The following is a 115,343-nucleotide window of genomic DNA, read 5'->3' on the forward strand; positions in this document are numbered from 1 at the left end:
CAACTATCAATACACTTTTCATCTACTCACCCTCCGGCGTAGCCGTTTCACTTAACTTCAATGTCTTTGGATATAGCTATAAGGTACTTAACTTCGCCTCCGCATATGTAGATCGGCATAACCATGATCTCTTCGCAGCTGGCTTCAGGGAAGGACACATAGAAATTGGGCGGCTCAAGCTCAATGCGTGTATCATTTCTGCTTTGCTCGGTAGCATACAGACCGTTTATACAGTTAATAAGCTCGCATATCGCATCAAGTGCGTCCTCTTTTGTCTCAATAAATTCTTCTTTTGTATATGCAATGGCCATTCTCTGCACATCTTCATACTTACCTGAAATTGCAACTACGGCTTTCTGATCTCCGTGGAATTTCTGAACGCCCAGAACCTCATCTTTTATTGTAGATACTTTATAAGCCTTTCCGACAAAGATATGGTTGTCCACAAGCCTGTACATATTTTTGATTCCCATTGAGAACATCGCTCTGTATACAGGATCTTCCGTTGCAAGGAAAATGGGCACAATCCTCTCTACGTCGCCGGATTTTAATGCGGACATATCGGATTCGGTAAATCCGTGGAGTACCTGATAATCCTCTTCAACTTCTCTGAGTTTCTCCATGGAAAGATATCCAAGATCCACTATTGCCTGTATGAATGCCAAATATGAATTACCTTGAAGTTCCAAAAGTCTGCTGACTTGTGTTTCAGACAGATAGCCCCGCTCGACGGCAATGTCGCCAAAACGTTTATCCATAGATGCCTGCATAGCATTAACCTGCTCTGCCTGAGCTATAGACATAAGCTTCTCAGAGACAGCGATTACTCCAAGCTTAGCCCTATTGGATTCCTGCAAGCGATACGCTTCCGCAATCTGATTCTTATCAAGTAAGCCTTGTTCTAACAAATATACGCCAATTAAACGATCAAACATGTTGTCGCTCCTATCAGAATCTTATATTCTGTCTAATGCAATAAAAAAACGGACAATAGCCTACATTAATATTGTAGACTATAATCCGTTTATAAACAAGCTATCAATAATTAACTTTATTCCATAAGCCAACCATAATTCTGAACTTCAATTGAATCCATCTTTCCGTCGTCTCTTACATGAATCTCAATTTTGTTTCTTCTGTTCTGATCAAGCGGGATCTTATAGCGTCCATAGCTCTTATCATACTCATAATTTGAAATTCCCTTTGATGAAAGCCATGCCTCTACATCACTCTGAGTTGATGATCCCTTGATTCCACCGGGCAATTCAACTTCAAGCTTATTGATACTTGAAGTATAATATGTGATCTGAGTTACGATCGTGTACTTAATATAGCATGCGCTTGTTGTAACATTATATGCGCTTACATACAGACGGTCGTCTCCCTTGGCAAGAGTAAGTGCATATCCTGAATTGGCACCTACCGTATGAGTCTCATCGCCGCCAAAGCTCCATCCGTCTTCCAAAAGTACTTTAAGCGGAACAGGTACATTGTATACTTTTCCGTTTATCGAAATATTACCGGATAAAGGATCGTCTCCAAGAGAAGAAGGTGCCTTGTACTGGCTAAGGTACTCGGGCTCATCTCCGCTAACCTGTTCTTCTCCGATGTCAGAAGGCTTTTCCTGATTCTTTAATGAGACATACGAAAGTTTATTGGTCTCTTTATCAAAATTATACTTTATTTCAACCGTCGTCATGTAGTCGGTATCATTAGCTTCTTCATAAGAAATGTTATAAAATGAACTTCCGTCATATTCATTTGAAGGTTCACCATAAACAGCTATAATGCTCTCTTTGGTGGCATCGTTAAACTTTACGTCTCCGCCATGGAATGAAAGATCCATTCCACCCTTCTCTACATCAAAATCGTTAAATTGAATACTTGTAACATAACCCTCGCCAAGCTCCTTCGCATCAATCGAGAAATTAGTTACGTATACATCAAGTTTTCTTGATTCTGTTCCGGGTGTAAGCACATAGATAATCTCACGGTCGCCCGAACCAAGTAATATCTTGGCATCACTGTCCTTGTTATACTGCCATCCGTCGTCTATAAGCTCCTGAATTCTTACAGGAAGCTGATAAGTTTTTCCGTTAAGAGTAAAAGAAGTCAATCCGTTGGGATCAGCCTCCGCATGAGGTACTGAAGCCTGCTCTTCTTTTTCTTCCTTTTCTTCAGCTACTTCTGTTGCCTGTGTTGAAGCCTCATCTGCTGATTCTTCTTCCTCTTGCGTAGAAACAGGTGTTGCAACAGTTGCTTCTTCCGATGCTTCCGCTACCGCAACATCTTTGTCACTCTTGTTTCTGCCCATGAACATGGCAGCATTTACCAATGTAAAGACAATCAAAACAGCCGCAACTATGCCGCCGATAATAAACAACTTTTTCTTGTCATTTCCCTGAGGTGGAATATTGTTTCCGCCAAAGGGCTGAGCTCCACCAAACTGATTCTGCTGATAATTTCCGGACTGTCCGAAATTCCCTTGCTGAAAGTTCCCCTGTCTGAAATTTCCTTGCTGCTGAAAATTACCCTGCTGCCGGAAATTAGCCTGCTGGAAAGGTCCCTGCTGTTGGAAAGCACCCTGTTGTCCGGGATTTGCAGCGGGCTGACCAATATTTCCAAACTGTTGCTGGAAATTATTTGGAGCCGGTGTAGGGTTTGGATTCTGAACCTGTCCCTGTTGAGGCTGGGTTTCCTGATTCACATTCCCCACTGACTGATTCACAGGCTGATTTGCCCGGTTTACATCCCCTGTCCCCTGATCGATCGGTTGTCCGGTCATGGGATCAAACTTTTTTTCACTCATTTCATACTTCTCCTCTCAAACAAAATAATCACAACACTTAAATAAATATTTCTATTTATTTACACAAGTATATTATGTTTTTTGAGAAATGAAAAGAGTTTTTTACACTTTTGGTTACATTTTTAATATTTGCGTCAAATGGCTTCCATTCTCTCCTTGGGAATAACAATTCCCTGGCCATCGGGATTGATCCTGATACCGTCTTTATCCTTGGCAAATTTGATCACATCGGCATACTTAAATACAGCCGCATTCCATCCGCTTCCGCTTAGCTTCTTGGAAAACTCGAGCCCGTCGGTAAATATCGGAAGGTATTCTTTTCCCTCTTTTGTCTTTATCACCGGGAATTTGAATTTGGTGTCCTTGCAGGGTTTCATTCTTCCGTCTTCAAGAACTTCCACATCTCCCTCATGCTGCATGGGGACAATGAAACTTCCCTTCTTGATGCAATCGACCATCCTCGCCTCTTTTGCCTTAATAACTTCAGGCTTCTGCTCATAGTTAACAGGCCATGAAAGCTCCGATATAAAATCCAGCATTGTAAAATTAAGCGCAGGATTGACGATCTCATTTCCGGAATTGCCCTTCCAATCTCCTACAGCCATAACAATCTCATTTCTCTTAAACCTAGCCTTATATGCTCCGTTATCGATTATCAGATTCTCAATTCCGATGTAATAGAGATAGTCAAAAAAGCCTTTTCCCGATGATGCATCGCTTATATTCTTCACTTCATTTACGACAATCTTTCTGTACTGCTTCATATAGAGCGCAGCGGCCTTACTCGCAAGCTCTTTTTCAAAATAGACATTGACAAAGCCGGCGTCTATAAAAGGATATCTTGTTCCGGCATCATAGAGAACAAACAGCGTTTCGGCATTTCTTATCCTATCAAGTACTTCGTTATATACTTTTCTGTGATTTTTCTCATATTCGGGAAGCGGTGACTCTTTATGATACGCTTCAAGAGTTGTCAAAAGAAATAACAGTTCCTGCGAAGTCAGCTCTTTGATCACATTGGTATCTATATCTTCTTCATAGATCAGCATGCCGACTTCATTCTTGCGTTCAAAGGACACCGTATCTTCCAAAAGCTCGCATTCTGCATCCTTGATGTTTACTTTGTTTATTCTGGAAACCACGGGCCACCTCAGATTCTCGTGAGCCTTCTTTACTTCTTCAATTGCTTTTTCTTTTTCTGCGACCTTCTCTCTTTCGAGAGCCTCCTCACCGTCTTTTCTTTTATCTTTGGAAAAAAGATCTAATATTCCCATTTGCAAAACCTCTTTCATATTATTTATTCTGATAAAAATCAAGCCTTATACTCATAAAATGCCTTGGATGCCTTGACCAAATATTCGGGATCCAAGCTTCCGGCAGATTCATACGGCGAATGCATGGCAAGCTGTGCAAGTCCAATATCCACTGTATCTACAGATACCTGTGCGGTTGAGATATTTCCAAGCGTTGAACCGCCCGCGATATCGGAGCGATTGGTGAATGTCTGGAACGGCACCTTCGCCTTTTCGCAAATAAGCTTAAAGAACGCCGCGGAAACAGCATCTGTCGTATACTTCTGGTTTGCATTATACTTGATGACTATGCCTTTGTTCATCACCGGTCTGTTCACGGGATCTGCCTTGTCTGCATGATTGGGATGAACCGCATGTGCATTATCCGCTGATATCATAAAGCTGTTTGCGACCGCGGTGTAATACTGCTGATTGTTTCTTCCGAGAGCTTCATTTATGCGGATAAGCGTATCCTTAAGGAATGTGGAATCTGCGCCCTGCTTGGTTCCGCTTCCGACTTCTTCATTATCAAACACGCAATGCATGGCAACATTATCGGAATCGCCGGCATTAAGAAATCCCTCAAATGTGGTATACACGCACTCTTGATCGTCAAGCCTTGAACTTGAAAGATATTCCTCGTTGGCGCCCCAGAATGTGGGTTTCACCCTGTTATATAAAAAGAGGTCGTGGCCCAATATTTCCTCTTTTTCCACTCCGGCTGCTTTTGCGATCACATCAAAAAACTTATCCTTGGCTTCGGCATCACCAAATACAGGGATCATATCAACCTGCGGATTGTATTTGTATCCGTCATTGGCCTCTCTGTTCATATGGATCGCAAGTGAAGGTATCATGAGAAGATCCCTGTCCACATTTACAAGCTTTGTCTTATAGCCCTTCTTCTTGGCTTTAACTATGAGCCTTCCGGCCACGGATAGAGGTCTGTCAAACCACTGCGCACATAGCATTCCGCCGTACTTCTCCGTATTGAGCTTGACGTATGCTCCGCTGCCCTCCATTTCAGGATTCTCTTTTATCTTAAAAGAAGGAGAGTCGCTGTGACTTGCGATCATATAAAATCCTTTGAAGTCTTTTTGGGGAATCTTAAAAGAAATAACGGAAGAATCATTACGGGTAACAAAGTACTTTCCCGCCTTGAGTTTCCACTCTTCGTTCTCCTTAAGCTCCGTAAAGCCCTCTTTTACAAGCTTCTCCTTTAGATTTTCAACCACATGAAAGCAAGTGGGGCTCTTATCTATGAAATTCATCATATCTTTTGCAATCTTTTTACTCATATAGCACCTCCGGTGATTACTTAAATTATAGCACGCCTTTTTTACGTGGCACTATTTGTTTGACAAATGCATTTTTCTTACGTAGTATTGCTTTATATCGAATTTTATAATTCATGTTTTTATGAGGAGATCCTGAATTGAAAACAATAGCAATCATTCTATTTATACTGATGTATATTCTTATGATCACTTTGCCGAAGAGACGTGCGATAGTTGCTCTTTCAACCGCCGTAGTCTTCGTAATATTGGGGATCCTTCCAATAAATAAAGTATTCGGTGCTATAGACTGGAACATTCTAATGATGATCTTTGGTACGATGGTCATCGTCGATTACTTCATAGAATCCAAGATGCCTAACTTAATAGCGGATAAGCTGTTAAATCTCGCTCCCAACGTTATGTGGGTTACGATTTTCATGTCGCTGTTTTCGGGAATCATCTCGGCATTTATAGACAACGTTGCAACGCTTCTAATGGTTGCTCCCGTAGGACTTGCGATCTGCAAAAAGCTTAAGATATCGCCCGTACCAATGATAATCTGTATTGCGGTTTCATCCAATCTTCAGGGCGCGGCGACTCTTGTAGGTGATACAACATCCATCATGCTGGCTGGTGCCGCACATATGGACTTCAACGACTTCTTCTGGATGAACGGTCACCCCGGAATCTTCTTTGCCGTTGAACTCGGTGCTCTCGCAACCGTTCCTATTATGATGTATCTCTTCAGAAAAGATAAAGAACCTGTACATTCAAACGAAAACACAGTAGTAACAGATTATGTTCCCACGATAACGATGCTCGGTCACGTAGTATTTCTCGTTATTGCTTCTTTCTTCCAGAACAAGCCCGAGATTACAAACGGTGTGATCTGTATGGTATGCGGTATCATCAATATCATCTGGGAGATACAGATTTCAAAAGGAACCGACAGCATGTGGCATTCGCTCAAAGCAATCGACTATGACACAATGCTCCTTCTTGCAGGACTCTTCTGTGTAATAGCCGGAATCAGAAACGTAGGTATCATCGATGATCTTGCGAACATGATCGCAACAGCCGGAAAAGGAAATGTCTTCCTTCTCTACACGGTAATCGTATTCGGATCAGTCGCCGTATCTGCATTTATTGATAACATACCGTATGTAGCAACGATGCTTCCGGTTCTTTACAGTCTTTCAAGGGTTATGAACACAGATCCGATTGTTTTATATTTCGGTCTTTTGATCGGAGCAACACTCGGCGGTAACTTAACTCCCATCGGAGCATCTGCCAATATCGCAGGTGTCGGAATGTTGAGAAAAGATGGTTACGAAGTAAGCTTCGGTGACTTCATGAGAATCGGAGTTCCGTTTACATTAACCGCAGTTGTAGTCGGATATCTCTTTATCTGGTTTGTATATGCATAAAATAAAGGCTTTCGCTTTGATCTTAAATCATAAAGCGAAAGCCTTTTTTCATCATCCGATACCAATACATTCATAGCACAGCCTGATAGCTTTGTTTTTTACATCGTTAAAGCCATTGTTATTTAATCCAATAATTATAATAACGACTGCCAGTGCAAATACTACAATCTGCAAAATTCTTTTTTTACGATCGAGCTTCCTTACTCCAAAGTGTATAGCATCTTCAGGGCAATGTTTTATACATTCACCGCACTGTATACATTCTCTGTCACAGACTCTTTTTACATCCATTTTGCAACTGCGAACGCAGGCGTTGCAGTGAGTGCATTTCTTCTCATCAACCTGTATTCCGAAGAAAGAGATCGGCTGAAAAAAAGAATATATCGCGCCAAGCGGACATATAAATCTGCAGAAGCCTCTATAAGCAAAAATACATAGCACCACTATCGAAACAAGCATGAAAATTTTCCAGCTAAATATAAAGCCAAGCATCGGTCTTAGTTTTTCCTGCATAATTGTAAGCGGAATTCCCGCTTCCAAAGTTCCGGCAGGGCAAATGTATTTACAAAATCCGGGTGCGGAATAAAACACTGGAATAAGTATCGCAAATATCAAAAGCAATGCGTATTTGATCCATGAAAGACCTCTTGTGACATTACTCTTTTTTATCTTTGGTGTAGGAATCTTATCAAGAAGTTCCTGTATCAAACCAAAAGGACACAAAAAGCCGCATGTAAATCTTCCGAGAAATAATCCCATTAGTAAAATCGTACCAAGTAAATAATATGGAAATTTATACTTAGATGATATAAGCGCAGACTGCAAGCTTCCAAGTGGACATGAAGCAATCGCACCGGGACATGAATAACAGTTCAACCCCGGCACGCACATTCCTTTACTGTTTCCTTTCCAGATCTTGCCCTCTGCAAAGCCTTTAACATTGCAGTTATACAAAACCGCCGCCATAAGCTGTACATAGCGTCTTGAAAACTGCTTGAAATGCTCCTTACCTTTCATCGGCACCTCGTTTTATCTTTACTTCATGCACTCTTCAACTGCGCTCTTGTACTCTGCATACTGTGCATCCGCACCATCTGCTCCGAGATAAATCTTCTCAATAACTCCGTTTTTGATAACAAGAGTATAAGGAATACCCTCCGTAGGATAGAGCTGTCCTATTTTGCCTTCTACATCGTAAGCGATAGGGAATGTATATCCCTCGTCCTTAACAAGCTGATCAACGGTTGCCTTATCTTCCATGCAGTTTACGCATAGAATTGACAAGCCTTCGATATTATCTTTCTTAAGCTTCTCAAATGCAGGCATCTCTCCCATGCAAGGAGGGCACCATGAAGCAAAGAAATTAAGAAGGACTACTTCATTCTCATGTTCTGAAAGCTTAAATTCCGTACCGTCAACAAGCTCCGCGGTAAAGTCAGGAGCCTTATCTCCCTCAGAAAGCTCTTTTATACTGCCTTCTGTTTCAGCTTCAACACTTGTTTCCGTGTTTACATCGACACTTTCTTCAACGGTTGATTCTGCGCTTGTATCAGCACTTTCCTCAGTTATTGCTTCGCTCTTCTGAGCTTCCCCACTCTCAGCAGCCGCACCGCAGGCAGTAAGACCCACGATGGATAAGCTCATAACGGTTACAACAAATAATTCTTTAACTCTTCTCATCTTTATCTTTCCTTTCTTTATCTTGACATAAACATAAATAACTATCCTTTATTCAAAAAATCTGATCTTGAGATTAAATGAATCCTCAGATACTTCCGTGCAAAGTCTTTTAAGCGCGTCATAATATTTTCCGAGCTTCTTTTTTGCAAACTTTGTGTTGTAAAAGATAATATTCCATCCGTTACCCATCTCGGTCAGAACGTCGTTTAGTGCATCGAGGTTCTTTCCGTAATAATCCGGGAGCGGAAGTTCTTTTACAAGAAGCTCCTGAAACTCTTCGTTGGTTGTCACTTCTGACATATCAATATAAAAAACTTTCCCCATTCTTTTCCCTCTTTTATATTAACTCAGGTCATTTACGGCTCATATAACAGTTCAAACTTGGAGTAGTGATCATCCGTGAAATAAATATGAAAATCATCGGAATACACTATTCGTCTGGATCCGCGCTTTGAAGCATTTAACGTATCAATATCGCATTCATGATATCCGATACCCTCGGGTAACTTTCCCTCGGCGTTCCTAAACACATCTCCTCCGATACATTTGCCGGGTGCAAAAGCATCGAGGCCTCCGCCGCCCCAGCCAAGCTGCTGCGCCTGTGCCTTGGTAATATAGTTGGGCGGAAGTTTGTGATATAAGTGCAGATACAATGCCACATCTTCCTTGGATGAATAAGTTCCGCCTTCAACAACTTTAGGTTCTTCATCTTTGGGAGTTTCATCATTATCGGATTCACTCCCCTGATCTTCCTTATATGAATTCTTATTATTCTTTTTTGAAGAACGATTCTTTGATCCGGAGCCAATAGTTGTTGATGAGCCGTTCTTACCTTGCGCGCCTGTAAGTTTAGAGTCGGTTCCGGAAGTTGATGAATAATTGCCGCCGGTACCCGAAGGGCTGCCGGAGCTATCCGCAGTTTCTTTTCCAACGGTTCCCGAAATAGGTGCACCGGCACCGGAACCATCTCCACCGGCGCCGTTTTTATCATCGCCATCCAATCCTTCCGAGCCTTGTCCTCCAAGTCCCGAAAGGGCCGCGCTGCCTCCGGATCCTCCCGATCCTAAGCTCGGCGTACCTCCGGTCTGCATGCTTCCAAGGTCCGCTCCTCCGGTGTCGCCGGTATCGACGGGAGCTCCGCTTTCTCCAATGGCTTCTATGCCACCTAACTCTCCGCCTCCTGACATATCACCCGAAAGATTTCCTTCCATTCCGTCAGGCGTTCCTTCAATCGCTCCATCTCCTTCGACAAACGAACTTCCACCGCCGTTCTGTCCTTCAAGATTAACATCTGTTTTCCCAAAGGAGCCCATGAAGAAGATAAACAGTGCAACAATTATTATCGCACCTATAAAATATTTAATTACTCCATTTTTCTTGTTCATACGCGTGTTCCTGTTTCCTTTTATAAAGCGTTATCAGTTACATATAATATCTCCCCTTATAATGATAGCGATAGTATCATTGAATCATCAGATAAACATATTCTCTGCAAGCTCTTCCCTTGAAAGGAAAGGAGCAAGATCTTCAAGCGGAGGACTCGTAAGAGTTCCGTCCGGAAGTCTCCTTGCGGAGCTCTTAGGCGCCCATACCTGATCGGTATCCGTAAACACTTCACAGAGCACCGGTGCTTCAGTATCAAGTGCCTCATCCAATTTATCGGAAAGCTCGGCTCCCGTGTGGATTCCTATATAGCTGTACCCAAAAGCGGATGCGATTTTTTCAAATGAAGGGAATGCCAAGTCACCGCTTTCAGGCCCGATCCCGCACTTGGAATAATCAGAGAAAAGATTATTCTGCGTAAGCCTGATTGAATGATAACCCGCATTGTTTATAAGAAAAATCTTTATAGGAAGCTTATTGGTAACTATGGTCTGAAGCTCCTGAAGATTCATCATGATACTGCCATCGCCCTCAAGACATATTGTATCCTTTTTGCCCGCAGATAAGCACAAACCTATCGCAGCAGGAAGTCCGTATCCCATGCTGGCTACGGCATTATTTATTATAAATCTCGTATTGTCTTTTATTGTCCAGCTCTGATGTCCCGCAACGCAGCACGCTCCGTTACTTACCGCCGTAAGGCTTCCCTTTGGAAGCTTGTCTGAAAGTGCTTTGATAAAGCCGTAAACATTAACAAGTTTATCTCCCGTATGAAGCTGCTCATCGGATACAACAGGATACTTCTCTCTCCACTTGATGCACTGTGCTCGCCATGCATCATCGGAAAAAAGATATCCCTCTTTACTGTCACTTGCAGAATCAAGCTTATCATTAAGTTTCTCCAGATATTCTTTTACATCTGAATGAATCTTAAGGTCGATATGAAGTGTGTGCTTGTCCATCTCTGAAGAATCAATATCAACCATGATGACCTTGGCTGCTCTCGCCCATGTTCCCCATGTATAGCCTACCTGCCTGATGGAAAGTCTGCTTCCGAGAACAAGAACAAGATCGGAATTCTGGATGGCAAAGTTTCCGGCTCTGTCTCCCATGTTTCCGCCGCGGCCGCAGTAAAGCGGGTTGTCTGATTCTATCACATCAATGGAGTTCCAATATGTACAAACCGGTATTCCAAGCTTATCAACAGCTTTTCTGAATGCTTCAAAGCCACCCGAAATACGGATTCCTCCGCCGGCATAGATGACGGGTCTCTTGGCTTCTTTTAGCATCTCGATAGTCTTATCTATACTCTCATCAAGCTGCGCTGTGCTTATTTTCTTTTCACAGATATCTTCAGCTTCGTCATATCCCCGAAGTTCATCGGGATTGATATCGGCAGCCTGGTAATTAACGGGCACATCAATCCATACAGGTCCGGGTCTTCCGGTATTCATAAGATGCCATGCTTTTTCGAGATGATATCTGATATCCGCAGGATCTTCGAGCATAACGGCATACTTACAGATATGCGAAGTCATCGCTGTAATATCATACTCCTGATCTCCGATGGCTCTTGGTTCATAATCGCCATCACTATCCTTGCAGCCTGCCTGTGCAGCGCACTCTTTTCCATAATTCTTTTTCCAATAACGAACTGTAGTGTCATAGCGGACCTGTCCGCTAACAACAAACATAGGAAGTGAATCAAGCCAGCCTCCGATAACTCCCGTGATCGCGTTTGTTCCGCCTGGACCTGAAGTCACACAGAGCGCCGCAACTTTATTCTCAAATCTTGAATAACCTTCCGCAGCGATAGCCGCACCCTGCTCATGATGAAAGTGGGTGCACTTCATTCCTTCCGTATGTCCGAAAGAATTATTTAAATACATAGCGCCACCGCCTACTACCGTAAAGCAGTCGGTGACGCCCTTTTTTATCAAAAATTCAACTATATAATCTGAAACTCTCATAATATTACCATTTTATCCAAGGCGCTTTACCTGCCTCGATAAGCTCCGACAATTCGTCCCTTTCTCTCGCTGTATCCATACATTTCCAAAAGCCGTCATACTTATATGCGGCCATCTCTCCGTCTTTTACGAGATTGTGCATGGGCTCTTTTTCAAAGAAAGTAGCATCGCCTTCAATGTAATCAAACACGCCCGGCTCAAGTACCATATATCCACCGTTTATTCTGGCTCCATCCATGCTTGCTTTTTCTCTGAAATCTCTTACAACGGATGTGTCATCTTTATCAATATCGAATACACCGAAACGCTGACCTGCAAGGATAGCGGTTACAGTGGCGATCTTTCCGTGGCTCTTATGGAACTTAAGAAGAGCGTTCATATCAATATCGCAAACACCGTCACCGTATGTCATGAAAAATGTCTCATTTCCGACATGCTCTTTTATCCTCTTTATACGTCCACCGGTCATGGTGCTGTAACCTGTATCTACAACCGTTACTTTCCAAGGCTCTGCCTTCTGTGAATGGAAGGTTGTCTGTCCGCTGTTTGCAAAATCAAAAGTTACATCGCAGTTATGAAGATAGTAGTTTGCAAAGTACTCTTTGATCACTTCCTGCTTGTAACCTGCGCATATGATAAACTCATTAAAACCGTGATAGGAATACTCCTTCATGATATGCCACAAAATAGGTTTACCGCCTATCTCGATCATCGGTTTTGGACGAAGATGACTCTCCTCACTTATTCTTGTGCCGAAACCTCCGGCAAGTATTACAACTTTCATTTCTTAATATAAAACCTTTCTGAATCAAAAATAATACTATTATCTTAACGAACATGGAGCAAAATTACAAATTTTCTCTCATACTCATGAGCCTTGTCAAAAGAAGATCAGAAGCATCATCTTTACTCATGCACTCAAGGGCCTCTTCGTCGTCTTTTGTTATAAAAGTAAGGACATTGGTATCAACACCAAATCCTGCTCCCTTAACCTTAAGATTATTGGCGCATATCATATCAAGGTTTTTCTTCTCAAGCTTTTTTCTTGAGTTTTTCAAAAGATCTTTTGTCTCCATTGAAAAGCCGCAGAGAATTTGTCCTTTTTTCTTCTTTTCTCCAAGCTCCTTCAAAATATCTTTTGTCCTCTTAAGCGGAATGCTCATTTCCTTATCGGAATCTGATTCTTTTTTCTTGATCTTGTCAGTTGCTGTTTTTATAGGTGTATAATCCGCAACTGCGGCCGCTTTTATTATTATGTCCTGTTTTGATGCTCTCTTAGTCACTTCATTGAACATATCCTCGGCAGATGTGATCTCTACAACATTCACATACTTTGGTCTCTCAAGATTGGTCTTTCCCGTTACAAGGGTAACGTCAGCGCCTCTTCTTGCAGCTGCCTTGGCAATGGCATAGCCCATCTTGCCGGTAGAATGATTGGTGATATATCTGACGGGATCGATTGCTTCCATAGTCGGGCCGGCCGTTACAAGTACCTTCACTCCCGACATATCTTTTTCACAAGCTATCTCCTGAACAATCGCATCTGTTATAACGGAAGGTTCTTCCATTCTTCCTTTTCCGACTGTTCCGCAGGCAAGGAATCCCTCACCCGGCTCTACGATAATATATCCGAGATCACGCAGAGTCTGAATATTTCTCTGAGCCACAGGATTTTCATACATTTTTGTATTCATCGCAGGTGCGATCATCTTGATGCAATCACAGGCAAGAGCTGTAGTTGTAAGCATATCATCGGCAATTCCGCATGCAAGCTTGGCTATACAATTGGCTGTTGCAGGCGCTATAACCAGAATATCCGCTTTATCTGCAAGCGCTATATGCTCAACCTCATAGTAGCTTCCCCTGTCAAATGTATCCGTCACACATCTGGTATGAGTTATTGATTCAAAGGTGAGGGGAGTCACAAACTTAGTCGCATTCTCTGTCATTATGACATCTACATTTGCATGCTGTTTGATCAGCTTTGATGCAAGATCTGCTGCCTTATATGCGGCAATCCCACCTGTTACTCCAAGAAGTACATTTTTTCCCTGTAGCATCAAAATCTCCTTTTAATTAACGCTTCCCGCTTTGTTTTTTATAGATTTCTCCTGACATTTTACCACATCTATGATATATTTATTACGCACTGTATTCAAATAGATTTGAAACGGTAGCTTTTTTTAAGGAGAACTAAATATGCAAAACACATCATCACTGAGCCGCGAGACTAAGACGTCAGAAGGACTCAGTACAAAAACACTCTATTTGGTGGAAACTGCCCTTATGATCGCGGTAACGCTCATCATGGGTAACACCTTCTTAGGAACGATCCCCACACCTTTTCTTAAAGTTTCAATCGTAACAGTACCCGTTGCACTTGCAGCAATGTTAATCGGCCCCACAGCCGGTGTTGTATGCGGACTTGTTTTCGGACTCAACAGCTTTTTTACTGCTCTCACCGGGGAAAGCGGACTTCTTTCAACACTTTTTAACGTAAATCCCGTCGGAGTATTTTTGACTGCTGTATTGGCAAGATTTCTTGACGCATTCATCGTGAGCAATCTTTTCCCTATTTTTAAAAAGCATCTGGGCAAGGTTTCTTATTTCATAACAGGACTACTTATGCCTCTTTTCAATACAGTTTTCTTCATGGGACTTCTTTGCATTTTCTTTTATCATTCAGACTTTATTCAGGAGCTTGCAGCAACAAAAAATGCAACCGGTCCTTTGTCATTTGTGATCGCACTTGTCGGCGTTCAGGCAACGGTTGAAGCAGCCATAGGTTGTCTTCTCGCAGGAACACTCGGACTTGTGCTTTCCAAAGTGCTCCACAGAGCATGATTTAATAATGATATGGAAAAAATACTGACTGTAGATATTGGTAATACGAATATTGCGATTTTTTTATGGGAAGGCGACAAAGCTACGCCTCTTGATAGCTTTGCGACAGACAATAACTATAATCTTGAGGAGTTAAGAAAAGCTTTCTCTTCTGTTCTTGTGTCGTTTTCAGGTAATAATAAAACGGAGCTCATCACGGGCTCCGTTATTTCCTGTGTCGTTCCAAGTATCTCTTACGTGGCAAAAGAGGCTCTTAAAGCTGTGACGGGAACCACCCCCGTAATCGTAAGCTGTGAACTCGATATTGGAATTAACTTTAATCAATATGATAAAAAAAGTCTTGGTTCCGACAGGATTGCCGATATAGTCGGAGCAGTTAAGCTCTATGGCACTCCTGTGATAGTCTGCGACCTTGGAACCTGTACTACATTATCGGCAGTAGATTCCGAAAATAGATTTATTGGCGGAATGATCACTCCGGGCATTCAAACTTCTCTGGATGCACTACATGACAGAGTTCCTCATCTTCCAACTATAACCGCAAAAGAAACCGATAATCTGGTCGGTCTTGATACAGCATCATCTCTTCTTTCCGGTGCTATTGTCGGAACGGCAGCCATGATATCTGAAATTGCGGATAAAATTCGGACCGCTCCGAATATGAATAATGCAACTCTTGTCCTTACAGGAGGAAACGCATCGTTTGTTCTTCCGTGGATCTCTGAAAAAGGAAAAACTGTTTATGAGCCGGAACTCATCATGAAGGGCTTGCGCGAAATATATACAAATTTCTGTTGAATCTTATAGCTCATAAAGAAAAGGCAAGTATCAACTACAATCTTAACAGCAGTCTCGGGAACGACCACGAGCCATTTTACTCCCATCGTCACCAAAAATGCACTGAGTGCCATCTGTACAACAGCTAAGGTTACATACTTTATCGCAGCCTTTCCTATTTTTTCATTACTCTTAAATACCATCTTGTAGTTAAGCGCAAAATTATATGTAGCGGAAACTATCCTTGCTATCACAGTCGCTATCGCAATATATCCCGCGTACTTTCCTTTAAGAAGAAAACAAAGAAAAGAAAACAACGCTATATCCAAAACACAAGATGAAAGGGATGAAAAGATATATCTTATAAAGCTCTCACCAAGAACTCTGTAAATTCTTATAGAATCCGCAAACGGATTAAAATGTGTTGAATGATGATCCTTGGATTCATATATTGTGCTGATAGGCACTTCGATTATCTTATACTTTCCTTTTGCTTCGAGAAGCATCCTCATTTCAAATTCAAAACGATCCCCTTTGACCGAAAGAAGCTCCTCCATAAACTTAGCAGGTATTCCGCGAAGGCCCGTCTGCGTATCACTCACGTCCAGTCCGGATACATATCTCGTTACTTTCTTGGTGATAGCATTTCCCGCCTTTGATTTCCAAGGAATGTCATCTCCTTCAAGACTTCTGACACCAAGAATAAGAGAATCTTTGTTTTCCAAGAGGCTCTTTTTTACATCATTTATAGAAGCTACGCAGTGCTGCCCGTCAGAATCCGCAGTCACTGTTCCGACCGCCTCCGTCATGTTATCAAGCACATATTTGAACGCAGTCTTAAGCGCAGCGCCTTTTCCTTTGTTAACGTCATGCCTTAGAATAACACCGTTTTCTGCCAAAAACTCTTTTGCCTTGTCAAAAAAGACTTTGAATTCCTCGCCACTTCCGTCATCAACTATAACAACATGCTCCCCGCTTTCCGCCAGCTCTTTTACCAGCACGGTCATACGCTCGTCCGGTTCATATGAAGGAATGATCACCGGTATTAAGTTTTCTTTACTCGAAATATTCACATTCATCTATTACATTCTAGCTTAATTATTGACTTTGCGCTATATTGGAATGTAGAGGTTTATCATGACAAGAAAAAAAACGCTTATTCTAATATTCATATTATTATTCATAGTTCTTGGGCTGTCTTTTATCGGAAGAAGAGGAATCGCTCGCAGATCTCCGCTTACCATTACAGAAATCTGCGCTTGCAATAAAAATGCCGCCTACGATGACAACGGCGATTACGGTGCAGATTATATCGAGATCTACAACAGTTCCGATGAACCCGTCAGTTTATTGGGCTGGGGACTTACCGATAGCAGAAAAGATCTGTTCAAATACACATTCGGTGATATAACTGTAGAGCCGGGACAAGCTGTTATTGCTTGGAGCAGCCCCTGCATAGACGATACTTCTTTATACAGGGATGACTATGTCCCCTCCGACATCCACGATATTCCTTTCAAGATTTCAAAAGGCGAAGTGTGCATTCTCACAAGCCCCAATGAAAAGTATGTTCAAAGGCTTCCCATCCCATACGATCTTCCCGACAACAAATGTTATGCTTCCTGCTTAGACGATCTGGGAAGATATAATATCACTTCGGCAACTCCATATTATGTAGAAGAGACTTTTATTCCCGAGAAAAAAGAAATATTGGAAGCTCCTTCTTTTTCAATAAAAGGTGGATGGTATGACGGCGACGTTGTAGTGACTTTGGATGCTCCAAAAGGAGATATTTATTATTCTCTTAACGGATCTGTCCCTGACGCCGAATCTTACAAATATGAGGGGCCCATAACCATAAGTAACAGAACGCAGGAACCCAACATTTGGTCGGCAATGGGCGATATAGCTACCGCCAATACATATATACCCGATTTTCCCGTCGATAAGGGAACAGTTCTTAAAGCTGTCGCTATAACCGACAACGGAACAAGTGAGATTGTATCTCAGACATACTTTGTTGGTCTTGATAGTTACGGTTATGACGGAATTTCCATCATGTCTGTATCTATGGATCCCGACGATCTTTTCGGTTATGAAAAGGGCATCTACGTACAAGGCAAGGTAAAAGACATATATGGCGAAAAAATGGATCTTGATCCCTTTGAATATATCTATGATTACTGTAACTACGGAAAAGAAGGTCGCGGCTGGGAACGCCCGGTTAACATTGAATTTTTCTCAGAAGATCATCATAAGGTATTTGAACAAAAAGCCGGGATCAGGATTCACGGCGGATTTAGTATAGGGCAGAATCAAAAGAGTTTTAATCTGTATTCAAGAGCCGAATACGATGGACATGAATACTTTAAATACGATTTCTTTAAAGGCAACGGAAACGGATACAGTAAGGTTGTTCTTAGAACCGGAGGCTCAAACGATCTGTTTGTGACCAAGCAAAGAGATGTTTTTTGCCAAAGCCTTGTAGCGGACAGAGATGTCGGAATTCAACGTGCCATACCATGCGCCTTGTTCCTAAACGGTGAATATTGGGGAATGTATTTTATTCAAGAGGGAATCGGTGAGTCATATATTCATGAACATTACGGCATTGATGAAGATAATGTTATCATCGTCAAAAACAACGAAGTAAGTACTGACGATCCTGAGGATCTAAAACTATATAACGACTTGGTTGATTATATTTCGACCAACGATATGGCAGTCGATTCCAATTACAGATATGTGGAAGATAAGATAGATATTCAGAGTCTGATAGATTACTACATCACAGAAATATATGTTGCCAACGGAGATGCTTTCTCCAATAACCTGGCACTTTGGAGAGCCAAGAATCCTACCGGTGATAAATACGGCGACGGCAAATGGAGATGGCTTTTATATGACCTTGATGAATCATGTGCTATGATCACAGAGTTGACCAATGCTTCAATCGATTCATTTATCGAAGGCCATTGGGAAATAAGCCCGTTAAACGGAGATAAACTTTTCTCTTCAATAATAAAAAACGAGGAATTCAAAGAACGTTTCGTCAGCTCTTTTATTGAAATGACAGAAAAAAACTTTCAATACGAAAGCGTTCACGAGAAGCTTTCAATACTTTCGGCAAAATGTAAAGACGCCGATATAAAATCACAAGAAAGATTCCGCGGTGACTTTGTGGTCAGCAGTTATGAACCCGGCGAAGACTTCACTCCGCCCTATTCCGAAGATGACTACAATGCCGATATTGCGGTCATTGATGACTTTTTTAAGGAACGAGCTTCATACATTACAAACTATATGAAAAACGATCTGGGATTATCTGACTGAATTTTCTATATTATAAAAAGCAGCCTTTTTAGAAAAAGACAATAATTCATGGAGTCGCACATATTGAATCAATTTAAAATTTTATTTCATTAGATTCCATATCCATTCGAAATAATTGTTTTCTTTTTCACAAAGTTTTCACAAAGAAATTTTGTTTTTCCTTGTTTCGCTTTTTCGTATATGATAAATTCTTTTTCGCGCGATTCAGAAATTATCTTTTTTTCCCTTCTCCTGCGCTCTGTACGTGAGTTCCGCTCAGTGCACGCAGCCGCGCTGATAAACCCAAAATAAAAACACCACTGCAAAGTCTTTGCAAGTGGTGTTTTTGTTTTTTTATTTTGTTATCTGATCATATCTTTCCGATACCTTAGCCCAGTCAAGTACTTCAAAAAAGGCCTTGATATAATCGGGTCTCAAATTCTTATATTTAAGGTAGTATGCATGTTCCCATACATCCAATCCTATGATCGGTATTCTTCCGGTGCCCTCACTAATCGGATTGTCTTGATTGGGAGATGCCGATACAAACAATGCTCCCACCTTATCTGTTGAAAGCCATGCCCATCCGGAGCCGAATTGTCCGGCTGCTGCCTTGGACAATTGATCCTTAAGCTCATCGAGACTTCCGAAAGTTTTATCTATTGCTTCTTTTAGCTTACCGTTAGGTTCTTTGGCCGGACTATCGGAAAACATCTCAAAATACAAGTTATGATTATAATATCCTCCGCCCTGATTTCGAAGTCCCTTCTTCAAAGTCTCATCGGAAACTTTATCAAGAGAAGCCAGTAGCTCTTCTGCCGAAAGGTTACTAAGTCCTGCTTTCTCAGCCAATTCATTAAATGTCTTGGTGTAGGTGGCATGATGCTTGCCATGGTGAGTCTCAACTGTGAGCTGATCAATAAACGGCTCCAGCGCATTTGTAGCGTAAGGTAACTTGATCTGTTCGTACATAGCGATTCTCCCTTCATAATTCAAGATTTAATTGTTCATTATAACAGTGGTATTACTTTTTATACCAAGAAACAACCTTCTTTACCGCCTCAATAACGTCATCGACATCGCTGTCAGTCATAAGTGGATAAAGCGGTATGCTCATGATACCTTTGTAAACCTTTTCCGCAACAGGGCACAGTCCCCTTTGATATCCCATCCTTTCATAGAAAGGGAACCAATATACAGGTACATAGTGAACCTGCGGCTGCACATTTTCTGCGGAAAGCGCATCAAAAAACTCTCTTCTGGTGCATTTAACCACGTCAAAATCAAGCTGTATCACGTAAAGATGCCTTGTAGTATCGGACTCGGGTATCTCTTCCTGTACTATTATTCCGGGGACCTCTTTAAAGGCCTCATCATATTTCTTTACAATCTCTTTTCTTCTCTTCGAGAACTTATCCAGCTTATTAAGCTGACTGATCAAAAGAGCCGCCTGAAAATCCGTCATTCTGTAGTTAAATCCAAGTTCCTGCATCTCATAGTACCAAATACCTTCAGCTTCATGCTTGAACTCATCCGGATTTCTTACAATACCGTGCTGTGAAGCAAGGTGAAGCTTTCTGTATAACTCAGGATCATTGGTTGTGATCGCACCGCCTTCTCCGGCTGTAACAGTCTTAACGGGATGGAAGCTGAATGTTGTCATATCAGCGATCGAACCCTCTCCTTTGCCGTCATACTTGGTTCCGATTGCATGTGCTCCGTCAATGATAAGCGTAAGGCCATGCTCATCACATATCTTCTGAATTCTCTTATGATCCACTGCCTGTCCTGTATAGTCAACCGCCACAATTGCTTTGGTCTTATCGGTTATATGCTTCTCAATACTGTCCGGATCGATATTATAGGTTCTTGGATCAATATCCGCAAAAACCGGCTTAGCACCGACATACACAGCACAGTTTGCAGAAGCCGCAAATGTCAGAGGAGTTGTTATTACTTCATCTCCTTCTCCCACTCCTGCCGCTATCATTGCACAATGTAGAGCGGCTGTTCCGTTACTGACTGCTACTGCGTATTTTGCTCCGGTCACTTCACAGATTCTTTTCTCAAGTTCCGCTACGAACGGTCCACATGTTATAAGGTCTCCCTTAAGTGCCTTTGCAACTGCATTCACATCGTCATCATCAATCCACTGACGACCGTAATAAATCTTCTCGTCTCTTACCGGAGTTCCACCGAGAATTGCAAGTTTATCCATTGTTGTCCTTCTTTCTGTATCCTAAATATATCCATTCTAAAAGATATTCTGATAGTGATTGTCTGTCATCAGATTATACCATATTCCATGGTCTCAGAGTACCCGACACGTGTACAAAATAGCCGAAGAGATATTTATCTCTTCGGCCACGCTTCATCACTGTTTATAATTAATCATAGAGGTCAAAGTCTCCGCTTTTTGAAGGATCTCCGTTAACAACGTAATATGCTTTTCCCTCTTCAGGCTTTACATAGATATTAAGCTCTTTAATATCTCTTTTGCCATATGCTTTTTTTGCCTTGGAGACAATCTTATCCTCTCCTATAGACAGGCTACTGTACTGTAGCTCAATCTTTGTTTTTGTTTCTGCCATCATTACCCTCCCCTCAGAAGATTAGTAGTCTTAATTACGTTCTATTTTACACCTTATTGTGACAAAAGTGAATGTTTATTTAATTATCCGTGTTTTTTTAAGCTTCCTTTATTCTTATTTTATTTCTCTCGTTTATAATATACCTACCAAGAGACAAGGAGGTATCTGCCATGGCTAATAAGAAAACTATAGCTTCCAGAATAAGAACCACTCCAAAACCGCCTCTTCAGGTTATGCACGTTAGGTCCTTTAAACCCGATCTCAATACTCTCAGCAGCGTTGACTGCGGGGTAGATTTATCGGGATATGCATTTGAAGGACTTAAAAAGTGGAAATAACATTTGACCAAATAAACTAAATATCCTTTTTTATTTAGGGCACGTAATGAGCGATCATGCGTGTCCCTTTTTTGCATTTTCGACACCTTATGATACAATATTGAAATAACAGCTTAAAAAATGGAGAGAGTAAATGATCATAATAAAGAGAAATATATCTCGATTTATAGAATTAATTATATTTATAATCGCGCTTATTATCCTTTTGGCAAATCTAATGAATGTCCTTATAGACAAGGGTACCTCAACAAACCCAAGGTTGTATAACGTATACAAAGGCTACGCCAAAAACACAGATGTACTTTTTGTAGGTAGCAGTCATGCCGGACATCTTGTGGGTAGAAATCTGTGGAGAGACTATGGTATTGCAGCCTATACAATTGCAGGAAATTCTCAACCGGTAGATGTTACATATCATGCCATAATTGAATTTCTAAAATACGAAGAGCCTAAAGTTATTATGATGGAAACCGCCCTTATTCCCGACGATAACATGGAAGAGCCTGACACTGAATACGAAGGTAAAATCCAGAGTGATGCAGCTTTCAGTTATTCAGAAAACTATCTGCAAATGGCAAGAGAACAGATTGAGAATTTTAGCCTACCCTTTACGAAAGACGGAATAGAACTACTTTATAAGTGGCCACTTATGCATTCCAGATATTCAGAACTTACCAAAGATGACTTCGTGACCGATACTCCCTATTTAGTATCAGATGTTCACCCACTATATTCTGTTCCCGAGGAAGAGGCTGAGATTGTCACCACAGATGAACGTGCACCAATAAGCGATATAGGTCGTGCTTATCTTAATAAGATTATTACCTTGTGCCGCGAAAAGAACATCCCGCTTGTTCTTTTCCATACTCCGTATCCCGCACCCGAGACGTCTGTTGCACAGCAAAAAACCATTTCTGACATTGCTTCGGAAAATAACGTACCATTTATCGACTTCAATTATCTTGTTGATGAAATAGGTTTTGATGTTCAGACCGATCAGGCTGCCGACCTTAACCATTTAAACCTCACAGGAGGTGAAAAGATCACAGAGTATCTGGGACAATATCTTTTGGATAATTACAACCTGGAAGATCATAGGAATGATCGAGGTTATGAAACATGGGAAAAAGATCAAAAAGCCTGGGAAGATTTTCAATTAAAAGAAAAATTTGAAAATGCCGGTGATATAGAGGAATGGTCGGAGCTTTTCAGTGATCACTTCAATAATTATTTAGTAATAATGACTCTTTCAGGCGATCACACATATGAATCAAACGGAACCATTCAGAATATTATTGATGAAGTTCCAACACCTGAAGGTTACCATGAAAAAGGTGGGACGATAATACTGTATCACGGCGAGCTTCTATATTATTCAGATCGAGCCGATACCTATTCGTATTCGCATAAATTCGGAAATACCGTTGTATCCGTTGACAGGCTTATGCCAAATCAAGAATATATGTCAGAATCGGATAAAGAAGAACGAAATGACGGAGTATATATCTGGGGAGAGAATTATATCAAAAAAACCAGCGGACTTAGTATAACTATCTATGACGAAAGTTTAGATATAATAATTGATTCCGTAGGTATATCTCCCGATGCCGAGAATAACGAAATTGAGCGAGAAGAAAACGATTAAATAACTATAGCATGGAGAATAATAATGTTTATTACTTACCAAATACTGTTTCCTCTGGTATTTATAATACTGTTACTTGAATTCATAGTCCCGAAAAAGCTCAGATCCTTTATACTTCTGACACTCAGCTTTTTTCTGTACTATATTAGCGGAACCGCATCCTTTTTCATTTTGCCTGCGGTGGGTATTATCTCATATGCCGTCACCATGGTAATGGAAAAAATTAAGGCTCCTTCCGTAAAAAAGGCTCTGCTGACAGCGAGCATTGCTGTTATAGTAGCTTTGCTCATAGTCTTCAGATATACCGAAATTAAAAACATGGCTCCGATCGGACTATCTTTTTTTGCACTGGAAGCCATCTCCTATATTTCGGATTGTTATAACGGAAAAATAAAGCCGGAAAAGAATCCGCTTTACGTGCTTTTATATATTGCATTCTTTCCCACTGTTATTTCCGGTCCCATTGAAAGAGGCGGCAATCTGATTCCTCAATTCAGGAAATTGGACGCATCTTCCAGAAAAGAATTATTTGATATAAACAGATTATGTGATAATGCTATAATCATTATTTTCGGAATGTTTGTAAAACTTGTTATAGCTGACAGACTTTCACTTGTATCAGATCATATTTTTTCTACGTATTATCGATATGGAACGACAGTGCTTATAATTGGTGCCGTTTGTTTCGGAATGCAGCTTTACTGCGATTTCATGGCTTATTCACACATTGCCCTGGGAATCGCCGGTATGTTTGATATCAGTATCATGGATAACTTTAAAGCACCTTATCTATCGGTATCTATCACAGACTTCTGGAGAAGATGGCATATATCTCTCAGCTCATGGCTAAGAGACTACATATATATTCCTTTGGGCGGAAACAGAAAAGGAAAGCTCAGAAAATACCTCAATACATTTATTACATTTGCAATAAGCGGTATATGGCATGGCTCAGGTCTAAGCTTCCTGATTTGGGGTGTTCTTCACGGTCTTTTCAATATGTTTGAGAACATTTTTACAGACATCGGAATAATGAAGAAAAACAAGTCCGATATTCCCTTCGGTGGACGCCTGCTAAGATCGATCATCACATTTGTGCTTGTGGATTTCGCTTGGATATTTTTTAAGGCGGATTCGGCCCAACATGCATGCTCATATATCATACAGATGTTTACTGTCAAAGATTTCTGGATATTATCCGATATGGATAAGCTTTTTTCACTGGGACTTGGAGTTCAGGAAGTACTCATACTTTTCTTTGCACTTCTGGTCTTAGGCGGTATCGACTATGTCACATACAAAAATGCTCTGCGAGTAGACAGATGGCTTAATATTCAAGGCTCTGTATTCAGAGTTGTATTTACACTTGCCATATTGCTATATACGATTGTTTTCGGCTTATATGGTGAAAAAGCCGATCCCGCATCATTTTACTATATGTCATTTTAAAAAAACCGAGACAAAGAATTATTTTCTTTGTCTCGGTTCATTATTTTCTGCATTCAAAACTATTCTTAAAACCCTACGCTTTTTATTGCACATACCGCCGCCATAACTACCAGAACAATGGCAAAAATGCGCATCCACCGATATGTCTCGGGCTCTTCTTCATTATTCTTGTTAAGTTCACCGATGGTGAACACTACCACCGCAATTATAAAAATAACTGCTGCCAAAACAGCCAAAATCTTTCCCATATCATCCTCCGCGCCGTATCAGCCCGCCAAATGCTCTTTTATCTTATCTTTGATCCTATTCTCAACCAATACTGCTATATCTTTGGTCTTCATGTTCTTATATTCATCATACATTATCGGTTCAAGATAGTATACATATGTCGTCACCGGTCCGTAATGATCACTGTTATAAACTTTATAAGAATCAACAAGCGCCACCGGTACTATCGGAACTTTGGACATCTGCGCAACCTTAAAGCTTCCGGCTTTAAACGGTTCAACAACATTGCCGTTATTCTCCTTATATCCGCCTTCCGGGAAAAGAATGTACTTCTTTCCTTGTTCCAGTTCTTTTGCCATCTCCTGAAAAACTGTTATTGTCTGTCTGGGATTATTAAGATAAATAGACTTTCCTCTAACCAGTAATAAAAACTCATAAACAAGCGGTATCTTCGACCTCTCTATATCCATAACAAAAGAAATCGGCTTTTCGTGTGTTGCAAAAATCCCGGGAACATCATATTTACCTTGATGATTGGGATATAGCATGTATCCGCCTTCCTTGGGAAGATTCTCGGCTCCGTATGCTATGGTTTTATAGCCTGATGATCTGTTCATGACATCTACCATCTCTCTTGCCACAGCATAACAGTCCTCTTCCGAGTGCTTCTGAGGGTTTCTGACCCATATCCTGGCTTTGATAATGTAATAAATGATCTTATGTAGATTGATCAGTATCGTATGATAATAATTCCTCATTTAGAAAATTATACTCCAATCTTATCCAATAGTGATTTAAACCCGTATATCTCGAATTGCTCTTTTGCCTTGGTTTTATCAAAGTTGAGCTTGAAATCATCAAGTGAAATATCAAAAGGATAATCTTTCCTGATCTCAGCGAGATCTTTAGACAATATTGCAAGATCACGATACTCGATAAGCGCCTTTAAAGGGCTTCTGGAGATGCCAAGCTCTTCTTTCCACTTCTTGGCCAGCTCTTTTTGCTCCTTATCATCTTTGCAATCATCAATTGCCTCATATATGCCCTCAACAGTGCCATACTCAGCCAAAAGAGGTAATGCAGCGCTGCTAACTCCCTTAACCCCCGGGATGTTATCGCTTGAATCACCTTGGATTCCCTTAAGATCGGGTATTTGGTCGGGACGAACACCATATTCCTTAAGACATAGATCCGGTGTAACTTCAAATGCCTTATCAGGTATGGCCGCAAGCTTACTGTCCCACCCATACTCTGCTCCATACTTGGTTTGAAGCTCATTGGCAGTCTCCTGCTTGGTCTGTATAAGCCAAACTCTTGTATGATCGGTCACAAGCTGTAAATAATCATGGTCTTTGGTGATTATATACATGGGAATGTCTTTCTCATAGCGTCCGGCCACGCTTCCCACGATGTCATCCGCCTCATAATTCTCGTCAAAAAGGACCTTAAAGCCCATTTCCTTCAACATATTCTCCATATTGACGAACTGCTCCTTCAAAGGTTCGGGCGTATCCCCTCGGTTTGCCTTATATTCGGCATATTTCTCTCTTCTGAAGGTATCTCTCGTCATATCGAAAGCGAACATGATATGCGTAGGCTTCTGCTCATCTATTATCTTAAGAATTGTTCTCATCATGCCAAACATCGCATTGGTATACTGTCCCTTGGCATTATGCATGATCTGAGAGTAAAGTTTTTCCTTTTTCTCAGGATCCTTTTCGAACATAATTGCCTTGGGAAGATTGCCATAGTAGTTTGTCACTAGCATAGAACTTCCGTCAATTAGTATGAATTTCTCGTTTGCCATTATATCTCCATGGATTTTTATGTTTTTTCGCAATTTTAATGATAAAAGAAAACAGGTGCATTGGCAAGATGCACCTGTTCAGGTAGGAGATTTCTTATGACTATTGTATGTCACGTGTAAATAACGCCTTGGCATTGACGCATTTACTTTGTTAGCATTTGCTAACAAAGACATATTAGCATATGCTAACAGGATATGCAAGTGCTTTTTTCTAAAAAACTTTCTCAAATATTAAGAGAGACAATTCCCAAATCTCACTCTCATATGCGCCTTGATGGCCTCAACGCAGCCCTCAAAGCCAAGCTTGCTGCTGTCCAGGCATAGGTCATAATTTCGTGCATCCGACCACTTACGTCCTGTGTGATGCTCATAGTATTCAGATCTGTACTTATCTTCCTTGCGGATAAACTTTTCAAGTTCATCCCCTCGAAGACTCTGAACCTTCGCGGCCTGCTCAAGCAAGTAGTCCATAGGCGCATGTACAAATACACTTAGAACGTTGTCGTAATCCTTGAGCACAAAGTTCGCAGCACGACCTATTATAACACAGCTCTCTTTATCTGCGAGATTCTTTATTGTTTTTGCCTGGAAATTAAAGAGATTGTCAGGCTCAGTAAAATCCTTACTGTCCGGACCGATTATCTCACCCGTATACACATTTACAGGCGCCTTGAAGAAACCAACCGTTCTGCAACGCTCGTCCGCTTCCCTGAAGAGATCCTCATTTATACCACTCTCTTCCGATGCAAGCTTTATAAGATCCTTGTTGTAATAATTGATACCAAGGTCCTTTGCAAGCATCTTGCCCACGGTTCTACCGCCGCTTCCATACTGCCTTGCGATTGTAATGACGATGTTTTTCTTCATGCTTTTATCCCCCTTGAAGTGCTCTACTCTGGGATAGTCACTACGCTCGAAAATACCTCGCTTAGTGCTCTACTCACCAAGATAAGCCTTCTTAATTGCCTCATCGTTGAGAAGGTCTTTGGCGTCGCCTTCTTTTACAATACTTCCCGTCTCAAGGACATAAGCTCTGTTTGCGATTGAAAGAGCCTTCTTCGCGTTCTGCTCAACCAAAAGAACGGTAACTCCGTCCTTATTAACATCCTCAATTATCTTAAATATCTCATTTACAAAGATCGGTGAAAGCCCCATTGAAGGTTCATCCATAAGAATGAGATCGGGATGAGACATAAGCGCACGTCCCATTGCAAGCATCTGCTGCTCACCGCCGGAAAGAGTTCCCGCAAGCTGATTTTTTCTCTCCTCAAGTCTTGGGAAACGCTTGTATATATCAGCGAGTGTCTCTTCCATTTCTGCCTTACTCGATCTTGTGAAAGCACCCATCTTAAGATTCTGAAGGACCGTCATCTCGGCAAAAACTCTTCTTCCCTCGGGAACCTGCGCCATACCCATCCCAACGATCTTATGATTGGGAGTCTTTCTTAAATTAATTCCATTATAGTCTATTTCACCGGCGTTTGCTTGAATAAGTCCCGAAAGAGTGTGAAGAGTCGTGGTCTTACCTGCTCCGTTCGCACCTATAAGAGCCACGATCTCACCCTTATTTACATGAAAAGAAATTCCTTTAAGGGCTTTGATAACGCCGTAGTATACACTTAAATCTTTTACTTGTAATATCTGTTCCATATCATTCACCTAAATATGCCTTTATTACTTCCGGATCCGCAAGCACTTCTTTGGTCTCTCCCTGGCAGAGAACCCTACCAAAGTTAAGTACCGTAAGCTTCTCACAGATACCGGATACCAGCTTCATATCATGCTCAATAAGAAGGATCGTCATGCCAAACTCCTTACGCACCAAAGCTATTGTATCCATTAGCTCGCCTGTCTCGTTGGGATTCATTCCGGCAGCGGGCTCATCAAGAAGAAGGAGCTTGGGATTGGTCGCCATAGCTCTTGCGATCTCAAGCTTTCTCTGCTTACCGTATGGAAGATTTGAAGCAAGCGTATCTCTCTCTTTATCAAGATCGAAGACCTTCAGAAGACGCATAGCCTCTTCATCCATCTCTTTTTCCACTTTCTTATACTTACCAAGGTGAAGAATTCCTTCAAGAGTGCTGTATTTATAGCGCTCGGCAAGTCCAACCTTAACATTGTCTATAACAGGCATCTGCTTAAAGAGTCTGATGTTCTGGAATGTTCTGGCTATTCCGCAGTGATTGATCTCAATCGTACTCTTTCTTGTGATATCCTCACCGTCAAGTCTTATGATTCCCTCATTCGGTTTATAAACACCTGTCAAAAGGTTGAACACCGTTGTCTTTCCCGCACCGTTAGGTCCGATAAGACCGTAAAGCTCACCCTTTTCAATTGAAATATTAAAATCATCAACAGCTCTAAGTCCTCCAAAGGAGATGCTGAGATTATTTACATCCAAAAGTGCCATTATGCGATCTCCTTTCCGCTGTTTTTCTTAAATCCAAATCTACCTAGCGTTCTCTTTCTCCATTCAATGATCTTCGGTGACCAGTTAACGATCATCATAACAATAAGAACGATTGAATAGATCAGCATACGATAGTTACTGAATCCTCTGAGGAGCTCGGGAAGTAAGTAAAGTATGCAAGCCGCAATAACGCTGCCTCTGATATTTCCGATTCCGCCGAGCACAACATATACCAGGATCATGATCGAAGCATTATAACCAAAATACTGTGATGTAGCCGTAAGCGTCGTAATATTATGAGAGAAAAGAACTCCCGCAGCGCCTGCAATGGCTGCTGAAATCGTAAATGCCATCATCTTATATCCCGTGACATTGATACCCGTAGATTCCGCTGCGATATAATTATCACGGATTGCCATGATCGCACGCCCGTCTCTTGAATTTATCAAGTTAAGCACTACAAAAAGAGAAATCAGAAGTACGATTATTCCTATTGTAAAAGTTGAATCATGCGGAGTTCCGGTTATACCCATTGCTCCGTTTACAATAACCTCTCCTCCTTCATCAAGTCCGAGTTCCATCGCATTCTTAAGTGAAAAATGGATACCGCTCTTATCAATTCCTATATAAAAAGCATTGATTATATTCTTGATGATCTCACCAAACGCAAGAGTTACGATCGCAAGATAGTCACCCTTAAGTCTGAGAACCGGGATACCGATAAGGAATCCGAAAAGTGCCGCAAATGCGATTCCAATAAGGAAAGCAAGGAAAAATCTGATTCCGGAAGGAAGGATCTCTGCTGTTGCCTTAGAGAAAAAAGCGCTTGTAAATGCACCGATGCACATAAATCCGCAGTGTCCTATACTAAGCTCTCCCAAAATACCTACGCAGAGATTAAGCGCAACCGCAATCACAGCATAATAAGTCATGGGAATAAGAAGCCCCTTCATATGACTCGAAAGATTTCCGGTAGATGCAAGCACTGTGAAAAGAACAAATGCTGCAACCACAATTCCGTATGTGATTAAATTATTTTTTGTTATCTTATTTATCTTCATATTTCACACCGCCTTTTTCAGACTTTCTCCTGAATAACCTTACCCAGAATACCTGTAGGCTTAACAAGCAGCACTACTACAAGAATTCCGAATACAATGGCATCAGAAAGCTGTGATGAAATATATGTCTTACTTAAGATCTCAACAATTCCGAGTACAAGACCTCCGATCATAGCCCCGGGGATAGAACCGATTCCTCCGAGAACCGCTGCTACGAACGCCTTGATTCCAGGCATTGCTCCCGTGTACGGAGAAAGTGAAGGATAAGCTGAGCACAAAAGAGCTCCCGCAACAGCTGCAAGCGAAGAACCTATCGCAAAGGTAAGCATAATGGTCTTATTTACATTTATACCCATAAGTGTAGCTGCACCCTTATCCTCGGCTACCGCAAGCATAGCCTGTCCCTGTTTGGTCTTATTGATAAAAAGCTGCAGTGCTATAAGAATAACAACACTTACTGCAATGGTAACGACCGTTACACCCTGAATTCTAAGCTGGCCGCCGGCAAAAGATAAACCTTCCCATTTAATGACAGATGTGAAAGACTTAATATCCGCTCCGAAAATAAGAAGCGCCACATTCTCCAGAAAATAACTGACACCAATGGCCGTAATAAGAACCGCCAACGGAGACGCTGCTCCTCTAAGGGGTCTGTATGCAACAAACTCAGTTGTAATACCAAGAAGTGTACACAGTATGACCGCCAATATTATTCCCACGACAGAATTTCCGCTGAGCGCCGCACTGACAGAAAAGATAATGTAGCAGCCCACCATGATAAAATCTCCGTGTGCAAAATTAAGCATCTTGGCAATTCCGTATACCATTGTGTATCCCAACGCGATTATCGCATAGATACTTCCCAGACTAAGTCCGTTAATGAGATAGGTTAAAAAGCTCATCTCAAACCTCCAAAAAACAATAGATCTTTTAATTGATTGATTAATCTAGCATACCATAAAAATTAACTTTTTATTAGCTAAAAACGCGGAATATCTTATGCAGATATCCCGCGTTACACTTCATTGTGTCAGGAATAAATACGTCTATATTTACTCAGCGGATACGTAAGCTCCGTCCTTGATAACAACAGCCTTAGGCTCCTTGTTGGGCTCACCAGAAGCATCCCAAGTCATCTTAGAAGATGTAAGACCTGAAGCCTCGATCTCTGTCATTGCACCCTTAAGTGCATCGCCAAGATCTGAAATACTCATATCAGGTGTAGCGTTCTTAGCTTCAATTGCCTGCTTGATGATAAATACTGCATCATAAGCATCAGCTGCGAACTGGTTGGGAGTCTCACCGTATTTCTCCTCATACTTCTTAACGAAGTTTACTGTAAGATCGTCTGTAGCATCAGCTGCGAAAGGTGTAAGAAGCATTACTCCCTCAGCGAGCTTTGTATCAAAGTTCTCTACAGTAAGGATACCGTCCATACCGTCAACACCGAAGAATGTGGGAGCATATCCCATTGTGTTGGCCTGTGTAAGGATAAGTGAAGCTGCCTGATAGTAGATAGGAAGGAATACGAGGTCTGCACCTGCATCCTTAGCCTTCTGAAGCTGAACTGAGAAATCTGTTGCATTGTCGGCTGTGAAAGCTTCCTGTGAAACGATCTCATAGTTCTTACCTGCAGACTCATCTACAAACTTCTGATAGATTCCTGTTGAATATACATCTGAGCTGTCATAGATGATACCAACTTTAGTTGCAAGATTGTGATCTGAAATGTACTGAGCTGAAGCAATACCCTGGTTAGGATCTGAGAAGCATACACGGAATACGTTGTCATATTTAACGCAATCAACTGCAGATCCCGAAGGTGTAAGCTGGAACATATTGTCAGCCTTTGTGTACTCTGAAACTGCGATTGAGCAAGCACTTGTTGTTGAACCAACAAGAATCTGCATTCCCCAATCCTTAAGTGTATTGTAAGCATTTACTGACTTCTCTGCATTAAGCTCGTCGTCTTCTTTGCTGTACTCTACCTGATATCCGTTGATACCGCCTGCTGCGTTGATATCCTCAACTGCAAGCTCTGCTGCATTACAAACCGCATTACCGTAAGCAGCTGCGCCACCTGTAAGAGGTCCGATGGCACCGATCTTAAATGTAGCTCCGTTGTCAGATGAGCTCTCTGTCTCCTGTGCAGGCTGTGTCTGTGCCTGAGAATCGCTTGTCTCAGTGCTTGCTGCGTCAGTACATCCTACAAGTGCGGAAGCAACAAGTACAGAAGCCATAAGTGCACTAATAACTTTGCCTAACTTCTTCATAATATTACCCTCCTGAAAAAAATGAAAAACCAAAATGTATATTTGTATACAATCTGATATTTACTTTTGAAGTTTAAAGTACCAAACTAAAAAAGTCAATAATAAAAAGAAAACTTAATCATTTTAAATATCATTTCTTTATCATCAAAATAAGCTTCCTTATAGATCTGGTATTTTCACCGGGTTCCTGTATCTCTTCTTCAAACTGATCGGGATTGTCCGCATAATCATCCCAAAATGATTTTCTGCTGCACAACCACGCCTGAATATCCTCCGCGATGCTAAAAAGATCATACTTTTGCGCGCCATGCATTTCATAATCATATCTGTCATAATAAACAGGTCCGTTCTCATAACGGATCATGTCCATATAATAGCTATCCTTTATACTTTCAATAACACTGATAAGTACATGGTACTCAATATATGAAACCATTTCGGAAAAATTATTCCTATAAAACATACGCGTCTTTTCCATAAAAGCTTCATCATCGCTAAGTTTCCGCAGCCATCCGCTCTCATCCACAAGACCCTTTATCCAAAGAGCATTCGCCTCATTGCCTCCATATGAAAACCATGGATGCCCCATAGAAAGATCAAAATCCCAGACAGGACCTGCAACAAGCTTATCTTTCATACCATTCTTATAAACATACTGACTGGCTCTGTCTGCATCGCCGTTCTCAAAAAACTCCTGCAAAAGATAATACTTTATAAAACTCCTCTCATCCGCAAGATCAGAAAATTCCTCCTCACCTTCCTTAATAGAATCTTCCACCTTGCAAATATCTTCTTTTATCTGCGCAAGCCTTTCCTGATCTGGCTCCGACGGATATTGTATCTTGGCAAAAAGACCTTCCGTCTCCGCGTAGACACTTCCCTCGGTCTTAACTCTCTCTTCATAATCAAACTTGGCAAGATAACCGTCTGAAGAAATTTTCAGAAATCCATTACCCTCTTTTATCTTCTGCGCCGCAAGGTATAGTCCTCTGTATTCACCATTAATATACAGATTGACGTACTCGCAGTCGGGAACATTATCCACCCCGATTCTCCTGGCCATATCCAAAACCAGATAGTTCTTAAGCTCGCTTTCATCATAAAAATTGGACAAAAGCACATAATTTCCGGCACTCTTCATTCCGAGAATGGATTTCTTCTCGTTAAAAGAAATATTGTATGAGCGCTTAAATTCCTGCCCAGGGAACTCCTCCATGAGCTCTGTCCATGTAGAATTACCATGCCCCGAGATCTTTAGCTTTCCCGAAGTTTCCTTTGCACCCAAAGAATCATAGACAGAATAGTCGGCAGTTGCCGTGATATTATGTAGCGAATCACCGTCCACCTTCTCCATGGAATCTTTTCCCGAAACCAAATACATTGTGCTCACTTCACCGCCGGTCAGGAAAAAGACATTTCCAAGTACCTTTTCACCTTTTTTATCAAGAAGCTCATAATCAAATTCCAATTCTCCGAGGCCGGTATTTTTTTTACCGTAATAGTTTAAAAAGCTGTCATCCAATATATCTCCCGGCGAAAAAGAAACCTCCCCTATCTTTAACTCTTTTGCATTTCCGAAAAACATTTTGTACTCATAGCTCTCCGAATTTCCCGGCAAAAAGAAATACATCTTTTCTCCTTCGCCATCATAATACGGATAGATCTTAAGTTCGTCTGAAGGCTGTCCTTTGCTTTCGGCAACCACGTAAAAGCTTACATCATTGTCATTTAACTTTTCCTGATAGAACGGGATAAAAGCAAATAACGCAAGCGCAACGACACATAGAGACAAAAGCACAAAAACAGATTTTTTTGATTTCTTCAAATTTCTTTTCCTTTCATAAAAGGCATTTTTTTCAATTCTTATATAGATGATAACACGGGTTTGCATTATTTATTTATGGTTGTTACAATTATTTAGAGGGGGAATTGAATATGTTGCAATTATCTTATGTGGGGATTGCTTTCGCAGCGGTCTTCTATGTAGCATTTGGCATTGCAGTCAGGTTGATGGAACTTAGTGATACAGACCGCAACAAAGCACGTTTGTGGATCGTAGTTATATCTCTTAGTTCGTTTATCATTTCCAATTACGGTGCCGGAATTTTGAATCTTATGATGGGCAGAGTTTCATGGGGCATAGTGTTCCTGATACTCGGTACTTCTTTTGGTGTAATTCTGGGATCAATCTTTTTAAAACTCCACAATATCAAAGTACGTATAAAGATGCGCAGGTTCATGCTTCTGTTTGACACTGTGGAAAAATATATGAACGAAGGAAAGACCAATGAAGAGATTCTTGATTATCTTACTAAGAGTCAGAAGCTCGCTCACAAAGATGCGGTCAACTTCCTTAATTTCATATCTGATCCGACCAATTACAAATTCCTTTCGGACGTTAATAATAAGATACGTGAAGCACGTATGCTTACAAGACTTAAATAAAAAAAGCCGGACCAACCGGAGCATAATAATAAAAACAGGCTGTGAACTTTGGATCATCCCAAGATTCACAGCCTTTTCTTTTTGATCATTTTCGATCTGCATGCACAACTCTGAATTCATCAAATTGCGGATCTTCTATAAAATCCATGATAAGGTTGAGCGGTGTAAGCCCAATCGCTTCATGATGAATCTGCTCTCTTATAACCATCTTTTCATAAGTTGAAAGATTCTCAAATTCAGGATGGCTCCTTTCATACTTCTCACTAAGTTGATCAAACAAGTTGTACTCCGGATCTCCCCAGGCAAATACTTCGGCTGTCTTCAAATTTGGTTTGAACGGAGAATATTGCAGCTGGCTACTACTCATAGGAAGTGCTCCTTTCTCTTTATGCAAACTATTGAATTGAATGTCCGAAGGTGTGTAACCCCTCTGTTATAAATAATAGCACATTTTTGTACTAATTTTCATAAATTTTTCAAAGAATTGTGACTATTTACAGGTACTTTATAAGCCCTTCTAAACCTTCACGCTCATATATTTCCTTATATATAGCTACTTCCGCCTTGATTATAGAGTCGATCTGACGCATTCCAAGGAGCTCAACAGGCGCCTTATCATCCGTCATTATGTTCTTTCCGGCCTCATAATCATTGAGCGCAATCTTAACTCTTAACATCATTTCTTTAAGCTCATTCTCATCTTCAAGCGCAAGATTGTCATCAAATGTGCTCATAAAATCAGCCGAATCCGTTGCAAAAAGCTCTCTGTTGGTAGAATTGGCCACAGATGCGATCTTTACATTATCAAATACCGACGATATCGTGTCCGCAAGATATCTGTTGATGGTTGATTCGTTGTCATCGCTGAACATGTTCATATTTACGACCATGACTCCGCCCGGATTAAGATGATTCTTTACCATTGTAAAAAACTCTGTCGAAGACATCTGAAAAGGAATAGTTATATCCTGATACGCGTCTACCATTATCACATCATATTTCTTTGAAGTTGCCGCAAGGTAAGCCCTTCCATCATAGGTCGTAACCTTGGTATCTTCGGGCAGTTCAAAATACTCGTGAGCAAGATCCGTTATCTTCTGATCTATCTCAACACCCTCGATGTCAATATTGTCAAAATGCCTTGAAAGCTGCGTCGCATAAGTTCCGGAGCCCATTCCGAGTATCAGGATATCGGTATTCTCACCGTTTTTTTCTTTCTCTTTTATCCCACTCATATACGGTGCAGCCATCGCATAATCGTAGTACATCCCTGTAAGTGCTCCGTCCTTTATAAGAATAGACTGAACTCCGAACAGAACGTTTGTCGAAAGAATAACGCTGTTGGCATCCTCTTTTACCTGAAGATAGTTATAGATCGACTCACCCTCAAAAGTAAGGTTATTCTCCCAAAAAGAAAAACTCGTGTTGTGCCCGAGAATGCAACACAGTATAAAAGAGATCCCGCCAACTATAAGTTTCTTGCGGTTACCCGGGCCGTTTAAGAAAAAACATGCACAAAGAATTATCAAAATCCCCGCAAAAATAAGGAATGTAACAGATGTTCCGACAGCAGGGATGGTGACAAATGTAGGCACAAAAGTTCCTATGATGCTACCCACAGTGTTAAACGCACCGAGTGTTCCGATGATCTTACCGTTGTCATCAAGTGAATCCGTTGTGTATTTGGCAAGGCTCGGTGTCACGGTTCCGAGTAAAAAGAGCGGGAACACAAATACCACCATACATGTCACAAAAGCCGCGATAACAAGAAAATTATTGTTTACGGTAAATATCAAAAGGGCCGAGATACCGATAATGATATACTTACCGACCACAGGAATCGCCGCGATCCAGATAGCAGCGATCAATATCCTTCCGTAAAGTTTCTGCGGATCGGGGTTTTTATCCGCCGCCCGTCCGCCATATATATTTCCAAGCGCCATCGCTATCATGATCGTTCCGATTATGATCGTCCACACGATCTGTGATGAACTAAAGTACGGTGCAAGGAGTCTGCTCGCTCCAAGCTCAACCGCCATGACGGACATTCCGGCAAAGAACTCCGTCAGATATAGAAAAAGCTTGTTGTTTAAGATACTGTATTGTTTCAAAACATATCTCTCCGTTCTCAAAAAAATAATGAAAAATGTCGATGATCAAACCCGACATTTTTCATTATACCTTTAAATAATAAAAATGGCTGCAAATATAAGACAATAAATTATTAAAAATAAGAAAACTGTGGAATACATCAAAAAGCAGCTTCGTCTTATGTCCTTATATTCAATCTCTCTTTTGGGATCTCCGATATACGGCTTATCATGAAGCTTTCCAAAATACGATGTCGGTCCGGCAAGACGAAGGCCGAGAGCTCCCGCGCATACGCTTTCGCAGTGCGCGGAATTGGGACTTGCGTGCTTATATCTGTCTCGTAAATATATCTTGACCGCCCCGCCTACGTCGTAATATTTGCTGTAATCACCTATAAGCGCCGTGCCTATTATCATAAACAATGCACTGAGCCTGGCCGGAACAAACGCAAAGACATCATCGGCCTTTGCGGCGAACCTTCCAAAGAACAAATACTTGTCATTCTTATATCCGATCATGGAATCCATGGTACTGACTGCCTTGTAAATAAATGCAAGGACCGGTCCTCCGAGCATAAGATAAAAAAGCGGGCAGATGACACCGTCGTTGGTGTTCTCCGCAACAGTTTCGACTGCTGCCCTTGCGATTCCCTTATCATCCAAACTTCCCGTATCTCTTCCTACTATCATCGAGACTTCTTTTCTTGCAAGCTCTATATCATTATTTTTAAGAGCCCTGTATACCTTCATAGCCGCTTTGGAAAGACTCTTTGCAGCAATGCTCTGCCAGCTCATGACAGACATAATGACAAACATGAGATATCCGTTTATTTTGTACGCTATAAACAAAACAACGAAAGAACCAGCTCCCGTGAGCGCCGTTACTATTTCCCAAAGAAGCACTCCCCTCCGAAACTTCGAAGCATCACTCATATCATCCTTAATAAGCACCTTTTCCAGTGCACTTATGAGCTTTCCTATGATCTGCACAGGATGAATAAGACGCTCCGGATCTCCGAGGATCAGATCTATGATGACTCCAGTGATTATTGCTGCGGGGACATATTTGTAGTATGCATGGATAAAAGTCACTTAAGGCACCTCTTCATCATAAAGAAATCATCGCGCAGATACACACTGCTGCTGCGATCATCGTCTCGCACAGACACACGAACCATCCGGCCGTATCGCCTGTAATTCCGCCAAGTTCTTTTTTTGCCTTGAAATTGTAATATGCAAAAGAGATAAGAGCGGCAATTATGGCTACAATCCCGCCTATCCTTCCGTATGCCGCCATGATAAGTGCCGCTATGGCAGCCTCTTTTACCAGGATAGAAAGACATCTCTTTTTATCAGAACCTTCGGCAAAAGTATAAAGACTCCCTTCACTCTTGGCACAAGGAAAACTCACCACGGCGATACCGCTGAGTGACCTTGAAAGAACAAACCCAAAGCATAATACCGCATAATATCTTTCATCAAATCCATTCCCCATAGCAATTATCACTGAAAGAGCAGAGATATATACCGCGCACAAAACCACAAGCTTTATCACGGCAAAAGCTCCTATATGGGGGTCTTTAAGTATTTCAAGTTTCTTTTCTTTTTCCATGTATGAAGAAAAAACATCGCTGCAATCCATGAAACCGTCTACATGTATTCCTCCCGTGACCGCTATCGGGATTACAAAAAACAAAAGCGTCGAAGCCAAAAGATTGATATCAAAAGCACGCACCAAAAGGCACCATCCATAACATATCGTCCCTATCACAATTCCTATAAGCGGAAAGAAGCAGATACTGTATTTCATATCCTCTTTTTCCCACTTAAACTGCGGCATGGGAATGCTCGAATACATGGAAAACGCTATGCAAAATGCTCTCAAAAGGTTTTTCATCTTTATACCGATCCTCGTCCTATTCTTATCCTATTTGGGTTCCATTTCCGCAAAAAACGCGGTAAACATCCCTACTCACAGAAAGTGCCTGCATAAACCTTCCCGCATCATCGCGCCATCTTCTGTCTTCCTTACTTAACGGAACTATTCCGCAGGTTATATCCTCACATATAAGAACAGCGTCTTTTGGAAAATCATCCGCCAGCTCGTGCACATCCATTCCCATCGAAAGAGCAAGTCTCTCGACATGTTCATATGCTTTAAAGCCTCTCGGAATGCCTATTTCTCCATGCAGGATCTCATCGGTTTCAAAAGTATATATATCCTCATCCTTAAGCCCAAACTTATTTTTTACGAAAGCTCTTTTCCCTTGAGCCGCGCCCCCGATAATCAAAGCGCCTTGCTTTTTTCCATCTCTTTTTAATAAATCCATAAGCTCTTTATCCTCTGCGGCTGCAACACTCTTCTTGTGAATCATCGAAACGCCCGCGCACATCTCGATCACCAGATCGGCGCAGTCCGTCACAACTCTCTCAAGCTCCCCCAGCCCTTCGCGATACAAAAAAGTATCCCCGTCATAAATCGCGGAATCACTGTATATTCCATCGCTTACAAAAATAAGATCGGCGCTCTTTTCCGTTGTCGTTTTCATTAGCTCTTCCAGTTCGGTTCCGACTCTTTCGGGCGCTTCCCGATCGGTAAAAAAACTGCCGTTTCTTTCAGTAAACATCTCATTTGCGAGTAGCGCCGTAAGACTGTCAATCAGATACGTAGCAGCATCTTTTTGCATAATTTTATTTATATCCGTCTGAATCTCTATCGTCTCAAATCCCAGTCCCGCTCTGTCCTCAACGTGGCGCCTTATCCTCTCGTCATCCTCTTCTCCCGTAGACTTCATTGTCGCAACGTAAAACAGCCTGCCATGCTTCCTCTTCGATAAAAGCACCGCAAGTTTCTGAGCTAATCCGGATTTTCCGTTCTTACATCCTCCGGTCAAAAGAATTATCATCTGATCCCCTCTAAGTACGAATCGTCAATCTTACCCTCTTCAAACGTCGCCATATTGTTCATCATGGCACACGCAGCATCTATCACAGAAAAAGCAATGACGCATCCCGATCCCTCACCGAGCCCCATATTAAGGTCAAGATAAGGATCAAGTCCAAGTTCTTTTATCGCTAGCTTATATCCAGGTTCCTTAGAAATATGAGAAGGAAAAAGATATCCCGCAACCGCGGGGCAAAGCTTAACCGCGCAAAGCGCCGCAACCGCGGAAATATATCCGTCTATCACCGCTGCTTTTCCTGCCGCCGCGGCCCCTATAAAAGCTCCGCACATAGCCGCAATATCAAGACCTCCGACCTTCGAAATGATATCGATTACTTCTGAAATCACGCCTTCTCTATCCTCAATGCTCTTAATAGAAGCACCTTTCTCAAATACATGCAGGCTTAACGCTCTCTTGATCACATCTTTCTTTTTTGAAAAAGAATCATCGGTAATGCCGGCGCCGCGTCCGGTTATACTATCCGGGTTCTCGCCCGTAAGCGCACATAAAATCGCTGTCGAAGTAGTGGTATTTCCTATCCCCATCTCTCCTATACCGACAAGATCTATCATTCCGGCAGATCGCGCATCTTCGCCATGTTCTGTTCTATCGCACGTTTCCGGCTTTCCTTCTATATTCATCGCGCACTCGGCTCCTACAAGCATCGCTTTTACGCATTCTTCCGCTGTCATAGCAGGCTCTTTTGCTATATTTCCCGTACCTTTTCTTATATTCTCATAAACTATGCCTTCATCCGCATGAGCAAGGTCACACTTCTTTACAAGTCCCTCGTAATCTGTCTTAATTCCGACATCAACTACGGTCACATCCGCGCTAAATTGCCTCGCAAGAGCTGCCATACCGGTTACGCCCCTTGTCATGTTGACTGCCTGCATCATAGTCACGGATACGGGCGCCGACGCTACTCCTTCATCAGTAACCCCGTTATCTGCACAAAAAACAAGGACCCTTTTTGAATCCACCCTGTTCTTAACACATCCTGTGATCCCTGCAAGCTTCCCTGCCATATCTTCAAGCTTTCCCATGCTCCTTGGAGGCTTAACAAGGCTACCTACATACTCTTTTGCCTTTGATATTGCCTCTTCGTCCGCGAAAGAAACAGCTTTGATCATATCTGTTAACTTTTCGTATTCTTTACTGTTCATACGTTTATTTTATATAATTATTAGCATAATGAAAACCATGGAAAAACATGATAAATATCCCGCTCACGGCGGTGACTGCAAACAAAACAACATAAGGCTTGATTTTAGCGTAAACATAAATCCTCTCGGGCCTCCGAAGAGCGTTCTTAACGCGCTCAAAAATCCCGCTTCTTTACTCGGAAAATACCCAAGCCCCGATCAGTATGCATTAAGAGAACAACTTGAAGCCAAAAGAAATATCCCGATGGACAGGATTCTTATCGGAAACGGAGCTTCCGAGATAATAAGTATACTCGCCGGAGCGATCTCAACAAGAAAGCTGAAAAACTCAAGTACAGAAAATGGCGGAAATATCCTTCCCGTCGCTTCTGTTATTGCGCCCACATTTTCCGGATACGAAAGAGCTCTTTTAGCTTACGGCTTTGACATAAAATACTTTAAGCTTACTGAATGCTACGACTTTAGATTTAATGAGAGCTTCATTGATCACGGGATCAAAGATATCGATAACCTTGACTTGGTCATATTATGCAATCCCAACAATCCTACCGGTGAGGCCATTCCAAAAACATTGATAAAAAAGATCGCGGATGAGTGCCAAAAGCGCGATATCATCCTTGCCATAGACGAAACCTTTATGGGCCTTGTAAACAACAATAGCAAATACAACTGTGAAAGTATCCTTGGTAAGAACAAAAATCTGATTCTCATAGATGCGTTCACCAAGCTCTATGCCATCCCGGGAGTTCGCCTTGGTTACTGCGCGACCTATAACGAAGAACTCCTTAAAGACATGTCGTTTATAAAGCCCGAATGGAGCGTTTCAACCTTTGCGGAAGCTGCGGGTATCGCCGCTCTTTCGGAAAACTCTTATATTGATGAAGCAATAACTCTTATAGAAAAAGAAAAGAAATATCTGTTAAAAGAGCTTTCTTCATTGGGGTTCTGTCCGCAAAAGGGCGAGGCTCCTTTTATACTCTTTTCCATTCCTCAAAAATACAATACAAAAACTTTTTATGACAAAATGATAAAAGACCATGGAATACTGCTTAGAAACTGCAGTAATTTCCACGGTCTTGACGATCACTATTTTCGTATTGGAATAAAAAAGCACGAAGAAAACGTCGAACTTATGAAAGCTCTAAAGAACGTTTCTTCTTATTGTAGCCAAGGTACCAGACTACAGCAATAGCAATGAGCTCTACAATAATGCAAAATCCCGTTGCCTCCACGCCGAAATCAACGCTGTAAACAAAGCTGTCTCTGGCACTTGCGGCATCGAGTTTAAAGATTGAAAAATCAAACACAAGTCCGCTGTTTGGAAGTCCCAAAAGCACGTTCTGAGTATAGTTCCATGCAGCATGGAACATCATTACGCACCACAGGCTGTTATAGTAATAGACAATAAGAGAACAGAATATTCCGACAAGAATAATGCTGATAATTGCAAGCATCGTTACTCCGGGATTGAAAATATGGATAAGACCAAATAACACCGAATTTCCTATGATCGCAACTGCCGGATGCCTGTATCCTCTTCTGAGCCTATTGTAAAGGAAGCCTCTGCAAACCAGCTCTTCAGCTGATGACTGAACAAAAACAGCAATAAACAAAACAATATCTTTTATCGGATAGATCGCATTAAAATATATCGCAATATCTTTATTTATCATTGCTGCTAAGGCGCAGGACATATTCATGACAAATCCGATCACAAGACCCACGAGCAACATTTTAATGTTATTCGAAGGCTCTTTTGCTCCTATCTTATCAAAAATAGGTCTGTCAGGCTTAAAAATCCCCATAAATACAAGTGTAAGAATCCACACACCGATCGGAGCAAAATAAATAATAAGCATATAGACAAACGGATCTTGTAAGCTGATAGTCGGCACTATATTCGCTGCAGCACCTTCAATGGAAAGCGTAATTATCACACCGAATATATTTCCGATCTCTAGGAAAAAATATGCAAGAACCAGCGATATCAGCGAAAAATCATACCACCTGAAATTATCGGTATGAATCCTCTTGAAAAACTCTTTCATTTTGACACTCCTTTTATAAATGTTATTTTATATTGATCACGGAAACCTCAAGCCCGCTATATTCAGCGGAAAGCGAGAACTTTGCGGCGATATCTTCCGTGATATATACTTTTTTGTCTTCCGTCACAAGAATCGCGCCAAATCCGGCTTTTCCCCTAGATCCTAATGCATGTTTTTTTATGAAATCAACAGCGTCTTCCGTCCCCATTACAAAAAGAGCTGTCGAAAGGCCGTCATCCATCAGTCCATTATCTCCGATAACAGTCACCGAAGCAAGCCCGTTCCTTGAAGGCTTCCCGGTCTCTGGATCAAGAATATGCCAGTAAACTTCTCCGTCTTTTTCAAAAAATCTCTCGTATCCGCCTGAAGTTATCACAGACGTATCGCTTGCTTCAAATACACCGAGCATTCCGCTCTTACTGTCGAAAAAAGGACTCTTTATCGCTACTTTCCAAGGAGTTCCGTCCGGCTTATTCCCTATACACTCTACGTTTCCCCCAAGATTGATAAGGCCCGAAGTCACTCCGTTTTCTTTGAAAAAATTCGCAAGATAAGAACCTGTATATCCCTTAACCACACTGCCCAAATCAATCTGCATATCATCGGGAATTGTAACTTCGAAGCTTCCGTCATTAAGCTTCTTCAAATCTATCTTACCGTAATCTACTTTATCTACGAGCACGGCAAGCTCTTCATCATCCGGGACTTTGTACTCTCCCGTTGTAAATCCCCATTCTTTTAAAACCGGATATATCGATATATCCAGCTTTCCGCCGGTCTCCTTGCAAACATCAAGCGCACCTTCAAGAATCTTACCACTTTCAGCCGAGAACTTCGCCTTCTTATTGTCATTAAGAGTGCCTATCTCGCTGTTCTTCTTGGTGACGGAGAGCATATTTTCAATCTCTCTTATCTTTTGCTCAGCCTGCGAAAGAAGCTGCTCATCGCCTTGAACTTCAAGCTCCATTATCGTGTCCATCGCAAAGATAGTGGAGGTGTTTATCACCTGCGTTGAGCTGCAAGCGGATAGCAAAGTTATAGCAGAAACAAACGCAGATGCAAGTAATGCGGCACCTATGCAATTGTTTTTCTTCTTTATATTTATATTCATCGTCCTCATTATAAATGATAATCACACCTTTTCACTACTGATAATTTTTAATTATTTCCCATATGTTTTTTCATCTTGTATAATTCAGTTATACCAATCGAGGAGGAAATACAGATTATGAAAAAGAGAATAATTACAAGTTTAATCTTAACCGCAGCTCTTTCATTCGGAGCACTTACAGGATGCGGTGCAAAAGCAGAAGAAACACAGACACCTGCAGCAGAGGCTACTCAGGCTGAGGCAGAGACAGAGCCTGCAGCAGAAGCAGCTGATACAACAGCTGACACCGATAAGAAGATCACCGTAGGAGCTACACCTGTTCCTCACGCTGAGATTCTTGACAACATAGTAAAAGAAGTACTTGCAAAAGACGGATGGACACTTGAGACCGTAGTTTTCCAGGATTACGTTCTTCCCAACACTTCCCTTGAAGCAGGCGAGATTGATGCAAACTACTTCCAGACACTCGGATATCTCGATCAGCAGAATAAAGACGCAGGTCTTCACCTTGCAGCTGTAGCAGGAATCCACATTGAGCCCATGGGTATCTACTCACAGAAGTACACTAAACTCGACGAGATTCCCGACGGCGCTGAGATCGGTATCCCTAACGACCCCGACAACGGTGCAAGAGCACTTGACCTTTTAGTTCAGAAGGGACTTCTTACATCAAAGGGTTCTTTCGGCGAGGATGCAAGCTACACAGAGGATGCTCTTTCAAAAGACAAGGATGCTAACCCTCACGGATACAAGATCACTCCTCTTGAGGCAGCAAACCTTCCTCTTTCACTTCCCGATCTTGATGCGGCAGCCATCAACGGAAACTACGCACTTGAAGCAGAGCTTCCCGCTAAGTATCCCGCACTTGATATCGAGGAATTCGACGACGAGACAACAGTTAAGAGAACAAACTTCCTTGTAGTTAAGGACGGTGAGCAGGATTCTGAGAAGATCAAGGCTCTTGTAGCAGCTCTTAAGTCAGACGAAGTTAAAAAATACATTGAGGATACATACAAGGGCGCAGTTATCCCTTCATTCATCGATCCTCAGTAATACAGAACGTAACCAAGTTAATTTGTGTAATATCATAAAAATCCTACCTTTCATATAATGTAAACATAGATATGACACGTCTCATTTGCCGGTGACGTGTCATATTTGATGTTTAAATGAAATAATGCCATAATGATGACGGAGCAATTCATGTCATCATATTTACAGTAGACAGGTGGTTTAACTATCCATGATACAGATAAAAAACGTCAAAAAAACTTTTAACAAAACCGAAGTATTGAAGGGAATAAATATCGACATTGAAAAAGGCGAGATCTTCGGCATTATCGGACAAAGCGGTGCCGGTAAATCCACTCTTCTTAGATGCATCAACGGCCTTGAATCCTACGACGAAGGTTCGATCGTTGTTGACGATACACTCGTTGACATCAGGAACAAAAAAGTTCTTCGAAACCTCCAGCGCAGAATGGGCATGATATTCCAGGGCTTTAACCTTCTTGAGAGACTGGATGTTTATCACAATATCGCCCTTCCCATGAAATTCTGGGGAATCCCAACCAATACACCCGAGGCAAAAGAAAAAATCTTAAACCTCATAAAACTCGTTGGACTCGAAGAAAAAGTTCATTCAAAACCAAGAGAACTCTCAGGCGGACAAAAGCAGCGTGTCGCTATTGCCAGAGCGCTTGCACTAGATCCTGATTTTCTTTTGTGCGATGAAGCAACAAGTGCACTCGATCCCGAGATCACCAAGGGTATCCTTGCTCTTTTACAAAGAATAAATAAAGAGATGGGCATTACGATCATCATCGTAACTCATCAGATGGAAGTGGTTAAGCAGGTCTGCCAGAAGGTTGCTTTCCTTAGTAACGGCAAGGTTCTTGCTGTAGGAAAGCCCGAACAACTTTTTGTATGGCCCAAGGAACGCGAGATCAGAGAATTCCTTCGTGAAGAGAGTGACAAGCTTCCGACAACGGGAATAAATCTCAAACTCTTTTTCTACGGAGAAGGCAATCAGCGTCCTATAGTTACCGAAATGTCCAGAGAGCTACAGACCAACTTCAACATCTGTTGGGCCAAGCTTGAAGACTTCAGAGAAGATGTCTACGGAAGTCTCGTACTAAACATGGACGAAAAAGATCTTGAGAGAGCATGTGCTTTCTTAGACAGTAAAGATGTAACATGGGAGGTGATCAGATAATGTCAGGAATTTTATCAACAACAGGCATGAGTTCTGTTATAATGACTGCCTTTAAACAAACTTTATACATGGTATTTTGGTCAACTCTCTTTTCGGTGATACTCGGATTTATTCCGGCCATAATACTTACGCTTACGGCTCCCGACGGACTTAAGCCCAACAAGATCGTATATGAGATCTTAAGTTTTTTGGTTAACGTATTCAGAAGCTTTCCTTTTATCATCCTTCTTGTAATACTTATTCCTTTTACAAGAATGGTTGTAGGAAAATCGATCGGAACAACAGCTTCTATCGTGCCTCTTACGGTATCTGCGATTCCATATATCGCAAGAGTGTTTGAAACGAGCCTTCGCGAGACCAATCCCGGAGTCATAGAAGCCGCAAGATCGTTCGGAGCATCAAATTTACAGATTCTTATAAGAGTTTATGTAAAAGAATCAATTCCGAGAATGCTTAACGGAATCATCCTTCTAGTGATCTCACTTATCGGTTATTCCGCTATGGCAGGAACTGTCGGAGGTGGCGGAATCGGTGATATAGCTATCCGTTACGGATATCAGCAGTACAAGACCGAATATCTTATTGTATGCTCGGTTATCCTGATCGCATTCGTACAGGCTATTCAGATGCTCGGAAACTATATGTATAAAAAAATGAGCTGATTAAATTAAACAATAAATAAAGCCGGAGACGTCTGGTTTGACGCCGCCGGCTTTTAAAATACAATTCTTTATCTTTATTTATACTGCTGAAGCTTCTCGATAAAGGTCTGTGCCATATCGCTTAAGTCGCTACCTTTACGGATGATATATCCGAGTGTAAGTGTCTCCTCTTCCTTGAGCTTAACATGACGGATCTCTGATGTATTAAGACTCTCGCCAAGCATCGCCGCGCCTACGGCGTAGCCGTTAAGACCAAGCATAAGCTCTACGGATGTAGCTCTTTCGTTGGTACTAATAACCTTCTTGTAATCGTAGGTAGCAAGCGCCTCTTCTCTGTAATAGAAGGAAGTGTTGTCACCCTGATCAAATACCATACAAGGATAATCCTGAAGCTCCTCAAGAGATATCTCATCCCTGTCTGCAAGAGGATGATCCTTTCTAAGATATACAAATGTGTCTCTTGTAAACAGCTCATGGAACTCAAGTGATGCATCAGCGAAGATCTTTTTGAACATGTTCCTGTTAAACTCGCTAAGAGCAATAACTCCGACTTCACTTCTAAGGCTCTTGAGGTCGTCTATAACTTCACTTGTCTGAGTCTCTCTGATAGAGAACTGATACTCTTCAAGATCGTATTCCTTAACGGTATCTATAAATGCATTTACAGCTACGGTGTAATGCTGCATGGAAACTGAGAATGTAGGCTTATCAACCTTGGAATTGATATACTTGTCCTCAATCTTTTCAAACTGCTCAACCGCACTTCTTGCATAAGCAATAAACGCTCCGCCTGCAACCGTCGTCACAACGCCGTTATGGACTCTCTGGAATATCTGAATTCCAAGCTCGTTTTCAAGATCTCTTACCGCACTTGAAAGACCCGGCTGCGACACATAAAGCCTGTCGGCCGCCTTTCTCATCGAGCATTCCTCATCAATCGCTATTACGTATTTAAGCTGTAAAATGGTCATATGTATAATCTCCGAACAGATTTTTATACATAATACCACACTTAAATAACATATGCATCCTGAGGAATAATTCTTGATAAGAATTGCCTGGTTCGCTCCTCCTTAGGCTTATAGAATATTTCGCTCGGTTTCCCTTCTTCAACGACAACTCCGCCGTCCATAAAGATCACCCTGTCAGCAACATCCTCGGCAAAAGACATCTCGTGAGTCACCACGATCATCGTTATTCCGGTCTTTGCCACCTTCTTGATTACTTCAAGAGTTTCTCCCACAAGCTCTGGGTCGAGTGCCGATGTAGGTTCGTCAAATAATATCAGATCCGGCTTAAGCGCCACGGCTCTCGCAATTCCCACTCTTTGCTGCTGTCCGCCCGAAAGCTGAGAGGGATAGGAATCTTTCTTTTCCAGCATTCCTACATTATCAAGAACCTCTTCCGCAATCCTTTGTGCCTCGGACTTACTCTTTTTCTGAACCTGAACAAGTCCCTCCATCACGTTCTGAATCACCGTTTTATGCGCAAACAGTCCGTAGTTCTGAAACACAAAGCCCGTGTGCCTTCTCATATAAAGCACATCTTTTTTCTTGGCTGTCTTAAAATTTATTTCCTTTTCGCCAAACTTCATTATTCCGCTGTCGGCTCTCTCAAGGAAATTTATGCTCCTAAGAAGCGTCGTCTTTCCCGAACCGCTCGGTCCAAGGATTACAACAACTTCGCCGTCATTTACTTTTATCGAAACATCCCTTAGAACTTCCTGTTTACCAAAGGACTTTTTTACTCCCGTAAGCTCTATCACAGCTATATTCCTTCCTGTTTCCGATTAATTCTCAAAATCTTTTCTGTCCACTCGCCTTAGTCCTACGCAGTTCTTTTTAAATATTTCCCACTGTTTTTCTCAGCAAAATGCGCAAGTATCTCTATCGCGGCTCCTATCATCCAGTACACCAGCGCCGCCGCCACATATCCTTCAAGATAACTGTAGTACATAAGACTTGGCAAAAGAGCTCCCGTCATGATCTCAACTACCGAAATGGCGCTCACCAAGTTAGATGCCTTCAAAAGACCTATGAGCGAATTCTGCATTCCGGGAAGAAGTATCGGAACCATCTGCGGAAAGATAATTCTAGTAAGCGTCTTTACCTTGCCCATTCCTATGCTGTATCCCGCTTCGTACTGCACCTTCTCGATCCCTCGAAATGCTCCTCGTATGCTCTCGCTGACAGAACACGTCGTTCCGATTATAAGAGTGATATAACCGATAAATATCGGATTCACGTCACTTATCGGGACAGAAATATGAAGTGCTGCCGCCACATCCGAATAAAAAGTCATAAACAAAAGATTGTATAAAAGCAGCGCAACCATCGTTGGAAGCCCAAGGTATATTGTCACAAATGCCGCAAAGAACTGCGAAAGCACCGGCACCCTATAATTTCTTACGGTCGCTATCACCGCCCCCAGCAGCAAACTCACTACGAATGTTATCGCAGTAAGCTTTATCGTAACCGGAGCATAGAGAAGAGCCGATTTAAACGAATCAAAAAAACTTGTTATGCTAAAACTCATCTGTCCTTCTCCTTACACTGCTTTTGCCGTTCCGTTATTTAGCCTGTTCTCGATCAAAAGAAATACTCCCTTTAGGAACAAACTGAACGAAATATATATGATCGCCGCCGAAAGATATCCTTCCAAGGAATGTCCCGTCGCAGCTCCAAGTGTCTTGGCTTTTCCCAAAAGATCAACCACTCCCAAGATAAAAACTAAAGATGTGTTTTGGAATACTCCGATAAAATCAACACCATAATGCGGAAGTGCAACTTTAAAAGCCTGAGGGAGCACAATCCTGTAAAAGGTTTGTGCCCCCGTCATCCCAATCGAGTATCCTGCTTCCGCCTGAACAGACGGTACAGATGTTATTGCGCCTCTGAATATCTCGCCTAAAAACGCCCCCTCATTCAGAATGATCGCAATTTCTACAAATATCACAGGTTCGAGTCTGTTTAGGTTTATTCCGAACAGATTCAAAAAAAGATTGCCGAGTACTATTGGTATTCCGTAAAACGCTATCATCATCTGTACCAAAAGCGGCGTGCCCCTCATAAAAGAAATGTATATTCCTAGTAAGCCGCTTATCACAGGCACTCTGCGTATCCTAAGCACCGCCACGAATATCGCGAGTATGGTGCCAAGAAGCATTGACCAAAAAACTATATGAAGATTAACCGATAAGTTTGAAATCACTTTAGGAAAGACATTTATAAATCTTTCTGCGCTAAAATAATTTCCCATTGCTTTATTCCTCTTCCGTTACGTCGTAGCCAACCCACTTGATCGCAAGCTCGGAAAGCTTTCCGCTTTCTTTAAGTGTCTTAAGAGCCCCGTCTATTGCATCTCTAAGCTCTGTCTCATCCTTGCGATACAGATAATATGTCTTTGAGTTGTTGATCGGCTCTCCAACCGATTTAAGCCAGTCTTTTCCGTCATCACTGAAGTTCTTGTTCATCTTGGTAACATCACTCTTTTTAAGAACCGAAGCTCTTGCTGCGCCTGACTTAAGTGCAGCGGCACCTTCTTCATCGGAACTGCTCTCGGAGTTTACAAGAACAACCTCCTGTCCCGGATGCTCCTCATTCCACTTTGTAAGGATCTGAGTTGTTGCACTTGTCGCACCGCCCGTTCTTATCTTTTCTCCCGCAAGATCCTCAAGTGATGTTGCGTCATCATCGATAAGCACTGCAAGGTATGTAATGTAAGATGTATATGATTCACCCGAGAAAAGATATTTCTCCTCTCTTTCAGGTGTGTACTCATACTGATGCGCCGCAAAATCTATCTTTCCGGCATCGAGCGAAAGTACAAGCTGATCGAATGCCATTGACTGATATTCGAATTCGTATTGAGGAAGAAGCTCATCTATCTCTTTCAATACGTCATATTCATATCCGACCGCATCTCCGTTTTCATCCACATAGCAGTACGGATTGTAGTTGATTCCGGATCCGACGATAACCTTCGTAACTTCACCCGAAGCCTCTTCGCTCTTGGAAGAATCGGTTTCGCCTGAGCTTATTGCTTCCTCAGCAGCTTTTACTTCAGTCTCCGGTCCTGCAAAAGCCTCTTTTCCGCATCCGACTACAGATGCCATCATTGCTGCTGTCACGGCTCCCGCTACCATAATATTTTTAACTGTTCTCTTTTTCATAATAGTCTCCTCGCTTTATCCTGAAATCAAAAGCTTTTGCAAGAAAACCGGAGATTACTGATCCGCCTAATGGTGACGAACCACTAACCTCCGGTTGTCCGGTTAGTAAACATATGAGTTTGCTCCTTGTTTGCTTTTGTTGAGTTTAATATACAATAGCCTCCCCGTTAGCACAATTACGCTAATCTTTAGGGAGGCTATAACTAAAAGTTATAATTCAATATAATTTACTTATCCCAGCCAAGAGTTTTTCTCTTGTCCTTCATATCCTGTACTATCTGCTTGGCAAGTGCTACGGGATCTGTATTTACGTTCATTGTTGAGCCAAGTAACTCTTTCGTACCATGCTTCAAGAACTCAATAACATTCTTGGATCCAAAGATCGGAGCCTCGACGCAGTGATAAGAACTGATTCCGTTAAGTCTGAATCCAAGAGCCGCATCAATTCCTTTTTCATTGCCCCACTCGGGAGATGAGAATGCAAAAGGAAGCTCGTAGAGATTCTTTCCAAGCACACCTGCAATTCCCGCAAATATACCTGTAGAACGTGTATTGTCGATACACTCTCCTACATGCCATACGGGCGGAAGGTCGGGTTCAAGAAATTTTCTTAAGGATTCTCCGGCCTTTTCTTTTCCCGAAACCGCACAGTAACCAAGCTTCATCAGCGGAAAAGATGCACATCCGTTTGTAATAATAAGAACGTTGTTCTTAAGAAGTTCATCGGCCACATCAATGATGCACTTCTCATAAAGAACCTTTGGATTATTGCATCCGACCATATTTACAACGCCAAGAATCTGTCCTGATCTTAAAGCTTCTGCGAGCGGCTTCATACTTCCGAATCTCTTGTGAACATACTCTACAGAGAATCCGACCTCTGCCTCAACCTCATACGGAGGAATATAAACAGGAATTCCTTTTCTGTTCTCAAAGCTTTCTATTGCTCGTCTTACTATCTTCTCGGCAAGCTCTTTAGTCTGTCCGATATTACTGTGATGATGGTCATACTCATATCTCTCGGCGCCCGGAAGACGTGCGGAATCACTTGTAGTTATAACTGTAGTCTTAAAGCACTTTGCAACATCCATGATCGAAGGGAATACATCCTGAACATCCGCAACCCACAGATCAAGCGCTCCGGTTCCAAGTACAAGCTCAGCCGATACAGCGTTGGAAAGCGGAATAACTCCGCTGTCTCTGTACATCGCTGAAAGTCCCGAACAACAGATACCGTAGAATCTGATACCCTTAGCTCCTTTGGACTTGGCAAGTTCGATCAGATCTTCTCTCTTGCCCGCAGCAACAATCTGGCTTACAAGTGTAGGAAGATGTCCGTGTACGGCAATATTCACATAGCCCTTTTTGAGCGCTCCGATATTAACTTTGGATGTAACTCTGTCACCTACTCCAAATAAAGCATCAGTTGCTATACCTGCACCGACAACTCCGGAAAAAGTAAATGCAAGACCGCAGCGAAGGAACTGTTGCATGATACTCTTCCAATCGCCATCCGTAGCACAGCCTGATTTATGATAAGCTTCAAAAACTTCATGGTAAGCACTGATAGGAAGAATATCTAACTCTTCCCATACCTTTTGCCTCTCGGGAAGCGCGCAGGCTTTGATCGTCTTATAATCATCGGGAACCGATCTTGACATATCCTCAAGCAAAACATCAGCAAGGTCTCTTGCAACGTTTTTAAGCTGCCTGTTCTTTTGTTTTATTCCGAAAGCTTCCGCAGTACTTCTTATTTTCTGTTCTCCGAGAATAGGAATATCAAGCTCACCCTCGGCAACTTTCTTAAGTGTAAGCATTACTTCACGGGCATGCATACCGTGCTGCGCAGCTCCTGAAGCAGCCGATCTTAAAAGATTTCTTGACACAATAAGATCCGCATCGGCACCGCAGACTCCTCTCTGTGCCTTTGCGGTAATATGACAAGGTCCCATATTGCAGATCTTACAACAGGTTCCGCTAAGTCCGAATGCACACTGAGGCTTCTGCGCATCGAATCTGTCAAAGGTTGTATCTATTCCGATCTGCTCCATTCTGAGAATCATCTCTCGAACGGCGGGATCGGGTGTATTGTCAATCACATCCTGCTTCGACGGAAACGTCTTTCTGTATTCCGCCACGGCGTTCATGTAATCCTTGGTAAAATCCTCAGTACTGCTCTCTCCGCCATGGTCACTTGCCTTAAGCGTCACTGTCGGAATTCCATGCTCATCGAAACCTATAAGGTTTCTGTGAGAGTGAATATGTGACAGTCCGTTTTTGCCATGATGATGGTGATGTTCGTGTTCATGCGAATGTGTATGACTCATTTTTTCCTACCTTAACCTTAACTTAAATTGTATATTCAATATCTTCTTCTACCTTCATCTGAAGCAGATCGAAGATCTTGTCTCTTATCAGCAAAAAGTCTCCGCTTGTTCTGTCTCTGAAATGATGAATCGGAACCGTGATCACACCTCTTACTTTGCCGGGATTAGGTGTCATCACAACTATCCTGTCCGCAAGATAAACCGCTTCTTCAATATCATGCGTCACAAAGATGATAGTCTTCTTTTCGTTTTTGCAGATATCCAGAATATCATCCTGAAGCTTCATTCTTGTAATTGCATCCAACGCTCCGAAAGGCTCATCCATGAAGATGATATCAGGTTCCACAGCCAGAGCTCTGGCTATAGCGACTCTCTGTTTCATACCTCCCGAAAGCTGTCTTGGAAAACTGTTTGCAAAATTTTCAAGCTTCACAAGTTTAAGATACTCTTTAGCAATCTCTTTTCTGCGCTTTTTATCTATTCCTTTTGATTCGAGACCAAGCTCGACATTTTTGATAACAGTGCGCCACGGAAGTAATCCGTAGTTCTGAAATATGGTAACATTCTTTGTACTTGGCGCGGTTACTTCGTTTCCATCTATCTTAACGCTTCCGTGATTAACGGGATCAAAACCTGCGATAGCATTTAAAAGCGTACTTTTTCCGCAGCCCGAAGGTCCCAAAAGGCAGATAAACTCGCCTTTTTCAATATCAAGATTTACATCCGACAAAGCCGTGAATTCTGCGCCGTTTTGTATGAAGGTTTTTCCTGCGTTTTCTATATGAATATATGACATTACTGCTCACCTCCCCAGGCTTTAAGAATTCTTTTTTCCAAGAGACCGATAAGGAAATCCAGTAACAATCCTATTAGTCCTATTACAAGTATTGTCGCCAAAAGAATGTCAGCTCTGATATTGTTTCTCGCATCAATGATCTGAAATCCGAGTCCTGACTGCGCGCCTACCATCTCGCCGGCAACAAGGAATATCCATGCACTTCCAAGCGCAAGGTGAACTGCATTGGCAATCTGAGGGAACGCGGCCGGAAGGATTACCTTCCACATAAGCTGCGGCTGTCTGATTCCGAAATTATCCGCAACTCTGAAATACATATCGTCGATCTTACTTACAGCTGATACCGTAGAAAGAAGCACCGGGAAAAAAGCTGCTATAAAAATGATAACTATGGCAGGAAGATCTCCTATTCCAAAAAGGAGCACCACAAAAGGCATCCACGCTGTCGGAGATATCGGTCTGAGTAGCTGAAGCGAAGGATTAACATAATCAAAAACCTTCGGAAGGCTTCCTAGGATAAGTCCAAGAAAGACTGCTATTAAAACCGATAATCCATAACCTATCACAAATCTGTACATACTTGCGGCTATAGAAGCTATGAGCGTTCCGTCAGCGATCATTTCGCCCAAAGCCTGAATTGCCATCAAAGGTGACGGAAACAGAGCCGAACTGTAATCACTTACAGTAAATGCAAGCTGCCAAATTCCCAATAATATAAGTATCGATACAACAACATATTTAATAGAGAATAATTTTTTCATCAGGTCCCCTTACTTATTACCCGGTCACTAAACAATCACAAGTAATATAATCAAAAATCTGTCTTTACAAAATCAGAGTATGCAGGCGGATTATCAGAAAGCCCATATTCTTTAACCTTATCAACGAGCTTGTTATACTGTTCCTCTGTGATATCAAGGTCGTCATAAGAAATCCACTTTAAAGAAGTTTCAAGTACATCGTCTTTCTGCTTAAGGTATTTTCCTGCAATCTTCTTAGCCGCTTCAGCATCAAGATTATTTCCGGCTGTCTTGTAGCCTTCGACAAATGCCTTGGCTGTATCCGCATGCTTATCTATAAAATCATCCGTTAAAACAAGTGCGCAGCATACCGAATCCTCCCAAAGCTCCTCAGAGGTATACAGTACTTTTGCTTTTCCTGTCGAAACGCCTACGGCACCGAAAGGTTCCGCAACGCAGTAACCGTCTATTGTTCCCGTAACGAGCGCAGACGGCATTTCTGTCGGAGCAAGTTCAACGACGTTAATATCATCGATAGTAAGTCCGTTCTTTGCAAGTGCATCATTTACCAAAATATTATGTGAAGACTGGCGATGCGGAATTGCAATTGTTCTTCCCTTTAAGTCTGCTCCGTCCTTAACTTCATTAGAAACAATGAGAACATTTCCGTCTTTATGTCCGAGAGCAACAGCTTTGATACCTACACCCTCAGCCTTTGATTTCATTGCAAGCTCTATAAGAACCGATGCTCCGTCAACCTTACCCGAATTAAGTGCATCCAAAAGTTCGGGCCAGGATCCGTATTTAACAAGTTCAACATTAACCTTGTCATTATTTGCAAGTTCATCTGCTTCTTCCAACACGGCAAGTGAATGTGTTATGGGAAGATAAGCTATCTTTACTGTCTCTTCTGCCTTAGCACTGCCTCCTCCGGAGCCGGTATCCGAACCATTACCATTGGTATTCCCACATCCAAAGAGTGCAAGCACTGATATGATAAGTATTGTTAATAATAGGTGTTTTTTCATAATAACTATCCTCCACTATAATTCCTTTTACCTACTAGGTCAATAGGGTAATTTGTATTGATTGAATAATACCACACGAAAACGGAAGCGAAAATTAAAGATTGCTTATAGCGAATGATAATTTGAGCTTATTAAAAAAGAGCAAAGCAGGTTTTTACACCGACTTTGCTCTTCCTATATTTTTCTTACCCTCTTCTTAGACTTATATGATTGTCTATCTTGTTGAAATACGTTGCTATCTTGACGATTGCTTCATCAACGCTGCACTCTACATCGAATCCCGCAATGGCTTTTTTCTCAAGCTGCTTCTGCGCTTGAAATCCGATCTTCTTGCAGACAAGGCTTCGGCAGTCGGAAATAAGTTCAACTTTCTTATGTGCTCCGTTGCCACCTCCGCAGCCGCCGTGGCCACCGTTTCCGCCGCAACCTCCTTGGGAACCGTCGCCGCAACCGTTCTGCGCTCCTGCGCATCCGCTTATCTGAGTCCCGGAAGCATCACTTTTATTTTCATTCTGTACTCCTGCGTTGGTGTTTTCGTCTTCAACAAACTCTCTGTATTCTTTTTCTTTATAATCGGTTCCGTCTACTTCGTAGATATGGAACCCCCTAGCAGCACCAAAGCCAAGGTCTACGTCCTTGGCATTTGATGTTGCGACGGCAATCAAATATGACATCGCTTTACCTCTATCAATTTAGAAACAACAGTTTATGGCAGAACTGTGTCGTCGCCTTAGTTAAATCTCTGTGATGCTACGGTGTAGATATCTTCGATAAGTCTGATACCGCCTTCGTAACCCACAATTGCATCATTAAGAACTATCTTGTCCTTAACGGGCCATGAGATGTTGAGGAAGTTACCTTTAAGATCCTCAGTTACTTCTTTATCATAGTAGCCGCCAAGAACAAGCGGATATCCATGATAGTCATGGCTCTTTATCTCTTCATGGATCTTGTAGCCGTCAGTCTCAAATACAACTTCTGCTTCAAGACCGTAGTTGAGCTTTTTGAATTCCTCTGTTATAGCCTCTCTGTACTCCTTGGGAGTATCATCAGTAATGAACTGCTTAGCAGGCACAAGTCCCAGATCGTTTGTAAGGAACTTGGTGATGCCAAGAGCATACTGAGCATCAGCAACAACTGAGAACTGCTTGTTGATTACTCGGTTCTCAAGGAACAGATCCGCAAATCTCTCGATGAGATAGTAGTAATAATTCTCATGCTCTGTTATAACATCCTCTACAAGCTTCTCATCTACTCCTGCAAACTTTCCTACTTCTCTAAGGAATTTACTTGTCTCGAAAGCTCCGATAGGAAGTGTATTGTAGTGAAGATAAGGTGTTCCGAGTTTTTTCTCAAGCTTCTTTACATTCTTGAGTGAAACCCAAGGAGAAACAAGAAGGTTGAACTCAGCAGAGGCAATCTTATCTACGTTCTTTATTCCTCTCTGATATCCAAATATAGTATTGGGTGTAAGACCTATCTCTTTTAACAGTTTCTCAAGTGCTCTTAAGTTTCCAAGCCAGTAAAGATCCTGATAAGGAACGTCAGCCCAGATATTTACAAGACCCTTTTCCTTCTTATCAGTCTTCTTTATGTACTGGTCAATGATCGCATCAATAATCTGCTCATGTCCCTTGTAGTTGTTTCCTTTAAATCCTGCTGTAGGAGCATAGATTACAGGCTTATCCGCATCTGCAAACTCAGATACAACTTCTCCTGAATCATCACCTACAATCTCGGGGATACATCCTGTAAGTACAACGTACATGTCCGCATCGATGACCTTTAGCGCATTATCGATGGTTGAATGAAGCTTTTTTACACCGCCGAATACAACGTCTTTTTCATTGATACTTGTACATGGAAAAATATTTGGTGAAAAGTATCCGCTGCTTCCGTTTCCGTCAGAGAGCTTCTGAGCACATCCGGGGCCGGAGTGAAGAATAGGGATAGCTCTTTCAATTGCCTGCACTGTCTGCATTGCACCCAGCGCACATTTATATCTTTGTTTATCAAGTAACTTTGCCATTTAAATCAGCCTCCGTGAATCATGCTTTGTCCTGAACGAGGAACTCTCCTACATTCTGTTTGTACCACCAATCTGTATAAGGAAGCTTTGTTCTCTTTGCGAGATTCTGCTCAAAGCTTCTGTTTCTGATACTGTCAAGGATTGAATATGCAAACTCAAGTGTGTGCTTGTATCCGAAGATCATATACTCATCCGCAACATATACAGAAGGTGTTCCGTTCTTGATTGCCCAAACAGTTGAACCGGGATGTCTTGATAGATACAGATCCGGCTGATACTTGTTCAGAATGTTCATAACCTCAAAGTTCTGCTGATCCGCAACACTGGCCTCGAAATCAATATTGTTATCAAGAAGATATTTCATTGAAGGAGGTACATCTCCGTTCTCATACTTCTTGTCATAGTGCCATGCAAGAGCCCATACAACCTCAATGCCAAGTTCGTTAAGAACACGGGATACCTCGAATGTATATCCGGGTCCCATACCGAGTACTGCTCTAAGTCCCTTAAGCTCTTTCTTAACTTCCTCAATCTTGGGAAGATAGATTGCTCTCTGCTCCTGAATGTACTTTTCTATCTTTTCACTTCTGCCTGTAACCTTACCTATCTCGCGAAGCCAAGCCTCAAAACCTACGATACCGCACTGGTTGATGCTTCTTACATAAGGAACGCCGTACTTTTCTTCAAGTACGTTTCCAAGATAGTTACCAAGTGTTCCGCAGATACATGTGGTAGCTACTGCTTCAGATATGTGAGAAAGCTCCTCAATAGTAGAGTTACAATAAAGGAATGTCGGCTCAAGATCAAATTCCTTGAACATCTCTATGATCTCGGGTCTTGCACTCTCATAGAAATTCTTGAAGTTAATCTTGTTGCTCTTTACTCCCTCTCTTGGCGGTTTAACAATAGACTGTAGAACCGCATGGTCTGCAATATCAAATCCTGTTGCCCAGATTCTTGACTTGAATCCCTCACAGTGAACCGCAACTATAGGAACCTGAATCTCATCTTTGAGCTCATCCACAATACTGTCGATATCCTCTCCAATGATTCCCGTTGCACAGGAGCTTGATACGAAAATAGCCTTGGGGCTGTATCTTTTGTTTACTTCCAGAATGATATTTCTAAGAGTATTGGTTGAACCAAAGATAGTGTCATTCTCATTCATATCTGTTCCAACATAGACAGTATCATTGGTAACACCACGCTTTTTGGCCATAACCTTATCAAGGTAATATGTACCTGCTGCCGCAACCGAACAGCCTGCAGGTCCGTGATGAATGATGGCGATGTCTCTTATCGCAGAAAGCTGACCGAGGGCACAGCTCGAAAGACAAGAGCTCGACTGTGAAAAACATCTTGAACATCCTTTAAGTGTTCCGCATTCGCTCTGACTTGCAAGATCCTTGAGCGATCCGATGTAACCTGTTATAGAGCCAATCCTGGCCTCTCTTGTAGCCACATTGGAGTTATTTAAATTCGTTGCCATTATTTCTTTTCTCCTATATAAACTATGTCAAAATCCTATTTAATCCTGTGCCTTAGCAAAAAGATTGGTTGAAAGATATCTAAGTCCTGTATCGGGGAAGATAGCAACAATCTTCTTTCCTGCATTCTCAGGTCTCTGTGCAAGTTTCTTTGCTGCGTAAAGAGCAGCTCCCGATGATGTTCCTATAAGAATACCGTCATTTGCCGCAACTTCTCTTGCAGCCTCAAATGCTTCAAGCGCCTCAACCTCGATGTACTCGTCGTATATTTTTCTATCAAGTGTTGAAGGAACAAGGTTATCCGGAACTCCTTCAAAAGGATGTACTCCCGTTATTTCCTCTTCGGGCTGGTTCTTATCTTTATCGGGAAGTGAATTGGGTCCGGGCTGTACGCCAACTACTTTGATATTAGGATTCTTTTCCTTAAGGTATGCTCCCGTTCCGGAGATTGTTCCGCCTGTTCCTACGCAGGCAACAAGGATATCGACCTGTCCGTCAGTATCTTCCCATATCTCGGGACCTGTTGTTCTCTTATGAACCGCAGGGTTTGCAGGATTGGAACACTGATCGAGAAACACTACATGATCTTCCTTATCAAGAACGTCTTCCTTAAGTGCCTTGATGGCAGCAACGAAATCGCCGCCTGTTTTCTCAAGAACCTTAGCAATAACAGGCTCTTCACCAAGCTTGATTGTCTTTCCGCCAAATGCCTGAATTACCTGGAATCTTTCTTTACTAACCTGATCCTGAATATAAACTCTGAAAGGATATCCTTTTGCTGCGGCGATAGCTGCAAGTCCGATACCTGTATTTCCGCTTGTTGTCTCAACAACAGTGTCTCCGGGCTTAAGCTTTCCACTCTTCTCCGCATCCTCTATCATGGCAAGTGCAATTCTGTCCTTTACGCTCTGATTTGGATTGAAATACTCAAGCTTACCGATCACGGTAGCTTTAAGATCATGGTACTTTTCAAATCCCGAAAGCTCAAGAAGCGGTGTTCTTCCCACAAGCTCTGTTATTGATTTGTGTACGTTTGACATACTCTAGTCCTCCTTAAGTCTTTATAAAATGCCTGCGATCAAATCTTGTAATCGTCTGAAAGTTCCATCATTCCATACTCCATAAGGATCTCTTCAAGTCTTTCCTGAGTCATGGGTGTAGGAATTACAAAATCAGTATTCTCGATAACTGCCTGCGCAAGATTTCTGTATTCCTGAGCCTGGTTTGAATCCGGCTTATACTCGATAACAGTTTTCTTATTGATCTCAGCGTGCTGAACCACATTGTCTCTTGGAACGAAGTAAAGAAGCTTTGTTCCGAGTTCTTTTGAAAATGCTCTTAAAAGATCAAGCTCTCTGTCTACATTTCTTGAGTTGCAGATGATACCACCAAGTCTTACGCCACCTGTTCTTGCGTATCTCTGAATACCTTTTGAAATATTGTTGGCTGCGTAGAGCGCCATCATCTCACCACTGGCTACGATATAAATTTCTTTTGCCTTACCTTCACGGATGGGCATTGCGAAACCACCGCACACAACGTCTCCAAGTACGTCATAGAATACATAATCAAGATCGTCTGTATATGCGCCAAGGTTCTCAAGCATGTTGATTGAAGTGATGATACCTCTACCTGCACATCCTACACCGGGTTCGGGTCCGCCTGACTCTACGCACTTGGTTCCTCCGAATCCTTCCTTCATGATTCTGTCGAGTGAAATGTCTTCACCCTCTTCTCTGATAGTGTCAAGAACCGTCTTCTGAGCAAGTCCTCCAAGAAGAAGTCTTGTTGAATCCGCCTTGGGATCACAACCAACTACCATTACCTTCTTACCGTGCTCAACGAGTCCGGCTGTAAGATTCTGTGTTGTTGTTGACTTTCCGATTCCTCCTTTTCCGTAAATTGCTATCTGCCTTAGTTCTGCCATTTTTTCTTTTCTCCTCTTTCTTATTTTTTATGTATAAAAAAAGGCATTGCAAAAGTAAGCTATTTTCTTACATTCACAAAACCTCCGGTTGACCGGTCAGCTTTTTTACTGTCCGCTTATGCTGTTCATTTCCTTAAGTAATCTGAGGTAACCGTCCAGCTTTTTTATCGCCGCATCTACGGGTCCCGGCATTTCAAATGCTGCGATTCCTCTGTCTTCGAGTTCGCTCATCGCTCCGCCACCGATCTTGGCTACCAGAACGAAATTGCAATCCGCAACGCCGTCTACTCCTCTTTTTAATTTCTCAGCGTTGTGATGCCCGCCTTCACATACCGGAATCACAAAACGCTGTTCAATTTCCTCATAGTCGCCGTTCTCATCAACATCAACTATCAAAAAGCTTTCGGCTCTTCCGAAATGCTGATCTACATATCGGTTGTCAGTAGATGCGAGCGCGACTCTGTAAACTGCTTTATCCATGTGAAAATGTATTCCTTACGTTAACTCTGCTCTGGTATACGAGCTTGCTGTACTCGCTCATTCCCGGAACTCCGACCGCATCTGCTCGGCAGTGTGCGCAGTGTCTGAACACTTTGATGTACTGCTCCGCATCCTCTCTTGCTTTTTCTATCTGCTCACATGTCGGCTTTGGTATATCTTTAAGCTGATGCTGAGGTATCAGCGGAATAATGTTATACATCAGCGCTCCGGCTTCTTTGACCGTCTTTGCGATGGTAGCTATATGCTCATCATTTATTCCCGGTACAAGAACGGTGTTGATCTTGAGCGTTACTCCCGCATCTGCAACCTTCTTGATTCCTTTGAGCTGATTCTCGATAAGAATCTTTGCGCCTTCCTCTCCGTATATCTTCTCGTCGTGCCAAATGATATATTCATTGAGCTTGGCTTCAATCTTGGGATCGACTGCGTTAACGGTAACCGTCAGAGTATCGATTCCGACCTCAATCAGTTCGTCTGCTTTTTCATACAGAAGAAGTCCGTTTGTGCTCATGCACTTTAGAAGTTCGGGATGGCTTTTTCCTATCTTTTTAAAAGTCTCAAAAGCGTAATCCGTCGCCAATGTATCGCCGGGGCCTGCAATTCCTGCCACCTTTATGTTCGGCACAAATCCAAGTGCTCTGTCTATAAATGTATTTGCTTCGTCAGGGGATATCACTTTAGAAGTTACGCCCGGTCTTTGCTCGACATCATTTATTGTCCTGTCGCAAAATCTGCAAGCTATGTTACATCCGGGACTTACAGGAAGATGAATTCTTCCCGCATTGAACTTACATCCGCCAAAGCAAGGATGGTTTTTCTCAAGCTCTTCATATGTTCTTGCCATAATCAAATCTCCTCTCAGAATCTCTGTTTACGGCTTGTCTCGAGCTGAGTTACTTTGCCATCGTGTACTGTTATTGTTATCGTGCCATACTGTATACTTTTGATGCTCTCAACTATGCTTTCCAAAAGAGCCTCATCGACTTCTGTAGTCTTTGGTATTTCTGCCTTTGCCATAAACTTTATCTCCTCGCCTGTTTTATAACCCATCTCCCTACTCGGTAAGTAGGTTTTAATAATGACGTTATATGCATTATGCTTTAGTTCGCTGCCATTGTAAAACACTTATAATTTATAGCAGGGTATAAATAAAACTTATCCCTCCGCTTTTTTAAACACTCTTTCGAACTCGTTAATCAGATCTTCTATGCCCTCGATTCCCACAGAAAGTCTGAGAATACGGTCGTTTATTCCATTCTTTTCAAGAACGTCCGCAGGGACATCCGCATGCGTCTGAGTTATGGGATAGGTGATAAGTGTCTCAGTTCCTCCAAGGCTCTCTGCAAAATAAATGAGTTCAACATTTGCCAAAATCTCTTTTGCAAACTCAGCGGAATCAACCTCAAAGGTGAGCATCGCGCCAAAGCCTCTTGCCTGCTTTTTCATGATCTCATAGCCGGGATGCTCTTTTAATCCGGGGTAGATTACCTTGGTGACATGCTTATTTTTCTTAAGGTATTCCGCGATCGCAAATGCATTTTCCTGCGCCTTGTTAAGTCTTACGGAAAGCGTCCGTATACCTCTTAAAATAAGCCAGCTGTCAAAAGGACTTAGTCCTGCACCCGTTGTTTTATAGATAAAGCGAAGTCTCTCATTGAGATCTTCATCATTAACGATCACAAAACCTCCTATCGTATCATGATGACCTCCAAGGAACTTTGTTCCCGAATGAATAACTATATCGGCTCCAAGATCGAGCGGATTCTGATAATAGGGTGATAAGAAAGTATTATCAACTATCAGGATCAATCCTTTTTCATGAACTTTTTTGGCAAGCTCTTCAATGTCCGTAACGTTCATCATAGGATTGGTCGGAGTTTCTATATAAACTGCCTTTGTATTTTCTTTAATAAGAGGAAATACATCCTCAATGCTCAGATTCGCAGCGGTATATGACAGACCGTTCTTTCTGCTTATCTCATTAAAGAGTCTTACGCTTCCGCCATAGAGATCCGAATCGATAATAAAATGATCTCCCGGGGAAAAGAGCTCCATCACAGCCGCAACTGCAGCCATTCCGCTTGAAAATGCGATCGCATCTTTTCCGTTTTCCAAAAGAGCTACAACAGACTCAAGCTGCTGCCTCGTGGGATTCTGCTGCCTTGTATAATCAAATCCCGTACTCTCTCCAAGCCCCTTGTGCGCGAATGTCGCCGTCTGATAAATAGGGTAACTTACCGCTCCCCAAATATCTTTTAACTTCTCATCATTAAGCTGACACTTAGTGTCAGCGCTATATTTTTCCTGTAGTCTACAGCCATTTTCCGTACTCACTTTTACTCCTCCCGATATCTTTCCTGTAACCTGTTATGCCATTTTGTCAGGTTTCGCCATATCTCTTTTCATATGCTTCATACAGCTGCTCCATTGCTTTTTCTATAATGCTTTTTGGACTAGCTATATTTATTCTTTCAAAAAGAGCCGTCTCTCTGCCAAAGATTATTCCTCCGTCGAGCCAGAGCTTTGCCTCATTTTCAATAAGATTCCTTAAATCTCTGTAGTCGGTAGTAACCTCGGAAAAATCGAGCCATATAAGATATGTTCCTTCAGGTTCTATAAGCTTAACCTTAGGCAGTTTTTCTTTTATGAAATTTCTGATGTAATCAAGATTTCCTTCAAGATAATCAAGAAGTTCGTCGACCCACTGCTCTCCTTTTTCATAGCAGGCTTTGGTTGCTACAAGTCCAAGCACATTGCACTGACTGTAGCCGCCCGCTCCGTTTTCACGATCAAATTTATTTCTTAATGAAGTGTTTGGAATGATAATATTTGCAATTTGAAGCCCCGCTATATTGAAAGTCTTACTCGGGGATGTTCCGAGGATCAAATTGTCTTTGTACTTCTCTCCCAAAGTAATAAACGGTGTATGCTTATATCCTTTAAAAACAAAATCAAAATGAATCTCATCCGCAAAAATAAGAACGTTGTGTTTTAAGCAGATGTCACCTAGTCTTAAAAGCTCCTCTTTTGTCCAAACTCTTCCTGCCGGATTGTGAGGACTGCATAACAAAAAGAGCTTTACGTTTTCTTCAACTATCTTTTTTTCAAAATCTTCGAAGTCGATCTCGTAATGTCCGTTCTTATATACAAGCTGATTGTTTACGACTTTTCTTTTGTTAAGTTCTATTGTCTCTCTGAACGGATAGTAGACAGGCTCCTGGATAATAACGCTTTCGCCGGGCTCCGTAAAAGCTCTTACAGCAACGGCTATTGCATATACAACGCCGGGTACGACAATGTTCCAATCATATTCGATATCAAATCCGTGTCTTTTCTTAAACCAAGTTGCGACAGCTTTGGCGTAATCATCCTTGGGATCTGTGTAGCCAAAGATTCCGTGATCTACTCTTGTCTTAATGTCGTCAAGAATCTCATCGGGAAGTTTAAAATCCATATCCGCAACCCACAAAGGAAGCAGATCGTCACGCCTTCTTCTCTCTATTCCAAAGTCATATTTAAGGCTGCTCGTTCCGCGCCTGTCGATAACTTTACCAAAATCGTATTTACCCACGTAGAATGCTCCTTTTAATAATTGAGATCGCTCATCATATATGATGATAAGCGATCTCATTATTTTTCATGTATATGAGAATGATATGCGAATTGCTTTACGGAAATGACCGTTTTGGCAATTCTTCAAGCGTTTAGTTCGCAAATAAAGGTGTTGAAAGATATCTGTCACCTGAATCGGGAAGAAGTACAACGATATTCTTTCCTGCATTCTCGGGTCTTGCTGCAACGATTGTAGCTGCCTTAAGAGCCGCACCTGATGAGATACCTACGAGGATACCTTCTGATACTGCGAAGTTCTTACCCTCTTTGAATGCATCGTCGTTTTCTATAGCAATTACTTCATCGTAAATCTTTGTATTAAGTGTATCGGGAACGAATCCTGCACCGATACCCTGGATCTTGTGAGGTCCTGCTTCACCCTTTGAAAGAACAGGGCTTGTTGCGGGCTCAACTGCGACAACCTTAACGTTAGGATTCTGCTCCTTGAGGTATTCACCTACACCTGTGATTGTTCCGCCGGTACCGATACCTGCGATGAAGATATCAACCTGTCCGCCTGCCTGCTCCCAGATCTCGGGGCCTGTTGTTGCTTTGTGGATTGCAGGGTTTGCAGGGTTAACAAACTGTCCGAGGATCAAAGATCCTTCAATTTCTTTCTCAAGCTCTTCTGCCTTAGCGATTGCTCCCTTCATTCCCTTAGCGCCTTCTGTAAGAACTATCTCTGCGCCGTATGCCTTAAGAAGATTTCTTCTCTCAACACTCATCGTATCGGGAAGTGTAAGGATTGCTTTGTATCCCTTTGCTGCTGCAACTGCTGCAAGTCCGATTCCTGTGTTTCCACTTGTGGGCTCGATGATTGTTGCTCCGGGTTTAAGCTTTCCGCTCTTTTCAGCATCCTCTATCATGCTGAGTGCTACTCTGTCCTTAACCGATCCTGCGGGGTTTAAATACTCAAGCTTTGCAAGGATTGTTGCATTTGTATTTCCAACCTTCTTGCTGTATCCGTTGAGTTTAAGAAGAGGTGTTCCTCCGATAAGATCCAATGCGCTTTCTTTGATGTCTGCCATAATTCGTTTCTCCTTTATCATCATTTTTATTTTAGTGGTTCGTGTTTTTTATTTGATGATTGAATCATAGCATAAGGGTTCACTCGTGAAAATTAAGGAATACTTATAGCGGAGTATAAACTTTGGTTATTACCCTGTCATCAGGTTATAATACGCCCTCACGGGAAAACTGCATCTTTATCAACAATAGCGGTATCATAAGGTACCACCATATCTATATCTCCTTCCACGCGAGGAGCAAGGGCATAGTTGTCAAAAAAGATTTCTATTCCGTCCGTACCTAATACCCAATTAAGTACAGGCATGTATTCTCCGGAATTCTTTATCACATCTGTATCTTTATATGAGTTTTCGACAATTTCAGAAAGAGTATCTTCCCACCCATCATATAAACTATCTTCAGTGTCTTTGCTGAAATAATCCTTAAGGTATTTAAAAAGAGCTTCTTTATCCGGAATAAATCTCGAGATTAAAATCTCTTCTCCCGTCCTTACATCAAATGTCTTTGACTCCCAGTCGTCCCAGGGATGCGCTCCTCCTCCAAAACCATAGGAATAATAAACAGCGCTGACATAGTGTGAGTCACACCTTTCTATGTTATATCCTGTCGTAAGATCAAAAGGCAGCCCCAGTGTTTCATAAGAATCCTCATCTGCCTGCAGCGAAGTTTCGAAATACTCTTCGCTTAATGAATCCTCCTCTTTATAATTGGCATTCGTATATTCCTCCCAAGCTTTCGCCAATTCAGGATATTTCTCTTTGCTCGCATCATCCAGTGCTACTTTTTCCGTTGACCTTATAAAATATGGTCTCCCCGAAGAATCGTCGGGGTTGGTCTTCTCATATTCATCACAGGACTCGACAAAGACAGGTGCATCTTCGTCCACCGCTTTTTCACTATCAATGATACTTGCACTACCGGCGCTATCCGCACTCTCCGCCTCATTCGCTGTAAGCTTAGAATTTGCTTCCGCCGATTCCGAAACAGGTGCATCCCCTTTGCACCCAGACAATATCAGCGCAAGCATCGTAGTAAGAATAAAAAATCTGTTTTTCATGTTCTTTCCTCTTTCTTATAAGCTGTAATGTCACTATTATAGTACAGATAAACCGCTCAAAAACTCAATTTTTCTCTGTTATTTACAAACTTACCATCAGGTGATTGGCCTCAAGATCATAATAAAGTGTACAACCAGAAGCGCTAAGATCAAAAACTCTTACTATGCTTGCTGCATCTGCATTACCTGAATCATCGCAAAAATCGCCCGTGATATTCCTGAACTTTTCAAGTATCTCAGGGGCAAAAATCTTAGTTTTTTCATTAGCGAAAACCGCAGTATAAAGAATGTCCGCTTCCACAAGATCCTGGAAGATATGGCTTCCGTATGACAGCTCGGGATTGTATCCTGCTTCCTTTTCCTCAACCTCGCATACGGCTTCAAACTCACTTATATCCGCAAAGGTAGTTGGAACCCCAAGCTCGGGAGATGATGTTCCGATACGTCCGGGGACTATGAGCATCATATGTCTGCCCTTATCTCTGTAGGTCCAATTGACCTTTCCGATAATACTAGCGATACCGGGCTTATCCGCGTAAGGCATATTGTAATAAGCCTTGGGATCAACGTATACGATAAGATCTACAGGAACACTTCTTGAAAGGCCCATCGAAGAATCCAATGTTTCCATCAAAATATTCTCGGCAGGTACATTCTCAGGAATCGTTACGCTGCCTGTATCCTTGGACACCTGCAGCGGTCTGCACTGCAAAAGATTTATCGAATACTCTCCGGTTTCCGATAAATTGATCGTAAATTCTATATCAACGGGATGCTGATACTCCTCATGAATGCAATGCATCATCCGCTGCATCCTTTTCATTATCTCTTCTTTTTTGACAAGTCCCCTACAGGAAATAAATCTTACATCGCGGATTATTCCACGCTCTTTTAATGAATCCTCAACCTCGTAGTCGTGTTCAAGCAAAGTATTTACAAGATACATCGGAAGCTTCTTCTCAAGGTTTCTAAGTTCAAGGCGCTTTAGCTCATGCTCTGTTACATCCATTACTTCCACAGCTCTTTGTGAGAACTGATGCTTTTCCGCGATCGTAACGCACGACGTTGCCTCAGGCATATCAAGACTTACAAGACGTGGATATGAGCCCATCGTCCTGTCTACAGCCGATGTTCCAAGTCCCATAACAAGCCTGAGCATTCCTGCCTTAGGATCTATTCCCGACAGGAATTTATACGGGCTGTACGAATAGCCTACACCTGCAGCGCAGGGCATATAGTACTGTCCGTAATACGAGCCTGAAACCCTTTGAACAAGTAGCGCCATCTGCTCATCTCTTTTATCCAGGCCTCTTCTCTTACGATAATCAAGTGCGGAAAGACTCATGGTACTTGCATAGACCGTTCTTATGGCGTTCTCAAACTCTTCAAGTCTCTCTTCAAGAGTTCCTCTGTTGGCGCAAAATACCGACTCATACTTTCCCGCAAAGGCATTGCCAAAGCCGTCTTCCAGGATACTGCTCGAGCGGACAATAAAAGGATCCTGTCCGTAGTATTCAAGGATGTGCTTTAGCTGCGTCTTAAAATCCTCAGCAAATACGCCGGACCTTAATTTATCCGCAAACTCTTCCGCAAGGGAAAAATACTCTTCTTCAGTCCTCTGACGAACTCTGATATCCCAGAAATCGTTGTCCACTATGTACGTATAGTAGATATCGGATCCAAGAAAAAATGAATCGTGGGGCTCCAATATCTCGTTTATCTCAGGCTCGGTATTTCTGATGATAGCTCTGGCAAGAAGCATACCGCAGGCTTTTCCGCCGATAAGACCTGTGCCTATCATATGGCTTCGGACGTTGAAATAGTCCTCGGGTCTAAAGTGCTTTTTTACCATGGTTCTCATCTTGTCATCTCTGGTCATCATGACCTTGCACATGATATCGCAGGGCTCTTCCATATCCATGTGGCTGTCATATTGGAACTTCGCCGTATTAAAAAACTTATCCCAGAAATCAACATATTGATCTTCACCGGGGCGTTGGAAATTGTCCAGTAGTTGGTAAAAGCGGCTGCTTTGAACTCCGTCTAAGATCGGTCTGAAATAGCCGTCCTCCTTCCTGTAAATATGCGGAAGGAACATGGTCTCCGAATCACGGTTCCAGACTTTCTCGGGACGTACATATACATTTTTTGAATCGGAATACACATCAAGAAACAGCTGTGTTGTGTTAAGGATCTTATTTATTGAATGGAAAGAATGCTTTCCCCTGATTATAGGGAAAAAAGCGACTGTATCAAGAATAAAAAGAAACGGACAGGTAACTCTGAAAAAATTGCCCATCATAAGGTCTGTTGCCCACGCGATCTGAAGCTCCGACAGGCAATCGAAAACATAGAAGGCATCCTTACCCTCTTTTTCTATAACATTATGGATCTCAACGGTGAAGGTCTCAAATCGGTGAGACAGCGGAACCTGCACAGTCTTAACTTCAGGGCAGTCCTCCACAAGAGGCTCGTGGGTCGCAAAACGAAAATAGATAATGTTCCTCTTATCTTTTTTAGCCTGCTCAATATACGGGTCAACGAATAGCTTGAACTCGGACAGTTCCGAAACTCTGAAAACAACGTTATCTCCAAGCCTGATATTATCAAGCGCTTCATCCATCTCGGGTATGCCGGACATTACTCTGTCAAATGCTGCCATAGATAGTACCTCCGCTTATATAATTGGAACAAATGGATCAAAATAAAAAGGCAAAGACCACCAATTTCTTGGCGCCTTTGCCTCTGTATTAATCATACCATAATGTACTCACTTACACCAATTAAACATGTGATGCATTTTGTGCACGATACGATCGCAGGAAGCATAAAAGTAATCCGCTTTATTTCTTGTATTGTCGCTGAATGTGACAACTCTTTTTGCTTCGGAAGAAGTTTCAAGATAATCTATCATGTTTTTTTCCGAGGCATTTTTGTTATAGATTTTTATATAGGAATATCCTTTGTAATCATCAGATGGATATACCAAGATCTTTAGTTCTTCGTAGACATCGCTGTTCTTTATCTCTTCGTAGAGTTTCTCTATCTTTGACGTCTCGTCCACGCACATCATATAGACTACGGAATGTTCCTTTGGTCTTTCTTTATTAAGATAATTTCTGTAAGGAGACTTGTGGAGCTTCTCATAAATATCTTTTTCCGCGTCGTTACGAAGCTCATCGTAGTAGATAATAAGCACATCTTCCAGGATAACCGTTGTAAAAATATTAAAGCCCCGATCTCTTATGAACTTCTCTATATTACAGGCGTGCTCTGCGGAAACAACGTAAACCTTGGGATATCTGTTTTCATTGATGTCATATAGTATCGCCCCGTCCATAGCAATTATGGGAAGGGACGGTCTTACTTCAGGCATTCCTTCAAGAAATCCCGCAGGAGTTCTGAGTGTCATAAAAGAGAGTTTCAATCCCTGCTCCAACATATTCGACATCAGGACCTTGCTGTAAGGTGTAAGGCCTCCGGAAAAGCCGTCCATCGATCTGTCCATATTGACAACAAACAACGTGTCTTTATCCAGTTTTCCATGGAAGTGTACAGAATTTAAGATAAGTCCCACAAATATTCCGATCAGCGTATCGAGGGATCTGTTGGCAACAAACACATATGGATTTTCATCCATAAGATGATTGACCACTATACTAAGAAAGACTACGCATGAAAAATACGACGCCTTCTTTTGCTTGATAACAACAGTAGTGTATATGATCGGTATAAGAGCCAGCGAGATAATGCAATAGTGCAGAAAGCCGTCTCCGAGATAGAGTATATTCTGTTTTACCAGAATATATACAAGACCGTACACGGCTCCTATAAAAGTGCCTATCGTGCGCTGGATCGCATTTCCCACAGTATTCTTGGTCTGATTCTGAATACACCAAAGCACCGCGAGCGCGGAATAAAACGGTGTTCCATGCTTCCCCCTCAAAAAATATATCGCAAAGCATATAAGAACTCCCAGCGCCGATTTAATTATCCGAAGCCCAATGTGCGGAATATGCACTCTGTCTTTTTTCATATACTAACCAAACACACTCCTTGCTATACCACACAGAATCTCGGCGGTAGCCTCTGCTCCGAATTTCCCCGAGTCTATGCAAATATCTCTGTTGTCAAAAACACCTGCCATATCTTTGCAGTACTTACGTCTGTAATTTTCACGAGCCTTATCAACATCCTGTATCATCGATCTTGCTGTCTTTTCATCCATGCCCAGTATGGATTTGCAGTTCTCAAGCCTCTTTTCAAAAGACGCGTACACATAAACATCAAGTACTCTGTCAACGTGTCTTAGACAGTAATCGCCGCATCTTCCTACTATAATGCAGGATTCCATAGCCGCTATATCTTTTATAATGTTGCTCTGGATCTGAAAGAGCTCCTCCTGCATACTGACAGGTCCCATGCCGAGAGGATATCTTCTTTCGGCAAAAAAGCCTCCGTGTCGTTCCTCTTCTTTACTTATTTCCGAGATTGGAAGTCCCATTCTCTTTGCCGTAAGTTCGACTATATCCCTGTCAAAAAACTCTATGCCTAGCTCTTTAGACATCTGCTGAGCTATCGTTCTTCCAAGCGCTCCGAATTGTCTCGAAATAGTAATTACGTATTTATCCATTATTTACCACCCCGCCTTTTTGCAGATTCCTTACCGTCATCGAAATGGAAAAATTGATCACAAAATATATTGCCGCTGCCAGACCGAATAAGACAAAAACGTCGGATACATTTATCGAATTAAGTCCGTTGTATCTGTTGGCTGCCGACAAGACCTGCTTGGTTCTTGCCATAAGCTCTATCACAGCAACGTTGGCAAGGAACGAACTGTCTTTAATAGTGGTAATAACCTGGCTAAGGAGCGTCGGAACGATAGATTTAAATGTCTGCGGAAGCACTATGTACCACATTATCTGGAGCATCGAAAACCCTTGTGAATGTCCAGCTTCAATCTGTCCGGGTGCCACCGAATTAAGTCCGCCTCTTACTATCTCCGCTATAACACCGGACGTATACAGGATAAGTGCGACTGCTGCCTTGAAAAGAAGCTTGTTATTTACGGAAGACAATCCGAACATCTGCTTATCAACAAAGCCGGGAGTCGGGCAAAAAACAACGCATATAAATATCCAGAATAAAAGCGGTGTGTTCCTGAACATCTCTATGTATATCGCAGAAGCTGCCTTAAATATCCTGCTCTTTTTACTTACGCAGTAGTTTCTCATCAGGGCAAGTACTGTTCCTATAGCTATGCTGAAAAGAACCGCGGCGACCGATATGATCATGGTAAAAAGAACTCCTTGCAGTATGAACTTTATTATTGCCAGGTCTTTTAACATCGAAAGACTGTTTCCCAATGTACTCATATCATGCCTCCTTAGGTCTTCCGTTTTGGAACACTTTGCTGTCTCTCTTTTTAAGTGATGACTCCCACATTGAAGCAAAAGTTGATAACGGGAAGCATATCAAAAAGAAGATCACTCCACAGACGATATATGCGGGAGCATAGGAACCGCCTGTGTTTTCACCTGTTACAAAACTGTATGTCAAAGATAACAGATCCGCACCTCCTACAATGTATAAACATGATGTGTTTTTTATCATATTGACTATCACATTGGTCATTGGCGGTAATATTACCTTGATGCTCTGAGGGATTATGATGTAGAACATCCTCTCCGCATATCCAAAGCCCTGAGCCTGCGCTGCTTCAAACTGACCCTTGGGAACCGATTCGATTCCCGCTCTTATTACCTCTGCCATATATGCACCTGTATAAATTCCGAGTGCCAAAAAGCCTGTAACTATGATTCCGGGGCTGTGTCCGGAAAAAGCCAGTGCGTAATATAAAAAGCACATTTGAAGAAGGATCGGTGTGTTCTGTATTACCTCAACGTATATTCTGCTTATTGTCTTGAGAACTTTTTTACCGCTTGTAGCCATAAGTCCGAAAACAATACCAAGTACAAGAGCTATCAAAAGAGCTACCAAGGCAGTTTTCAGAGTATTGGCAAAACCAAGTAAAAACGTTCCTCTATATGTCCATATTTTGTTCCATGCTCTGGGAGATAATAATCCTGACATCACCGGTCCTCCGCTATCCTTACTTAATCAAGTCCGTTATCTTTAATAAGCTTATCGATCGTTCCGTCGCTTAAGCTTGCGGAAACGAGTTCCTCTGCAACCTCTGAAAGTCCGGAACCTTTTGTTGTTGCAATGCCGTACTCCTGAGGAGCAAACTCTGCATCGATGTATGATCTTCCCTCTGTCTTGTAGATAGCAAGGATTGACTTATCTACGCAGAATGCATCAACCTCACCAGCGCTAAGAGCTGTGGAAATTGTCGGGTAATCATCGTACTGTCTAAACTTAATACCTGTAGTCCATGTTGCGGGATCAAAGCTCTCTTCATCAAAACCATCTCCGCTTATCAGACCTTTTTCGATCATAGCTTTTACAAGTGACTTTGCAGATGTCGATCCGGATGAAACACCGACAGTGGCATCAACTAGATCGTCAAGTGTCTTAATTCCCTTGGAATCTTCAACAAGAACACTTACATAATCTGTGTAGTAGGGAGTCGTGAAATCCCAGCTTTCTTTTCTCTCATCGGTTATTGTAAATGTCGCAAGCACGCAGTCGATATCGCCCGAATCAAGAAGCTCTGTTCTTGTCGCTGCGGTAACGGCTGTAAACTCAATGCCGACTCCAAGCTTATCCGCAAGTGCTTTGGCAAGTTCGATCTCAAGTCCCGTATACTCACCTGTAAGAGGATCTTCGAAGCCAAATCCCATAACGGCATTCTTAACTCCGACCTTTAATACTCCTCTGTCCTTGATAGCCTGTACATCTTCAGAAGCAGGCGCTGCAATCGAATCCTCGGACGATGCAACTACTATATCCTCTGTTGAATCTGCCGATGCCGTACTTTCAGGTGCTGCGCTTCCGCACGCTACCAGCATGGCGCTCATCACTCCCGCCATTATTGCACTCAAAACCTTCTTTTTCATAATATTGTTCCTCCTATCTATTACCTGATTATCTTTCCCAAGAACTGTTTTACTCTTTCGCTCTCAGGATTATTGAAAAAGTGCTCCGGAGTTCCGGACTCGATTATCTGTCCGTCCTCCATGAAGATCACTCTGTCAGCAACTTGTTTTGCAAATCCCATCTCGTGGGTGACAACCACCATCGTTATACTCTCTTTTGCAAGCTTGATCATTACGTCGAGAACTTCCTGAATTGTCTCGGGGTCAAGCGCCGATGTCGGTTCATCAAAAAGAATTATCTTACTCTGCGAACAAAGTGCTCTGGCAATCGCTATTCTCTGCTGCTGTCCGCCCGAAAGAGTTGTTGGATAAACATCCGCTTTATCTTTGAGCCCTACAATATCAAGATAGTGATAAGCAAGCTCCTCCGCTTCTTTCTTTGGTTTATGCTGAAGCTTTATGGGACCGATCGTGAGATTTTTAAGTACTGTCATGTGGGGATACAGATTAAACTGCTGAAATACCATCGAAGTGTTATCCCTGATGACCTTGGTCTTATTCTTGGTCGTAAGCTCCGTCCCGTTAATGTAAACGTGTCCGCTGCTTGGAACCTCAAGGAAATTCATGCACCGAACGGTTGTCGATTTGCCGGAACCCGAAGGGCCGATTATAACAAGCTTTTCTCCTTCCTCGACTTCAAGATTCACGTCTTTTAGAACGTGGAGGTCTCCAAAGTTTTTATTTACATTTTCAAGCTTGATCATTGCCATAAGCTGTTGCCTTTCTTTCCCAAATGCAAAGAAGGCGCTCCGGTATCAAACCGAAACGCCATTGTTTCAATGCATCTGTATTAGGATGAGTATGAATAAGAATAACAGTAAAGGCGCTCTGAAACACTAAGTGAATCAAAACGCCTTTGTTTGTATACAAGTATACATTGAAGTTTCTTTTTGTCAACTCTCTTTTTAAAAAAATTTTTTTGGATTACATTTCCTCGTTAATCAGCGTCAGTCCTTAAAGGTTCTAAGCTCCGAATAAGCCAGCGGAACAGCGATAAGTGTAGATAATATATCTGCACACGACTGTGTGATCTCAACTCCGGTGATCCCAAATAATCTGGGGAGCAAAAGAATGAGCGGGATAAAGCAGATTCCGTTTCTGGCGGATGCAGTAATTGAAGCTTTGACTCCTTTTCCGATCGACTGAAGCATCATGTTGCTGATAACGATGGGGCCTGATAAGAACAGTGTGATGCACTGAAATCTGAGTGCTTTGATTCCGACCTCAACCGCTGCTTGATCCTTAGAAAAAAGAGCTATCAGATTCGGGGCAAAATAGTAGCAGACCGCACCGATTCCGATGAGGAAAAGTGTCGAGTACTTTACGCAGAAATTAAAGCCGTCTTTTACTCTCTTCAAAAGCCCCGCGCCGTAGTTAAACGAGCACACAGGCTGATAACCCTGACCGAATCCTATAAGCGCAGAAGCCATGAGCATCATGATCCTTGTCGCAACACTCATTCCGGCAATCGCAGCGTCTGAACCGATCGCGCCCGCCGTTCTGTTAAGAAGGAGGGTTGCAATAGCCGCAAGCCCCTGCCTAAATAAAGACGGAATACCTCCGTTTACTATCTCAAGAAGATAATGGATGTTAAGCCTTACATTTTTGATGCTGAGTTTTATATTCTCGCCCTTTGTCGTTCCGATAAGAAGAACAACAAAGCTTGTTATCTGTCCCATTACGGTCGCAATAGCGGCTCCCGTAACCTGCATGCGGAACCCCATGATAAGAAGCGGATCGAGAACCATATTCATGACCGCTCCGCTCATAAGTCCTATCATCGCATAGTACGCGCTTCCCTGGAATCTGAGCTGATTGTTTATAACAAACTGAGCCATCATAAACGGTGCGCCCAAAAGAATTATCCGCATGTAGTCTTTGGTAAAAGCAAGACTCTGTGCGCTCTTTGCTCCGAGTGCACTTGCAATATCAGTCAAAAAAACATTTCCGACTATCGCAAAGATTACGCCCAAGATTATAGCTAATGCAAAACCTGTCGAAGCCATCTCGTCGGCTTCTTTATAATTCTCAGCGCCAAGCATTCTGGAAAGATAATTACCCGAACCATGTCCGCAAAAGAAACCTGTTGCCTGAATAAGCGCCATAACCGTAAATACAAGTCCTACTGCCGCAGTCGCCGCCGTGTTTACCGTAGGATCGTTTGATACCCTCGCCACGAAAAAAGTATCCGCGGTATTATAGATTCCCGTAACCAGCATGCTCATGATCGTAGGAAAAGCCAGCGTCATGATAAGCTTGGGAATGGGAGTGGTGGTAAGATATTCTCTTCTGTTCTGTGTTGCCATTTTAAAAAACTCCGGAATTTATTTATTTAGTCTATTGAATTTGTCCTTCATAGTGGGATTGCCTCTTGTAAGCTTTTTGATACTGATATCTTCTACCTTATTATTGGCAATCCTAAGCTGATTGTCCGAACCCAGAAGCTCTTTTTTAACCTTCTCAAGATGCTGAATAGTCTTGTCAATCTCATCGATAGCCTTGTCAAAATGGCTGTGCGCAAGATCGTAATTTCTTGAAAAGTCATCCTTGAACTTCATTAGGCTGTCTTCGAAATTGGAAATATCAATGTCCTGATTGCGGACCATTGCAAGCTCCTGCTTGTATTCAAGCGCGCCGAGCGCAGCATTCCTAAGAAGCGTGATTATAGGAATGAAGCACTGAGGTCTTACAACATACATCTTGTCAAATTTATATGAAACATCGACGATTCCTGCATTGTATAGCTCGCTGTCGCTCTCAAGAAGTGATACGAGAACCGCGTATTCGCACTTCTTCTCGTTGCGGTCTTTATCCAGCTCCTTGAAGAAATCTTCGTTCTTGTGCTTGGTCGCAGTCTCATCCATCTCGTTTTTCATTTCGAACATAATGGAAATGATCTCGACGCCGTTCTCATCACACTCTCTGTAGATGTAATCGCCCTTACTTCCGCTTCTTGCATCATTATCTTTTTCAAAATATGCATTCTTAAAAGCGGTGGCCCTTAACTGATTAAACTGTATCTCACAGTGCTGCTCGAGCGTTTCGCCGACCATCTTCGTGGACATCTTGGTCTTTAAGTCCTTATAGAACTCAACTTCTTTTTCCTTCTGTTCCAGGAGGATCTTTCCTTTTTCTTTTTCCTGCAAAAGAGCATTCTCAAGCTCGTGCTTTTCATCGTTAAGCGCCGCTGCAAGCTTATTCTTCTCGCTCTCAACCTTATTGACAGCTTCAAGAACTGCAAGTTTGGTTTTATCTTCGGCTCCTTTTATTTCCATAGAAAGAAGGCTCTTTTCCTCAAGAGCCTTGTTAAGCTTAGCCTGAAGGTCTTCAAGTTCCTTCCTGTGATCCTCTTTTTCTTTTTCATACTGAGACCTGCTCTTAAGGATTATCTCATTCTCCTTTGCAGCAAGCTCAAGCTCGTGTTTTTCTTTATAATGCTTCTCAAGCTCAGAAACGCGGCTCGAAAGATCTTTTTCGAACTCCTTGTCTCTGATCTGCTTCATTATGGAGCCAAGCTCCGTATCATCAACCGTAAACGCCTGTCCGCAGTGCGGGCACTTAAGTTCCGCCATATCGCCCCTCCATTTTTCAGGTCCAAAAATCATCGGGATTTTTACCTACTATTCAATAATAGTTTGTATATGGAAAAAGGTCAAAATGTTTAGTATCAAACATTCTGACCTTCGTAAATATCTATTATATCTGCATAGCCTCTATCTTTTCGCTAATAGCTTCGGCAAGTGCTTCATGTCCCCTTTCATCAAGATGCTCATCGTCGCGCTTACTTGCCTTTGCATATGAAGAAGCGGCGAGGAATCTGTTTCCTCTTCTTTCCGCGATACGTCTGTAGGTATCTGCAAGTTCTTTGCTCCTGGTTACTGAAGCGGTGTCAAACTCGGGATCTTTGCTTGGCTTCCAGACATCATCTCCAAGGTAAATAGGCGATACAACAAGTACCTTCTCCGGAGATACGTACTTCTCAATCTCTTCGATGCAGCGCTCAAGGCCTTTTCCGATTATATGAGGATTGGCGTTGTAGTATGCTTTGCAGTCATTGGTGCCCAGCATGATAATTACGCCGTCAAGCGGTGAAGCACTTTCCAATATAAGAGGAAGTGTGTCGACACCTTTTCTGAAAGGTCTTATCTCATCCTCAAATACGGTTGTTCTTCCGCAGAGTCCTTCTTCTATTATCTTTGTATCATCAAGTTTATTTTGAACAAGGCCGGTCCATCTGACTTCGCCGGGGTATCTTTCTTTTGTTCCGGGGATTAGGCCCCATGTATTTGAATCACCGAATGCAAGTATGTTTTTCATAGCTTTTCTCTCCTTTGATGATTCTATTATGAATTGCTTTTTTCAAAATGTATAATATTGACAACTTATAGGTACAGATAAGCATTTCATATTACACAATTTCGTAATACAATAGTAAATGGTCAAAAACGAGGAACGTCTGTGAAAACAGAGCAATCCATCGTATTAGGTATGATTTTTAAAGTATTTGGGAAAGGTTGATCAACATGAGAGACAAACTTAAACTCATCCAAGAATGTATGGACAGAGCAGTATATAAACAGGAGGTTGCCGGAGTCGTTGCACTCGAGGTAAAAGAGGGTAAAGAAGTCCTCTTTGCAAAGAGCGGCTTTGCGGATATCAAAAACGGTATTCCCATAAGCAGAGACACCATTTTCAGACTCTATTCGCAGTCCAAACCCATTACTGCAGCCGCAGCCATGATGCTCGTTGAAGACGGACTCATCGACCTTGGCGAGCCGGTAGGAAACTACATCGACAGCTTCAATAATCAGACTTATCTTTCAAAAGGTAAGGTACATAAGGTTCCCGTTGATAAAAAAATGAGAATCCGCGACCTTATGAACATGACTTCGGGACTTGTATATCCCGGAATCGGCACTCCTACCGAGGTTTCTGTAGGACGCCTTATGAACGGAATGGAAAAGAGACTTGGCACCGACAAGATGATGTCAACAATGGAATTTGCTGAAAAGATCGGAAAAATCCCGCTTAACTTCCTCCCCGGAAGCCATTTCCAGTACGGAACAAGTGCAGATGTTCTCGGAGCTGTTATTGAAAAAGCTTCAGGAATGACATTCGGAGATTTTGTAAGAGCTAGGATCCTTGATCCTCTCAGAATGAAAGATACTGATTTCTATGTTCCGGACAGCAAAAAAGATCGTCTTTCAAAAGCATATAAAAATGTAAAAGGCAGACTGGTCGAATATCACGGTGACAGACTTGTAATCAGAAACGACGGTGGTCTTAACCCGTTTGAATCGGGCGGGGCAGGTCTTTTCTCTACTGTTGATGATTACGCACGTTTCGGTCAGATGCTCCTTAACAACGGAAAGTTCGGTAACAAGCAGATTCTCACTCCAAACAGTATTAAATACCTTACTTCGGGAAGACTTAATAAAGATCAGCAGATTGATTTCGACAACTGGCAGGGACTTGAGGGATTTACATACGGCAATCTTATGCGAGTATTGGACGATCCTTCACAGGCTTCTATTATCGGAAGCAAAGGTGAATACGGATGGGACGGCTGGCTCGGCGCTTACTTTGTAAACGATCCGTCTACAAAAACCACGTTCATCATGCTGGTACAGCGTTTTGACTATGGTACCGGCCCTCTTACAAGAAAGCTTAGAAATATCATCTTTTCATAACGTTATTTGAATATATATGAGGGAGAAATGCATGAAAAAGAGATCCGTAAAAGAATGGCTCATAAGAGTTGCACTTCTGTTGATAGGGCTTATCATAGCCCATCTTGGAGTTACCTTGTTTTTGTTGGTCGATCTTGGCTCCGATCCGTTTAACGTCCTGATCCAGGGTATTTTCAGACGCCTTGATGCCATCAGCCTTATCCCGGGGCTTACGCACGGACGTGTACACATCGCGATCAGCCTTCTTATAATCTTTGTCCTGCTTGCTGTAGACAGAAGCTATATCAAGATCGGAACTCTTCTTTGCATGATATTCGGAGGCCCTATAATCGATTTCTTTTCTCTGATATTAAATCCTATTATCGGCAAGGTTACGGCCTTGCCGGTAAGGATCATTATTCTCGCCCTCGGCTGCGTGATCCTGGCTTTCGGAATGACGATAGTAATAAAATCAGATGCGGGAACAGGCCCTAATGACCTTGTTGCCGTCGTTATAAGCGATAAACTCAAAAAGAAATTCAGCATCATGAGAATCATAGTCGACAGCCTTTTTGTTATTGTGGGCTGGCTTCTTGGCGGCACTTTCGGCATAGGCACGCTCATCTGCGCTGCCCTCGTCGGTCCGGTCGCCGGTTTCTTTATGCCTTTTAGTGAAAAAATATGTTCCAAGGCCGTTAGTGTGATATAATACGTAAAAACTAACGAAAGGCACCAACAATGAATATAGGTATTGTATTTGGCTGCTTTATTCCCATGCACAAGGGACATGAATCACTTATTAAAACAGCTCTTTCGGAAAATGATAAAGTAATAATCGCAGTCTGCGGCTATCAGAACGACCGCGGCCGTGATTTTCTTGACTTTAATACACGCATCAAGCTCGTAACCAAGATGTTTGAAGCACAAAAAGACAGAGTTATTGTCGTACAGATCGATGATAAAAAGCTTGGGCTCGACGGAACCTTCACCCATGAAAACTGGGTGCTCTGGGGAGACGAGCTATTCTCAAATGCAGGCATCAGCCCTGACAGCGCTACGTTTAACTGGTACACAGGAGAACCTTCTTACGTTGAGAAGCTCAGCGCAATTTACCCGACTCACAACTTTAAATTAGTTGACCGTACTATTATTAAGACTTCCGGAACTCAGATCAGAAAAAACCCCGGAATTCACGCAGATGACATTAACGAAACCTTCAGAGAATATTTGGCAAAAACCGGAAAACTGTTGTAATTTGATTTTTTGAATTAAAAGAGGAGAGAAAAAATGCAAAACATTATCAGCAGTCTACTTGAAACAGATCTTTACAAGTTTTCAATGGGACAGGCAATCTATCACAATTTTCCTGACTACACGACCACATGGTCTTTTAAGTGTAGAAACAAGGATGTCTTTTTCACAGAAGAGATGGTCGAAGAGATCAAGCGTCAGATCCTTGCTTACTGCGATCTCACTTTCACCGAGGAAGAACTCACTTATCTTAAGGGCATCAAATGGATAAAAAAATCCTACGTTGATTTTCTCCGTCTCTGGCATCCAAGATACGAGGACTTTACTATAGGAACGGATGCGGAGTGTGGCCTTACGATCGAGACCAACGGAACATGGCTCAACACTTCATTATATGAGATTCCCACACTTGCTATCGTTAACGAAGTTTATTTCAGGATGGCTTACGACTATGACGAGCTCATGGCTTCTTTTGAGCAGAAGCTTGATGAAAAGATCAAAGCCCTTACAGATAAGAAATATACCATCGGAGCTTTCAGTGAGTTTGGTCTCAGAAGAAGACTTTCCGCACAGGCTCAGGAGCTCGCGGTAATGAAGCTTAAGAACGCCGATCTCGGCGATTCAAAGTTTGTCGGAACTTCAAATGTTCTTTTGGCAAAAGAGCTTGGTGTTAATCCCGTAGGAACCATGGCACACGAGTGGATCATGTGCGTTGGTCAGGGTAATCACAAACATAACCCCGCATATTCCAACTGGTATGCACTCGACTTCTGGGTAAAAGAATATGGAATCCTCAACGGAACAGCCCTCACGGATGCGATCACAACAGACTGCTTCCTTCGCGACTTCCAATTGACATATTCAACACTCTTCTCCGGTGTACGCCACGACAGCGGCGACCCGATCGAGTGGGGTGAAAAGATGATCGAGCATTACAAGAGTCTCGGTATCGATCCTACAACTAAGACACTTCTCTTTAGTGACAGCCTTGATTTTGAAAGAGCAAACAATATCTTCGCTCACTTTAACGGAAAGGCAAGGGTTGCTTTCGGAATCGGCACTTACATTGCAAATGACACCTTCGTTCCCGCTCTCAACATCGTAATGAAGACAACAGCCTGCAACGGTCAGGATGTTGCTAAGATTTCCGACGTTGAAGGAAAAGGAATGTGCAAGAATCCCGCATATGTTGATTACTTACAGAGATGTATTAACTGGAGAATGGAGCACGAAACGGTATGAGCGAATATAAAAAAATAGATCCTGAAAAAGAAATAGAGAATATCTGTAATTGGATAAAAGAATGGTTCGATAACAACGGACCTAAGGCCAGCGCGGTCATCGGTCTTTCCGGCGGAAAAGATTCAACCATAGTTGCCGCTCTCCTTGTAAGAGCACTTGGAAAAGACAGAGTTGTCGGCGTTCTTATGCCGAACGGCGAGCAAAAGGATATCGAGGATTCAAAAGCTGTTGCCAAGCTCCTTGATATCAAGCACTACATCGTAAATATCAATCCTGCTGTGGAAGGCGAGAAAAAAGCTCTCGCGGAAGCCGGTATTGAAATGGGAAATGATGCGATAATAAACACTCCTCCGAGGATCAGGATGACTACTTTATATGCAATAGCTCAGTCACTTCCAAACGGCGGACGTGTAGCCAATACCTGCAATAAGTCAGAGGATTATGTGGGATACTCCACCAAGTACGGTGATGCAGCCGGAGACTTCAGTCCCTGCGCTGATTTCCTTGTAACCGAGATGAGACAGATCGGCGATGCGCTCGGTCTTCCCACTGAGCTCATTCACAAGACTCCTTCTGACGGACTCTGCGGTCTCTCTGATGAAGACAAACTCGGATTTACTTATGACACTCTTGATAAATACGTAATGACAGGTGTCTGCGATGATGCAGCCACAAAAGAAAAGATAGACAGGATGCACAAGAACAACTTACATAAATTGCAGACTATACCTACGTATTGTAAATAAGCTAGCGTTCTACATGCGCAAGATATTATTGATCATACATAGACTCCGCGGATTTCTGCAAGCGTGACTATTGTGCGATTTCACTAAAATGTGCAGTTCTTGTACGAGCAAGATGATTTACAAAATAAAAAAACAGGAAAATGTCGATTTCTATGAGTAACACGAAATGAGACATTTTCCTGTTTTTGAGTTTATGTAAATCACTGCGCAGACGAAAACAAACATTTTCGTGAAACGCATATAAGACACTCTGCAGAAATCTGCGGAGTATTATGCTAATGCATTAGCAATATCTGCTATAAGATCTTCTTTATCTTCAAGTCCGCATGACAAACGGATAAGTCCTGCAGGGATTCCTGCTGCCTCAAGCTGCTCATCTGTAAGCTGACGATGTGTTGATGTTGCAGGGTTAAGACAACATGTGCGAGCATCCGCTACGTGTGTCTCGATAGCTGCCATCTTGAGTTTCTTCATAAAGCTCTCCGCTGCTGCTCTTCCACCGGCAAGCTCAAATGAAACTACGCCGCATCCGCCGTTAGGAAGATATTTCTTGGCAAGCTCATAATACTTATCTGACTCAAGTCCGGGGTAGCTGACCTTCTTAACCTTATCCTGTGACTCAAGGAACTTTGCAACAGCAAGTCCGTTCTCAACGTGCTTGGGCATACGAACATGAAGTGACTCAAGACCAAGATTCAAGATAAATGCATTCTGAGGAGACTGAATGCAACCTAAGTCACGCATAAGCTGTGCTGTACACTTTGTGATGAACGCTCCTTCTTTTCCGAACTTCTCTGCATATACTATTCCGTGATAAGAATCATCGGGTGTTGTAAGTCCGGGGAACTTATCTGCGTGAGCCATCCAGTCAAACTTACCTGAATCAACGATAACTCCACCTACAGCAGCTCCATGTCCGTCCATGTACTTTGTTGTTGAATGAGTTACTATATCTGCGCCCCACTCGATAGGTCTGCAGTTAACGGGTGTGGGGAATGTATTATCAACGATAAGAGGCACTCCGTGAGCGTGAGCCACCTTAGCAAAAAGCTCAATATCAAGAACTGTGAGCGCGGGATTAGCAATTGTCTCACCGAATACCGCTCTTGTGTTGTCCTTGAACGCTGCATTGAGCTCTTCCTCTGTGCTATCAGGTGATACGAATGTAACATCGATTCCCATCTTAGCCATTGTAACGGCGATAAGATTGAATGTTCCGCCGTAGATTGAAGAAGAAGCAACTATATGGCTTCCGTTCTCACAGATATTAAAGAGTGCAAAAAAGTTTGCTGCCTGTCCGGAAGATGTGAGCATTGCTGCCGTTCCGCCTTCAAGTGCCGCGATCTTGGCTGCAACATAGTCATTGGTGGGGTTCTGAAGTCTTGTATAGAAATAACCTGAAGCCTCCAGATCAAAAAGCTTTCCCATATCCTCACTTGTGTCATATTTAAAAGTTGTAGACTGAATGATCGGGATCTGACGAGGTTCACCGTTTCCCGGAGTATATCCGGCCTGTACGCACTTTGTTCCGATTTTTTGCTGATTCATAATATTCCTCCATATTATTCAAAAAATATATCATTATATTTTCAATATCACTCTTTACCGCTCCAACAGTAAGTACAAAGCTTACAAGGCTCAAGCGGGATAGCTTCAACCATATCGTCGAGACGATGATAGTGAAGAGATGTGAAATTAAGCTCTTTTCTTATCTCCTCAAGCATTGCTGCATACTGAGGTGAATCCGGATCCGTATACTTTCTTACGGTCTCCTCGTTTGGTGAAGGATAACCCTCAAGCTTTTCGATAACTCTTCTTGTGATAAGCTCCATCTCTGAGTTTGAACGTGAGAAGTTAAGATATTTACATCCATATACAAGAGGCGGACATGCAGGTCTTATATGTACCTCTTTTGCTCCGCTCTTATAAAGGAACTCGGTAGTCTCACGAAGCTGCGTTCCTCTTACGATAGAATCATCGATAAGAAGAAGGCTCTTGTCGTTTATGAGCTGATTAATCGGAAGGAGCTTCATCTTGGCAATAAGATCTCTTCTGGACTGAATAGTAGGCATGAAGGATCTTGGCCATGTAGGTGTGTATTTTACAAAAGGTCTTGAATAAGGAATGCCTGATGCATTGGAATATCCTATTGCATGTGCTACACCCGAATCGGGAACTCCCGCAACGATATCGGGATGAATACCCCTCTGCATATCGCGCTGTGCAAGCTTCTCGCCACAGCCGTATCTTACATTTTCTACATTAAGTCCCTCGTAAGTCGAAGCAGGGAATCCGTAATATATCCAAAGGAATGTACATACGCGCATCTTGTTAAACGCAGGTGCTACTATCTCAACGCTCTCCGGTGTGATATATGCTATCTCTCCGGGTCCCAACTCTTTGTATGTAGTATATCCAAGATTTAAATATGAAAAGCTTTCAAAGCAGACGCAGAATCCCTCGTCCTTATGTCCTATCTGAACCGGAGTACGGCCGAATTTGTCTCTTGCCGCATATATTCCTTCTGGTGTCATCAAAAGAAGTGACATGGATCCCTTGATGATCTCTTGAGCGTAACGTATACCGTCAACGATAGTATCTTTCTGATTGATTATAGAAGCAACAAGCTCAGTGGGATTGATGTCTCCGCCGCTCATCTCAAGGAAATGAGAGTGGTTATCCGCAAAAAGCTTCTTGGTGATACCATCAATGTTGTTGATCTTGCCGACTGTAGTAATGGCATATGTGCCATGATGTGATCTTACAATAAGAGGCTGTGGCTCAAAATCAGAGATACATCCGATTCCGAGATTACCCTCCATCTTCTGCATATCGTCTTCAAACTTAGGTCTGAAATAAGACCTCTCGATATTGTGTATCGAACGATCGAAACCTTTCTTCTTGTCATATACCGCTAATCCTGCACGACGTGTACCAAGATGTGAATGGTAGTCAGTACCGTAGAAAAGATCAAATACCGCGCTCTCTTTAGATGCAACGCCAAAAAATCCGCCCATTTAGAAACCTCCGGAAGCATATTATATTTAATTCCATACCGTGAATAATAATAACACATATTTAAAGAAAAATCGCATGTACATTAGTACATGCGATCAATTATTATCTTATGAGGTCTTTAATTATCTCCGAAGCTATGCACAGCCCTGCAACTGAAGGGACAAACGCCACACTTCCGGGGGTGCTCCTTCTTGAAGAATCTTCACCGGGGGACTTGTGTCCGCCTATGGGCTCAAGAGGCTCCTCGGTGGAATATACGACCTTAAGGTCCTTAACTCCGCGCTTTTTTAGCTCTCGTCTCATCACTCTCGCAAGAGGATCGACCGAGGTCTTATATATATCCGCAACGGTAAAGGCTGTGGGATCAAGCTTATTGCCCGCCCCCATAGAACTGATAACGGGAATGTTCTTTTCTTTTGCCCGCATGATTATCTCTATCTTGGCAGTCACGGTATCTACCGCATCCACCACATAATCGTACTCTTCAAACGGGAAGCTGTCCGCATTTTCAGGTAAAAAGAAACATTTGTGAACCCTTATGTCCGCTTCGGGATTGATATCAAGCATTCTCTCTTTCATGACATCAACCTTGTACTTGCCGACACTGCTCGTCGTTGCGATTATCTGCCTGTTTATATTGGATACGGCCACGGTATCATTGTCGCAGAGATCAAAGGCTCCGATCCCGCTCCTTATAAGGGCTTCACAGACATAGCCGCCTACTCCGCCTACGCCGAATACTGCCACTCGCTTTTTAGAAAGCTCTTTTACCGCGTCCTCTCCCAGAAGTAATTCTGTTCTTGAAAAGATCTCACTCATATTCGTTCCTTATCAAAGAAGGTGTGCTCTGAGCTCTTCTCCGCTCTTTTCTGAAAGGTATGCAGGTGCAATATCAAGCATAGTCTTGCAACCCTTCATTCCTTCATTCTGCATACGGAATGCAGCTCTTGCTACAGCAACGAGTACGCTTGTTGTAAACTCAGGGTTTGAATCAAGCTTAAGGCTGTACTCGATGATGTGGTTGTGCTCCTTGTCGGCGCCTGTCTTTCCGCTTCTGAATACGAAACCGCCGTGAGCCATTCCGCTGTGGTTCTTAAGAAGCTCTTCCTCGCTGATGAAATGAACTGTTGTGTTGTAATCAGAGAAGTAGTTAGGCATCTCCTTGATCTCTTTTTCTACAGCTGCTGCATCTGCGCCCTCTTCAAGAACTACAAAGCACTCTCTTGTGTGCTTATCTCTTGTTGTAAGCTCAGGATTCTTGCCGCTTCTAACTGCTTCAAGTGCACTCTCAACGGGAATTGTATACTGCTTGGCATTCTTAACGCCCTTAACTCTTCTGATCGCATCAGAGTGACCCTGTGATACGCCCTTGCCCCAGAATGTGTAGTCGTTTCCTTCGGGAAGGATCGCATTGGAATATACTCTTGCAAGTGAGAACATTCCGGGATCCCAACCACATGAAATAACTGCGACCTTTCCTGCTGCCTGCGCTGCGGCATCTACGTTGGCAAAATGCTCAGGGATCCTTGCGTGTGTATCAAAGCTGTCTACTACGTTGAAAAGCTTAGCGTACTGAGGTGTCTGAACGGGAAGATCCGTAGCACTTCCTCCGCAAAGGATCATAACGTCGATCTTGTCCTTCCAGTTCTCCACGTCGTTAACTGAAACAACGGGAACTCCCTGTGTCTTTATCTGTAATGAAGAAGGGTCTCTTCTTGTAAATACTGCTACAAGCTCCATATCAGGGGCTGCTGCAACCGCAAGCTCCACACCCTTTCCAAGATTACCGTATCCTAAAATTCCTATTCTGGTGCTCATTTTGTTCCTCCTAAATTTATGTATTTATATATTCTCAGTCTAATGACGCGAGTATATTTTCCGCTGTTTCGCTTCCGTGCTTGGCAGCATATGAAGCCCACTTTCTGGCCTTTTCATGATTCTTTTCGCCAAAAGAGCCTTTGAAATAACCTTCCGCGATCTGCTCCGCGGCTTCTATGCTTCCTTTTCCTGCTCTGTCTATGAGATCCAAGAGCTTTTGTTTCTTATCCATTTTATTTCCTTTCAAAAAGAGCTTACAGCTCACATATCATCAATCTTTTTTCTTACAATCATCGCACTTGCCGACTATCACAGTCTTCCCAAGATTTACGTCAAGTCCGTACTCCTTGCGGACCTTCTCTTCAAACTCTTCGACGAAGTCCTCCTCTAGATGGAAAACCTTGCCGCACTCGGAGCACTGCGCATGCATATGTGAATTGCAGTGTTTGTGATCCTCCGAATACTGGAAGAACCAAGAGTCCTGATTAGGCTCTTTTATCTTGATTATCTCGCCCTGGTCGCAGAGTCTCTCAAGATTCCTGTATACCGTGGTCTTATCGATCCCGCCGGCCTGAGCGCCTACCTGATCGTAGATCTCACGCACCGTGAATCTTGTGTCGGCATGAGCCTTTAGAAAATCAACTATGCACTTTCTTGCTTTTGTCTTATACTCGCCCTTCATTTTTCCTCTCATCCGAAGCGTAAATAGCCTTTAGTAAGATAGGTGTCATTATCGAACTTATAACTATAAGTAAAATAACCGCTGTAAAATATCTTCCGTCTATAATGCCGGTCTTAAGTCCCCTCTGCGCAACGATAAGTGCAACTTCGCCTCTTGTCATCATTCCGATACCGATCTTAAGTGAATCGGAAGTATCATATCCAAGAGCCTTGGCAACAAGTCCGCAGCCGAAAACCTTTCCGAGAAGTCCCACAGCAACAAACGCAAGTGAAAATACAAGGATAGTCATATCCACTTCTCTGAGATTGGTCTGAAGTCCTACGCTTGCAAAGAACACCGGTCCGAAGATCATATATGAGTTTATGTCCATCTTTCTGTCGATATATGCCTTATCATCCAGTGAACTTAAGATGATACCCGCAACAAACGCGCCGGTGATATCCGCAACTCCAAAGTACTTATCCGCTACATATGATAACACAAATGCAAGTGCCATCGCCATGATGGGTATTCTCCTGGTGTGAGTCCATCTAGCATCGAGTCTCTGCATGATCTTAAAGATCAGGATTCCCGCTACAAGTGAAACTATGAAGAAAAGAACCGTCTTTATGCATACCATTCCAAGGTTGGCATTGGCATCCTTAAGTCCGATAACGGCAGTAAGTACCACGATTCCGATAACATCATCTATTATCGCCGCACTCATTATCGTTGTTCCCACTTCAGTAGAGATCTTGCCAAGCTCTCTGAGCGCCTGAACGGTAATGCTCACAGAAGTCGCTGTAAGGATAGTTCCTATAAAAAGCGCCTGTATAAAGCCCTGTGTTCCCGGCTGTGAAAAACCGTAGAAGCACATATACATGATCGTTCCCAAAACAAGCGGTATCGCAACTCCCGCGCAGGCAAGGATCGTCGCCTTAACACCGGATTTTTTCAGCTTGTCTATATCAGTCTCAAGTCCGGCACTGAACATAAGGAGAATAACACCAATCTCCGCCATTCCGGACAAGAAGTCATCCGTTTGCACAATATTAAAGAGGGTAGGTCCTATAAGTAGGCCTGCCACGATCTCACCCGCAACCTGCGGTGCCTTCAATCTCCTCGCCAAAAGGCCGAATGCCTTGGCAGCGACAATGATTATCGCCAGATTTCTTAAGACTATCAAAGTATCCATTTTTCATAATCCCTCTATTGTTTCGTTTACTTCGGATACATTATTGCACATTTATTGCAACTTTTCCATAGAACGGAAAACCCCCGATAATGCGCCGTTTTTTACAGTGCACGATCGGGGCAATGCCAATCAAACTATATTCCTTATTCCCTCGCATATTCTGCGGGCAACAAGCGGATTGTTCATTGTGTATAGATGTATGCCTTGGATATCGCTTACAAGAAGATCGATTATCTGACTTAGGGCATAGGACATTCCCGCATCAAACAATGCTTCTTTGTTGTCCTCATACCTGTTTATGATCTTCTGAAAACGCTCGGGAAAAGAAGCGTTGCACATCGTGATCATACGCTTTATCTGAGCAGCGTTTATAACAGGCATAACTCCCGGGATGATCGGGATATTGATATCCGCGATCCTGCATTCATCATAGAAATTAAAGAACTTATCGTTGTCAAAAAAGAGCTGTGACAGCAGCGCACTTGCTCCGCTGTCCGCTTTCTTTTTTAGATTTTTAAGCTCCGAAACCCTGCTTTCCGATTCGGGATGGCATTCGGGATAGCAAGCACCGAGAAGACAGAAATCATACTTTTCTTTCAAGTACTTAATGACATCGCTCGCATGCTTGAAATCATCCTTTTCAACAAGCTGAGGATTGCGGTCTCCGCGAAGTGCAAGGACATTTTCAATCCCTTCGTCCTTCATAACGCGCGCAAACTCATCAATCTCATTCTTGTTATACTGAAGCCCCGTAAGATGCACAACAGGTTCGACATGATATTCATGCTTGATCTTTTTGGCAATATCTATTGTCTTGTTACGGTTTGAAGATCCGCCGGCTCCGAAAGTCACGCTGATAAAATCAGGCTTAAGCTCCGTCAGAACTTCAAGCGTTGCATCTATATTCTTAAGTGCTTCATCTTTTTTGGGCGGAAAGATCTCAAATGACAATGTCTTCTTTCCGCTCTTATAAATTTCCGATACTTTCATTTTTATTACTCTCTACTCTCTTTTACGCTCTTACAATCCGGGCAGCCTTTACAAGATTTATGAGGCTTGCCTTTGTCTCAGTCTCTCCTCTTGTCTTAAGTCCGCAGTCGGGATTGATCCAGAGCTTCTTGTCATCGATCTTACTTCTCATCTTGCCAAGCGCCTCGACAATCTCCTCAACCGAAGGGACTCTCGGGCTGTGGATATCGTAAACACCGGGGCCGACCTCGGTTTTAAAGTTATTCTCTCTGAGTGAATCAAGGATCTGCAGATCAGAACGGGACGCTTCAAATGTAATGACATCAGCATCCATCGCATCTATAGCAGGTATGATATCCGTGAATTCGCTGTAGCACATATGTGTATGGATCTGAGTCTGAGGCTTAACTCCGCTGTGCACAAGTCTGAAAGCGGGAATTGCCCAATCAAGATACTCGCTGTACCAATCCGATTTTCTAAGAGGAAGCTTCTCCCTGAGCGCCGCCTCGTCGATCTGGATGATGTTGATCCCTGCTGCCTCAAGATCAAGCACCTCATCGCGGATAGCGAGCGCGATCTGAAGTGTGCTCTCCTTTAAAGAGATATCCTCTCTTGGGAATGACCAGTTAAGTATGGTAACAGGACCCGTGAGCATTCCCTTCATAGGCTTATCGGTACAGCTCTTTGCGAACTTAGACCACTCAACTGTTATCGGTGTTTTTCTTGATACATCGCCCCAGATGATCGGAGGCTTAACGCATCTTGTTCCGTAGGACTGAACCCACGCCTTCTTGGTAAATACATAGCCTTCGAGATGCTCTCCGAAGTACTCAACCATGTCATTTCGTTCAAACTCACCATGCACAAGTACATCGAGGCCGATCTCCTCCTGGAGCTCCACGCACTCTTTTATCTTCTTCTTGTTGTATTCAACATACTCTTCCCTGCTGATCTCGCCCTTTCTAAAGAGCTGTCTGTTCTTTCTTACATCTGTTGTCTGAGGGAAAGAGCCGATCGTTGTTGTAGGGAATGCCGGAAGACCCAACTTTTTTTTCTGGATCTCTTCTCTTTCTTCAAACGCCGGAAGTCTGGTGTAGTCTTCATCCTTAATAGCCGCAACACGGTTTTGAACCGCCTTGTCTACGCTTCCTTCTCTGTTCTCGAACATTTTTTTATTGGTCAAAAGAGCTTCATCAGTAATATTCGCGATCTCTTTAAGCTCCTGCAGCTTCTCTTTTGCAAAAGAAAAGTGCTTCTTTACTCCGTCCGAAAGCTCTGTCTCACTTTCAAGTGTGTAAGGCACATGCAAAAGAGAGCATGAAGTATTAAGGACTAAGTTTTCATCACCTCCAAGCACTGTCTTTAACTCATCAAGAATTTCAAATGTCTTGGTGTAATTATTTCTCCAGATATTCTTGCCGTTTACAAGTCCCGCAAAAAGAAGCTTATCCTTAGGGAATCCGTTCTCTTTTACAAGAGAAAGAGTCTTTCTTCCTTCAAGGAAATCAAGTCCGATGGCATCAAAATCAAGCGCTGTGATGTTACCGTATGCGTCTCTCACGTCACCGAAATATGTCTGAAGGAGAGCCTTAACTCCCTTCTTTCCTGCAAGGATTTTCTTATAGAGTTCCTCGAAAATCTCGATATCTGCTACGTCGAGATCTCTTACAAGATAAGGCTCATCAAATTCGATCCATGAAACATTATCCGCATTTAACTTATCAAGAAGCTTAACGTACTCATCTGCGAAAGCATCCGCAAAGTCGCTGAGTGTCTTACTTCCTACATACTTTGCAAGCTTAAGGAAAGTGAAAGGTCCTATTATAGCAACCTTGGAGTCCACACCCTGTGCATACGCATTTCTGTACTCTTCAAAAGGCTTATTGCCTACAAGCTCCACCCTCGTATCATCTTCAATCTCAGGCACAATATAGTGATAGTTGGTATTGAACCACTTCTTCATGGCAAGTGCTTTTACATTACCCTTCTCCCCCTGATAGCCTCTTGCCATTGCAAAATATGTATCTAGCTCCGATGCACCCAGATCCCTGTATCTCTTTGGAATGATGTTAAAAAGGACTGCCGTATCGAGCATATTGTCATAAAAAGAAAAATCGTTTGAAGAGATGAAATCAATCTTATTTTCCTTCTGAAGCGTAAGATGCTCTTTCTTAAGCTCCTGCGCGATCTCTTTTAACTCTTTTTCTGTGATCTCGTTCTTAAAATATTTCTCTGAAGCAAATTTAAGCTCTCTGTCTTTTCCTACTCTCGGATAACCTATTACTGCTGTTCTCACTGTTCTACCCCTTTCTAATGTATGTATGAGAAGTATACGCCTAGCGAGACGATAGGTATAATATCTATTTATGTCGGTTATCCATAGTTTTAAACTATATTTCATGTTATAATGTCAGAAAATAGTTATGGATAATATATAGACTGATAACCGTAAAGGTAGGAGAAAAAATGACTCTTAAGCAGCTTAATTACATCGTGACCGTCGCAGATACCGGAAGTATCACAGAAGCCGCCGGCAAGCTTTTCATAGCACAGCCTTCACTAACAGCAGCAATACAGGAGCTTGAAAATGAATACGGGATCACTATATTCAACAGATCCAAAAAGGGAATAACTCTGACTCCGGAAGGTGATGAGTTTCTTGGCTACGCCCGCCAGATCCTGGAGCAGGCGAGCCTTATAGATGAAAGATATACGGGCAAAACTTCCAACAAGTTAAGATTCTGCATTTCTTCGCAGCACTACTCTTTTGTTGTCGAAGCTTTCGTTGCGTTGTTAAAAGAGTACGGCGGCGACAAATATGAGTTCCACATGAGAGAGACTCAGACTTTCGATATCATCGACGACGTCGCGCATCTTCGAAGCGAGATTGGCGTGCTTTACTTAAACAGCTTCAATGAAACAGTGATAAAAAAGACTCTTCGGGACAACAATCTGTCCTTTGAGCCTTTATTTAAAGCTAAGCCTCACGTCTTTGTAGGAAAGGATTCTCCGCTTGCGAAAAAGAAATCCATAAAGCTCGAGGATCTTGCACCGTATCCGCGCCTCTCCTACGAGCAGGGCAATCACAATTCATTCTATTTCTCCGAGGAAATCCTCAGCACGATGGACTGTGACAAAGAGCTTGTTGTCTGCGACAGAGCTACGCTTTTCAACCTTCTCATCGGAATGAACGGCTACACGATCTGCAGCGGCGTCATCAATGAAGACCTCAACGGTCCCAACATAGTCTCAAGACCTCTCAAGATTGATGATTATATGGAAGTCGGATATATCCTCCCCAACGGGATCAAGCCTACTACGCTTACGAACGAATATATTAAATTGCTAAAAGGAATTACTGCTCAGGAAAAGAAAAAGCAAAGATAATAGTTATGATTTTTAACTCTTTTTGTCCATTGGTACTATTGTTCTGAGTAAATCTTTTTCAAGCTCAATAATAAATTTGTTATCGCGCTCCTCTCCTCCTTTATTCATAATATTTTTTTGCTAATATGGAAAATCGCAAGAAATATACTTTATTACGAAGCATATCCCCCCTACAATGTTGTATACTAAAGGGACTAACAAAATACTCTCAAATAAGGCAGAAAAAAATATGGAAATCAAACAGGTTAAAGTAGATAACAGAATAGACAAATTTATCAACAACGAATTTTCAGGCTACGCTACGCAGTGCGAAGTAGCGCTTAACTATGAAGAATTTTGCTTTGCGGCGGAAGATGAAGGAGAAATAATAGGTGTGATCACAGGACGCGCATACTACAACGAGGTTCACATCGGCGATCTTATCGTCGGCAAGAACTGCAGAAAGAGCGGAGTCGGAAGCAAGCTTGTTCGTGCCGTAGAAGATAATTACAAAGGGAAAGGATATGAAAAAATAGCACTTACGACTTTCGGTTTTCAGGCACCCGGTTTTTATAAGAAACTTGGATATGAACTTGAATTTGTTCGCGAAGATAAAGATCCCAAGCTCAGCAAGTATTTTTATATAAAGAAAATTTAAAATAAAAGTTCCGGTCACAATTATGATATTCATAAAAGTGATCGGAACTTTTTAAAACTCAAGTTAAACGCATTCTTTATCCAATTCTTTTTTCTTTTTCAAAATTCCAATATCCACATGCGCAGGATAGGCATTTTTGTATTTATATATACTCAGTATTATTCCAAGAAAGGCATAAGATGTGCTCAATCTGTTGTATGAAAGGAACGGGAAGAAAGATCCGAAATACGGTGACAGGATTCCAAATCCTACACATATATTGACAACAGCATATAACGCAAGCCACATCATGCATCCGCTTCCCATTACCTGGCCCAACTGATTCTTGGACTTACATGAAGATATAATTCCCAAAAATATCAGGCCCGCTACAGCTATAACCACAGCCAATACCACGGCTATACCCAAAGTAGCTCCTATCCCCGTCAGTATATACTCGTGAGTGATCCATCGTATTTGTCCCAATAAGTTCTTGGTTGAAACATTCACTTTCCCGCCAAAGCTACTGACAGAACCACTTCCAATCAGAACAAGACCACTGTTTATTTCTTTAATCCTATTCATTTCCGTATTCGGAATAAAAAAGCTGCGTATTCGTTCCATATGTCCATATTCAAGCATTCTGTTTTTATACAAAAGGCCTGTAATAGCCACCGGAATTACTGTAAACAAAGACCATGCGGATGCAATAGCAGGAATCTTTGGAACTTTTATCCATTCTTTTTTTATTGCGACAGTAAGCTCTATGAGCATGCAAAATGCCATAACCACTGTGCTGGAATGTTCCCACCCGATTCCATTTTTATAAGACATACATACGGATGTTGCAAATATCCAAAGAAGCGACTTAACTAAAGCTCCTGTCTTTTGCCCCTTATACTTATATAGTATCCCCGCAAAAAGTGGGATCATTAAAACAATAAGCGATGACGCATATCCATACATCCGAGCACACAGTAAATGAAAAAAGCCTGCTTCTCCCATTCCCGGAACCCCGTTAATAGCTCGCATAGTAAAATATGCATAGCTTGATACAAAATTAGCTCCCAATAATACTGTCGCCACGAGCTTAGAGTACTTCGCGATCGTTGTATAATCTACAAGATAAAGAAGTAACATCACAACAATTCCCTCTATTGTATGAACGGCAAACAATGTACCTTCTGATACCAATCGGCCTCCGGAAGTAGATATTTTGTAGCCTGTTATTACTTCATTGCTTATATAGATATGTACTATTATTGCTATTATAGCTATAACAACAGCCGCTATTATCACTCCCCACGCAATCTGCGGTCTATGAACCCTGTCAAGAGAGACACCTGCTTCAACGGGATCTCCCATGTCTTCAACAGCTCTTTTCTCCGCAGCCTCAGGCTCCATTCCTTCGGAAATATTAGCTTTGATCTGATCTTCCATATGTGACCTGATCTCATCGGCTATCATCTTGTGAGCTTTTGTAAATCTCACCTGCTCCAGTAACTTATTGATGTAATTTTCCATAGTCAAACTCCTACTGCCAGCACATTCGCGATCGCTCCCGAATATACATTCCACTCTTCCTTTTTGCGTTTCAAAAGTTTCTTTCCCTCCTTGGTAATACTGTAATACTTCCTTGTCTTACCAAGATATTCCTGCTCATAAACTTTGAGCATCCCCTTATCCTCAAGGCCGTGAAGCAAAGGATAAAGAGTTCCCGCCTTGAGTTCAAACACGTTCTCCGATCTCTTTCTCAGAGTATCTATCATTTCATATCCATACATATCTTTTTCAGAAAGTAATTTTAAAATAAGCATTGTCATACTTCCCGTTAAAAGAGATTTATCAACCGCCATATCTACCTCCTTATATCGAACATCTATATATCGGTTGTCTATATAATATATCGATATCCGATATATGTCAAGTCAACAAAGAGCCGGGTACTTTTACGACGATCATATAAGCATCCGGCTCTTTGTTTGTGTCTTATTACTGCTGTCCTTGCTTTTCAAAATAATTGTAAATTGCACTGATTCCGAAGCACAAGATTCCGCTTATAAGGAAGCTTATGGCACGTCCGATAGTGTTTTCATAAGTAATATCAATCATAATAAACTTAACAACACAGATCATAGACAGCACCAATCCGTATATTCGAAGCTCTTTTGCCACGAAGCGCTTATTAAATCCTATAATGATGCATAGGATACCGAATGCCAAGGTCGCAACACTGACAATGTAGCCTGCTGCATTATAGCTGAAAAGAGCGGCCAAAAGGATAATGCCAAACTTAATTCCTGCATACAACTTTTCGCCATTGTTTGACGCAAAATGTCTGCGCAGGTTAATGCATGCAAGCGCAACCGTAAATGCAACACTTATCCCCTGAAGGATCGGATCGTCAACGTCAAGCATATTATATAATCCCAAAAGCATTCCAAAAGAATTTATTATATTTAGTGCTATCAAAAGCGAAGAGTTGCTCACACCCTCATCATTTCTGTCGAGCTTAAGCAGCATCATTGCAGCGTTGAATAATCCAATCGGAGCGACTACAGCCATACGTCTTATATCATCATTAAAGATTGCTCTTGAATCAAGAAACGTAGGCATAAGTATTGCAATTGCGCCCAGAACATAAAAATAGTAAATACTCTTATACTCAACTCTCTTATTGACAATAATCCCTTCAAAAATAAATACTGTGAGCGCATATGCAAATGAAGCCAAACAAAATACAACGCTTCTTGCTGCAAACAATTCAAGTCCCGTCATGAGAATTGCCATTACAAAAGCCTGAATCCTAAACAGCGTATAGTTCTTCTTCGCACCATAAATTGCGATAGGAAGAAGTGCCGCAAAAAGGGCTCCTGTATTGAAGAACTCTCTGTATTCCACATAAGTGATAAACTCCGCAACACAGAACCAGGCAATTATCCAAAAGCTCGTGAAGAAGCTTGCCACTTCATCTTCCTGCTCATTTCTTCTAAGCAGAACTGCCGCCTCTGCTGTTATCGCAACAACAAAGAATACTATAAGATCGATCCATTTGGCCGTACCCAAGCACTTTCCAAGCAATAAGTATGAAGCAAAAAAGACAATTGCGCTCGAAAAAGCAAAGTATGTATTATAGGCACCCTTAATCAGCTTGTCTCCAAATAAGAAATATGCAAGATAAGCAGCGCTGATGCATACAATAACAGATGCAGCTATAGTCAGTGAAATACTAACATCGATATGCCTTCCGATTATCGTCGCAAAATAAAAAATAATTCCCAGGTTGATTGCGCTTTGTACCATTTGCTGAATTCTGTTTTTGCGGAAATTGTATTGAAAAGCTGCGCCCATTACCAAAAGGTATACAAGCAAAGGAAGCACCAGCGCTTCAACTTTCAGATCATATGCTAAAAGCGCAGAGATAATGTATCCGATGTTTCCGATAACCTGAAAAAGCTTGCTTTCCTTTTTTCCCATATATAGTACAACTCCACCCCAAACAAGAAGGAGTATATACATAACCAGATCGCTAATCGCCTTGAAATATATTCTGGTCACAAGCACCGACAGATATCCACAGCCAAGTCCGCATGCCAGAAGGGCTGTAAAGAACGTATTATCAGGTCTCTTCTTATGCTCATAGAAAGCAAAGCCCGTAAGCGCTATACTTACAGCAAACATCAATCCTATCTTAAACGCATCATTAAGGTACGGAATAATAAGACTTGCAAAAAGAATAAGTGCTATAAAAATAAGGACACTTGCAAGCACACCCATTAGATGTTTACCGATCCATGACTCTGTGGAACCCTTTTTCTTCGGAACAAAGTTTGGATTAGCAGTCGCAGCTTGTTCAAGATCAGGACGCCATGTTTTCTGCGGTGCACCGGAACGTTGCCCTTGCACGGGCTGTTGTCCTTGCGCGGGCTGAAATGTAGGTTGTCCTTGCTGCTGCCCCGGAAGTGGCTGCGCAGTCCTGTAAGTCTGCGCATTGTACATCGTCTGAGGCTGCGACTGACGAGTGTACTGCGGAATATTTTGCTGTTGAACGTTCTGAAGCGGCGGCTGATTTTGCGTCTGCTGCGACTGTTGAGTCTGTTGCGCCTGATATGGTTGCTGCATCTGCATTGGCTGTATCCCGGGCCGCGCCTGTATTTGCCGCTGCAACATAATCTGCTCCCGCTTTGCGTTCTGAACATAATTTTCAGCTCGCGACAATCCTTGCTGTATCTGGTTTACCTGATACCTGATCGTCGCAAGCTCTTTTTCCAACTCTTCAATTTGTCTCATACACTTTTCTCCCAATGTTATTATTTATTTTTCAAAAAGATCTTTTTCTTCTACGTCAGATACATATAAATAGCCAAGGGACTCACCGTTTTCGTCCGCAAATCCCATAACATTGTTGTTATATGCAATGCAAGTAGGATACACCTTATCCCCTGCCTTTGCGGATCTGGGTCCCTCTCCACTTTCATCGTCATCAAAGGTAACGTCTTGTTTTAGTGTAAGTGCTTTCGGATTGGTTATAGTTTGAATCTTATCTGCAGTAGTCAGCCCATCGGAAACAAAGTATAAATCTGTGGCAACTTCCCACTTCTCTATAACTTCCATTTCCCATGTATACTGCACACTACCTGTGTTTTCGTCTATCCCGTAATACTTTGATCCGGATACTCGCTCATCTTCATCAAGTGAGGCTCCGTTCCACATATAATCTGTCACTTCCCTTTTGGAAGCATCACCTTCCAATGAAGCAAAGATACAATCGTACTCTTCTTTATGTACGTAATAACACTTTGCCGTCTGGAAATCCGGGGCGTTGTCTTCCGAAAGAATATCTATGGTCTGATCATTTACTTTCAAGGTATAAAAATCAATACCGAACTTATCTGAATGTTCTTTGCTAAGAGTGATAGTATCCGGCGTACCGTCACTGCCGAGATCTACTTGCACGGTCTTTCCGGCTTTCAACTCATAACTAAAGAAATCGCTGTCAGGAACTTGCTCGTCATCTGTTTCAGTTTTTGCAGTATCATCTGATGAATTCAACTCTGAAGCCATATCTCCGGAATTACTTTCTGTTGTTGCTAACGAAGCCTCCGAAGAGGGCACATTCTCCTGCTCATTACCAAAGCTGCATGCTGCAAGCGCAGTTACCGCCATTATAAGCGCAGGTATCAATATGGTTTTTCTTTTCATAATATATATCTCCTTCTATGTATAAGCGTTTCGTAATTCTATTGTAACATATTTTAACATTTTGCATCACCTTTTCCAATATGTTAGAATCACAATGTTGTGTTTTTTATTATATGCATATAGGAGGAAAGAAAAAAATGGCAAAAGTTGGACCTGAATTGATGAATGAGATGCTTAACCCGCTTCTTCAGAACGGAGAAACTTATGAAGCAGCGGCTTATGCGGAGTTGACACCAAAGTTCCCTATTATGATGTATTTTGGTGCTCTCGGAGCTCTTCTTGGCGGTGCACCCCGTCCTTGCTTCATTGGTCTTACACAGAGCAAGATCAATTACGTAATATTCGGTGGTCTTAAGAACGATAAGATCATGGGAACCGGTTCTATCAATCTTAACGAGATTACTAAGGTAAAGATCAGCGATAAGCTTTTTGTAAAGAGAGCAGCTATAAAGGTCGAGAAGAAAAAGACTGTGTTCTCTATCAGAAAGAAATTAAAGAATATCCCCGACCAGGAGAGAAGTTTGCAGATTATTATCGACAGACTTTCAGCTCTTTCAGAGTCACTGAAAAAGACTGCCTGATCCGTTACATGATATGTTTACATGCAAAAGCGCCCGAATAAACGGGCGCTTTTTTATTGTCTCACTATAACTTTACTATTTTTTCCATCTCTTCAAGCTTTGATTCCATATCTTCTATCAGTTTAAACTGATTCCTTGCGCGTTCTAAGTTGTGCGTGTCGTGAGAGGTCTTGAAGTAAACATCTCCTTCAAGGTAATCGGCAAGAAACCTTATTCCGCACTCATATGTCATCAAAATGCATGAAAATGCCAAAAGCTCTTTTTCTGTATCTGTAAGTATATCTCCTACTTCCGAAAGAAAACCTTCCGTAAATGCCTTAAATATCCTAAGGTCAAAAGAAACCTTGGAAAGATCGGTCTCATCCTCAAGCGCTGTATTTGATCCAAAGCGGTTGCTGTCACCGAAATCGTAAAGCACCGAACCGGGCATTACAGTATCAAGGTCTATGATACATACACTCTTACCCGTATCAGGGTCGATAAGGATGTTGTTCAGCTTGGTGTCGTTGTGAGTTACCCTAAACGGAATCTCTTTTGTACCAAGCTTATCGGTTACAACGTCACAGTACTTTTCTCTTTCGAGGGCAAAAGAAATTGCGTCTTTCGCAGACTCGGCTCTGCCCTTAGCGTCAGAATCAATCGCCTTCTTAAGTGCATCGAATCTCATCCTCGTGTTGTGGAAATTCGGTATGATCTCAAAAAGCTTCTTCGCATCAAAGTCTGCGAGTTGCTTTTGGAAATGTCCGAAAGCCGCTCCGACATTTCTTGATACCTTTTCATCCGCTGCGCTCTGATAGGTTATAGTATCTTCGATGAATTTATAGATACGCCAGCAGCCGTGCTCGCTGTCTTCATAGTACAGCTTTCCGTCAACAGTAGGGATGATAGTCAGCGTGTTTCTTGCCGGATCTCCGCCTTCCTCTTTTATCTTATCCTTTAGATAATCGGTAACAAGGCAGATGTTTTCCATAAGCTCTTTTGCATCAAAAATTTGTGTGTTGATGCGCTGCAAAATGTATCGAATAGGGGCTTCATTATCTCTTTTGAAATATACGGCGTAAGTATCATTGATATGACCGCAGCCATAGACTTCACTGTAAATGAAGTTCCCTTCCAATTTGAAATTATTAACTATTCCAAGAATATCGATACTCATAAATCTTATTACTTTCCTTCGGTCTTAAAGTACTCATCGAGCTGCTTCTGAACTTCGGCAAGGTACTTGTCCATACCTGCGTCTTTAAGTTCCTGAGCAATCTTGTCGTGAGCCTCATCATATGAAACATAACCGCAGATAACGGGCTGGATTTCTTTGTTCCAGATCTCGCCGAGAGCTGTCTGCTCATTCTTCACATTGGTGTTGTCAAAATAGAATGCCATAACATCTGAAGGAATCGCACCGTCATCCCACTTCTGATAGCTCTCGATGAACTCTTCGGGAACGTCTGATGTGAACTTCTGATAGTTAACGTTACGGAACATCCATTCGTAGAAATATCCCTCAAATGCAGGATCCTTAAGCTCAATTCTGTCACCGTTCATTGTGTAGTTCTCACCCTCGGGTCCATAGAGTGCAAACATGTAATTATCCTGGCTTGTGTAGATCCAGTTTACAAACTTGATTGCACCGATAGGATTGTTAGCTGAATAAGGTACGCAGAGAACCTCTCCGCCGCAAGAGATAAGATACTTGGGCTCATCAGGCTTAAGAAGATAGCTCTTAAGAGTTGCTTCGGGTGCATTTGCACGAACCGCACTGATGATCTCATTCTCTTTTCCGAGAGATCCTTCTACCCAAATATATGTACCCTGCTGCATACGGCTGTCACGCTCGTTGTAGTTGGTTGTAAGCTCGTCTCTGTAGATACCCTTTTCATACATGCTTCTGTTAAAATCAGCAACCTTCTTGAAGGTCTCTGTCTCAAAGAAGTTCATAGCCTTCTTGGAATCTTCGCCATATACAACCGTGTCACCTGCTGAGCACCATGTGAGCTGCTCATCCTGGAAATATCTTGTAAGAGGCTTGTAGATAATGTCTGCAGGTCCGCTGAGCTCGGGATGAGCTTCTTTAACCTTCTCTGCATACTCTGCAAGATCATCTGCTGTCTTGATATCTGTCATTCCTACTTCATCCATAAGATCCTGTCTTACGCATACAAGCTGGAACATAGCAGAACTCGGTGCATAAGCTGAAGGAATACCGTACTGGATTCCGCCAACCTTACCACCTGAAAGCTGTGAATCGGGTAATACCTTCTTCATATCCTGGCCATACTCCTCGATAAGCTTATCAAGAGGCTGGCACTGTTTCTTATTAACCATGATACCGATATCAACAAGTCCGTCCCAGTAAAGATCGATGCCTTCACCTGCTGCGAGCATGATATCTTTCTGCTCCCAGTACTGATCCCATCCCTTGTATACGATCTCAACTTCTTCGCCGATCTCTTCTTTTAACTTGGGATTAAGTTCGTTCTTAATGAAGTTTGCCATTGCATCCGTCTCTTCTCCGGGATACAGGATACGAACTTTTCCGTTATCCTCGGGAGTCTTGCCGGAAGCCACCTTGGATCCGCCGCCGCAGCCTGTCAGCATGAGCGTTGCAGCAAGCAAAGTAGCCATTGCTTTCATAAGCCTTTTTTTCATATTAACCCTCCTTATAATTAAAGAAACATCTTTAACTTACTCTTTAACGGCACCTGCCATGATTCCATCCACGAAATACTTCTGTATAAACGGGTAAAGGAATATGATTGGTCCGATAGTCACAATAGTTACCGCCATCTTTACCGTCTCTGCGGGAAGCTGAATATTCGCTGCCGCGCCTGCGGGAATTCGTCCCGAGCTGATGGCATTTACGTTAGACAAAATGTTGTAAAGATAGTACTGCAAAGGGAAGTAGTCCCTGTTATCCACAAACATGAGAGCATTCCACCAGTCGTTCCAGTAGCAGAGCGCATACATCATTCCGACTGTCATCATACCCGTCTTGGTAAGCGGAAGCGCTATCTTGTGCCATATCGTAAAGTATCCGGCTCCGTCAATCCTTGCAGATTCATAAAGCGAAAACGGAACCTGCGAAAAATATGTTCTTAAAAGGAACATGTTGAACATATTCAGTATCAACGGGAATATAAGTGCTCTAAAGTTATTGGAGAACCCATACCAGTTAACACAGATGTAGTACCACGGAATAAGTCCTGCTGAAAAGATGATCGTGAAGTTGCAGAAAAACGATATTGCATTTCTGTACTTAAGGTTCTTTATGGACAATGCAAAAGAACACATGCTTGTCACTATCATCGCAAGGAACGTTCCGGCAACGGTCACGAAGATCGTCACTCCATAGGATCTTAGTATCCTCATACCACTGTGTGCAAAAAGATACAGATACGTGTTCAACGTAAATTCTCTTGGGAATATTGAGTATCCCTTTTGTACTACCGCCGTATTGTTGGAAAATGAAACCGACAATACCATGAGGAGCGGAATAAAACATATTAGCGCGATAAATCCCACAAATATATATGAGAACGCTATTACCGCTTTATCCGCGGCGGAGGTTTTTACTTTCATCGTTGCTCTTTTTTCCATCAGAACAGTCCCTCCCCCTCATTTATTTTTTTAGCGAAATGGTTGGATATCGTAATGAGTATAAGTCCCATTACGGATTGGAAAAGACCTATCGCTGTGGTATAGGAAAATCCAAGCGTTCTCATCGATGAGTAAACATAAGTATCGATGACTGCAACCTCATCATAAAGAAGTGAGTTGTTTCCGACTATACCGTAGATCATTCCGAAATCTCCGAAGAAGATCCTACCTATCGACATAAGCATGAGCACTACAACCGTTGGCTTAAGGAGCGGAAGTGTGATATACATTATCTGCATAAACTTATTGGCTCCGTCAACCTGTGCCGCCTCATAAAGTGTCTTATCAAAGTTGGTCATTGCCGCCATGTATATGATCGAGTTGTATCCGCACCACTTCCACACATCTGCGATAATGATGATCGGTTTCCAATACTTAGGCTCAGCGTACCACCTGATGATCTCATCACCTCTTGCCGCGATCCACTGGTTGATTATTCCTGTACTTGTTGAAAAGAACGCATAGATTATCGCACCTACAACAACCCATGAAAGGAAGTACGGGAAAAACATGATGCTCTGAGATATCTTTTTATAAAATTTGTTCTGTACGTCGTTAAAACAGATCGCAATCGTAATCGGAATTATTGTTCCAAGTACAAGTCCCCATGCATTGATAATAAGCGTATTGGCTATAACCTTGGGACCCATTCCCGTTCCCGAGAAAAAGTATTTAAAGTTTTGAAGACCCACGAAACGGCTTCCGAATATTCCGTCGATTATGTTGTAGTCGGTAAATGCCATCCACAGTCCGCCGTACGGAATGTAGCAGAACATTATGAGATAGATTATCGCGGGAACGCACATGAGGTACAGTTGCCAGTGTCTTTTTAATTCAGCTTTCATGACGTTCCTCCTTTCCAGCCTGTTCTTACATAAAGTTCATCCTGCTCTTTAAGATCTTCGTCTGTTATATAGATTGGTCTGTTGTAATCTTTGTTTAGTTCCTCAGGGAAATAAACCATTCCCGTATCGATGAATTTCTTGCCATCCTTAAGGCACTGTGCAAGCTTTCTTTGCAGTGAACTCTCCTGCGGTACCTCGTCGATAAGAAGCTTTGCATCTCCGAACAGTTCATAGTAAGTTGATTCTCCGTTCCAGCCACCCGTGTAGTTAAAGAACTGTCTTTGAACTCTTACTATACGACTGTCGTCCGGAAGCAGTGTCGACAGTCTTCCGTCGTACAACCAGCTTGAGGACCAGAAACCTTTGAAAGGAATCTCGGGATAATACTTTTCAAAAAACTTCCACGCAAGAGTCATTGAATTTCTTACTCTCTGCGGAGTGTAGCCGTCTCCCGAAGGGATATGGAAGCCTATCATCCAGTCGTCTCTTTCAAGTATCTTTTTATATTTTTCTTTGCTTAAGATAATGGATTTTGTCGTTATTGTTCCGCATGGAGAAATGCGGCTTCCGATTATCTCTGTATCTGTTTCCTTAAATGTAGTGGTAAAGGCAGTTTTTCTTTTTTCAGAAAACCTTCCGTAGTAATATCCGTTCTTTTCTCCGTTTGAATCTGACAGTTCCTCGTCATCGGGTATAAGCTGTCCCATATCATCCACATTGAGACCACCCATAGCCACTCCGATAACCTCGCCGTCTTCCCCTCTGTAAAAATAAAACGGGTCATCGAACTTGCAAGGTACAAATAAGAATCTGTCAAAAAGATATATCGAAAGAGAAAAGAAATTGAGCTTCCACGGGATATCAAGAATTCGCAAAGTTTCTTTTTCCTTATATCTTCCAATTATCTCATCCAGCATACGATACGGAATCTGCTCATAAAGTTCTTTGGGGATCATTCTGTTTTCAAGATCGATCCTAGCATATGCGATACAGGATAAGAGCATAAAGAATTCCAATGTCTCACCGAGTTCTCCCAAAGCTGCACCGTTTAGATTGTTGTCGCAATCAAGGAAGTATTCGTAACGTCTTATGTCGCACTGTGTCCAAACGAGGAACTTAATATAATCACTGATTTTTTCATCATCGGTTATTTGTCTGAGATATCCGTGAAGTCTTTTACTCTGCTCGTCTGTAAGTGAATAACGAACAAGAATATCATCCAATTCCTTTTCACCTACGACGTGGCCCTCTCCGCTCCACTTCTCATAAGCTCCCGCAAACTTATCCGGCATATTGACCGGTTTTATATATTCACAAACAGCATTAAAACTTAGTTTTCCCATTTTGTATTTCTTACTCCAAAACTTTTTTCTTTTAATAAGTTCTTTTATCTAAGCTCTTTCATCTCAACGATTCTGTGCTCGACTCTTGCCTTCTCTGCGGCAATCGCCATAACGTGACTCTCTATGGATCTTTCTATCGCTGAGAGATTTTCCACATCATCTCCTTGTATCATGTCGAGGAACTGCTCCATAAGACCTGCATCTCCTCCGCCGTGGAAGCCCTCTCTCACGTTGGGATTTATGGTCTTTATTTCAGGTTCCTGCTGCCAGTTGGATGAAAAGCGAATTATCTCTATCTCATTCTTTTCATCATCGCCTCGTATCTCACCGTTTTCACACATCACCTTAATGGTTCTGCACATGCGGTTTGTGAAGCCGCTAAGATTAAACGAAGCATGTATTCCGTTTTCAAATTCAAATATTGCAACCTGATGATCGCAAACATTGTTGTCGCACTTATATACACATCTTCCGTATGGTCCTTCTTCGATCGCTTTGATCAGACTCTCCTCGCTCTGATCAACGGAAAGAACCGTCGCAGGCCAGTTACCTGCAATAGGAAGATAGACTTTTCTAGCATCAAATCTACAATCCATAATTCCGCATTTGGAGCATCTCTCTGCGCTGCCTTCAGGTGCATGAGCTTTATTAAAATATGTCAGTTCGCCGAATGATGAAACGCTCTTAGCTTTGCTGTTGCACAGCCATGTCAAAAGATCCATATCATGACAGGACTTCTGCATAATAAGCGAACTTGTGATATCACTGTTTCTCCAATTTCCTCGTACAAAAGAATGTGCAATATGGAAATTACCGATATTCTCATTGTGCTGAATGTTTATGACTTTTCCGAGTTCTCCGGAATCTGTTATCTTCTTGAGCGTAGCCCAGAAGCCTGTGTATCTGAGCACGTGACAGACCATTATGCGACACTTGTTCTTAAGCGCGAGATCTCTTATTCCGATACACTCGTCAAGATTGGGAGAGATCGGCTTTTCAAGAAGTATGTCATATCCAAGCTCAAGCGCACCCATCGTGTGCTCATAGTGCTGTCTGTCCATGGTCGCGATAATAAGCGCATCACATACCTTACCCAGCTTGTAAAAATCTGCGGGATCCGTAAATACATGCGCATCATCCAATCCATATTTTTCCTTGGCTTCTCTTCTGCGGTTCTCATCAGGCTCCACCAAAAAAGTTATCTCAGCCCTCTTATGCTCAAAAGCATAGTCCGCATATATCCTGCCTCTTTGTCCCGCTCCTATAAGAGCAAGCTCCAATTTCTTGTCTGAAATCTCCATACCGTTTACCTTTTGTTACCTTGTGTTTCTCACCTTTGTTACCTAGATTATATCATCGCGGATAGAATTGATAAATGTGAGAAATATACACTTTTTGATGGATATTTTTGTACACAATAACAACTTGTCAATCAATTGACACTGTGTTAAAACTCTCCTATAATTCAAAGTAGTTAGATTTTGTTTACTAAACAAGAGGTGACTGTTTATGAGCAATATTAGAGATGTTGCCAAAGAGGCGGGTGTTTCAACTGCTACCGTATCCCGCGTTATAAACCATGACACAATGGGGCGAATGACTGAAGAGACCAAGGAAAGAGTTTGGGCCGCTATAGCCAAGCTCGGTTACAAGGCGCCTGCAGGCAGTGTTAAAAAGAAAAGTCACAGTGCTTCCGTTTCTGATGATTCTCCGCAGCAGATTGGCTGTGTTATCAGTACAGACAAGGACAAGTACAGTGATCCATATTTCCTCAGCATTCTCTCTGCCATCGAGGAGCAGGCAAGGCGCAACGGATGTAGCGTTCCTTTTGTTGTTACCTCCAAAGAGATTGAGGATACTCCCATTGTAGATACATTTTTTTCGGGAAAACTTGACGGTATCATTCTTATGAATACCTTGAGTGACGATATTTATTCATCTATAAAGAAAAAAGTTCCGGCGATCGTCGGAATAGATACGGCCCACACCGACATAGACAACATTATCTATGATCACTACGCAGCCGCGTCTTTGGCTGTTGATACTCTTTATAAAAAAGGATATAAGAAGATCGGGTTTCTCGGTGCGTCTCCTTCAGGTCTTGCATTTGAAGACAGTAAAAGATTCAGAGGATATCTTAGTGCCATGTATGCACACAAGCTTAAGATCGATCCTCGGATAATGATAGATTGTAATTGGAATGAGGATACTTGTTTTAAAGCCATAAAGAAAATGCACAAAGACGGTATCTTACCCGATGCGTTTGTGGTTGCAAGTGACCTTATGGCAATGGCTGTTCTACGTGCACTGTATGATCTTGGAATTAAGGTTCCCAATAAAGTTGCTGTAATGGGTATATCGAACATTGAGATGTCACGGTTTTCAAATCCGCCGCTTTCAACTATAGGTATTCAGACCGCACAGATGGGAACACTTGCTTTTGACACGCTTAAGCAGCGCATGGAGGGCTACGATATGCTTCCACGCACCATCGCTCTTCCACTTGAGATAGTGCTCAGAGCTTCTACGAATGATTAAAAAAACGAGTAGGTACAAACACCTACTCGTTTTCATTTATTGAGTGATTGCTCGATACAATTCTTCCATTGTGTTTACGACTGCGATTGCACCCTTATCTTTCATCTCTTCAAGATCTCCGAATCCCCAAGTTACTGCTATGCAAGGAATATTGAATTCCGCAGCACCTGTGACATCATATGTAGTATCGCCTATCATAACCGTATCGGATAACTCATCTTTGTCTTCAAGAGAAATCTTATCCAGAAGATATCTGATCACATCCTCTTTTTTCTCACGTTTAGCGTCATAGGTAGCACCGGCGACTTCTTTGAAATATTTGGTCATATCGAAGTGGTCGAGCACTTCAAGAGAAGTCTTTTCGGGCTTGGATGTTGCGACATATAAGTTATAACCTTCATCGTTTAACTTCTGTAAAAGTTCTATCATGCCAGGATAGGGATTGTTTTCAAACTTTCCGATCGTGTTGTATCGCTCTCTGTATATATCAACCGCATCTCTGGCGTTTTCTTCTTTTACACCGCATCTTATAAAGCTATCAGCAAGCGGAGGTCCGATAAATGTAGGAAGAAGCTCATCCGCGGGAGGCGTTAATCCCATCTTTTCGTAAGTATAAAGAACGCTCTTGGTTATTCCTTCCGATGAATCTGTAAGCGTTCCGTCCAAGTCAAATAAAATGTTCTTGTATCCCATCTCAGGTCCTTTCTGCTTAGATTGCTTCCGCAAGATATTCTTTAACATCGATCAAACTATCAAGTACTTTTTCCGCTTTTTCTTTCATCTCATCATCTGCGGGAAGAATATCAGGAACCATGATAGGTCTAAGTTTACCGGCGTTAGCCGATCTTATTCCGTTGTAAGAATCCTCGATAGCGTATGCTCTCTCAGGCTCAACTCCAAGCTCTTCGCAGGCTTTGAGATAAATATCGGGAGCAGGTTTACTTCTTTTTACCATATCTCCGCAGATAAGCACATCAAAGTATTCAAGTATGTTAGCATCGCGAAGCTGCGCCTCAACCTTTGTTTTTCCGGTCGAAGAAGCAAGCGCGATCTTTTTGCCGCTGTTCTTAAGGAAAGACAGGATCTCTTTTATCCCTTCTTTCATCGGAAGTCGGCCTCCGGAATATTTATCATGAAAAATCTGATTTGCTTCAACGTCATATTCATCATACGGAAAGTCCTCACCGTATGCATCAAGCATTATCTCTTTTGTCTTTGCGACGGTCACTCCTATGCATTTATAGAAATTCTCTTCAACGTTCGAGATGTTGTACTTGTTTGCAAGCTCTTTCCAGCAATCCATTATTGCTCTCTCCGAATCGAAGATAACACCGTCCATATCAAAAACTACTGCGTCAAAATCCCTAGTTGTCATTTGTTTTCTCCTACTTGTTTTCTATGCTTTTAAAACCGCTCTCGATAGTGCCGTCGATAAACTCTATCTGCCCCGTCATATCTTTTGCCGATGAAGGGAACGGTGCGTAACCGACCTGATCTCCCGAAACGGGATAATAGAATGTTGTTCCGTCTATTTCAAAGGTATCAACATCGTATGTCCCATAATCCTGTTGATGTACCAGCCACTTTGCATTATATCTTTTTTCCTCATCCATGATCAGGAATGTGCCTTTATATATGTACCACAGCGCAAGCATTGCAATAACACATTTAAAACCTGTAAGAGCAATGCCCCGGTCGATCCTGTTGTATATTATTATTACAACTCTTCCGCATATGATAGCTGCGGTAAGAAGCGCATATACTATCCCGTATCTTATAAGTGGTGCGCTGTTAAACCAGAACAAAAGGCATACTATCATCGTTCCGCCTATAGCCATAAAATCAATCTGATTAAGCATCGTTCTGTGGCTTATGGAAAAGACTTTGTTTTCTTTTGTCGCCTTTTTCTCAAAATGCGTTCCGAGGAATAGGCCCGCCATAAGAAGGTAGATCATAACAGACACTATATCCAACAGTATAATGCCTTTATCAAAGGATGAAAGACTTTTGAACCAAGTCGGAGCCCACGCAGAAAGCGGTGCATTTCCGTATGCAACCACGTCGGTAAAGCCTCGTCCGAATGTCTTTATCTCCAGTGCATCAAACTGCGCCAAGCCTTTTGGAATCTTCCAACTTACATTAAACAGATCGATAAATGTCACAGGATAAACAAGCCACCCCGATATAATAACATTTCTGATAAGAAATGGCGCTGTTATGATAAGCGCCAGCAGCACCGATACTAAAAGCACCTTAGTCTTATGCCTGTTTCTGTTGTGAAGCAGTTTATAAATAGGTATCAGTGACAAAAGAAGAAGCGGCGCCGCAGCAAGTTTGATCGTTATCGCAAAAACACCCAGAAGCGCCAGATGTATGTAAGGAACATAAGACTTCTCATGCGCCACGTTAAGATCCAACCAACTTATTATTATGTAAAAGACCAACATTGCAAGAAAATAGTCCGAAGCCGGCGAAACAATCTCATCTAACACGGAAAAGAGATAGTAGATAGCTGCCATTCTTGCAAAATCCGACAGTACAAAATGTTTTCTCACAACGATATGTTTGATATCAAGGCACTGCCATCCCAAAATAAGCGCCAGAAATCCGGCCATTACATGGTATGACTGCCCTCCGAGAAAGGCCATACTGTACAGCGCGGACAGCGCAAACGCCGAACTGTTATAAGCAAGTCTTACATGAAGATTTCCAAGCCCTTTTACAATCCCGTATTCCTCGATCCATCTTATTGATTGCGCATGATACAAGTCACTGTCATAATGCATGATGCCGTGCGACGTTGCGTATGCCATGATCAGAAACACTGCGGCGTATAAAAAAATATTGCCCTCACTCTTTAATCTTCTGATAAGCTCAGAAAGGTCATCTCGAAGCTCCTCTCTGTAGTAAGTTGCAATGACTACGCATATCGCAACAAGCAGAATATTTTCCGCAAGATCTATTCCGGAAAACAAACTAAAGAACTGAGCATAGACAGTCGTAAGGACAACACCGGTAATTATGTAATTTTTATGGGACTTAATTCTGTAACGCTGCTCTTTTTTGGCCTTCCCATTATTGGAAACCGAAAGCTTCTTCTCTCCATGGGAAAGAATCGCATGGATAAAGCAGTATCCCATCAAGTATGTGGTTATCGTCACATATATCCACAACAATATGACCAATAACATAGATAAATGTCCCTCTTCCCCTCTTCGTTACATAGAAGAAACAATCACCCCGACAATAACACCTATGATTGCTCCGAATAAAACCTGCATAGGCGTGTGACCTACAAATTCCTTAAGCTTTTCCTCAACAGGAATATCGCTGTCAAGCTGAAGGAACCAATCCATCATGTTATTGATGACCTTGGCCTGAATTCCTGTCTCACGTCTTACTCCGGTCGCATCATGCATTACGATAAGAGCCAGTACTCCGGCAATCGCAAACTCAAAAGAAGATGCGCCGTAAAGAGCATATGATGTAGTAACAACAGCCATTACAGTCGCCGAATGTGAGCTCGGCATTCCGCCGTCGCCCATAAGCCTCTCGGGGTTAAATTCCTTATTTACTATAATATATAATATAGTCTTTAAAACCTGAGCAACAAACCATCCGCAAAAAGCAGAAACAAGAATTTTGTTGCCGATAAGTTGATTAAAAACAGACATCTAAAACCTCTATTCCGATCCGATGATCAAAGGATTCCCTTTAAGTATTCCTCGATAGCATCATGCCAATCAGCAAACATATAATCCGATGTGAGCTTGAGCATATAGTTTTCAAGAATACTGTATGCCGGTCTCGGTGCTGCCTGAGGATTTTTCTCAAGATATTCCTTGGTAGTTACATGATTTACTCTGGTCTTCTTACCTGCAATCTTAAATATCTCTTCCGTAAAATCAGCCCAGTTGGTTGACCCTTCGCATGTTCCGTGGAAAGTTCCGTAATTGTCTGTAGGGAAAAGATAGCATATTGCCTTAGCAAGTTCTGTTGCGCTTGTAGGTGTTCCAAGCTGATCCTTTACAACGCTTACCTCTTCGTACTTCTCGGAAAGAGAAAGCATGGTCTTAACAAAATTCTTGCCGTCACCGTATAGCCAAGCAGTTCTGACAATAAAATAATTCTTCGCAAACTCTTTTACAAATTCTTCTCCTGCGAGTTTGGTCTTTCCGTATACACTTACGGGACCTGTCTTATCAAACTCGATATATGGCTTGTCACCGTTTCCCGCAAAAACATAGTCTGTTGAAACATGAACAAGCTTAGCTCCCACTTCAGTAGCTGCTATAGAAAGGTTTCTAGGTCCGATCGCATTGATCTTGTATGAAAGATCCACATCACTCTCCTGCTTGTCAACCGCCGTATATGCGGCGCAGTTGATGATAGCCGCAGGCTTAACCTTTCTTGCAAGTTCAAGACAAGCATCAACATTTGTGATGTCTAAAGGCGTAATTCCATCACCCTCAAAGACATCGGTATTAACAAGCTCATACTCGTTACTTTTTCCCAATTCAATATTGATTGCTCTTCCGAGCTGTCCGTTACAACCTGTAATAATAATCTTTTTCATTTTTTCACCTTTAAAATTCAAAAGTGGACGGCATCACTGCCGTCCGCTATTATGTTGCATAACCATGAAAGCGGTCTTACCGGCTTTCGATCAATCGGCATAAGTTTCGCCGTTAACAGTAAACTTTGAGAATGATCCGCCCTTTTCCTGAACAACAAAGATCATTGTCTTTCCGGTATTGAGTGTGATCTCATCTCCATTGTCATCATAATATGTTGTAGGGCTGTAATCATCAGTCTTTTTCCAAGTAATATGAATCATCTTGCCCTTGGTAATAAAATAACCGTCCTGAGTGGTATCATGCATCTGATATGCCAGATATCCGTTATCATCACGAACTTCATGATATGTTCTCTGGATAATTATATTTGAAAATGCAAGCTGCTCGCCTGTAATAGCGTCCTTCTGTGCGGATCCGTACAAACTCTTGAGATATACTCCCTTATCCTCATCATACTTAAGGGCAGACTTGGTAACAGGGAAACATCCCTTCATATCTATTTCAGTAGCCTCTACCGCATCGGAATAATCCTCAAGCATGTTGGGCTTAACGGCACTCGTGAATTTGAAATGTGATTCGCCTTCAAACTTATCCCTGTGCTCACGAGAAAACTTAGCCTTATCAATAGCCTTCGAAATATGCTCACCGTCGGTGAAAGCAGTATGCTCGGAAGCACTTCCCTTAGGTATTCTGAAAAATGCACCGTAATCGGGTCCCATCACTCCACCTACACCGTTAACATTATCAACATCATCACGTGTAAGTACGGATTTAACGTAAAGCTCGGGTCCTCCGAAATGAACAATGACAGGATCATACTCAAGCGCCGCATATATAAAGTAATCACGGATACTACGAATATTACCTATCTGTTCAAGGTCTTCCCAGTCTTCCAATATTCCCATCTGACGGCTCATGCTGCCTTCTTCCATGATCTCATAAAATACAGCAACATTGCTGAGTCCGTACTGAGGCTGAGCCTCTTTGTTAATAGGATACATAACTGCCAAA

The 115,343-nt window shown here is 42.2% G+C and carries 111 protein-coding genes (2 of these 111 running past the window's edge); 21 read left to right on the forward strand and 90 right to left on the reverse strand.

Translation table 11 applies throughout. The annotated features are described in order from the left end of the window. From D6856_RS08550 to D6856_RS08570, 5 genes are all read right to left on the reverse strand, one after another. Positions 1-22 carry the start of a response regulator gene (locus D6856_RS08550; protein WP_092244123.1) on the reverse strand. 332 nt of this gene lie to the left of the window's left edge, so 22 of the gene's 354 nt are visible here — the first part of the coding sequence; its start codon is at positions 20-22; its stop codon lies beyond the left edge, outside the window. Positions 23-47: 25 nt separating this feature from the next. After that, positions 48-935, reverse strand: coding sequence for a chemotaxis protein CheX (locus D6856_RS08555; RefSeq protein ID WP_120686539.1), 888 nt, complete (start codon positions 933-935; stop codon positions 48-50). Between the two features lie 116 nt (positions 936-1,051). Continuing rightward, positions 1,052-2,809 carry a hypothetical protein gene (locus tag D6856_RS08560; protein ID WP_120686540.1) on the reverse strand — a complete coding sequence of 586 codons (1,758 nt, stop codon included), beginning with the start codon at positions 2,807-2,809 and terminating at the stop codon, positions 1,052-1,054. 134 nt (positions 2,810-2,943) lie between these two features. Then, positions 2,944-4,083, reverse strand: a complete 1,140-nt coding sequence (locus D6856_RS08565; RefSeq protein ID WP_158588883.1) for an SseB family protein — start codon at positions 4,081-4,083, stop codon at positions 2,944-2,946. A gap of 38 nt (positions 4,084-4,121) precedes the next feature. Beyond that, positions 4,122-5,399, reverse strand: coding sequence for a M18 family aminopeptidase (locus D6856_RS08570; RefSeq protein ID WP_120686542.1), 1,278 nt, complete (start codon positions 5,397-5,399; stop codon positions 4,122-4,124). A 137-nt stretch (positions 5,400-5,536) separates the two neighbouring features. Between D6856_RS08570 and D6856_RS08575 the strand changes: the two genes are divergently transcribed. Continuing rightward, positions 5,537-6,805, forward strand: a complete 1,269-nt coding sequence (locus D6856_RS08575; protein ID WP_092244138.1) for an SLC13 family permease — start codon at positions 5,537-5,539, stop codon at positions 6,803-6,805. A gap of 51 nt (positions 6,806-6,856) precedes the next feature. On the opposite strand, the gene D6856_RS08580 is transcribed toward D6856_RS08575, so the two are convergent. From D6856_RS08580 to coaBC, 7 genes are all read right to left on the reverse strand, one after another. Continuing rightward, on the reverse strand, positions 6,857-7,822 hold the full coding sequence (locus D6856_RS08580) for a 4Fe-4S binding protein (RefSeq protein ID WP_120686543.1): 966 nt from the start codon (positions 7,820-7,822) through the stop codon (positions 6,857-6,859). A gap of 18 nt (positions 7,823-7,840) precedes the next feature. After that, entirely contained in the window at positions 7,841-8,485 is a 645-nt protein-coding gene (locus D6856_RS08585) for a peroxiredoxin family protein (protein WP_120686544.1), read from the reverse strand. A 48-nt stretch (positions 8,486-8,533) separates the two neighbouring features. After that, positions 8,534-8,809 carry a barstar family protein gene (locus D6856_RS08590; RefSeq protein WP_120686545.1) on the reverse strand — a complete coding sequence of 92 codons (276 nt, stop codon included), beginning with the start codon at positions 8,807-8,809 and terminating at the stop codon, positions 8,534-8,536. A 32-nt stretch (positions 8,810-8,841) separates the two neighbouring features. Further along, positions 8,842-9,870, reverse strand: a complete 1,029-nt coding sequence (locus D6856_RS08595) for a ribonuclease domain-containing protein (RefSeq protein ID WP_243114059.1) — start codon at positions 9,868-9,870, stop codon at positions 8,842-8,844. Positions 9,871-9,957: 87 nt separating this feature from the next. Beyond that, entirely contained in the window at positions 9,958-11,838 is a 1,881-nt protein-coding gene (locus D6856_RS08600) for a thiamine pyrophosphate-binding protein (RefSeq protein WP_120686546.1), read from the reverse strand. Between the two features lie 4 nt (positions 11,839-11,842). Then, positions 11,843-12,622: a glucose-1-phosphate cytidylyltransferase gene (gene rfbF / locus D6856_RS08605; RefSeq protein WP_120686547.1), complete on the reverse strand. Its 780-nt coding sequence runs from the start codon at positions 12,620-12,622 to the stop codon at positions 11,843-11,845. A gap of 64 nt (positions 12,623-12,686) precedes the next feature. Next, positions 12,687-13,898, reverse strand: a complete 1,212-nt coding sequence (coaBC, locus tag D6856_RS08610; RefSeq protein WP_120686548.1) for a bifunctional phosphopantothenoylcysteine decarboxylase/phosphopantothenate--cysteine ligase CoaBC — start codon at positions 13,896-13,898, stop codon at positions 12,687-12,689. A 139-nt stretch (positions 13,899-14,037) separates the two neighbouring features. Here coaBC and D6856_RS08615 point away from each other — a divergent pair, with 139 nt between their 5' ends. Together D6856_RS08615 and D6856_RS08620 are read left to right on the forward strand one after the other, a co-directional pair. Beyond that, a complete protein-coding gene (locus tag D6856_RS08615) occupies positions 14,038-14,682 on the forward strand; it encodes an ECF transporter S component (protein ID WP_092244161.1) in 645 nt (214 codons plus the stop codon). Between the two features lie 12 nt (positions 14,683-14,694). Then, entirely contained in the window at positions 14,695-15,480 is a 786-nt protein-coding gene (locus D6856_RS08620) for a type III pantothenate kinase (RefSeq protein ID WP_120686549.1), read from the forward strand. Here the strand turns inward: D6856_RS08620 and D6856_RS08625 are convergent. After that, complete coding sequence (locus tag D6856_RS08625; RefSeq protein ID WP_120686550.1) at positions 15,423-16,538, reverse strand: bifunctional glycosyltransferase family 2/GtrA family protein; 1,116 nt, start codon at positions 16,536-16,538, stop codon at positions 15,423-15,425. The two genes, D6856_RS08620 and D6856_RS08625, sit on opposite strands and share 58 nt — an antisense overlap. A 58-nt stretch (positions 16,539-16,596) precedes the next feature. Here D6856_RS08625 and D6856_RS08630 point away from each other — a divergent pair, with 58 nt between their 5' ends. After that, positions 16,597-18,792: a CotH kinase family protein gene (locus D6856_RS08630; protein ID WP_120686551.1), complete on the forward strand. Its 2,196-nt coding sequence runs from the start codon at positions 16,597-16,599 to the stop codon at positions 18,790-18,792. Positions 18,793-19,125: 333 nt separating this feature from the next. Here the strand turns inward: D6856_RS08630 and D6856_RS08635 are convergent, their stop codons facing one another. From D6856_RS08635 to D6856_RS08645, 3 genes are all read right to left on the reverse strand, one after another. Next, on the reverse strand, positions 19,126-19,743 hold the full coding sequence (locus D6856_RS08635) for a superoxide dismutase (RefSeq protein WP_120686552.1): 618 nt from the start codon (positions 19,741-19,743) through the stop codon (positions 19,126-19,128). A gap of 52 nt (positions 19,744-19,795) precedes the next feature. Beyond that, the gene (gene pseC, locus D6856_RS08640) at positions 19,796-20,989 is read right to left on the reverse strand and encodes a UDP-4-amino-4,6-dideoxy-N-acetyl-beta-L-altrosamine transaminase (protein ID WP_120686553.1); all 1,194 of its coding nucleotides are present in this window, start codon (positions 20,987-20,989) and stop codon (positions 19,796-19,798) included. Positions 20,990-21,158: 169 nt separating this feature from the next. Further along, positions 21,159-21,362: a DUF6465 family protein gene (locus tag D6856_RS08645; protein ID WP_092244180.1), complete on the reverse strand. Its 204-nt coding sequence runs from the start codon at positions 21,360-21,362 to the stop codon at positions 21,159-21,161. A 170-nt stretch (positions 21,363-21,532) separates the two neighbouring features. Between D6856_RS08645 and D6856_RS15180 the strand changes: the two genes are divergently transcribed. The 3 genes from D6856_RS15180 to D6856_RS08655 all read left to right on the forward strand — a co-directional run bounded on the left by D6856_RS15180 (position 21,533) and on the right by D6856_RS08655 (position 24,794). Further along, a complete protein-coding gene (locus tag D6856_RS15180; protein ID WP_158588885.1) occupies positions 21,533-21,700 on the forward strand; it encodes a hypothetical protein in 168 nt (55 codons plus the stop codon). Positions 21,701-21,833: 133 nt separating this feature from the next. Further along, the gene (locus tag D6856_RS08650) at positions 21,834-23,345 is read left to right on the forward strand and encodes a hypothetical protein (RefSeq protein WP_120686554.1); all 1,512 of its coding nucleotides are present in this window, start codon (positions 21,834-21,836) and stop codon (positions 23,343-23,345) included. 24 nt (positions 23,346-23,369) lie between these two features. Further along, positions 23,370-24,794: an MBOAT family O-acyltransferase gene (locus tag D6856_RS08655; protein WP_120686555.1), complete on the forward strand. Its 1,425-nt coding sequence runs from the start codon at positions 23,370-23,372 to the stop codon at positions 24,792-24,794. A gap of 65 nt (positions 24,795-24,859) precedes the next feature. Here D6856_RS08655 and D6856_RS08660 read toward each other — a convergent pair whose 3' ends face one another. From D6856_RS08660 to D6856_RS08705, 10 genes are all read right to left on the reverse strand, one after another. Further along, complete coding sequence (locus tag D6856_RS08660) at positions 24,860-25,042, reverse strand: hypothetical protein (protein ID WP_120686556.1); 183 nt, start codon at positions 25,040-25,042, stop codon at positions 24,860-24,862. Positions 25,043-25,060: 18 nt separating this feature from the next. Next, on the reverse strand, positions 25,061-25,780 hold the full coding sequence (locus tag D6856_RS08665; RefSeq protein ID WP_120686557.1) for a lysophospholipid acyltransferase family protein: 720 nt from the start codon (positions 25,778-25,780) through the stop codon (positions 25,061-25,063). An 8-nt stretch (positions 25,781-25,788) separates the two neighbouring features. Next, positions 25,789-26,829, reverse strand: coding sequence for a 5'-3' exonuclease (locus D6856_RS08670; protein ID WP_092244195.1), 1,041 nt, complete (start codon positions 26,827-26,829; stop codon positions 25,789-25,791). Positions 26,830-27,060: 231 nt separating this feature from the next. Then, positions 27,061-27,696 (reverse strand): cytidylate kinase-like family protein, encoded by a 636-nt coding sequence (locus D6856_RS08675; RefSeq protein ID WP_120686558.1) that lies wholly within the window; start codon positions 27,694-27,696, stop codon positions 27,061-27,063. 69 nt (positions 27,697-27,765) lie between these two features. Then, entirely contained in the window at positions 27,766-28,479 is a 714-nt protein-coding gene (locus D6856_RS08680) for an ABC transporter ATP-binding protein (RefSeq protein ID WP_120686559.1), read from the reverse strand. A gap of 1 nt (position 28,480) precedes the next feature. Then, the gene (locus D6856_RS08685) at positions 28,481-29,239 is read right to left on the reverse strand and encodes an ABC transporter ATP-binding protein (protein WP_120686560.1); all 759 of its coding nucleotides are present in this window, start codon (positions 29,237-29,239) and stop codon (positions 28,481-28,483) included. Next, the gene (locus D6856_RS08690; protein WP_092244207.1) at positions 29,239-30,300 is read right to left on the reverse strand and encodes a branched-chain amino acid ABC transporter permease; all 1,062 of its coding nucleotides are present in this window, start codon (positions 30,298-30,300) and stop codon (positions 29,239-29,241) included. Before D6856_RS08690 ends, D6856_RS08685 begins: the two co-directional genes overlap by 1 nt. Before the next feature lie 17 nt (positions 30,301-30,317). Then, positions 30,318-31,202, reverse strand: a complete 885-nt coding sequence (locus D6856_RS08695) for a branched-chain amino acid ABC transporter permease (RefSeq protein ID WP_120686561.1) — start codon at positions 31,200-31,202, stop codon at positions 30,318-30,320. 150 nt (positions 31,203-31,352) lie between these two features. Further along, positions 31,353-32,573 (reverse strand): ABC transporter substrate-binding protein, encoded by a 1,221-nt coding sequence (locus tag D6856_RS08700; RefSeq protein ID WP_092244213.1) that lies wholly within the window; start codon positions 32,571-32,573, stop codon positions 31,353-31,355. A 130-nt stretch (positions 32,574-32,703) separates the two neighbouring features. Next, positions 32,704-34,398: a CotH kinase family protein gene (locus tag D6856_RS08705; protein ID WP_158588887.1), complete on the reverse strand. Its 1,695-nt coding sequence runs from the start codon at positions 34,396-34,398 to the stop codon at positions 32,704-32,706. A 110-nt stretch (positions 34,399-34,508) separates the two neighbouring features. On the opposite strand from D6856_RS08705, the gene D6856_RS08710 reads away from it, so the two are divergent. After that, a complete protein-coding gene (locus tag D6856_RS08710; protein ID WP_120686563.1) occupies positions 34,509-35,018 on the forward strand; it encodes a hypothetical protein in 510 nt (169 codons plus the stop codon). A gap of 85 nt (positions 35,019-35,103) precedes the next feature. On the opposite strand, the gene D6856_RS08715 is transcribed toward D6856_RS08710, so the two are convergent. The 6 genes from D6856_RS08715 to cobT all read right to left on the reverse strand — a co-directional run bounded on the left by D6856_RS08715 (position 35,104) and on the right by cobT (position 41,219). After that, positions 35,104-35,385 (reverse strand): hypothetical protein, encoded by a 282-nt coding sequence (locus D6856_RS08715; protein ID WP_092244222.1) that lies wholly within the window; start codon positions 35,383-35,385, stop codon positions 35,104-35,106. Positions 35,386-35,512: 127 nt separating this feature from the next. Further along, positions 35,513-37,066 carry a spermidine synthase gene (locus D6856_RS08720; protein WP_442861333.1) on the reverse strand — a complete coding sequence of 518 codons (1,554 nt, stop codon included), beginning with the start codon at positions 37,064-37,066 and terminating at the stop codon, positions 35,513-35,515. A gap of 135 nt (positions 37,067-37,201) precedes the next feature. Next, positions 37,202-38,200 (reverse strand): adenosylcobinamide-phosphate synthase CbiB, encoded by a 999-nt coding sequence (gene cbiB / locus D6856_RS08725; RefSeq protein ID WP_243114060.1) that lies wholly within the window; start codon positions 38,198-38,200, stop codon positions 37,202-37,204. Positions 38,201-38,216: 16 nt separating this feature from the next. Further along, positions 38,217-39,005, reverse strand: coding sequence for an adenosylcobinamide-GDP ribazoletransferase (locus tag D6856_RS08730; protein ID WP_120686565.1), 789 nt, complete (start codon positions 39,003-39,005; stop codon positions 38,217-38,219). 25 nt (positions 39,006-39,030) lie between these two features. After that, positions 39,031-40,014, reverse strand: a complete 984-nt coding sequence (locus D6856_RS08735; protein WP_120686566.1) for a bifunctional adenosylcobinamide kinase/adenosylcobinamide-phosphate guanylyltransferase — start codon at positions 40,012-40,014, stop codon at positions 39,031-39,033. Beyond that, positions 40,011-41,219: a nicotinate-nucleotide--dimethylbenzimidazole phosphoribosyltransferase gene (gene cobT, locus D6856_RS08740; protein WP_120686567.1), complete on the reverse strand. Its 1,209-nt coding sequence runs from the start codon at positions 41,217-41,219 to the stop codon at positions 40,011-40,013. Before cobT ends, D6856_RS08735 begins: the two co-directional genes overlap by 4 nt. A 37-nt stretch (positions 41,220-41,256) precedes the next feature. Here cobT and D6856_RS08745 point away from each other — a divergent pair, with 37 nt between their 5' ends. Then, positions 41,257-42,411, forward strand: coding sequence for a pyridoxal phosphate-dependent aminotransferase (locus D6856_RS08745; protein WP_158588888.1), 1,155 nt, complete (start codon positions 41,257-41,259; stop codon positions 42,409-42,411). Here D6856_RS08745 and D6856_RS08750 read toward each other — a convergent pair. Further along, on the reverse strand, positions 42,350-43,267 hold the full coding sequence (locus tag D6856_RS08750; RefSeq protein WP_120686569.1) for a CPBP family intramembrane glutamic endopeptidase: 918 nt from the start codon (positions 43,265-43,267) through the stop codon (positions 42,350-42,352). The genes D6856_RS08745 and D6856_RS08750 overlap by 62 nt on opposite strands. Before the next feature lie 22 nt (positions 43,268-43,289). Continuing rightward, positions 43,290-44,378 carry an FAD:protein FMN transferase gene (locus D6856_RS08755; RefSeq protein WP_158588889.1) on the reverse strand — a complete coding sequence of 363 codons (1,089 nt, stop codon included), beginning with the start codon at positions 44,376-44,378 and terminating at the stop codon, positions 43,290-43,292. Positions 44,379-44,495: 117 nt separating this feature from the next. On the opposite strand from D6856_RS08755, the gene D6856_RS08760 reads away from it, so the two are divergent. From D6856_RS08760 to D6856_RS08770, 3 genes are all read left to right on the forward strand, one after another. Then, positions 44,496-45,431 carry a MetQ/NlpA family ABC transporter substrate-binding protein gene (locus D6856_RS08760; protein WP_120686571.1) on the forward strand — a complete coding sequence of 312 codons (936 nt, stop codon included), beginning with the start codon at positions 44,496-44,498 and terminating at the stop codon, positions 45,429-45,431. 190 nt (positions 45,432-45,621) lie between these two features. Further along, positions 45,622-46,593, forward strand: coding sequence for a methionine ABC transporter ATP-binding protein (locus D6856_RS08765; RefSeq protein WP_120686572.1), 972 nt, complete (start codon positions 45,622-45,624; stop codon positions 46,591-46,593). Beyond that, positions 46,593-47,255, forward strand: a complete 663-nt coding sequence (locus D6856_RS08770; protein WP_330544214.1) for a methionine ABC transporter permease — start codon at positions 46,593-46,595, stop codon at positions 47,253-47,255. The genes D6856_RS08765 and D6856_RS08770 overlap by 1 nt, the downstream gene beginning before the upstream one ends. A 74-nt stretch (positions 47,256-47,329) precedes the next feature. Here D6856_RS08770 and D6856_RS08775 read toward each other — a convergent pair whose 3' ends face one another. From D6856_RS08775 to D6856_RS08925, 31 genes are all read right to left on the reverse strand, one after another. Beyond that, the gene (locus tag D6856_RS08775) at positions 47,330-48,226 is read right to left on the reverse strand and encodes a LysR family transcriptional regulator (RefSeq protein WP_120686573.1); all 897 of its coding nucleotides are present in this window, start codon (positions 48,224-48,226) and stop codon (positions 47,330-47,332) included. A 41-nt stretch (positions 48,227-48,267) separates the two neighbouring features. After that, on the reverse strand, positions 48,268-49,020 hold the full coding sequence (locus D6856_RS08780; RefSeq protein ID WP_120686574.1) for an amino acid ABC transporter ATP-binding protein: 753 nt from the start codon (positions 49,018-49,020) through the stop codon (positions 48,268-48,270). Between the two features lie 62 nt (positions 49,021-49,082). Next, a complete protein-coding gene (locus D6856_RS08785) occupies positions 49,083-49,790 on the reverse strand; it encodes an ABC transporter permease subunit (RefSeq protein ID WP_120686575.1) in 708 nt (235 codons plus the stop codon). Between the two features lie 12 nt (positions 49,791-49,802). Further along, positions 49,803-50,513 carry an amino acid ABC transporter permease gene (locus tag D6856_RS08790; RefSeq protein ID WP_120686576.1) on the reverse strand — a complete coding sequence of 237 codons (711 nt, stop codon included), beginning with the start codon at positions 50,511-50,513 and terminating at the stop codon, positions 49,803-49,805. Between the two features lie 4 nt (positions 50,514-50,517). Then, the gene (locus D6856_RS08795) at positions 50,518-51,426 is read right to left on the reverse strand and encodes a transporter substrate-binding domain-containing protein (protein ID WP_120686577.1); all 909 of its coding nucleotides are present in this window, start codon (positions 51,424-51,426) and stop codon (positions 50,518-50,520) included. 227 nt (positions 51,427-51,653) lie between these two features. Then, positions 51,654-53,753: an anaerobic carbon-monoxide dehydrogenase catalytic subunit gene (gene cooS, locus D6856_RS08800; RefSeq protein WP_120686578.1), complete on the reverse strand. Its 2,100-nt coding sequence runs from the start codon at positions 53,751-53,753 to the stop codon at positions 51,654-51,656. A 22-nt stretch (positions 53,754-53,775) separates the two neighbouring features. Further along, on the reverse strand, positions 53,776-54,549 hold the full coding sequence (locus D6856_RS08805; RefSeq protein WP_120656144.1) for an ABC transporter ATP-binding protein: 774 nt from the start codon (positions 54,547-54,549) through the stop codon (positions 53,776-53,778). After that, positions 54,549-55,310 carry an ABC transporter permease gene (locus tag D6856_RS08810; protein WP_120686579.1) on the reverse strand — a complete coding sequence of 254 codons (762 nt, stop codon included), beginning with the start codon at positions 55,308-55,310 and terminating at the stop codon, positions 54,549-54,551. Before D6856_RS08810 ends, D6856_RS08805 begins: the two co-directional genes overlap by 1 nt. Positions 55,311-55,360: 50 nt before the next feature. After that, positions 55,361-56,317 (reverse strand): ABC transporter substrate-binding protein, encoded by a 957-nt coding sequence (locus D6856_RS08815; protein WP_120686580.1) that lies wholly within the window; start codon positions 56,315-56,317, stop codon positions 55,361-55,363. A gap of 185 nt (positions 56,318-56,502) precedes the next feature. After that, entirely contained in the window at positions 56,503-56,991 is a 489-nt protein-coding gene (locus D6856_RS08820) for a hypothetical protein (protein ID WP_120686581.1), read from the reverse strand. Between the two features lie 56 nt (positions 56,992-57,047). Beyond that, positions 57,048-58,346, reverse strand: coding sequence for a nitrogenase component 1 (locus tag D6856_RS08825; protein WP_120686582.1), 1,299 nt, complete (start codon positions 58,344-58,346; stop codon positions 57,048-57,050). Between the two features lie 19 nt (positions 58,347-58,365). Further along, on the reverse strand, positions 58,366-59,835 hold the full coding sequence (locus D6856_RS08830) for a nitrogenase component 1 (RefSeq protein WP_120686583.1): 1,470 nt from the start codon (positions 59,833-59,835) through the stop codon (positions 58,366-58,368). Positions 59,836-59,874: 39 nt separating this feature from the next. Beyond that, on the reverse strand, positions 59,875-60,873 hold the full coding sequence (locus tag D6856_RS08835; RefSeq protein ID WP_120686584.1) for a PLP-dependent cysteine synthase family protein: 999 nt from the start codon (positions 60,871-60,873) through the stop codon (positions 59,875-59,877). A gap of 38 nt (positions 60,874-60,911) precedes the next feature. Continuing rightward, a complete protein-coding gene (nifH, locus tag D6856_RS08840; protein WP_022779587.1) occupies positions 60,912-61,760 on the reverse strand; it encodes a nitrogenase iron protein in 849 nt (282 codons plus the stop codon). A gap of 105 nt (positions 61,761-61,865) precedes the next feature. Continuing rightward, a complete protein-coding gene (locus D6856_RS08845; RefSeq protein ID WP_120686585.1) occupies positions 61,866-62,240 on the reverse strand; it encodes a NifB/NifX family molybdenum-iron cluster-binding protein in 375 nt (124 codons plus the stop codon). Next, positions 62,233-63,105, reverse strand: coding sequence for a radical SAM protein (locus D6856_RS08850; protein WP_120686586.1), 873 nt, complete (start codon positions 63,103-63,105; stop codon positions 62,233-62,235). The genes D6856_RS08845 and D6856_RS08850 overlap by 8 nt, the downstream gene beginning before the upstream one ends. A gap of 14 nt (positions 63,106-63,119) precedes the next feature. Then, complete coding sequence (locus D6856_RS08855) at positions 63,120-63,278, reverse strand: YezD family protein (RefSeq protein WP_120656153.1); 159 nt, start codon at positions 63,276-63,278, stop codon at positions 63,120-63,122. A 138-nt stretch (positions 63,279-63,416) separates the two neighbouring features. Continuing rightward, a complete protein-coding gene (locus tag D6856_RS08860) occupies positions 63,417-64,595 on the reverse strand; it encodes a trans-sulfuration enzyme family protein (protein ID WP_120686587.1) in 1,179 nt (392 codons plus the stop codon). Positions 64,596-64,641: 46 nt separating this feature from the next. Next, entirely contained in the window at positions 64,642-65,832 is a 1,191-nt protein-coding gene (locus tag D6856_RS08865; RefSeq protein ID WP_243114061.1) for a MalY/PatB family protein, read from the reverse strand. Between the two features lie 133 nt (positions 65,833-65,965). Further along, on the reverse strand, positions 65,966-66,901 hold the full coding sequence (gene cysK, locus D6856_RS08870; protein ID WP_092244307.1) for a cysteine synthase A: 936 nt from the start codon (positions 66,899-66,901) through the stop codon (positions 65,966-65,968). 158 nt (positions 66,902-67,059) lie between these two features. After that, positions 67,060-67,959, reverse strand: coding sequence for a DUF3298 and DUF4163 domain-containing protein (locus D6856_RS08875; protein WP_120686589.1), 900 nt, complete (start codon positions 67,957-67,959; stop codon positions 67,060-67,062). An 82-nt stretch (positions 67,960-68,041) separates the two neighbouring features. Beyond that, complete coding sequence (locus tag D6856_RS08880) at positions 68,042-70,621, reverse strand: PEP/pyruvate-binding domain-containing protein (RefSeq protein WP_120686590.1); 2,580 nt, start codon at positions 70,619-70,621, stop codon at positions 68,042-68,044. Positions 70,622-70,729: 108 nt separating this feature from the next. Further along, positions 70,730-71,995 (reverse strand): FUSC family protein, encoded by a 1,266-nt coding sequence (locus D6856_RS08885; protein ID WP_120686591.1) that lies wholly within the window; start codon positions 71,993-71,995, stop codon positions 70,730-70,732. Positions 71,996-71,998: 3 nt separating this feature from the next. Further along, positions 71,999-72,592: a cytidylate kinase-like family protein gene (locus tag D6856_RS08890; protein ID WP_120656160.1), complete on the reverse strand. Its 594-nt coding sequence runs from the start codon at positions 72,590-72,592 to the stop codon at positions 71,999-72,001. Further along, the gene (locus D6856_RS08895; RefSeq protein ID WP_120686592.1) at positions 72,585-73,337 is read right to left on the reverse strand and encodes an amino acid ABC transporter permease; all 753 of its coding nucleotides are present in this window, start codon (positions 73,335-73,337) and stop codon (positions 72,585-72,587) included. The genes D6856_RS08890 and D6856_RS08895 overlap by 8 nt, the downstream gene beginning before the upstream one ends. A gap of 1 nt (position 73,338) precedes the next feature. Beyond that, positions 73,339-74,055, reverse strand: coding sequence for an amino acid ABC transporter permease (locus D6856_RS08900; RefSeq protein WP_120686593.1), 717 nt, complete (start codon positions 74,053-74,055; stop codon positions 73,339-73,341). A gap of 23 nt (positions 74,056-74,078) precedes the next feature. After that, a complete protein-coding gene (locus D6856_RS08905) occupies positions 74,079-74,981 on the reverse strand; it encodes a transporter substrate-binding domain-containing protein (RefSeq protein WP_120686594.1) in 903 nt (300 codons plus the stop codon). Between the two features lie 20 nt (positions 74,982-75,001). Then, positions 75,002-75,724 (reverse strand): amino acid ABC transporter ATP-binding protein, encoded by a 723-nt coding sequence (locus tag D6856_RS08910; RefSeq protein WP_120656288.1) that lies wholly within the window; start codon positions 75,722-75,724, stop codon positions 75,002-75,004. 243 nt (positions 75,725-75,967) lie between these two features. Continuing rightward, positions 75,968-77,326 carry an MATE family efflux transporter gene (locus tag D6856_RS08915; RefSeq protein ID WP_120686595.1) on the reverse strand — a complete coding sequence of 453 codons (1,359 nt, stop codon included), beginning with the start codon at positions 77,324-77,326 and terminating at the stop codon, positions 75,968-75,970. Positions 77,327-77,344: 18 nt separating this feature from the next. Then, positions 77,345-78,592, reverse strand: coding sequence for a DUF2130 domain-containing protein (locus tag D6856_RS08920; RefSeq protein WP_120686596.1), 1,248 nt, complete (start codon positions 78,590-78,592; stop codon positions 77,345-77,347). Positions 78,593-78,716: 124 nt separating this feature from the next. Then, a complete protein-coding gene (locus D6856_RS08925; protein WP_092244339.1) occupies positions 78,717-79,337 on the reverse strand; it encodes a GDSL-type esterase/lipase family protein in 621 nt (206 codons plus the stop codon). Between the two features lie 206 nt (positions 79,338-79,543). On the opposite strand from D6856_RS08925, the gene D6856_RS08930 reads away from it, so the two are divergent. From D6856_RS08930 to nadE, 5 genes are read left to right on the forward strand one after another with little or no spacing between them, the layout of a single operon-like run. Then, complete coding sequence (locus D6856_RS08930; protein WP_207667272.1) at positions 79,544-80,710, forward strand: serine hydrolase domain-containing protein; 1,167 nt, start codon at positions 79,544-79,546, stop codon at positions 80,708-80,710. A 31-nt stretch (positions 80,711-80,741) separates the two neighbouring features. After that, a complete protein-coding gene (locus D6856_RS08935; protein WP_120686597.1) occupies positions 80,742-81,398 on the forward strand; it encodes a YczE/YyaS/YitT family protein in 657 nt (218 codons plus the stop codon). A 29-nt stretch (positions 81,399-81,427) separates the two neighbouring features. After that, on the forward strand, positions 81,428-81,943 hold the full coding sequence (locus tag D6856_RS08940) for an adenylyltransferase/cytidyltransferase family protein (protein WP_120686598.1): 516 nt from the start codon (positions 81,428-81,430) through the stop codon (positions 81,941-81,943). 33 nt (positions 81,944-81,976) lie between these two features. Next, a complete protein-coding gene (gene pncB / locus D6856_RS08945) occupies positions 81,977-83,182 on the forward strand; it encodes a nicotinate phosphoribosyltransferase (RefSeq protein ID WP_120686599.1) in 1,206 nt (401 codons plus the stop codon). Next, a complete protein-coding gene (gene nadE, locus D6856_RS08950) occupies positions 83,179-83,928 on the forward strand; it encodes an NAD(+) synthase (protein WP_120686600.1) in 750 nt (249 codons plus the stop codon). The genes pncB and nadE overlap by 4 nt, the downstream gene beginning before the upstream one ends. Before the next feature lie 270 nt (positions 83,929-84,198). Here the strand turns inward: nadE and D6856_RS08955 are convergent, their stop codons facing one another. The 9 genes from D6856_RS08955 to metE form a co-directional block, all read right to left on the reverse strand. Beyond that, a complete protein-coding gene (locus D6856_RS08955; RefSeq protein WP_120686601.1) occupies positions 84,199-85,476 on the reverse strand; it encodes an O-acetylhomoserine aminocarboxypropyltransferase/cysteine synthase family protein in 1,278 nt (425 codons plus the stop codon). A 47-nt stretch (positions 85,477-85,523) separates the two neighbouring features. Then, a complete protein-coding gene (locus D6856_RS08960) occupies positions 85,524-86,945 on the reverse strand; it encodes an amidophosphoribosyltransferase (RefSeq protein WP_120686602.1) in 1,422 nt (473 codons plus the stop codon). A gap of 103 nt (positions 86,946-87,048) precedes the next feature. Further along, on the reverse strand, positions 87,049-87,765 hold the full coding sequence (locus D6856_RS08965) for a tRNA threonylcarbamoyladenosine dehydratase (RefSeq protein WP_120686603.1): 717 nt from the start codon (positions 87,763-87,765) through the stop codon (positions 87,049-87,051). A 12-nt stretch (positions 87,766-87,777) separates the two neighbouring features. Beyond that, a complete protein-coding gene (locus tag D6856_RS08970; RefSeq protein ID WP_120686604.1) occupies positions 87,778-88,764 on the reverse strand; it encodes a diaminopimelate dehydrogenase in 987 nt (328 codons plus the stop codon). 34 nt (positions 88,765-88,798) lie between these two features. Beyond that, a complete protein-coding gene (locus D6856_RS08975; RefSeq protein ID WP_120656177.1) occupies positions 88,799-88,996 on the reverse strand; it encodes an SEL1-like repeat protein in 198 nt (65 codons plus the stop codon). Between the two features lie 39 nt (positions 88,997-89,035). Next, a complete protein-coding gene (locus D6856_RS08980; protein ID WP_158588643.1) occupies positions 89,036-89,446 on the reverse strand; it encodes a Fur family transcriptional regulator in 411 nt (136 codons plus the stop codon). Continuing rightward, positions 89,430-90,620, reverse strand: a complete 1,191-nt coding sequence (locus D6856_RS08985; protein ID WP_120686605.1) for a cation:proton antiporter — start codon at positions 90,618-90,620, stop codon at positions 89,430-89,432. The genes D6856_RS08980 and D6856_RS08985 overlap by 17 nt, the downstream gene beginning before the upstream one ends. Positions 90,621-90,749: 129 nt before the next feature. Beyond that, a complete protein-coding gene (metF, locus tag D6856_RS08990) occupies positions 90,750-91,610 on the reverse strand; it encodes a methylenetetrahydrofolate reductase [NAD(P)H] (protein ID WP_120686606.1) in 861 nt (286 codons plus the stop codon). Between the two features lie 22 nt (positions 91,611-91,632). Further along, positions 91,633-93,885 carry a 5-methyltetrahydropteroyltriglutamate--homocysteine S-methyltransferase gene (gene metE / locus D6856_RS08995; protein ID WP_120686607.1) on the reverse strand — a complete coding sequence of 751 codons (2,253 nt, stop codon included), beginning with the start codon at positions 93,883-93,885 and terminating at the stop codon, positions 91,633-91,635. A gap of 170 nt (positions 93,886-94,055) precedes the next feature. Between metE and D6856_RS09000 the strand changes: the two genes are divergently transcribed. Further along, entirely contained in the window at positions 94,056-94,976 is a 921-nt protein-coding gene (locus D6856_RS09000) for a LysR family transcriptional regulator (RefSeq protein WP_120686608.1), read from the forward strand. A gap of 229 nt (positions 94,977-95,205) precedes the next feature. Continuing rightward, positions 95,206-95,613, forward strand: a complete 408-nt coding sequence (locus D6856_RS09005; RefSeq protein WP_158588890.1) for a GNAT family N-acetyltransferase — start codon at positions 95,206-95,208, stop codon at positions 95,611-95,613. Between the two features lie 63 nt (positions 95,614-95,676). Here the strand turns inward: D6856_RS09005 and D6856_RS09010 are convergent, their stop codons facing one another. From D6856_RS09010 to D6856_RS09025, 4 genes are all read right to left on the reverse strand, one after another. Continuing rightward, positions 95,677-97,116, reverse strand: a complete 1,440-nt coding sequence (locus D6856_RS09010; RefSeq protein ID WP_120686610.1) for a permease prefix domain 1-containing protein — start codon at positions 97,114-97,116, stop codon at positions 95,677-95,679. Positions 97,117-97,118: 2 nt separating this feature from the next. Continuing rightward, complete coding sequence (locus D6856_RS09015) at positions 97,119-97,448, reverse strand: PadR family transcriptional regulator (RefSeq protein WP_092250493.1); 330 nt, start codon at positions 97,446-97,448, stop codon at positions 97,119-97,121. 136 nt (positions 97,449-97,584) lie between these two features. Then, complete coding sequence (locus D6856_RS09020) at positions 97,585-99,882, reverse strand: DUF2339 domain-containing protein (RefSeq protein ID WP_120686611.1); 2,298 nt, start codon at positions 99,880-99,882, stop codon at positions 97,585-97,587. 24 nt (positions 99,883-99,906) lie between these two features. After that, complete coding sequence (locus D6856_RS09025) at positions 99,907-100,794, reverse strand: hypothetical protein (RefSeq protein WP_120686612.1); 888 nt, start codon at positions 100,792-100,794, stop codon at positions 99,907-99,909. A gap of 137 nt (positions 100,795-100,931) precedes the next feature. Here D6856_RS09025 and D6856_RS09030 point away from each other — a divergent pair, with 137 nt between their 5' ends. After that, on the forward strand, positions 100,932-101,375 hold the full coding sequence (locus tag D6856_RS09030) for a hypothetical protein (RefSeq protein WP_120686613.1): 444 nt from the start codon (positions 100,932-100,934) through the stop codon (positions 101,373-101,375). Positions 101,376-101,439: 64 nt separating this feature from the next. On the opposite strand, the gene D6856_RS09035 is transcribed toward D6856_RS09030, so the two are convergent. The 6 genes from D6856_RS09035 to D6856_RS09060 are packed head-to-tail and all read right to left on the reverse strand — an operon-like array spanning position 101,440 to position 108,518. Next, complete coding sequence (locus D6856_RS09035) at positions 101,440-102,531, reverse strand: phosphotransferase enzyme family protein (RefSeq protein WP_120686614.1); 1,092 nt, start codon at positions 102,529-102,531, stop codon at positions 101,440-101,442. 8 nt (positions 102,532-102,539) lie between these two features. Then, complete coding sequence (locus D6856_RS09040) at positions 102,540-104,021, reverse strand: ABC transporter substrate-binding protein (RefSeq protein ID WP_120686615.1); 1,482 nt, start codon at positions 104,019-104,021, stop codon at positions 102,540-102,542. 36 nt (positions 104,022-104,057) lie between these two features. Then, the gene (locus D6856_RS09045) at positions 104,058-104,969 is read right to left on the reverse strand and encodes a carbohydrate ABC transporter permease (RefSeq protein ID WP_242948141.1); all 912 of its coding nucleotides are present in this window, start codon (positions 104,967-104,969) and stop codon (positions 104,058-104,060) included. After that, entirely contained in the window at positions 104,969-105,874 is a 906-nt protein-coding gene (locus tag D6856_RS09050) for an ABC transporter permease (protein WP_120686616.1), read from the reverse strand. Before D6856_RS09050 ends, D6856_RS09045 begins: the two co-directional genes overlap by 1 nt. Beyond that, positions 105,871-107,217, reverse strand: a complete 1,347-nt coding sequence (locus D6856_RS09055) for a hypothetical protein (RefSeq protein WP_120686617.1) — start codon at positions 107,215-107,217, stop codon at positions 105,871-105,873. The genes D6856_RS09050 and D6856_RS09055 overlap by 4 nt, the downstream gene beginning before the upstream one ends. A 44-nt stretch (positions 107,218-107,261) precedes the next feature. Beyond that, complete coding sequence (locus D6856_RS09060; protein WP_199704130.1) at positions 107,262-108,518, reverse strand: Gfo/Idh/MocA family protein; 1,257 nt, start codon at positions 108,516-108,518, stop codon at positions 107,262-107,264. 208 nt (positions 108,519-108,726) lie between these two features. On the opposite strand from D6856_RS09060, the gene D6856_RS09065 reads away from it, so the two are divergent. Beyond that, on the forward strand, positions 108,727-109,755 hold the full coding sequence (locus D6856_RS09065) for a LacI family DNA-binding transcriptional regulator (RefSeq protein ID WP_092247398.1): 1,029 nt from the start codon (positions 108,727-108,729) through the stop codon (positions 109,753-109,755). 36 nt (positions 109,756-109,791) lie between these two features. Here D6856_RS09065 and D6856_RS09070 read toward each other — a convergent pair whose 3' ends face one another. The 6 genes from D6856_RS09070 to D6856_RS09095 form a co-directional block, all read right to left on the reverse strand. Next, positions 109,792-110,448, reverse strand: a complete 657-nt coding sequence (locus D6856_RS09070; RefSeq protein ID WP_207667273.1) for an HAD-IA family hydrolase — start codon at positions 110,446-110,448, stop codon at positions 109,792-109,794. Positions 110,449-110,464: 16 nt separating this feature from the next. After that, positions 110,465-111,130: an HAD family hydrolase gene (locus tag D6856_RS09075; RefSeq protein WP_120686619.1), complete on the reverse strand. Its 666-nt coding sequence runs from the start codon at positions 111,128-111,130 to the stop codon at positions 110,465-110,467. A 10-nt stretch (positions 111,131-111,140) separates the two neighbouring features. Beyond that, a complete protein-coding gene (locus D6856_RS09080; RefSeq protein ID WP_120686620.1) occupies positions 111,141-112,946 on the reverse strand; it encodes an LIC_10190 family membrane protein in 1,806 nt (601 codons plus the stop codon). Between the two features lie 27 nt (positions 112,947-112,973). After that, on the reverse strand, positions 112,974-113,429 hold the full coding sequence (locus D6856_RS09085; protein ID WP_092247410.1) for a divergent PAP2 family protein: 456 nt from the start codon (positions 113,427-113,429) through the stop codon (positions 112,974-112,976). Between the two features lie 26 nt (positions 113,430-113,455). Then, the gene (rfbD, locus tag D6856_RS09090) at positions 113,456-114,331 is read right to left on the reverse strand and encodes a dTDP-4-dehydrorhamnose reductase (RefSeq protein ID WP_120686621.1); all 876 of its coding nucleotides are present in this window, start codon (positions 114,329-114,331) and stop codon (positions 113,456-113,458) included. A 90-nt stretch (positions 114,332-114,421) separates the two neighbouring features. Further along, positions 114,422-115,343 carry the 3' portion of a DUF3048 domain-containing protein gene (locus tag D6856_RS09095; RefSeq protein ID WP_120686622.1) on the reverse strand. The gene runs 248 nt beyond the window's last position, so 922 of the gene's 1,170 nt are visible here — the last part of the coding sequence; its start codon lies off the right edge, out of view; it ends in the stop codon at positions 114,422-114,424.

It is taken from the genome of Butyrivibrio sp. XB500-5 (genome assembly GCF_003625505.1).
In the GTDB taxonomy this organism is placed as follows: Bacteria; Bacillota; Clostridia; order Lachnospirales; family Lachnospiraceae; genus Butyrivibrio.

What these genes read in the sequence shown, in the direction of transcription:
- D6856_RS08570 (WP_120686542.1), bottom strand. Translation starts at nt 5,399, where the DNA reads ATGAGTAAAAAGATTGCAAAAGATATGATGAATTTCATAGATAAGAGC.
- D6856_RS09030 (WP_120686613.1), top strand. Translation starts at nt 100,932, where the DNA reads ATGGCAAAAGTTGGACCTGAATTGATGAATGAGATGCTTAACCCGCTT.
- cobT (WP_120686567.1), bottom strand. Translation starts at nt 41,219, where the DNA reads ATGAACAGTAAAGAATACGAAAAGTTAACAGATATGATCAAAGCTGTT.
- D6856_RS08815 (WP_120686580.1), bottom strand. Translation starts at nt 56,317, where the DNA reads ATGAAAAAACACCTATTATTAACAATACTTATCATATCAGTGCTTGCA.
- D6856_RS08820 (WP_120686581.1), bottom strand. Translation starts at nt 56,991, where the DNA reads ATGTCATATTTGATTGCCGTCGCAACATCAAATGCCAAGGACGTAGAC.
- D6856_RS08735 (WP_120686566.1), bottom strand. Translation starts at nt 40,014, where the DNA reads ATGATAATTCTTTTGACCGGAGGATGTAAGAACGGAAAATCCGGATTA.
- pseC (WP_120686553.1), bottom strand. Translation starts at nt 20,989, where the DNA reads ATGGATAAACTTGCAATTCTCGGTGGAACTCCGGTAAGAGACGAGAAG.
- D6856_RS09070 (WP_207667273.1), bottom strand. Translation starts at nt 110,448, where the DNA reads ATGGGATACAAGAACATTTTATTTGACTTGGACGGAACGCTTACAGAT.
- D6856_RS08720 (WP_442861333.1), bottom strand. Translation starts at nt 37,066, where the DNA reads ATGTCCGTCATGGCGGTTGAGCTTGGAGCGAGCAGACTCCTTGCACCG.
- D6856_RS08770 (WP_330544214.1), top strand. Translation starts at nt 46,593, where the DNA reads ATGTCAGGAATTTTATCAACAACAGGCATGAGTTCTGTTATAATGACT.
- D6856_RS08930 (WP_207667272.1), top strand. Translation starts at nt 79,544, where the DNA reads ATGAGAGACAAACTTAAACTCATCCAAGAATGTATGGACAGAGCAGTA.
- D6856_RS08755 (WP_158588889.1), bottom strand. Translation starts at nt 44,378, where the DNA reads ATGAATATAAATATAAAGAAGAAAAACAATTGCATAGGTGCCGCATTA.
- D6856_RS09020 (WP_120686611.1), bottom strand. Translation starts at nt 99,882, where the DNA reads ATGAGACAAATTGAAGAGTTGGAAAAAGAGCTTGCGACGATCAGGTAT.
- D6856_RS08880 (WP_120686590.1), bottom strand. Translation starts at nt 70,621, where the DNA reads ATGGCAGCATTTGACAGAGTAATGTCCGGCATACCCGAGATGGATGAA.
- D6856_RS08620 (WP_120686549.1), top strand. Translation starts at nt 14,695, where the DNA reads ATGGAAAAAATACTGACTGTAGATATTGGTAATACGAATATTGCGATT.
- D6856_RS08775 (WP_120686573.1), bottom strand. Translation starts at nt 48,226, where the DNA reads ATGACCATTTTACAGCTTAAATACGTAATAGCGATTGATGAGGAATGC.
- D6856_RS08805 (WP_120656144.1), bottom strand. Translation starts at nt 54,549, where the DNA reads ATGTCATATATTCATATAGAAAACGCAGGAAAAACCTTCATACAAAAC.
- D6856_RS08700 (WP_092244213.1), bottom strand. Translation starts at nt 32,573, where the DNA reads ATGAAGAAGTTAGGCAAAGTTATTAGTGCACTTATGGCTTCTGTACTT.
- D6856_RS08655 (WP_120686555.1), top strand. Translation starts at nt 23,370, where the DNA reads ATGTTTATTACTTACCAAATACTGTTTCCTCTGGTATTTATAATACTG.
- D6856_RS08715 (WP_092244222.1), bottom strand. Translation starts at nt 35,385, where the DNA reads ATGAGTAGTAGCCAGCTGCAATATTCTCCGTTCAAACCAAATTTGAAG.
- D6856_RS08795 (WP_120686577.1), bottom strand. Translation starts at nt 51,426, where the DNA reads ATGAAAAAGAGAACAGTTAAAAATATTATGGTAGCGGGAGCCGTGACA.
- D6856_RS09080 (WP_120686620.1), bottom strand. Translation starts at nt 112,946, where the DNA reads ATGTTATTGGTCATATTGTTGTGGATATATGTGACGATAACCACATAC.
- D6856_RS09040 (WP_120686615.1), bottom strand. Translation starts at nt 104,021, where the DNA reads ATGAAAAAAAGGCTTATGAAAGCAATGGCTACTTTGCTTGCTGCAACG.
- D6856_RS08830 (WP_120686583.1), bottom strand. Translation starts at nt 59,835, where the DNA reads ATGGCAACGAATTTAAATAACTCCAATGTGGCTACAAGAGAGGCCAGG.
- rfbD (WP_120686621.1), bottom strand. Translation starts at nt 114,331, where the DNA reads ATGAAAAAGATTATTATTACAGGTTGTAACGGACAGCTCGGAAGAGCA.
- D6856_RS08935 (WP_120686597.1), top strand. Translation starts at nt 80,742, where the DNA reads ATGAAAAAGAGATCCGTAAAAGAATGGCTCATAAGAGTTGCACTTCTG.
- D6856_RS15180 (WP_158588885.1), top strand. Translation starts at nt 21,533, where the DNA reads ATGGCTAATAAGAAAACTATAGCTTCCAGAATAAGAACCACTCCAAAA.
- D6856_RS09085 (WP_092247410.1), bottom strand. Translation starts at nt 113,429, where the DNA reads ATGTCTGTTTTTAATCAACTTATCGGCAACAAAATTCTTGTTTCTGCT.
- metF (WP_120686606.1), bottom strand. Translation starts at nt 91,610, where the DNA reads ATGAAAGTATCGGAAATTTATAAGAGCGGAAAGAAGACATTGTCATTT.
- D6856_RS08975 (WP_120656177.1), bottom strand. Translation starts at nt 88,996, where the DNA reads ATGGATAAGAAACAAAAGCTCTTGGATCTCATAGACAGAGCAGGAAAA.
- D6856_RS08890 (WP_120656160.1), bottom strand. Translation starts at nt 72,592, where the DNA reads ATGGATAAATACGTAATTACTATTTCGAGACAATTCGGAGCGCTTGGA.
- D6856_RS09035 (WP_120686614.1), bottom strand. Translation starts at nt 102,531, where the DNA reads ATGAGTATCGATATTCTTGGAATAGTTAATAATTTCAAATTGGAAGGG.
- D6856_RS09000 (WP_120686608.1), top strand. Translation starts at nt 94,056, where the DNA reads ATGACTCTTAAGCAGCTTAATTACATCGTGACCGTCGCAGATACCGGA.
- D6856_RS08650 (WP_120686554.1), top strand. Translation starts at nt 21,834, where the DNA reads ATGATCATAATAAAGAGAAATATATCTCGATTTATAGAATTAATTATA.
- D6856_RS08675 (WP_120686558.1), bottom strand. Translation starts at nt 27,696, where the DNA reads ATGAAGAAAAACATCGTCATTACAATCGCAAGGCAGTATGGAAGCGGC.
- cooS (WP_120686578.1), bottom strand. Translation starts at nt 53,753, where the DNA reads ATGAGTCATACACATTCGCATGAACACGAACATCACCATCATCATGGC.
- nifH (WP_022779587.1), bottom strand. Translation starts at nt 61,760, where the DNA reads ATGGCAGAACTAAGGCAGATAGCAATTTACGGAAAAGGAGGAATCGGA.
- D6856_RS08845 (WP_120686585.1), bottom strand. Translation starts at nt 62,240, where the DNA reads ATGGATAAAGCAGTTTACAGAGTCGCGCTCGCATCTACTGACAACCGA.
- D6856_RS08905 (WP_120686594.1), bottom strand. Translation starts at nt 74,981, where the DNA reads ATGAAAAAGAAGGTTTTGAGTGCAATAATGGCGGGAGTGATGAGCGCC.
- D6856_RS09005 (WP_158588890.1), top strand. Translation starts at nt 95,206, where the DNA reads ATGGAAATCAAACAGGTTAAAGTAGATAACAGAATAGACAAATTTATC.
- D6856_RS08600 (WP_120686546.1), bottom strand. Translation starts at nt 11,838, where the DNA reads ATGAGAGTTTCAGATTATATAGTTGAATTTTTGATAAAAAAGGGCGTC.
- cysK (WP_092244307.1), bottom strand. Translation starts at nt 66,901, where the DNA reads ATGGCAGACATCAAAGAAAGCGCATTGGATCTTATCGGAGGAACACCT.
- D6856_RS09015 (WP_092250493.1), bottom strand. Translation starts at nt 97,448, where the DNA reads ATGGCGGTTGATAAATCTCTTTTAACGGGAAGTATGACAATGCTTATT.
- D6856_RS08595 (WP_243114059.1), bottom strand. Translation starts at nt 9,870, where the DNA reads ATGAACAAGAAAAATGGAGTAATTAAATATTTTATAGGTGCGATAATA.
- D6856_RS08920 (WP_120686596.1), bottom strand. Translation starts at nt 78,592, where the DNA reads ATGGCGGAACTTAAGTGCCCGCACTGCGGACAGGCGTTTACGGTTGAT.
- D6856_RS08615 (WP_092244161.1), top strand. Translation starts at nt 14,038, where the DNA reads ATGCAAAACACATCATCACTGAGCCGCGAGACTAAGACGTCAGAAGGA.
- D6856_RS08660 (WP_120686556.1), bottom strand. Translation starts at nt 25,042, where the DNA reads ATGGGAAAGATTTTGGCTGTTTTGGCAGCAGTTATTTTTATAATTGCG.
- D6856_RS08965 (WP_120686603.1), bottom strand. Translation starts at nt 87,765, where the DNA reads ATGAGTGAGATCTTTTCAAGAACAGAATTACTTCTGGGAGAGGACGCG.
- D6856_RS08955 (WP_120686601.1), bottom strand. Translation starts at nt 85,476, where the DNA reads ATGAATCAGCAAAAAATCGGAACAAAGTGCGTACAGGCCGGATATACT.
- pncB (WP_120686599.1), top strand. Translation starts at nt 81,977, where the DNA reads ATGCAAAACATTATCAGCAGTCTACTTGAAACAGATCTTTACAAGTTT.
- D6856_RS08885 (WP_120686591.1), bottom strand. Translation starts at nt 71,995, where the DNA reads ATGAAAAAAGACAGAGTGCATATTCCGCACATTGGGCTTCGGATAATT.
- D6856_RS08635 (WP_120686552.1), bottom strand. Translation starts at nt 19,743, where the DNA reads ATGTACGAACAGATCAAGTTACCTTACGCTACAAATGCGCTGGAGCCG.
- D6856_RS09060 (WP_199704130.1), bottom strand. Translation starts at nt 108,518, where the DNA reads ATGGAGATTTCAGACAAGAAATTGGAGCTTGCTCTTATAGGAGCGGGA.
- nadE (WP_120686600.1), top strand. Translation starts at nt 83,179, where the DNA reads ATGAGCGAATATAAAAAAATAGATCCTGAAAAAGAAATAGAGAATATC.
- D6856_RS08695 (WP_120686561.1), bottom strand. Translation starts at nt 31,202, where the DNA reads ATGAGCTTTTTAACCTATCTCATTAACGGACTTAGTCTGGGAAGTATC.
- D6856_RS08555 (WP_120686539.1), bottom strand. Translation starts at nt 935, where the DNA reads ATGTTTGATCGTTTAATTGGCGTATATTTGTTAGAACAAGGCTTACTT.
- D6856_RS08670 (WP_092244195.1), bottom strand. Translation starts at nt 26,829, where the DNA reads ATGGCAAACGAGAAATTCATACTAATTGACGGAAGTTCTATGCTAGTG.
- D6856_RS08910 (WP_120656288.1), bottom strand. Translation starts at nt 75,724, where the DNA reads ATGATCAAGCTTGAAAATGTAAATAAAAACTTTGGAGACCTCCACGTT.
- D6856_RS08960 (WP_120686602.1), bottom strand. Translation starts at nt 86,945, where the DNA reads ATGGGCGGATTTTTTGGCGTTGCATCTAAAGAGAGCGCGGTATTTGAT.
- D6856_RS08665 (WP_120686557.1), bottom strand. Translation starts at nt 25,780, where the DNA reads ATGAGGAATTATTATCATACGATACTGATCAATCTACATAAGATCATT.
- D6856_RS08630 (WP_120686551.1), top strand. Translation starts at nt 16,597, where the DNA reads ATGACAAGAAAAAAAACGCTTATTCTAATATTCATATTATTATTCATA.
- D6856_RS08625 (WP_120686550.1), bottom strand. Translation starts at nt 16,538, where the DNA reads ATGAATGTGAATATTTCGAGTAAAGAAAACTTAATACCGGTGATCATT.
- D6856_RS08785 (WP_120686575.1), bottom strand. Translation starts at nt 49,790, where the DNA reads ATGAGTTTTAGCATAACAAGTTTTTTTGATTCGTTTAAATCGGCTCTT.
- D6856_RS08765 (WP_120686572.1), top strand. Translation starts at nt 45,622, where the DNA reads ATGATACAGATAAAAAACGTCAAAAAAACTTTTAACAAAACCGAAGTA.
- D6856_RS08585 (WP_120686544.1), bottom strand. Translation starts at nt 8,485, where the DNA reads ATGAGAAGAGTTAAAGAATTATTTGTTGTAACCGTTATGAGCTTATCC.
- coaBC (WP_120686548.1), bottom strand. Translation starts at nt 13,898, where the DNA reads ATGCTACAGGGAAAAAATGTACTTCTTGGAGTAACAGGTGGGATTGCC.
- D6856_RS08565 (WP_158588883.1), bottom strand. Translation starts at nt 4,083, where the DNA reads ATGGGAATATTAGATCTTTTTTCCAAAGATAAAAGAAAAGACGGTGAG.
- D6856_RS08750 (WP_120686569.1), bottom strand. Translation starts at nt 43,267, where the DNA reads ATGAAAGAGTTTTTCAAGAGGATTCATACCGATAATTTCAGGTGGTAT.
- D6856_RS08580 (WP_120686543.1), bottom strand. Translation starts at nt 7,822, where the DNA reads ATGAAAGGTAAGGAGCATTTCAAGCAGTTTTCAAGACGCTATGTACAG.
- D6856_RS08745 (WP_158588888.1), top strand. Translation starts at nt 41,257, where the DNA reads ATGGAAAAACATGATAAATATCCCGCTCACGGCGGTGACTGCAAACAA.
- D6856_RS08810 (WP_120686579.1), bottom strand. Translation starts at nt 55,310, where the DNA reads ATGAAAAAATTATTCTCTATTAAATATGTTGTTGTATCGATACTTATA.
- D6856_RS08560 (WP_120686540.1), bottom strand. Translation starts at nt 2,809, where the DNA reads ATGAGTGAAAAAAAGTTTGATCCCATGACCGGACAACCGATCGATCAG.
- D6856_RS09010 (WP_120686610.1), bottom strand. Translation starts at nt 97,116, where the DNA reads ATGGAAAATTACATCAATAAGTTACTGGAGCAGGTGAGATTTACAAAA.
- D6856_RS08790 (WP_120686576.1), bottom strand. Translation starts at nt 50,513, where the DNA reads ATGGGAAATTATTTTAGCGCAGAAAGATTTATAAATGTCTTTCCTAAA.
- D6856_RS08685 (WP_120686560.1), bottom strand. Translation starts at nt 29,239, where the DNA reads ATGGCACTTTTGGATGTAAATAATCTCAGCATCTCCTTTGGAGGACTT.
- D6856_RS09050 (WP_120686616.1), bottom strand. Translation starts at nt 105,874, where the DNA reads ATGAAAGCTGAATTAAAAAGACACTGGCAACTGTACCTCATGTGCGTT.
- D6856_RS08825 (WP_120686582.1), bottom strand. Translation starts at nt 58,346, where the DNA reads ATGGCAAAGTTACTTGATAAACAAAGATATAAATGTGCGCTGGGTGCA.
- D6856_RS08850 (WP_120686586.1), bottom strand. Translation starts at nt 63,105, where the DNA reads ATGGCAAGAACATATGAAGAGCTTGAGAAAAACCATCCTTGCTTTGGC.
- D6856_RS08895 (WP_120686592.1), bottom strand. Translation starts at nt 73,337, where the DNA reads ATGAGTACATTGGGAAACAGTCTTTCGATGTTAAAAGACCTGGCAATA.
- D6856_RS08940 (WP_120686598.1), top strand. Translation starts at nt 81,428, where the DNA reads ATGAATATAGGTATTGTATTTGGCTGCTTTATTCCCATGCACAAGGGA.
- D6856_RS08980 (WP_158588643.1), bottom strand. Translation starts at nt 89,446, where the DNA reads ATGAAGGGCGAGTATAAGACAAAAGCAAGAAAGTGCATAGTTGATTTT.
- D6856_RS08645 (WP_092244180.1), bottom strand. Translation starts at nt 21,362, where the DNA reads ATGGCAGAAACAAAAACAAAGATTGAGCTACAGTACAGTAGCCTGTCT.
- D6856_RS08900 (WP_120686593.1), bottom strand. Translation starts at nt 74,055, where the DNA reads ATGTCAGGATTATTATCTCCCAGAGCATGGAACAAAATATGGACATAT.
- D6856_RS08875 (WP_120686589.1), bottom strand. Translation starts at nt 67,959, where the DNA reads ATGAAAAACAGATTTTTTATTCTTACTACGATGCTTGCGCTGATATTG.
- D6856_RS08855 (WP_120656153.1), bottom strand. Translation starts at nt 63,278, where the DNA reads ATGGCAAAGGCAGAAATACCAAAGACTACAGAAGTCGATGAGGCTCTT.
- D6856_RS09025 (WP_120686612.1), bottom strand. Translation starts at nt 100,794, where the DNA reads ATGAAAAGAAAAACCATATTGATACCTGCGCTTATAATGGCGGTAACT.
- D6856_RS08710 (WP_120686563.1), top strand. Translation starts at nt 34,509, where the DNA reads ATGTTGCAATTATCTTATGTGGGGATTGCTTTCGCAGCGGTCTTCTAT.
- D6856_RS08690 (WP_092244207.1), bottom strand. Translation starts at nt 30,300, where the DNA reads ATGAAGATAAATAAGATAACAAAAAATAATTTAATCACATACGGAATT.
- D6856_RS08590 (WP_120686545.1), bottom strand. Translation starts at nt 8,809, where the DNA reads ATGGGGAAAGTTTTTTATATTGATATGTCAGAAGTGACAACCAACGAA.
- D6856_RS09055 (WP_120686617.1), bottom strand. Translation starts at nt 107,217, where the DNA reads ATGGGAAAACTAAGTTTTAATGCTGTTTGTGAATATATAAAACCGGTC.
- D6856_RS09045 (WP_242948141.1), bottom strand. Translation starts at nt 104,969, where the DNA reads ATGGAAAAAAGAGCAACGATGAAAGTAAAAACCTCCGCCGCGGATAAA.
- D6856_RS08985 (WP_120686605.1), bottom strand. Translation starts at nt 90,620, where the DNA reads ATGGATACTTTGATAGTCTTAAGAAATCTGGCGATAATCATTGTCGCT.
- D6856_RS08835 (WP_120686584.1), bottom strand. Translation starts at nt 60,873, where the DNA reads ATGTCAAACGTACACAAATCAATAACAGAGCTTGTGGGAAGAACACCG.
- D6856_RS08970 (WP_120686604.1), bottom strand. Translation starts at nt 88,764, where the DNA reads ATGAGCACCAGAATAGGAATTTTAGGATACGGTAATCTTGGAAAGGGT.
- D6856_RS09065 (WP_092247398.1), top strand. Translation starts at nt 108,727, where the DNA reads ATGAGCAATATTAGAGATGTTGCCAAAGAGGCGGGTGTTTCAACTGCT.
- D6856_RS08925 (WP_092244339.1), bottom strand. Translation starts at nt 79,337, where the DNA reads ATGAAAAACATACTTGCATTCGGTGATTCAAATACATGGGGCCTAATC.
- D6856_RS08680 (WP_120686559.1), bottom strand. Translation starts at nt 28,479, where the DNA reads ATGGAACAGATATTACAAGTAAAAGATTTAAGTGTATACTACGGCGTT.
- D6856_RS08915 (WP_120686595.1), bottom strand. Translation starts at nt 77,326, where the DNA reads ATGGCAACACAGAACAGAAGAGAATATCTTACCACCACTCCCATTCCC.
- D6856_RS09075 (WP_120686619.1), bottom strand. Translation starts at nt 111,130, where the DNA reads ATGACAACTAGGGATTTTGACGCAGTAGTTTTTGATATGGACGGTGTT.
- D6856_RS08760 (WP_120686571.1), top strand. Translation starts at nt 44,496, where the DNA reads ATGAAAAAGAGAATAATTACAAGTTTAATCTTAACCGCAGCTCTTTCA.
- D6856_RS08730 (WP_120686565.1), bottom strand. Translation starts at nt 39,005, where the DNA reads ATGAAAAACCTTTTGAGAGCATTTTGCATAGCGTTTTCCATGTATTCG.
- rfbF (WP_120686547.1), bottom strand. Translation starts at nt 12,622, where the DNA reads ATGAAAGTTGTAATACTTGCCGGAGGTTTCGGCACAAGAATAAGTGAG.